We start from the raw sequence: 113,348 nt of genomic DNA, 5'->3' as shown, positions 1-113,348 counted from the left end.
CGGCAGCTGCCTTTGCCTGGCGGTCCTGTTGCGCAATCAGGCGACGCAGCGACGAGCGCGCGATCATGCCCACGATGATTCCTCCGACAACAATCGCGAGGAAGGGCACGAGAGCGCTCGTAATGAACGTCCACCCCTGATCGGAGTTGAACCAGTCGACGAGATCGTTCCACCACTCAAGAATCATGTTGGCACTGTAACCCCGCTAACGGCCGCTAACGCAGAGCGACAGGCGCGTCACATCAAAACCGGAAGATATCCAAAGCGTCGTCGATCGTCCAAAAATCTCCCAACGGTAAAAAGCGGCGCTGGCGTTGCAGCATTCGCTTCGCTTGGTAGCGTGCTCCGGCCGCTGACATCCAGCGGTGAACATAGCCCAGCACTTCGCCGTCGGGACGAGTGATGCGCCAGAGATCGTCGTTGAGTTGCACCGTTACGATGCCCGAGCGGATCGATTGCGCGGGGCCGGCGAAGTCGAGAGTGGTCATTGAAAGCTCCTTCAGCTGCTGGGCACGAGTATCGAGTAGTTCGAATATATGTTCGAACACTGACATTCGGCTGCGGCAGCGCGGAAACAGCTGACATGACAAAGGCCGGATTCCGCACGAGCGTGCGAAATCCGGCCCTTGTTGAGGTGCGGGAGTGGCTAGCGAAGAGCCGTACCGTCGACCGCAAGCGGCTCGATCGCGGCGAGCTCATCATCCGACAGCGGTGCTCCTTCAAGAGCCGCAAAGTTGTTCTCCAATTGGGCGACGCTGCTCGCGCCGACAAGAGCAGAAGTGACCTGCGGATGACGCAGCACCCAGGTGAGGGCGAGCTGCGCCAGACTCTGGCCGCGGTTCTGCGCAATCTCGTTGAGGGCGCGAACGCGCTGCAAATACGTGTCGCTGAGCGGACCGGGCTGAAGCCAGCGGCCCTCAGAAGCACGCGAACCCTCGGGGATCGTGCCGTCCATGTAACGATCAGTCAGCAGCCCCTGCGCCAGCGGCGAGAAGACGATGCTGCCAGCGCCGATCTGTTCGAGCACGGGGAAGAGCCCGTCTTCGATGTGGCGATCGAACATGTTGTAGCGGGGTTGATGAATCGTGAGCGGGATGCCGTATTCGGCAAGCGCCTCTTGGGCGGCGAGCGTTTGCTCGGGGTTGTAGTTGGAGACACCGACGTAGAGTGCCTTGCCTGAGTTCACCGCGGTCGCAAGCGCGCCCATGGTCTCCTCAATCGGAGTCTCAGGATCGGGGCGGTGGTGGTAGTAGATATCGACGTACTCGAGGCCCATCCGGTCGAGGCTCGCGTCGAGTGAGGAGATCAGGTACTTGCGCGAACCAAAGTCTTGGTAAGGGCCCTCACCCATCGTGTAGCCGGCCTTGGTCGAGACGATCATTTCGTCGCGGTACGGCACAAAATCGTCGGCGAAGATCTCACCGATGTTGCGTTCGGCGGCGCCGATTTCGGGGCCGTAGTTGTTGGCGAGGTCGAAGTGGGTGATTCCGAGATCGAAAGCGCGGCGCAGGATCGCGCGCTGGGTGGCGCGCGGGCGATCGTCGCCGAAGTTGTTCCACAATCCCAGTGAGATCGCGGGAAGTTTGAGGCCGCTGTGGCCTACGCGGTGGTACTCGGTGGAGTCATAACGGAGGGGAGAAGCGTCATAAGGCATTCGCTCAGCATATGCCCAGCGACTGAGGGAACACAGCGTGCGAGGTGTGCGTTGTATGAGACATCCAGCCCAAGAAAGTAGGCTCAACTTATGCACACATTTCATCTCGCAGGCGGCTGTTTCTGGTGCCTCGATGCGGTCTACCGCACCCTCAACGGCGTTACCGACGTAGTTTCCGGCTATACCGGCGGAACCGTGCCCAACCCCAGCTACGAACTGGTGTGCACGGAGACCACGGGTCACGCTGAAGCGGTTGCGGTGACGTTCGACCCCGAGGTCATCCCCGACGAGGTCATCCTCGACGTCTACTTCACGCTGCACGACCCGCGCCAGCTCAACCGACAGGGCAACGACATCGGTTCGTCGTACCGTTCGGCAATGTTCTATGTCGGGGACGAGCAGAAGGCGCTGTTCGAAGCAGCCCGCGATCGCGCATCCGAATATTGGGATGGTGGCATTGTGACCACGATCGAGCCACTCGACACCTACTACAACGCCGAGGAATACCACCAGGACTTCTTCGCGAAGAACCCCGGTCAGGGCTACTGCATGGCAGTGGCATTGCCGAAGGTCAACAAAATCCGTTCGTCGTTCTCGAGCTACATCAAGTAGCTCCCGCAGCGGCACTGTCTGTGCGCCGTCTGGCACGAAGGTCTTTATCTTCGTCGCGAGGCGGCGTACGGTCGTTAACGAGCGACACTGGCGTCGTTTCACTAATTCGAAGGAGGTTCGGAAATGACAAACCACACTCTGACCGGACAGACCTGGGTGGCGTTCACTCAGGCAGGAGCAGTTGGCTCGGTTCACCGGGTAACCGACGGGTTCACCTTCAAGTTATTGAAAGACGAAGACTATCGAGGGGTGTATCCCACACTGGATGCCGCGAAGTCTGCCCTGCACGCAAGCCTGTTGCCCGGCACGGCGTGGCCTGAGTTCCGCGAACACTAGGTCGCGCGCGGGCCTCGCCCGAGCTGACTACTCCTGCGCTGCTCAACGTGCGCTGGCGAACATGCGCTGACTACTCCTGCGCTGAGTGTTGAAAGCCGGTGCCGTCCACAGAAGGTGGCATCGGACGCTCTGGCCTGTGCGCCCAAAGAACACTGGTGTCAGACGGATGCCGGGTCGGCTTCCCGGCACGAGTGTCGACCCGCATCTGTCTCCCATTCGGTCGCACTATTCGTTGTGCGGCCCAGAACTAGGAGTAGCTATGTCAGACACCATTACCGTTTCCGGGCTCGTCGCTACCGCACCGCGTCACATCGTGACAGGGGAAGGCTTGCCCATCACGTCATTCCGGCTTGCGTCTACGCAGCGACGTTTCGATCGCAGCAACCAGCGCTGGATTGACGGCGAGACCAATTGGTACACGATCACTTCGTTCCGTCAGCTCGCGATCAACAGCGCGACATCGATCGGTAAAGGCGATCGAGTTGTGCTTACGGGCCGACTGAAGATCCGTGAATGGGAGAACGCCGATCGCAGCGGAATCAACATCGAGATTGAGGCTGACTCTCTTGGTCACGACCTTATGTGGGGAACGGCCCAGTTCTCGCGCACTATTTCGAGCGGGAACCAGTCGAACAGCCACAGCGACAACGATGACAAGTTCCCTGCTGCGGACGATGCGGATGACGCAGACGCCGAAGACAACGCAGAAGAAGGCGAACTCGTTGGCGTCGCAAGCGGAGAGGCTAAACCCTTCTGAGTAGATCGTGCGCGCAAGCAATCTAGACTTGACGCGGCCCGGAAGAATCGTGGCCGACGAAGGGAATGCAATGCGCGTACGACCTACCGGCCGACTCGGTGCTGCTCTCGCCCTCACCATCGCGGCAGTCATTGCCCTGAGCGGTTGTGTTGCGCAAGAGCCCGAACCGACCGCAACGCCGACCGCAGAAGCCAGCAACACACCCGAATCAGGTGCCACGCCCACAGGCCCGATTCTTCGCCCCGGAGAAGCTGCCGCGGGTAACCGCCAGTTCTTCGACATGCTCAACAACGAGTCTTTCGACGCGAATGGACGCGGAGACGGCCGCAGCATCGTCGACAAGCTCGTAGAAAACGGCTTTGAGAAACAAGACATGGAAGTCACGCCCGACGCGACCGCCATTGGCCTTGCAGCAGATTCGATCGTCGTTTCAGTGCGCATCAAGGGGGAGTGCCTTATTGGGCAGTTCACTGCCGACAACTACTCGTCATCCATCGAGCCCTTGCTCGGAACCGGAAGCTGTCTCGTCGGAAAGACCCGACCGATCGACTGGTAACTCCTCAACGGGTTCGACTGAGCCCGAACGCTCCGTAGAATGGTCACATGGCCGAATTCATTTATTCCATGGTGCGCGCGCGAAAAGCGGTCGGCGACAAGCTCATTCTTGACGACGTCACAATGTCGTTCTACCCCGGCGCGAAGATCGGTGTGGTTGGCCCCAACGGTGCCGGTAAGTCCACGATCCTCAAGATCATGGCCGGTCTCGACACCCCCAGCAACGGTGAAGCTCGACTGAGCCCCGGCTACAGCGTGGGCATCCTCATGCAGGAGCCCGAGCTCGATGAGACCAAGACCGTTCTCGAAAACGTGCAAGAAGGTGTTGGCGAGATCAAAGCCAAGGTTGACCGTCACGCTGCTATCGGCCTCGAAATGGCTGAGCCCGACGCTGACTTCGACGCCCTCATGGCCGAAATGGGCTCGCTGCAAGAAGACATCGACGCCGCCGACGCGTGGGACCTCGACTCCCAGCTCGAACAGGCAATGGATGCTCTGCGCACCCCTCCCGGAGACTGGCCCGTCAATAAGCTCTCCGGTGGAGAAAAGCGCCGCGTAGCGCTCACTAAACTGCTCCTTCAGAAGCCCGACCTGCTGCTTCTCGATGAGCCCACTAACCACCTCGACGCCGAGAGCGTTCTCTGGCTCGAGCAGCACCTCTCCAAGTACCCGGGCGCCGTACTGGCCGTCACTCACGATAGGTACTTCCTCGACCACGTCGCCGAATGGATTGCCGAAGTCGACCGCGGTCACCTTTACCCCTACGAGGGCAACTACTCGACCTACCTCGAGAAGAAGCAAGAGCGACTTCAGGTGCAGGGCAAGAAAGACGCCAAGCTCGCGAAGCGTCTCTCAAGCGAACTCGAATGGGTGCGCTCAAACTCCAAGGGCCGCCAGACCAAGTCGAAGGCTCGACTCGCACGCTACGAAGAAATGGCGAACGAGGCAGAGAAGACCAGAAAGTTGGACTTCGAAGAAATCGTCATCCCCATGGGCCCGCGCCTGGGATCACAGGTCATCGACGCCAAGAACCTGAAGAAGGGCTTCGACGAGCGCATTCTCATCGACGGCCTGAGCTTCACACTTCCCCGAAACGGAATCGTCGGCGTCATCGGCCCCAACGGTGTCGGAAAGACCACCCTCTTCAAGACCATCGTTGGTCTTGAGCCCCTCGACGAGGGAACGCTCAAGGTCGGCGAGACCGTAGACATCTCGTACGTTGACCAGAGCCGCGGTGGAATCGACCCCAACAAGACGCTGTGGGAAGTTGTCTCCGACGGCCAGGACTACATCCAGGTCGGCAAGACCGAGATCCCGTCGCGCGGTTACGTATCGCAGTTCGGCTTCAAGGGTCCCGACCAGCAGAAGAAGGCCGGCGTGCTTTCCGGTGGTGAGCGCAACCGTTTGAACCTCGCGCTCACGCTCAAGCAGGGTGGAAACCTCTTGCTGCTCGACGAACCGACTAACGACCTCGATGTTGAAACCCTCGGAAGCCTCGAGAATGCACTGCTCGAATTCCCCGGCTGTGCTGTGGTCATCACTCACGATAGGTGGTTCCTCGACCGCATCGCGACTCACATCCTTGCCTACGAAGGCAGCGAAGAGACGCCCGGCTACTGGCACTGGTTCGAGGGAAACTTCGAGGCTTACGAAGAGAACAAGATCGAGCGTCTCGGTCCTGACGCCGCTAAGCCGCACCGCAGCGCCTACCGCAAGTTGACCCGCGACTAACAATGAGGCTTCACGTACCTCTCCCGCTGCGTTGGTCAGACGTTGACGCGTACCAACACGTCAACAACGCCGAAGTGTTTCGCCTCCTCGAAGAGGCGCGCATTCACGCGTTCTGGCCAGCAGCGGGAGAGGATGCGCCCCTCACCGCCGTTCTCGACGGTCGCCCGGGCGGCCCGACGATGACGCTCATCGCGCGTCAAGAGATCGAGTACCTGCTGCCGATCCCGTACCTGCGCGAACCGGTCGACATCGAGATGTGGATCGGTCGAGTCGGGGGAGCGAGCCTCGAGGTCTGCTACGAGATCTATACCCCGGTGAACGTTGCACCGCGCGAGTTGTATGTGCGAGCATCCACGACTCTGGTGCTCGTCGACGCTGCCAACTCGCGGCCACTGCGGATCAGCGCTGAGCAACGCGAGGTCTTCGCGCAGTATGCCGAAGAGCCTCTGCAGTTCGGCAAACGGCGTTAGCGCCTAGTCGTCAAGAACTCCGAGGCCGTCGCCCTCATCGTCGCGAAACTCTTCGTCAAGATCGGTCGGCTCGAGCCACTCAGCAATCGCGTGCGCGCCGCGCGCTTCGAGTAGAGGAACCACGAACTCGAACAGTTCTTTGCGGTTCTCAACACCGGAGCCCAGCGGCAACGTCACATCAATTCCTGCGGCCGCTGACTGGTCAGGGGTGAGATCAATGCCCGCGGCTACGACGACGAAAAATGTCGTGGGCCCCTTGGCCCCGCGCAAGTAGTCGACGACCTTGCCATCGAGCGATTGAGCGTCGAGCCGGCCCTCGCCGCTGATGATCACGTCTGCGGTGCCAATTACTTCGCTCAGCCCGATTGTGTCGGCGACCAACTGGGCGCCACGCACAAGCTCGGCGCCAAACAGTGTCACGAGCGGGGCTGCCGTTCCACCGGCGGCTCCGATTCCGGGCAGGGCGGCGATTCCCGCGGCCGAGAACCCGCGTTGGGCGGCCAACGGCGTCTCTGCGAGCACTTCTGCCAAGCGGGCGAGCCCCGCATCCAACACAGCGATGTCGGATGCCGTTGCCCCTTTCTGAGGTCCAAAAACGTGGGCTGCGCCGTGGCTTCCTGTCAGCGGGTTGGTCACATCAACGGCGATACGCCACTTCGTCTCCAGTGCGCCAGGCACCAGCCCGCTGAGGTCAATCGTTTCGAGGGAGGCTAGCGCGCCACCTCCGGGTGCCAACTCGGTGCCGTTGGCGTCGAGCATTCGCGCACCGAGGGCGCGCAACAGGCCAGTGCCGCCGTCGGTGCTGGCGGAGCCTCCGAGAAAGAGGGTCACGTCGCGGGCGCCGCGTTCGATGACGCTCGCGGCGATGACCCCAACGCCATAGCTGTCGGCGCGCAGCGGCTCTGCGGTGACGTCGAGAACGTGGGGGAGTCCGTTGGCTTGAGCGGCTTCGATGGCAGCGCGGCGGCCATCAAGGTCGAGGCCGAAGCGCGCGTCGCGGTCGCGCCCGAGAGCGTCGACGGTCGACATCGTGAGCGCGGGCTGAAGCCAGGCGGCGAGAACGGCGTCGAGCGAGCCTTCTCCGCCGTCGGCCATGGGAAACGTGAGCACTGTTGCGGTGTCGGGAAGCATCTCGCGTGCACCGCGCTCAAGGGCTGCTGCGGCATCCGCAGCGCTCAGGCTGCCTTTGAACGAATCGGGGGCAATGATGACGACGGGATTCTCGATAGCTGACACCCTTCGACCCTAGCGCGCGCAAACCCGTGCGCGCGCAAAAAGGGGCCGCCCGAAGGCGACCCCTTTTCGTGAGTTACAGCACCGAGGTGCTGAAAGCTAAAACAGTATTAGCTGGTGAGGCCGTCTACGTAGTCCTGGTTCGCTGCGATCCAGTCAGCAACGATGGGCTCGAAGTCGGTTCCGTCGTACTCGTTGTACATGACGTTCTCGAGCGAGTAGAGCAGCTCGGAGTCCATCTTGAAGTTCGAGATCCACTCGGTGACCTCAGGCATGTCGTCGCTCAAGGTGTCGCGTGCGAAGGAGTGAATTTCTTCAACTTCTCCGAGCGTGCCCTCGGGGTCAGCAAGGTCCTTGATGTCGAATGCATCGTAGGCCCAGTGCGGACGCCAGAGCGTAACGGCAATGTTCTCGCCGTTGTCGAGTGCAGCCTGCAGTTCAGCAAGCATGGCGGGAGTCGACGAGGTCAACAGTTCCATGTCCTCGAGGCCGTAGGTCGGCATGGTGTTGTTCAGTACTGCCTCGGTGAGGCCTGCACCGGGCTCGATTCCAACGATGCGGTCGCCGAAAGCGTCAGCGTTTGCTGCGAGCTCTTCGAGCGAGTCGATCGGTGCGTCAGCGTTTACAGCAACGGTCAGTCCCGCTTCGCTGTTCCAAGCGCCGAGGTCCTCGATCGTGTCGCCGTATTCTTCCATCAGGCTTGCGTGAGTGATGGGGAGCCATCCGTCAAGCGCGACGTCGTAGTCTCCGGTGCTGAGACCCGAGAAGATCGGGGTTACGTCAGCGTATTCGAGCTCAACGTTGTAGCCCTTTTCTTCAAGGATTGCCTTCCAGAGGTACGAAACTGCTTCGCCCTCGGGCCATCCGTTGAATACGGCAATGCTGAGATCCTTGTTCTCAGCAGCGTCTCCGCTTGCCGTGTCGTCTCCGCCTGCAGCGCAAGCTGAGAGACCGAGGAGCGCAGCGGCTCCGATTGCAATTGCAGCGCGTGTCTGCTTCTTCATTGTGTCGTCCTTTTCTGTCAACGCTAAAGCGCGACGATGTTGACGTCGATGCACACAGGGTTCTCTGCATGCGGGGAAACGAGCGCGGGTGGGCGCCCGAAAATTAGCGAACGGGAGGAGTGAGTTCCGCAGGTTCGGTAGTTGCAGCGTCGCTGTTTGCGGCAGCATCCACTGCAGCAGATTCTGCGCGACGGCCGCGAACGTTGAATGATTCGATAATGAACCGGAAGTAACCCTTGCCCGAACCGAAGGATGCGGTGAGGCGGTCAAGGAAGATGGCCAAGATCACTACCGAAAGTCCAGCTTCGAAGCCGAGTGCGACATCCGCACGGCTCAGGCTCTGGATAACGGGCTGACCGAGGCCGCCAGCACCAACCATGGACGCGATAACGACCATGGAGAGCGACAGCATGATCACCTGGTTGATACCGGCCATGATGGACGGCAGCGCCAGAGGAAGCTGAATTTGACGCAGGATGCGGCCCGGCGATGAACCGAAGGCCTGGCCGGCTTCAACAACTTCGCTGTCCACACCGCGGATTCCGAGTTCGGTGAGGCGTACACCGGGAGCAAGCGCGAAGAGCACGGTTGCAACGATTCCGGGAACATCACCGATACGGAACAGGATGAGAGCAGGGATGAGGTAAACGAAGGCCGGCATTGTCTGCAGGAAGTCGAGAATCGGCTTCACGATGGTGGAAACCGTTCGATACTTCGCCGCAAGGATTCCCAGCGGAACGCTGATGAGCACGGCGATCGCCGCGGCCACGAGCACGAGCGAGAGGGTGTCCATGGCGTTTTCCCACTGATCCAGGCTGAGGATCAAAAGGAAGCCGAGGGTGGTTCCGAGCGAGAACAACCAACCGCGAGCCACGAAGGCAAGCACGGCGAAGATGATCAGCATGATCCAGAACGGCGGCGACGTGAACACGAAGTTCATTCCGTCGGCAACCGAGGAAATGATCAGCTTGATGAAGTCAAAAACAAAACCGAAGGTGTCGGTGATGAAATCGATGCCATTTTCGACCCACTGGCCGAGGGGAATTCTGAGGAAGTCGTTCATCGTGCGTCCTCCTTCGCGTCGGAGCTCGTATCGCTGGCATCGAGGGCATCAGTGATGACGTCCGTCGAGACGGTTAGTGGTGGTTCCATGACCTGCAGTTCACCGGTGTCGGTAGTGACGTTGCCGAGCGCAGCAAGCAGCGTGACTCGCGGAACAACGCCCTTGAGGCGACCACGCTCGTCGACAACAGCCAAGGGAAGAGGGCTTTCGACCGACGGAACAAAGAGTTCTGAGAGGTAGGTGTTCTCGTCGACAGCGTTGTACTCGTCGCTCAAGATCGTTGTCATGTCGGTCACGCCCTTGCGAACCAGCTTCATGACATCGGCGTCGCGAACGACACCCTGAAGGGTGCGGTCGCGGCTGATCACGAATGCGGTTGAGGTCTGAAGATCGCGCATGACCTTCAACGCTGCGCGCGGTCCGCCACTGGCGAATACCGTTGCGCGGACTGGCTCCATAACGCTGGCGGCCGTGAGAACACGCGAGCGGTCGACATCCTGAACGAACTGAGCAACGTAGTCGTTGGCCGGGTCGGTGAGGATGTCTTCTGGTGTACCGATCTGAACGATGCGGCCGTCGCGCATAACCGCAATGCGGTCACCCAGGAACATGGCCTCGTTGAGGTCGTGAGTAATGAAGATGATGGTCTTGCCGAGTTCGGTCTGAAGCTCGAGCAGCTGCTCTTGCATTTCGCGACGGATCAGCGGGTCGAGCGCACTGAAAGCTTCGTCCATAAGGAGAACGTCAGTGTCGGCGGTCAGGGCGCGGGCGAGGCCTACGCGCTGCTGCATTCCACCGGAAAGTTCGGAGGGCATCTTGTGGCCCCAGCCCTTGAGGCCAACGAGGTCAATCGTCTTCTGGGCGCGAGCGAGTCGCTCTTCGCGGGCGATGCCCTGAACTTCGAGCGCGTACGCGGCGTTTTCGAGAACGCTGCGGTGCGGGAAGAGGGCGAAGTGCTGGAACACCATCGAGATGCGGCGACGACGAACGTCGCGCAGCTTGGGAGCTGAGATTCCGGTGATGAGGTCGCCACCGACGGTGACGGTGCCGGATGTCGTGCCCCAGAGGCCGTTCAACATGCGAATGAGGGTGGATTTTCCGGAACCGGAAAGACCCATAACGACGAAGATCTCGCCGGGCAGAACATCGAAGCTCGCATCGATAACGGCTGCGGTGCCCAGTTCTGTGATCTCATCACGGGAGGCGCCGTGCTGGAGCCTCTCTACTGCTTCATTGGGACGACGCCCAAAAACCTTGTAGATGTTTTTGGCGCTGACAGCAAATTTCTCGGTCACGTTCTCCTGATTACTCGGCACCTTGAGGGCTTCGCTTCTCTCGATTACGGTCCGGGTTGAACGCAGGGCTCTGTCGAATCCTTGGGTGATTCTGGTGGGAAACGATAGGGGAGCGCTTTCGGAGCAACTCCACTGCGAAACAACCATACGAGCGACATCCCATTGCTGGGGTGGCGCGCGCGGCCTGATTCGTAGCACCTTGCCGACAGGACCCAAAAACGGGCACACCGGGGGCAAGGCCGATATCAACGGTAACGTTTTTTGATGGTTCTTGCAGGGTGGAGTCCACCAAATTGGGGACATCTCGCGCCAGGCGTAGTCGCCGATCCGCGGCACAGTAGGGATCGAGCGGGGTCGCCTTCGTTATTCTTTTGTTACCCAACGGTGTCGAATTAACCGCCCAATTTGACGAAACGGGCGTGCGCTAGCGCGGCGGTCGGACCATTCCCTCTTGCGCCACGCTGGCGATCAGGCGCCCCGCGCGGTCGTAGATGCGTCCCTGCGAGAGGCCGCGCCCGCCAATTGCGTTCGGCGACTCCTGCACATAGAGCAGCCACTCATCCACGCGGGCATCACGGTGCCACCACATGGCGTGGTCGAGGCTCGCGACCTTGATGCCGGGCGTGACCCAGGCCAAGCCGTGGCGGCGCATGATCGACTCCAAGATCGAGTAATCGCTTGCGTAGGCGAGCGCGGCGCGGTGCAAGTTCATGTCGTCGGGCATCGGACCTACCGATTTGAGCCAGACCGCCTGATGCGCAACCTTTCCGCCCTCGACGCCGAGGAAGATCGGCGACGTGACGTAACGCATGTCGAACGGGCGCTCGGTGGCCCAATAGCGAGCGACTGGATGATCGAAGGCCGCGAGAACCTCCGCCGTCGTCGGCAGCGATTCGGGGTCCGGCAAGTCAGTGGGCATATCGATCTGGTGGTCGAGCCCCTGATCGTCATCTTGAAACGACGCGATCGCCGAGAGAATCGGCACGCCATCCTGATACGCCTGCGTGCGGCGAGTAGAGAACGAACGGCCGTCGTGAATGCGATCAACTGAGAAGGTGATCGGAAGGTTCACGTCACCCGGGCGGAGGAAGTATCCGTGCATTGAGTGCACCGAGCGATCTTCGGCAATGGTGCGCTGCGCGGCAACGAGGGCCTGCGCTAGCACCTGCCCTCCGAACACCCGGCCTTGGGGCATCCACTGGCTGGGACCAGTGAAAATGTCTTCGCTTGTTCGTGCGCCGGTGTCGGTCAGATCGAGGGCAGTCAGAAGCCCAGACATAGGGTGGCTCATGCCTGTAGTTTAGAGGCCTATGACTGCAACGTTTACTTTGGTTGATTCCCTTGCGCTGGGCGACCTGCAGGTTTTCTTGGGCCGAGCTGCCCGAGTGGATGAGGGCTCCGTTCGTCTCATCGGTGGCGCCGGCGTTCTCGCCGTCTATGTCTCTGTGCTGCACCCCGCCGGACTGCTCGATCAGAGCCCCACGGTTCTGGGCCTACGCACCTTTGCTCTCGCCTCGAAAGACGAGTTCGATGCAGTGGTTCCCGTTCGTTCTCTGCTGGCGCGCATTGAGAGTGCTGCCGAGGAATCAGCGGATACCGTGGGCGAGCCAGTCGCGGTCCGTTTGCCGATGAGCGTCACCACCGTCACGTGGGCGGCCATCACACCGCCACGCGGGGGATGGGTTGCGATCGATTCTGTGCCGAGTGCCGTGCTCGAAGAAGCCGCCCGCGCCGGAATCGACGAAGTTGCCGAAGCGATTCCCACCGGCACCGGCGAAGCGCTCGTGCACAAGGTGCGCACGGAAGTTTGGGGGCGTCCGCTCGACGAACCCGACTACATTCCTGCGGGTGCAGGGTTCGCGGCGGTGAGCCTTGGTTTCTTGGGGGATGACGAAGCGGCATCCATCTACGAGTCAGGAGCGTGGACGCGGCTTACGACCAAGCGCGGTCACGTTCTCGTGAAGCGACGGGCCTGGTCGGTAGCGCGTTAGAACGACTCTGAGATTTGGGCGACGAGCGACACGAAGAAGATTATGTTTGCGATGAAGCCCAAGAGCACAACGCCAACTGAACCCCACAACGGAGCGAGTCCCTGACCGGTTCGGCGGCGCACCACCACTGAACGTCCGATGGCGTAGACGAACCAACCAATGAAAACGAACGCCCAGTGGAAGGGACGGTCGACGCCGCGGCGGTCAAGAGCGCGGCGGTCAAAGATCGCGAGCGGGATCGCAGCAAGGAAGACTAGCCAGCCGGAGAGCGACACCCACAGGTAGCCCGGGTCGAGCATGAGTCGAAGCTGCGCGTCTGCAGGGCCATCGGTTGGGCGGGGAATGAAGGCGCTGGCATCGATCGCCAAGAGTCCGGGAATCTGCAGCAGCGGCAACAGAACGATGAGCCAGATTTGCCACGTGTTGGTGCCAGCGTCGCTGACATTGCTCGGTGCTGCGTAGCTGTAGCTGGGGGCTGATCCCACGCCGGGAGTCGTCGCGGCGGGTGTTGGCGACATTGCCGGGGCAACGGGGGCAACGGGGGCGGCAGGTGCAACCGGGGCGACCGGGTTCGCGGATGCCGCGGGCGGCGTAACAGGCGCCGGAGCTGGGGTCGGCAACGGCGTGGCATCCGCGGGAACCGTGTTGGCGGCAGCCCACGCTGTTCCGTTCCACCAGCGAGGAGCAGCTCCTCCGGCGGGGTCGCGGTACCAGCCAGCAGCGGGGAGGGGGTTTGATGCGTCAGTCACTCTGCGATTCTAACCGTCTGGGCGGGCGAAGCTGACACTTGCTCGCGGGCGAGGCCCCGTGTTTTCAGGACTGAACGTGAGCTGGGCATCCTCTCAATCTGCGGCGACTTTCGTGCGGCATCTTGTGAACCGCCCAGTGTGTAGGTACCGTCAGATTAACTCCGAGCGACGAGGCTCGGGTCAACCTGCGATTTACCAATCGCGGTTGTGAGGATCGCTAGAGCGCGGCTTACCTGCAGGCGCAAAGGCGGATCGGAGAAACGATGAGTACCACCGTGCCCGTGAAAGCTCAGATGTCTGGGGCGAAGAAGCAAACTCCTGAGTTTGTACAACTTCTCGACCCTGATGGAAAACGGCTGAGCGACGAACTCTACGACCCCTGGGTTTCTGACGTCACCGGTGATCAGCTCGCGAGCCTCTACGAAGACCTCATCATCGTGCGCCGTATCGATACGGAAGCAACCGCCCTGCAACGTCAAGGCGAACTCGGCCTCTGGCCACCACTCTTTGGGCAAGAAGCTGCGCAGGTCGGCTCTGCCCGCACGCTGCGCCCCGACGACTTCGTCTTCTCCAGCTATCGCGAGAACGCTGTCGCTTACTGCCGCGGCGTCAAGCTGCCTGACCTTCTGCGCGTCTGGCGCGGCACGGCATCGTCGGGCTGGGATCCCTTCGAGGTCGGCATGGCAACGCCCGCCGTGATCATTGGCGCTCAGACGTTGCACGCCACCGGCTATGCAGTCGGGTGCACATTCGACGGCGTCGACAGCGTCTCGGTCGCCTACTTTGGCGACGGTGCTACGAGCGAGGGGGATGTCAACGAAGCGATGGTCTTTGCCGCCTCCTTCAACGCTCCCGTAATTTTCTTCTGCCAAAACAACCAGTGGGCGATTTCTGAGCCCGTGGGGCTTCAAGCTCAGCGGCCGATTGCCGATCGGGCTCCGGGGTTCGGGATTCCGAGCGTTCGAGTCGATGGCAACGACGTGTTGGCTGTCATGGCGGCGACCCGCAGTGCTCTCGATCGTGCCCGCACCGGTGGCGGCCCGACCTTCATCGAAGCGGTGACCTACCGCCGAGGACCGCACACTACCTCTGACGATCCGAGCCGCTATGTTGACCCGCTTGTCGCGAAAGAGTGGGAAGCCCGCGACCCGATCGCGCGCGTGGAAGCGTTTTTGCGCAGTGAAGGGGTGCTGACTGACGAACTGGCGGCATCCATTCAGGCTCGAGCAGACGAGGTAGCGGCAGAGTTCCGCGCCGGATGCTTGGCGCTCGAGAACCCCGAACCGCTCAGTGTGTTCGACAACGTCTATGCGACCGAGCACTCGGGGCTCGCGCGTCAAAAGAGCCAGTACAAGGCCTACCTCGAGGGATTCGACAAATGACAGAACTCACTCTCGCGAAAGCTCTCGGCTCTGGACTGCGTCGCGCTCTCAGCGACGACGACAAGGTTGTCTTGCTCGGTGAAGACATCGGAACTCTCGGTGGCGTTTTCCGCGTCACCGACGGGCTGCAGCGCGACTTCGGCAAAGACCGCGTGATCGACACGCCGCTCGCGGAAGCCGGCATCATCGGTATGGCCGTTGGCCTCGCGTTCCGGGGCTACCGCCCGGTCTGCGAGATCCAGTTCGATGGCTTTATCTACCCGGGTTTCGATCAGATCGTTGCCCAGGTCGCCAAGCTGCACTACCGCACTGCCGGAAAGGTGCGGATGCCGCTGACAATTCGTGTGCCCTATGGCGGAGGTATCGGCGCTGTCGAGCACCACTCCGAGTCGCCGGAGGCGTACTTCGCGCACACCGCGGGACTGCGCGTTGTCACGTGCTCGACGCCGCAGGATGCCCACAGCATGCTGCGCGAAGCGATTGCCAGCGACGACCCGGTGCTGTTCTTCGAGCCCAAGCGCCGCTACTGGACCAAGGGCGAGGTCGACGAAGATGCCACCGCTCTGCCCATGGGCAAAGCCCGCGTCGTCACCGAGGGAACCGACGTCACGCTCGTGACGTACGGCCCGCTCGTTGCCACCGCTCTGGATGCCGCAGTCGCCGCCGCCGATGATGGAATTTCTATCGAGGTGGTTGATCTTCGCTCGCTCTCCCCGGTCGACTTCGACACAGTTTCGGCGAGCGTGCGCAAGACAGGGCGGCTCGTGATCACCCACGAGGCTGCGGAATCGGGCGGCCTCGGCGCTGAAATCGCCGCGACGCTCACCGATCGTTGCTTCTACTACTTGGAGGCAGCGCCCGTGCGCATTACGGGCTTCGATGTGCCGTACCCGGCCGCGAAGTTGGAGGACCACTTCTTGCCTGACCTCGACCGCATCCTCGACGGTGTTGACCGTGCGCTGGGTCGCGTGAACTCTCTCACCGGTTGGAGCGCGTAATGGCCGTCAAAGAGTTTGCTCTGCCCGATTTAGGTGAGGGCTTGACCGAGTCTGAGATCGTCGAATGGCACGTTGCTGTCGGTGACCTCGTGACGCTCAACCAGCCCATTGCTGAGGTGGAGACCGCCAAGGCGATCGTCTCCCTGCCTTCGCCGGTCGCCGGCAAGATTTCGGCGCTGCACGCTGAGCCTGGCTCGACCGTGCAGGTCGGCACGCGCATCGTGACGTTCGAGCTTGAGGGTGGTGTGCCCGCGGGCGACAGCGGTTCGAGCAGTGCCACCGATTCAAGCGGCGCTGCGGATGATGCGACACAGGCGAACGGCGCAGACACCGCGGCTGCGGCAGAGGCCGCCCCCGAACGAAACTCGGTGCTCGTCGGCTACGGCCCCGCCGTGGAGAGCGGCAAGCGCCCCACGCGCAAGCCGCGCAAGGGCGGCGGCGCACCAGCGGTGGCGGATCCAGCGGCAGTGTCATCGCCAGCTGCGGATGCCGCATCCGGCCCCGTGGCAGAGCCTGCGACATCCACTTCCGACGCGTCTACAGCCGCAGCCTCAGAGCCCGCAGTCTCGCAGGCAGACGCTCGCACCAAGACAACGCCACCGGTGCGCAAGCTTGCCGCCGATCGTGCCGTCGACCTCACGCAGGTGACCGGCACGGGGCCCGAGGGCATCATCACTCGGGATGACGTGCTGAGCGCGGCGGAAACCTCCGCCACCGGAGCGCTGGCTGACGATGCCACGAGAGCGGGAGCATCCGCCCCGACCAGCAGGGGAGTGCTGGCGAGCTCGCGACCGCGCGAAACCCGCACGCCGATCAAGTCGGTGCGCAAGGCAACCGCGGCGGCGATGGTCGCGAGCGCGTTCACGGCACCGCACGTTACTGAGTTCTTGACGATCGATGTCACGCGCACGGTAGAACTGGTCGCCAAGCTCAAGGCCAAGGGCACCGCAGCGTCGGTGCTCGCTGTGGTGGCGAAGGCGCTGTGCATTGGGGTGGCTCGCAACCCTTCGCTCAATTCGCGATGGGATGCTGACGCCAACGAAATCGTGGAGTTCGGTTACATCAACCTCGGTATCGCCGTCGCGACGCCGCGAGGGCTCATGGTGCCGAACCTCAAGGATGCTGATGCCATGAATCTGGCCGAACTCACCGAGGCAATCGGTGACTTGGCTCGCAATGCGCGAGCGAGCAAGGCAACTCCGGCATCGCTCAATGGTGGAACCATTTCGATCACCAACGTGGGCGTCTTCGGCATCGACGCGGGCACTCCCATCCTGAATCCGGGGGAAGCCGCGATTCTGGCGATGGGTGCCGTACGCAGGATGCCGTGGGAACACCACGGAGAAGTCGCGCTGCGCGACGTGATGACCTTGAGTCTGTCGTTCGATCACCGACTCGTCGACGGCGAGCAGGGCGCCCGATTCTTGACCGATGTTGGCTCGATTCTGAACGACCCCGGCACCGTTCTGACAATGGTGTGACAGCGGTAGTGGCCGCAACAGGTAAGAATGGTCTTATGACCGAGAATCTCGACCCTGCTGCGGCCACCCCTGCTCCGGCTCCTACTGCCACGCGCGCACCCCGCCGTTTGCTCGTGGGCCTCTTTGCGCTCGCCGCATTCGTGATCGCTGCTGACCAGCTCAGCAAGTGGTGGGCTGAAGCTAACCTCAGCGGTGGCGAGAACATCCCGATCATCGGTGATCTGCTGTCGTTCCAACTCGTCTACAACCCCGGCGCTGCCTTCTCTCTCGCGGAGGAATTCACGTGGGTGCTCACGATCATCGCGGCGATCGCCGTCGTCGCCATCACTTGGTACGCGTGGACCGTTCAGTCGCGGGCGTGGGCCGTCGCCCTCGGCATGCTTCTCGGTGGAGCCATCACTCACCTTGGTGACCGCCTGTTCCGTGACCCCGGGTTTGCCCGCGGCCACGTTGTCGACTTCATCAACTACAACGGCTACTTCATTGGCAACATCGCCGACATTGCTCTCGTTGGCGGCGCGATCATGATCGTCATCATTTCCATCATGGGCATTTCCGCCAAGCCTGAACCTGCAACGACCAGTGACGCGGATGCCGCGGCCACTCCCACCACAACGGGATGACCGATCTCAGCCTCCGCATGCCCAATACGCGGCTGCGGGCAGTACTCAACTTGGGCACGCGGCGCACTCCGCCGATCGATTTGCCGCCGACGCTCGCGGCGCCGGAACTCTTTGCTGGCTGGGATGACGAAGCCCAGTTAAGTGATCTGCACGTTGAGTATCCGGATGGGCAACTGCACTGCGAAACCACCGCAGAGGGCGTCAGCCACCACTTTCATACTCCGCAGGGCGAACCTCGCGAGTCGAGCCCATGGTCGGCAAACGACACTCGTGTTCTTGTGCTGTGGGCAACGCGACTAGCCAGCGACTTTCATGCGCTGCTGCCGACTCTGCTCGACGACATCACGCAGGCTGCGGCCTGGCACGATGCCGGTTTCGATCTCTACATCTGTGAAGTAGCGGAACCGGTTCAGCTCGATCTGCTTGAGATCGAGGTAGAAGGCGAGCTGCTGACGCTGCCGTGGCTCGGTGCGGGCACCGTGAGCCATGACCACATCGAGGGCGAGAATCATCCAATCGCCCTGCTGTGGGGCGCGGGGGAGTCAGAGCCCGACCAGCCCATCGCTGAAGCCTGGACTGACCCGCGCACGGGAGAACCGCGCTCGAAAGCGGTACCCGGCGTCGACTGGAACACCATCGGTCTTGCGGCCGAAGAAGTGCTGCCGTGGCTCGAAGGAATTTACCTCAACCACCACGTGATTCCGGATGCCGAGGGCACCTTGCTCAACGCCGTGCTGCGTCGACTCGGCAGCCTCGACGGCGGCGCGTAGCCACGCACACGAAAGGGCCTGCGACCGATCAGTCGCAGGCCCTTCGTCCTGGGGGAGGTGTGCGGGGTGAGGCTTACTCCTCGGTGTCGCTTTCGGTGTCGGTGCTGTCGTCAGCGGAGCCGCTGCGGTCACCCATCTGGCCGCGATCTCCGCGCTCATCACGATCGGCGCGGTCTCCACGGTCTCCGCGCTCGCCGCTGCCGGCGTCGGGGTTGGCTTCGCGCTCGGCTTCATGCTCGGCGCGAAGTTCGGTAAGGGCAGCGGTGAGGGTGTCTTCGTCCACGTTGAGTTCGGCGGCGAGGGCGGTCACGAGGGCTGCTCGGCGCTCATCCTTCGCTGCCGTTCGTTCTTCTTCGGCGGCGTCGGTATCGAGCCGCTCGGGGCGCTCAGAGCTGTCGCGCAACGCTGCAAGAGCCTCCGATACTTCGGTCTCGGTGAGGTCGAGCTTGGTCGCGAGGCCGGCTGCGTCGAGGCCTCGAGCGTAACCGCGCCCGGCGTGCTCGCCGCTGGTCGTCTTGTCGGTGGTGGTGTCGGAGGCAACTGCCGTGCTGGCAGTCTCGATGGTGTCAGCCTGGGCGGGCAAAGCAATGCCCAGTCCGACACAGGAGGCCAAAACTACGCCGGCTGCTCCTGTGATCAGTTTCTTGTTCATGGTTGATCCTTTTCGTCCTATCCGGAATCTCCGGTGTACGTGATGAACAGTGCGCGCCAGTTCTATCAAAACCCTATGGGGACGCCGCGAGGGTGATGGGCAACTACTGCGGTGTAGCCATGAAGTGTGTGGCTATCAAGAGTTCGGCTATGACGCGTGCGGCTATCAAGCGTTCGGCTCTGAAGAGTGAACGGGCTTGTTTGTCGGCGCGAAGGCGAGAACGACCAGTGAGAGCCCGATAACGCTGAGGCCGATCCAGCCCAGGCTGCTCAAACGCTCACCAACGACTAGCACCGCGAGAATTGCGGCGACCGCCGGTTCGCTCAGGGTGATGGCGGTTGCGGTGCTGGCGGGCACGCGCGCAAGTCCGTACCCAAAGAGCAGGTAGCCGAGGAACATCGGAACGATGACCATGTAGGCGGCGACGCTGAAGTTCTGCGCATTCGCGAGGAGCGGGGCCCCGGTGACCGCGAGCACGGGCATCAGCAGGGCTCCACCCACGCCGAAGATTGCGCCCATGGATGCGGCACGGCTAACGCCGCGACTCATCAGTCGTTGTGCGGACCACGAGTAGGTGGCGTAGGTGCCGCCGGCGACGAGTCCCAACAGGATGCCCAGCACGGTCTGCACGGTTTCGCTGGGTTCGTTGCTCATTTTCGCGAGGCAGAGCACGACGCTGCCGGTGATTCCGAGACCTGCGGCGAATAGCCACCACTTGCTCAGCGGGGTGCGCTGAATGATGCGTTCGAGGAGCCCGGATGCGAGCGGTGCCGAAGCCAAGGAGACCACCGAGCCGAGCGCGACGCCGGCGAGGTGCATCGAGCTATAAAAAGCGAGGGGATAGATCGCGACGGCGATCGCTCCGACAATGAGCGAGGTGCGGTTGGCTTTCAGCTGGGGGAGCGCTCGGCGTAACGCGGGGATGGCGATCAGGGCTTGCAGGAGCCCGCCAAGTCCGAGCGCGGCGGCACCGATCGCGAGGGGGCCGACGTCGGCGGCAAAAGTTGCCACGGTGCCGGTGGTGCCCCAGAGGATCGAGGTTGTTGTGATTGCGGCAAAGGCCAGCGAACGCTGACGGTTCATGCGTTCTCAAGCAGAGACGCAGCAATCGCGCGGGCCCGCACCAAACGATGGTCGGAACCGTCGAGGCCGGCGCGGGCGACCGCACCTTCGAGTAGAAACGAAAGTTGTTCGGCGAGAACATCGGCGTCATCCGCATCCCGCTTGGCCAGCGCGGCGGCAAGCATCGCCTCGACTTCCTCTTTGTGGTCGCGCACGGCGGCTCTTCCTGGCGAGTCTGTCGGGAGTTCGGCGGCGGCATTGAGCAGTCCGCAGCCGCGGAAGCCGTGAACGTAGGCGGTGTTGGCATGGTCGATGTACGCATCGAACACAGCCAATACTTCATCTTTCGTGGTGTGGGCGTCGGCTGCCCGCACTCGATGCAGTTCTAGCCATTCGTCGTGACGTTGCTCGATGTAGGCGAGAACGAGCGCATCCTTCGAGGCGAAGTTGTTGTACAGACTCTTGCGAGCCACTCCAGCGCTCTGCGTGATGGTGTCGATGCCGGTGGCTGTGACTCCGTGCGCATAGAACAGCTCTGCTGCCGCGTCGAGCAGTCGTGTTCGTGCTGGGCGGTCCCGGACCGAATCCTCGCTCATGTGCCATCCCTTGAATAGGTAGGTCAGTCTACCTACTCAGAGCCAGCGAAGCGAAAGGGAGCGGGCGAGGCGTCGGGTGCGCGTGCACGGGCAGCGCGATGAAGCCGCGAACCAGCGGAATGGTTAGGCGTCGAGGGCGGCCAACGCCATCCGCTCGAGCACGGCACTGGTGGCGCCAGCGCGCCCGCTGTGGGGAGTGGAGTTGATGAGCCCGAAGGTGGCGTGGGCACGGGTGCGTAGCTCGGTGGTCGCGGCATCCGGATGCAACTGAGAGAGCACCCCGACCCACAGCTCAACGTAGCTGCGCTGCAGGGCACGCACCTCGTGTTGGTCGCTGGCAGTCAGGCTGTCGAGGTCGCGATCTTGAACCCGGATGACGTCGGCATTGCCGAGCGCGAACTCCACGTGAAACTGAACGAGTCTTTCGAGCGCGGCTCGCGGTGTGGCGGCGTGCTCGATCACGGTCTGCGCTCCGCGGCACAGGTTGGAGCTGGCGTCGACCAGTATCGCGGCGAGCACGTCTTGTTTGCCGTCGAAGTGGCGGTACACGGCGGGGCCGCTCACGCCGGCGGCGGAGCCGAGTTCTTCGAGCGAGACGCGTGTGAAGCCGCGCTCGGCGAAGAGACTGGCGGCCGCGTCGAGGAGGGCCTCGCGTCGGTCGGCCTTCGCTTGGCTGCGCGGAGTTGGGGTCTCGTTCATGTTCTGAGTCTAGACAGTTCGGTTAATGCTCGCTAACCTAAATTCAGTTAGTAATGACTAACCCAAGTGGCCACAAGCTACGCAGAACGAAGGTGTTCGATGGAGAAGATTTCCACGGCCGCTCAACCGTCCCACCCGACGTTTGCGGCTAACGAAGAGTCAATGCGCGGCCTTGTCGAGCAATTGCGCGAACGACTCGCGACGACGGCCCTCGGTGGTTCTGAGAAATCTCGTGAACGCCACGTCTCCCGCGGCAAGCTGCTGCCTCGCGATCGCGTCGATGAACTGCTCGATGAGGGCAGCCCCTTCATCGAGATCGCCCCGCTCGCTGCGAATGGAATCTACGACGACCAGGCTCCCGGCGCTGGCGTGATTGCCGGTATCGGCCTCATCCACTCTCGCCCCGTGCTCGTCATCTCGAACGACGCGACGGTCAAGGGCGGCACCTACTTTCCGCTCACGGTGAAGAAGCACTTGCGGGCGCAAGAGATTGCGCTCGAGAACAAGCTGCCGTGCGTGTACCTCGTTGACTCGGGTGGCGCTTTTCTCCCGATGCAAGACGAAGTCTTTCCCGACCGCGACCACTTTGGGCGCATCTTCTATAACCAAGCGCGGCTGTCGGCGGCCGGCATCCCGCAGATCGCCTCGGTCATGGGCTCGTGCACCGCGGGTGGCGCTTACGTGCCGGCGATGAGCGACGAGACGATCATCGTGCGCAATCAGGGCACGATCTTCTTGGGTGGCCCACCGCTCGTGAAGGCCGCTATTGGTGAGATTGTCACGGCCGAAGAACTCGGCGGGGGAGATGTGCACGCGCGCACCTCGGGCGTCACCGACCACCTTGCCGACGACGACCGCCACGCGCTCGAAATTGTGCGGGACATCATCAAGACCATCCCCAAGCCTGCTGCTCCCGCGTGGGATGTTGTTGCCTCGCGCCCGCCCGCCGTGAACCCTGACGAGCTCTACGGGGTTGTACCCACCGACGTGCAGAGCCCCTACGAAGTGCGCGAAGTGATCGCGCGGCTCGTTGACGGCAGCGAGTTCCACGAGTTCAAGAAGGAATACGGCACAACCCTTATCACCGGGTTCGCGACGCTGCACGGGCATCCGATCGGCATCGTCGCCAACGCGGGTGTGCTGTTCAGCGAATCGGCGCTCAAGGGCGCTCACTTCATCGAACTGTGCGACCAGCGCGGCATCCCGCTGCTGTTCCTGCAGAACATTTCTGGCTTCATGGTCGGCAAGGAATATGAGGCCGGCGGTATCGCCAAGAACGGCGCCAAGATGGTGACCGCTGTCGCTACGACGCGCGTTCCCAAGTTCACGGTCGTGATCGGCGGCTCGTTCGGTGCCGGTAACTACTCGATGTGCGGTCGCTCGTATTCACCGCGCTTCTTGTGGATGTGGCCCAACGCCCGCATCTCGGTCATGGGCGGCCCGCAGGCTGCTGCGGTGCTCTCCACGGTGCGCCGCGATCAGCTCGGTGAAGACGACTTCACTGACGACGACAAGGTCGCGTTCGAGAAGCCCATCCGCGAACAGTACGAACGCCAGGGCAGCCCCTACTATTCGACAGCTCGCCTGTGGGATGACGGAATCATTGACCCCAAAGACACCAGAGACGTGCTCGGCATGGCCCTCGATATCGCCGCGGCGACCCCGCTGCCTGAACCGGGCTTCGGCCTCTTCCGGATGTGATTGCCATGTTCTCTGCCGTTCTGGTCGCCAATCGTGGCGAAATTTCCTGTCGCATCACGCGCACCCTGCACTCGATGGGCATCCGTTCGATCGCGGTCTACACCGAGCACGATCGTGACGCGAAGCACGTTCAAGTGGCGGACGCCGCGGTGCTGATCGACAGCTACCTCTCGGTCGAATCGATCGCTGCTGCCGCCCATGCCGTAGACGGCATGCATGCTGACGCGGTTCACCCGGGCTATGGCTTCCTCTCCGAAAACGCGTCCTTGGCCGAGGCCTGCGCCGCTGCCGGAATCACCTTTATCGGCCCCGGCGTTGAAGCGCTCGAGATCATGGGCGACAAGATTGCGTCGAAAAAGCACGTGACCGAGCGCGGCGTCGCCGTGATCCCCGGAATGGCTGAGCCGGGCATGACAAACGACGATCTCGTGGCTGCTGCTGCCGAGGTCGGCTTCCCGCTGTTGATCAAGCCATCGGCCGGTGGCGGTGGCAAGGGCATGACGATCGTGCGCGAGCCCGAAGCCGTTGCCGGTGCGCTCGACTCTGCTCGTCGCGTGGCCAGTGCCGCGTTCGGCGACGACACCCTCTTTCTTGAGCGCCTCGTCGAGAAGCCGCGGCACATCGAGGTGCAGGTTCTGGCCGATAGCCACGGCACGATCATCCACTTGGGCGAACGCGAATGTTCGCTGCAGCGTCGCCACCAGAAGATCATCGAAGAAGCACCATCACCGCTGCTCGATGAGGCAACGCGGCAGCGCATCGGTGAAGCAGCGTGCGAGGTCGCGCGCAGCGTGAGCTACATCGGTGCGGGAACCGTCGAGTTCCTCGTCTCCGATAATGCGCCAGACGAATTCTTCTTCATGGAGATGAACACGCGACTGCAAGTGGAGCATCCGGTCACCGAAATGGTCACGGGCATCGACCTCGTGGAGTGGCAAGTGCGCATTGCTGCTGGCGAGAAGCTCACGGTGGAGACGCCAACGCTCACCGGGCACTCGGTCGAGGCGCGCATTTACTCCGAAGATCCCGCCAACGACTTCTTACCCTCCGCCGGTCAGATCGTGCACCTGCACGAAGCAGGCGACGGCAGTGCGGCCAGCGCTGGCACGATCAGTGCCAGCGCAACGAGCACAGCCACAACGAGCACAGCCACAACGAGCACAGCCACAACGAGCACAGCCACACCCAGCGTCCGCGTCGACAGCTCGCTCATCCAGGGCGGCACCGTCTCGGCCAACTACGACCCGATGCTCGCCAAGGTCATCGCCCACGGCGCCACCCGCGCCGACGCCCTCCACGCCCTCGACCGCGCCCTCGCCGACACCGTCATCCTGGGCGTCACCACCAACATCGAATTTCTCCGAGCCCTCCTCAACCGCGACGACGTCCGCGCCGGCGCACTAGACACCGGCCTCATCGAGCGGGCACTTGCCGAGATCGAGTTCGCCGCGCCAACCCCGGCGGTGCTCGCAGCGGCGGCCCTGAGCATCCATTCTGAACGCTGGATGCCGGGCTCACCCTGGCAGCAGCCCAGCGGTTGGCGTGTGGGCCAGCATCGCCCGGCCCGCTACCGTCTCACGAGTGCGGGGCAGGTGCACGAGGTTCTGGTTGCCGGCCCGCCCAGCGCAGCGGAGGTCACGATCGACGGCAGCACCACCCCGGCGCGCTTGACGAGCACCGGTGTCGAGTGGGGAACCCAGAGCATCCGTCTCGCTATCGAAACAGTCGACGCCACGGTGTGGATTGGGCAGGAGGGCACTTCCTGGGCTCTCACTGCGCAGTCTCGGGCCGAGTCACTCGCGGCCCACCGCGCGACGCTCGCGAGAGTCGCCGGTGTGGTCGATCCCGAGTTGCGTTCGCCCATGCCCGGCACGGTTGTCGCAGTCGCTGTGGCGAACGGAGATTCTGTGACTGCCGGTCAGACGGTGCTCACGATTGAAGCCATGAAGATGGAACACCCCGTTGTCGCAACCCTCGATGGGGTTGTCGACATCAGCTTGAAGCCTGGCGATCTGGTCACACGCGATCAGATCGTTGCCCGAATCGAATCGCCACAAGCGAGCACTGAAGGAGAAACCTCATGAGTCACGACGCTACCCGCGGCGAAATCACCCACCTCGGCCTCACCGATGAGCAGTTGAAGTTGAGCGCTGACGTGCGCGATTTCGCTGACAAGGTTGTTGCTCCGGCAGCGTATGAGTACGACACGAAGCGTGAACTGCCCTACGGCATCATCGCTCAAATGGGTGAAATGGGTCTCTTCGGTTTGCCGTTCCCCAAGGAGTACGGCGGGCAGGGCAAAGACTACGTGTCGCTGTGTCTCGCCATTGAGCAGCTTGCTCGCGTCGACCAGTCGATCGCGGTGACGCTCGAGGCCGGCATCGGTCTTGGCGCTATGCCGATTTTCAAGCACGGTAGTGAAGAGCAGAAGCAGCAGTGGGTTCCGATGCTCGCGCGCGGTGAAGCTCTCGCCGGTTTCGGGCTGACCGAAGCGGATGCCGGCTCCGATGCTGCGGGAACCAAGACCACTGCCGAGCTCGTCGATGGCGAATGGGTCATCAACGGCACGAAGCAGTTCATCACTAACTCGGGTAGCGAGATCACGAAGGTCGTGACGGTGACTGCCGTCACGGGTCGTCGGGAGAATGGCAAGCCTGAGCTGAGCGCCATCCTCGTTCCGAACGGTACGCAGGGCTTCACGGTGCACCCGCCCTACGACAAGGTCGGTTGGCACACCTCAGACACGCACCCGCTGTCGTTCGACAACGTGCGGGTTCCCGAGGAGAACCTGATGGGGGAGCGCGGCCGTGGCTTCGCAAACTTCATCGAGGCGCTGGATGAGGGTCGCGTTGCGTTCTCGGCACTCTGCACCGGTGCGGCTCAGGGCTGCCTGGAGGAGTCGATCCGGTACGCCAACGAGCGCCATGTGTTCGGTCGTTCGATCGGTTCGAACCAGCACATTGCGTTCAAGATTGCGCGGATGCAGGCCCGAGTTCATTCGGCACGCTTGGCAACCTACGACGCAGCCCGCAAACTGGTTGCCGGAGTTCCTTTCAAGATGGAGGCGAGCTTGGCGAAAATGATCAGCAGCGAGGCGGCCATGGATAACGCTCGGGATGCCACCCAAATCTTTGGTGGCTATGGCTTCATGAACGAGAACCCTGTCGCCCGCCACTACCGTGACTCGAAGGTGCTGGAGCTTGGTGAGGGCACCACTGAGGTGCAGATGATGGTCATTGCTCGTGAGCTGGGGTTCGCGACCCTATGACCGGCAAACGTATTCAGCAGCGCGGTCTCTGGTTCGATGAGTTCGAGGAGGGCGCGGTCTATCTGCACGCGCCCGGCCGCACCGTCACCGAGGCCGACAATGTTCTCTTCACGACGATGACGATGAACACGCAGTCGCTGCATTTGGATGCTGCGTGGTCTGAGCAGCAGCCGTTTGGTCAGCGCTTGGTGAACTCGATGTTCACGCTCTCGACGATGGTGGGAGCATCCGTGGCTCAGCTGACGCAGGGCACGATTGTGGCGAACTTGGGCTTCACGGAAGTCAACTTTCCGCATCCGCTTTATCACGGCGACACGATGTATTCCGAGAGTGAAGTGCTGGAAAAGCGGCTCTCGAAGTCGCGCCCCGGCCAGGGAATCATTTCGTTGCGTCACACGGCCAAGAACCAGGACGGCGTTGTGGTGGCTGTGGCGACCCGTTCGGTGATGGTCTGGACCGAGGAGGGCGCACCGTGATTTTCACTTTAGGGCCGTCGATTCTGTTTGTTCCGGGCGATCGCCCCGACCGCTATGCGAAGGCGCTTGAACGCGCGGATGCCATCATCATTGACCTTGAGGATGCCGTCGCCAGTGTCGATAAGGCTGCGGCCCGCGCTGCTCTCATCGCGAACCCGATGGATCCGGCCCGCACGATTGTGCGACTGAATCCGGCGGGCACCGAGGATCACGACAGTGACCTCGAGGCGTTGGAGCAGACGGAGTACCGCACGGTGATGCTCTCGAAGTCGGAGTCGGTTGCTGACTTCGATGCGCTCACCGAGCTCGACGTGATTGCCCTGTGCGAGACGGCGCGGGGTGTGCTGGCGGCCACAAGTTTGGCGGCGCTGGATTGCGTGGTTGCTCTCATGTGGGGTGCCGAAGATTTGGTGGCATCGCTCGGCGGTTCGTCGTCGCGCGAAGATTCCGGCCCGTACCGCGGTGTCGCGCTGCATGCGCGGTCGTCGGTGTTGTTGGCTGCGGGAGCCTATTCGAAGGCTGTGATTGATGCGGTGCATCTCGACATCGCAGACCTGGAGGGTCTCGGTGCTGAGGCTCGGGATGCCGCGGCTCTCGGGTTCACGGCAACGGCCTGCATTCATCCCTCTCAGGTCGCTATCGTGCGCGAAAGTTATGCGCCCACGGTCGAGCAAATCGCGTCAGCACGGGCACTTCTCGCCGCCGCGGAATCGCAGCCCGGAGTCTTCAGCTTCGAGGGTCGCATGGTCGACGGGCCCATCCTGCGGCACGCGGAGTGCGTGGTCGCGCGGGCGGGGTTGCGCGAAGGTTAAGAAATCTCGCAGAGAAGGACGTGCGAGAGGTCGAACGAAGGCATTGAGATGGTTAGAGCTATAAAGCTTGCATTTCAGTTCGTGTGAATAAGATCTCGCGTTCATCATCGAAGGCTGGGGTTGAAAATCGAGCTGGATTGACCTCCCTGTGTTTCACAAGTATTGAACTTAGCAAGCGGGCCCTCCTTCCGCGCAGCCGATACAGTTCCGCTACGGCGACTGCGTCAGGAATCGGGAAGTAAAGAGTTGTGAGGCGTCTACAGGGTCGTTGGTGGGAACCTCGAATTTCCCATGAACAACTGAGTCGCTGCCGTCTTCGGTGAGGGTCCACGTTGCAGTCACGGTCTGTGCTTTTGGGTCACGTGAAAGGATCACATAGTCGTCGCAGTCGCTCACCCAAGGCAGATTCGGGCGAAATGATTCGGGCGTAAGTTGGATCTCGACGTTGTCGTCGAGGTTGCTCCAATCGACGGGGTAATCTCTGTCTGCGATGCGGAAATCCTTGGGAAAGATTTGGCTTCCGAAAGGCAGTCGCGGTCGAAAAACGGGCTCCACCACGCTGTTGTAGTCAGCAGAGTCGACGTCCCGATACCCGAATGCTTCGCAGCGATGAAAGGTCACAATTAGATGTGGTTTCGCAATAAAACGATTCAGGCTAACGACTTGTATACCTGCGCCAGGAAGACTGACGCCAAGAAAATGGTCGCGACCTCTCGCGATATAAGTGTCCTTCTCCCGATGCCATGTCTTTAGTTGTGTTGCTGGGGGCGCGGGTGACGAGAAGTTCAATCCGTCGACTACGGTCGGTGGCACTATCGTTGAGATAGACCCGACTCCATCAGATTTCCACTTTTCAACGAACGAGTTCTCTTCTAACTCATACAGAGTTTCCAGAACTTCGCTGATTCCGATGACACGACCAACGGATCCGATGAGATTGATTTCCAGGGTTATTGGCGACTTATTATTACTGCGAGCTCGCTCGACAAGGCCTAAGAGTTCGCCCGCTCGGGCCGGGCGCGTATTGCTGGCCCCGCGCACGTAGACCGCTCCATCATCTAGGTTGTCACGACGGTCAGTTCCTTGAAAGCTCTTGTGGCAGGGGAATATGTTCTGCCCGCCCATCGGCGGTTGCGCGATGATGAAAAGCACTTCCCGGTCGTCGGAGATGCTGATCCTTCCAAACTCAAACGAAGGAAATATCGGCCCGAGGTAGGGCCGAAGTCTGTCTTCGAGCTCGTGAGCCTCAGCGCCGCGAGGGACACCCTGTGCTTCGCGCTTTTGTGCCCCAATTACTAACACCGCATAGCCCCGAAAGTAACGAGCGGCGCTCTCGGGGCTCCGGTTGGCTGCGCCCAACAGGAATTTTGCAATCTTAGCCACGCTGACTGGTTTGGTGAGATCCAGACTGCTCTTGATTTCCAGATAGGTCGTCTCCGCCTCATCTCCAACCGCGACGACATGCTCGAGGATGCTCCGCAATGCGCGCTCTCCGAGCGGGACGATATCAGTTTCCATGCTGGGGACTAACGTCCGAGATTTTTCGGGGCATTACTTCGGCAGAGCGGAACCGTGGTGCGGAATTCTTGAGCGCACCTCGAGCATCGGCGGGGGTCAGCAGCCCGTTCACGACGAGTTGTCTCAATGTAAAAAGCTCGCGCGTGTCAAGCAGCAACCCGGAATGAGAGGCTGCGAAAACTGCCAGATCATCGTCTCGCCCGGGCAGGGCGATCTCTCGTTGAGCCGGATCAATAGAGCGATATACGTTTACGACGTACCACAGGGCATCGGGAGTCGTTTGCTCAGTCGCGGCGAACGCTGACGACGCGGAGGTTAGCTGTAAAAGGTCGTTCGATTTTGCGGAACCTGCGTACCCCTTGACTTCGACGAGGGCAGTCCAGCCTTCGTGAGTCACGCGGAGATCTTCGCGCTTTCGTCCTTTGTGCTCGGGGAGCTTATCGGAGTTGATCACTTCAAACCCAAACGACTCTAATGACTGTTGCACTGCGCGAACCAGCTCATCTCCGGAAGCGGACACGAGTTCACGCCACGCTTCGCCTTCCGCTTCGCTGGCCTTGATTGCGCTGGTTAGCTCGCGTCGAGCGGCATCTGCCACAGATTTGCGCTCAGCTTCAGCCGATTCGAATTCCGCAAGACTCCGTCGTGCGGCGTGCTCAGCGGGTGCCGACCATTCGTCCGCTTGGTGCCATTCCGCCGTTTGTGGAAACACCTCAGGTGAGGCAAGTCTCCAGCGGCTGAAAGCGGTGCGTACCCAATCTTCGAGTGCTGTTCGTGCGATGTCTGGCAACCAGAATGCCGAGTCTTGGACGTTACCTTCATCGTCGTCGATTTTTTCCAGGATTGCGGCAATCACGTAGGGGTTTTTCAATCGTTCATGAATAAGCGTGTGCTCAACCCGTTCCGGGTAAACGGGCGTCTTGAAACCGGTGTAGGGCTGTCCTTCGACCGGCCAGCAGCTCCGTCGCACTAAAGATTCGAGAGCATTTTCTCTTGCGAACGGGGTGATCTCGAAGGAGTGGGCTGGGTAGCGCTGGGTTTCTGAACTCGTTGACGAACGTGTAAAAATATTGCCTTCGCCGTGGGCAAAAACTGTCGAGTACGCTTCCAGCTCGACCGCACGCGCGAATGCAATTCGCCGTGCGAATAAGCCGGAGCCAGTGGAGAAATCTGCGCCTGCGTGGATGAGAACATCGTGCTCCTCTGTGTGAACTGACTGCATTGACTCAGTTACAACCAGACTTCCGGCTAAGGGGCGAAGCAACTCAACTTCAGAGTCAGTCAAGCCGATCGTGAGTACCCGTGGGCGAGGGGCGCCAATGTATTCGTTCACAAGACTGATTCTGTCATTGAGTCTGCGGGCTACGGTGTTCTGCGGCTCAAAATATGCACGGCGGTGTCCTGGCTCCATTGCAGGCAATTTTGTTGTTCTTGCACAAAATTACGCATGGGGCGTCGTAAACCAAGCTAACGCTACAAATATTCGTGGCTTCCGCCGTTGTCGGGCAGGTGGGCTTCGCGTCATCTTTTCGCATTTTGTTTGGGCTGCACGCGATGAAAATCCGGTTCATAGCAAGTTCGTTGGATCGCACGCCATCAGGTAGGGCACGAACAAATGTGCCCCGGCAACGTCGGAGTGATCACGTTCCTCGCGTTTGGAGCGAGGCAGCATGTCGCGAGCTTATTGCGGTCCATCCGCCGGTGGCTCATCGGCACTCACAAAACTAAGTCGTGCAGCAATACTGTGGAAAGTGTTGCCTCACTTCCGCCGCCGATGCTCGGGTCACCAACTACGCAACTTCTCTCTTAGCTGGTCAACGGTGGGTGCGCCGGCAAAGCCAGCCGGGGTGATGTAGCGGCGGCAGGCACGCCCGACCGGGGCATCCGGCTGGGCAAAGGGATCCACACCATCGAAGAGGATGCTCGGAGACCCGCGGAACCCCACGCGCTCAGCTTCCTCGACCGTGTCGACCAGGTGTCGCGACACCGTGATCTGCGGGAACTCTTGGACGAGTTCGGTGATGTGCTGATCGGCAACCTTCCAGTTGGGGCAGCCGTCGAAGTATTGCAGCGTGATTTCCATACCTTCACCGTAAACCTTGAAGTGCACTTGAAGGTCAAGCGTTAGTCTTGCCCCATGCTTATTGGAGAAGTCGCCGATCGCCTGGATGTTCCGCGCCACACGATCCGTTATTACGAAAAGCAGGGGCTTTTGCCCGAGCCTCAGCGGCAAGGCAACGGGTATCGCGACTACGATCCCGCCGTTGTCGACCGAGTCACGTTCATCCGCAACAGCCAAGCCGCGGGGCTCACGCTGTCGGAAATCATGAGCATCCTCTCGCTGCGGGATGCCGGCGAAGCACCCTGCACCCACGTCTCAAGCTTGCTCGAACACAAACTAGAAGGCGTGCAGGAGCGGCTGAAAGACCTGGCGGCGCTCGAAGCGGAGCTGAAGCAACTCATCCACGAGGCGCAAGCTCTCGACCCGGCAAATTGCACCGAGGCTGAGATCTGCACGATCATCCCGCGCACCTAGAGAGCGGCGATGGCCTGAGCGACTACAAGAGGTTTAGCTCATGCGGGGTCTGAACGTTACTTAGCGTTGTGTAGCGATGTTTTCTGGCGGCGGTGACCTAAGTCTTTGCGAGTTTTATAAACGACGAATGCGAATATGGGGATGTTCGAGACTATTCCCTGCCATTCGCTCATCGCATAGCCGTTGAAGTGCAGCACGACGAAGAACATGAACCACATGACAGCGAGTGCAAACCATAAGACGAGCGCCCACTGCGGCAAAGAGTCACGTCTGGACTTACTTTTGCTTTCCATGGACTTCCCTCTCTTGGGGATCAGCACCTGCAAGTTTCGCTTAGGTTCATTATGCGGTCATCAACGCTTTTTGCGCGAGTGACCAACGCTCCTTCGGGTCTCATTTCACGACTACGAGTGTTGGCGCGCTGACGGCTGAAGCCGCTCAGAACTCGTAAATCTCAGTGAGCTCACCCGACAGCAGCACCGTGTGCGGAAGATCGCGCAGATCGTCGGCGTCTACCGAGATGCCTCTCAGCTGTGCGGCCTCGGCATACGTTTCCCATGGGAAAGAGTCGGGATTCTCGTAGTCATCATTTCGCACGAAAACGAGAACGTCCGAGATCACGTCGGCGGCGGATTGTTTCCACGAAGGAACTTCACCACCCCCACGTCTGGAAATGGTCACCCCACGATCCATATCGAGGCGGATCATCGAATCGTCGGAGAGACGTAAATACTGGGTCATCTTCATGCTCATGTGTGGCCCGGTGTTCTCTGGAACAGGCTCATCGAGTTCGCACATGATGACGAGACCGGTCACCGACAGTGCTGAGAGGTCGAAGGGGAGGCGCTGCGGGCCGGGGCTGTTCGCTCTCGCGACTCCCGCTAATCCCCAAATGTGTTGACCAAGGCCGCCCGAAATTAGTGGAGTTTCGCTTACTTTTTTCGTAGGGTTGGGCACATGATGAGTTCAATCGGCGCGTTCGCAATGCTTCTCAATCTGCTCTTTGCCGCCGCGGTGATTGTCCTCTTTGTCTTGGTTGTTTGGGCTCTGTTCCTGTCGATCAAAGCGCTGCGGAAGTACCTTGCGCAACCGGGGCCTTCCAGCACAAATCTGCACGGAAGCGAGTGAGCGCTATAGGTTCGCGCGGATACTCGGCGACTCGATGAGCACATGAGTTCTCCCGCTAAGAACACCGCTGGGGCCGGCATTGCCAAACCCAGCGTGCTCGCACCCAGCGGTGGCTGGCGCTCAGGCGCCGGGCAACTGGCGTTCTGGCTTATCGCCGCTATCGGAACGATCGTGCTCTGTGTCGCGTGGTTCTGGTACGGGTTGTCGTTCTCTGAAGAGATGACCGAGCAGTGCAAGTCGGTGGCTGCGAACTCATCCATGGCCGGGTTCGGACTAGCCTTCGGCGGAATCCCGCTCGTCATCATCCATGTTCTGATGCTGGTGCCGATGCTGGTGATCGGCGCGATGTACTACTCGAAACGAACTAGCGGTGTCGTGCTCGCCGTCGTGGTCGTTGTGGCCGCGAGTGGGTTCGGGATCATCGTGAACGAACTGCTGTGGGAAGGGCAACTCTTCACGATGTCTGCGGCGAGTTCCGGATGCTTGTAAGAGGGAGTGAACGTGGAGTTTAGTGATTTGAGTGCCGCCGATGCGGAGCTGTATCGGGCGGTCATCGAAGAGGATGGCCCGATTCGGCTGGCCGAACTTGCGCAGTTGCTCCAGAGGGATGGCCAGGACCTCGTTCAGTTCGATGGGTCAGTCGACAGTCTTGTGCCGCTGTGGACGTGGTTCATTTCATTCGCGCGCGCTGACTTTCCCGGAGTGCCACCGGATGCACGGTCACGGCGTGAGGCTGTTGAAGAGATCATCCCTGGATCATCGAGGCAAGATTATGCCTCTGAATTTCTCGTGCACTATCTATTCGAGGTCGCTAAGCGCGAACTGCGTGATGTCATTTGGGCCTTGGATACTTGGAAGCCGGGCGTGAGCTTTCAACGAACTGTGATGCAAAGTGTTAACGATCGTGGAACTCAGATCCCCTATTCGCTGGACTCGTTCTGCTGGGGGCTCGTGCATCTCTTGATGTCCGCTAAGGGAGGAGCAGAGGCGCCTGACAACTTGTTTCATCGCACCCTGCAGTCGATGCTCAACTTGCCACAAACCGCAGTCGCGGATGCTCTCACAATGCCACGCTCTGGCGTCTCGATCCTGGAAGGTCTGGGCGAGCCGGGGCCGCGTCGACCACCGCTGACGTTCGTGCCCGCTGCCGAACCCTCGGCACGGGACACTGCTGAACTCGAGGACAACGAGCCGGTCGGTGATGAGCTCATCCTGGCGGCGCCGGATACTGATGTAGAGAACTTGGAAAACGCTCGTCCGCTTGATGCAGAAGCAGTCGCGCAGACGCTAACCGGTTTGGGATTCGTCACCAGTGAGGGGGAGCAGATTACCGCGGCGGTCATCCTCGCTGAAGAAATGGCTGAGTTCATGCGCTCGGATCATGAGATTGCCGTGTTCGCTACCGCTGCGTACGGCGGCCAACTGCGGGCTCTTCACGTCGACTCGATTAACCCCACAAAAGCTCAGTGGCAAGAAGTCATAACCGCGCTGCAAAAACTCGCATCATCGCTCGACGCAAAGCTTGCGCGCGAGGACGAATTTGAAGTTGGCGAGTAATATCTGACTGAAACTCTATTTATGGTTTGTTGTGGGTATTTGGGGAGTGAACGTGAAGTTCAGTGATTTGAGTGCCGCCGATGCGGAGCTGTATCGGGCGGTAATTGAAGAGGACGGCCCGATTCGGCTGGCCGAACTCGCGCAGTTGCTCTGCGCAGATGGTCACGACCTCGGCCAGTTCGATGGCTCAATCGAAAGCCTTGTGCCGCTGTGGACTTGGTTTATTGACTTCGCGGCAGCAGATTTCCCGGGCATCCCCGACGACGCTCGGTCGCGGTTGCAAGCGATCGAGGAGAAGGCTCCCAGCACCTCAAGGGCGCGGTACGCCTCGGAGCTTCTCATGCACTATCTGTTGGAGGTGGCTCGGGCCCACCTCGTCCATGCACGTTGGGCGGTAGAGACGCGGAAAAACTTGATGAGCACCCACGAGACGCGCGCGCAATTCGTAATCGGCAAAGGCAGCCAAGTCATGCCGAAGCTCGATAAGTGGTGCGAAGCGGTAGCTCTCGCACTCGTCGGCGGCAACCCGGCAGTCGCAGTCCCAGACTTCCTCATGACTGAGGCCCTTTCATCGGTATTGAACTTCGGTTGGATTACGAATGAGCGCATCCGTAATGCTCCGCGCTCAGGAGTCTCGATTCTCGAAGGTTTGGGCGAGCCCGGGCCGCGTCGACCACCGCTGACGTTCGTGCCCGCTGCCGCACACTCGGCGTCGGACACTGCTGAACCCGAGGACGACGAGCTAGTCGGTGATGAGCTTATTCTGGCGGCGCCAGATGCCGATGTAGAGAACTTGGAGAACGCTCGTGCGCTGGATGCTGAGCCAGTCGCCGAGACGTTGGCGCGTTTGGGATTCGTCACTAGCGAAGGAGAACCGATCACGGCGGCGGTCATCCTCGCTGAGGAGATGGCTGAGTTCATGCGCTCGGATCATGACGTTGCCGTGTTCGCTACCGCTGCGTACGGCGGCAAACTGCGGGCCGTTCACGTCGACTCGATCAACCCGACAAAGGCTCAGTGGCAAGAGGTCATGGCCGCGCTGCAAACGCTCGCATCATCGCTCGACGCGAAGCTCGCGCGCGAAGACGAATTCGATTTCTTCGAAGACGAGTAAACCGGGCGGGTAGCCGCGCGCTTACTCTTCAAACGTGTTGACCATAGCGTGCGCGGCACGGTCGAGGTACGCCCAGATTTCGGCATCGTAGAGCGGCGGCAGTTCGAGAGTGTCGAGGGCGTTGCGCATGTGATGTAACCAGCGGTCGCGAGCATCCGGGTTCACTTTGAAGGGCATGTGACGCATGCGTAGGCGGGGGTGTCCGCGTTCCTGGCTGTACGTGTTTGGGCCGCCCCAATACTGTTCCAAGAAGCCCGTCAGGCGCTGGATCGCACCCTCGAGGTCGGGCTGCTCCGGGTACATCGGCAGCAGCACCTCATCGGTGGCTACGCCCACATAGAACTCGCGCACGAGCTTCTCGAAGGTGTCGCGACCGCCGATGAGTTCCCACATCGAATCGGCCGGAGCATCCGGAGTCACCGCCGGTTTCGCAATGATGCGAATCTTCGGGCGCTTCACGGGGTCAGCCGCATTGCGAGGCGCAGCCGCAGCCGCAGTCTCGGCCACGTTCTCGGGCTCAGTCACGCCCGCAGTGTCAGCCACGTTCTCAGGGTCGGTCATTTCTTGGGCTTCTCCTCGCCAAAGTTCACGGGCACCGGGCGCGTGCGGGGCGGTCGTGCACCGCGCACACTCGCAGCACCCTCAAAGCCACTCAACACGATCGAGTTCAATGCGGGAAGTTTGACACCCGCCTCATCCAAATCCTTCTTCAAACGTGCCCGCAGCTCGCGAGCAACATCATCCTTTGTGGCGGATGCCGTCTTCACTACGAGACGAACGACCACGGCCTCATCCGAAATAGATTCAATGCCCCAAATCTCGGGAATCTCCAAGATGCGAGTCGTCCACTTGGGCGTCTTGTAGAGATCAACGGCGGTCTTCAGGATGCGCTCCTGCACGGCATCCACATCGGAGTAGTACGGCACAGCAAGATCAATGATCACGCGCGCCCAACCCTGCGACATATTGCCCACCCGGGTGATCTCACCGTTGCGCACAAACCACAGGGTTCCGTTCACATCGCGAACCTGTGTGGTGCGAATATCGACAGACTCGACCACACCAACAGCGGGCCCGAGGTCAACAATGTCGCCAACGCCCAACTGATCCTCGGCCACCATAAAGAGACCGTTCAGCACGTCTTTGACCACGTTTTGGGCGCCGAAACCGAGACCAGCACCGGTGGCAGCAGTGATGAGGGCAAAGGCGCCGGTGGCGTTCGGCGCGAAGAGATCGAAGAGCAGCAGCAGCACGACGATCACGATCGCAACGGTGACGAGGCTGGAGAGAACGCCGCCGAGAGTGCGAGTGCGTTGAACAACGCGCACCGCGGCAAGAGGGGAAGTCAGCAGAACTTGAGTGTCGTGAATGTTCTCTTTGTGTTTAACGCCGTTCACCACGCGGTCGACGACGCGCTTGATGACGAACAGCAGAATGAAGCGAAGAACCCAAGCGCCGGCAATGATCACTGCACCTTGAAGAAGCGTCGAGCTCTCATAAAACGCTCGCACCGCGGCCCACAGGCCACCTATCGTGAAATCTTCCATGCTTGGGAGCCTAGCGAGCGACTGCTGAATAGTCGCCGCTAGGCTCCCGCACGACCGCCGAGAGGCGGCTGAAAGGGGTTAGGAGTTGTCGCGAGCTTGAACTACCAGCGCGCGCTCAACCCCTGCAAGGTTCTCCACGATGATGCGGCGCAGGGCCGGCACATCGGGGTTCGCCTCAAGCCAGGCGTTCGTGGCATCCACGAGTCCCTGGTTTGCCAGCGGTGCCGGGTAGAGGCCACGAAGAACCGTCTCGGCAATCGCATAGCTGCGGTTGTTCCACACATCGTTGATCGCCTCAAAGTACGGAGCCACGAAAGCTTCCAGCACAGCGGGGTCGTTCACGTGGGTGTAGCCCATGGTCACGTTGCGCACGATCGCGTTCGGCGCCTTGTCACTCTTTACGAGCGAGTTGAATGCGGCCTGCTTGCCCGCCTGAGTGGTGATCGTGGCGCGGGCGCGGGCCGCAGCCTGCTGGCCGTTCGCTGTCTTGTCCTTGGCGAGAGCCTCATCCACTTCAGCATCACCGGCAGCACCGTTGAGCACGAGGCCCTCCAGAAGCTCCCAGCTCAGGTCAGTGTCAATCTCGAGACCCTCCAGCGTGGTCGAACCGCTGAGCAGAGCGCGAAGCACGGTGACGTGCTGTTCAGTGGATGCCACATTCGCGAAGTACTTCACGAACTGGAACTGAGCATCCGATCCAGCTTCAGCACTCTGAGCGAGGCCCCAGAGGGTGTCGCCGATCTTCTCGATCGTGGCCGCACGACGCTCAGGAGCAACGTACTGCTTAGCAACCAGAACCAGCTGCGCGAGCGTGGTGCGGATGGTGGTCGACTCGGTCTCCGACGCAATGTTGCCGAGAACCAGGGCAACATAATCGCTGGCCGGAGTTTCAGCATCGCGAGCAGCATCCCACGCGGCACCCCACACGATGGCGCGAGCCAGCGGGTCAGTGATGTCCGAGAGGTGCTTCATCGCCACAGCAAGCGAGGAGTCGTCAAGACGAATCTTCGCGTACGCGAGGTCGTCATCGTTGATCAGGATGAGGTCGGGGCGCTTCGTGCCCACGAGCTCAGGAACCTCGGTGCGCTCGCCTTCAACATCGATCTCGATGCGGTGGTGACGAACAAGCTTGCCGTCCTGCAGCGAGTAGTAACCGATAGCCAGACGGTGCGGGCGAATCGTGGGGTAGTCCTCGGCGGCGGTCTGAACGATCGCGAAGCTTTCGACGGTTCCGTCTTCAGCGGTCACAACATCCGGACGCAGCGTGTTCACACCAGCGGTCTCAAGCCACAGTTTGCTCCACTCCATGAGCTCGCGGCCACTGGTCTTCTCCAGCTCAACCAGCAGGTCCTTGAGCTCAGTGTTGCCGAAGGCATGCTTCTTGAAGTACGCGGCAACGCCGGCCATGAACGCTTCGAGACCAACCCAGGCCACGAGCTGCTTGAGAATCGAGCCACCCTTGGCGTAGGTGATGCCGTCGAAGTTGACGAGAACGTCATCGAGGTCATTGATCGAGGCGTAGACGGGGTGAGTCGAAGGAAGCTGGTCCTGCTTGTAAGCCCAGCTCTTCTCCATGGCCTGGAACGTGGTCCATGCTTCGGTCCACTCGGTGGCTTCAGCGGTCGCGATGGTCGATGCCCACTCAGCGAACGACTCGTTCAGCCAGAGGTCATTCCACCACTTCATGGTGACGAGGTCGCCGAACCACATGTGAGCCAGCTCGTGCAAGATCGTGACGACGCGACGTTCCTTGATGGCGTCGGTCACCTTCGAACGGAACACGTAGGTCTCGGTGAACGTGACAGCGCCAGCGTTCTCCATGGCACCCGCGTTGAACTCGGGCACGAACATCTGGTCGTACTTCTCGAAGGGGTACGGGTACTGGAAGTGCTTCTCGAAGAACTCGAAACCCTGCTTGGTCTTCTCGAAAATGTAGTCAGCATCAAGGTGCTCGCTCAGCGACGCACGCGTGAAGATACCGAGGGGGATGACGCGGCCATCGCTTGAGGTGAGCTCGTCGCGAACCTCGGCATAGGGGCCAGCCACGATCGCGGTGATGTAGCTGGACATGATCTGAGTGGGTGGGAATTCCCACGTGGCGTTCTCGCCATCCACCACAGGCTCAGGCGTGGGGGAGTTGCTGATGACAGCCCAGCGTGCCGGTGCGGTCACGGTGAACTGGAACGTCGCCTTGAGATCAGGCTGCTCGAACACAGCGAACACGCGACGCGAGTCGGGCACCTCGAACTGCGAGTAGAGATACACCTCGTCATCGACAGGATCAACGAAGCGGTGCAAGCCCTCACCGGTGTTGGTGTATTCCGCATCCGCTACAACCTCAAGAACGTTGTTCTCAGCAAGGTTGTCGAGCTGGATGCGTACACCATCGTTTACGGCAGCAACATCAAGAGCGGTGCCATTGAGCGTGACCGAGTGCACCGTGCGGGTGATCGAATCAATGAAAGTGGATGCGCCAGCAGTGGCAGTAAAGCGAACAGTCGTGCTGCTCTTAAACGTCTCAGGCCCCGTAGTGAGGTCAAGCGCAATCTCATAGCTGTCAACGTTGACAATCGCTTTGCGTTCTTGCGCTTCAACTCGGGTGAGGTTCTCTCCGGGCACGTACAACTCCTTCGTGTTGGGGCGGTTTGTGGCCGCACCTATCTACCTTATGCCGCACCTCCTCAATGTCAGCACTACCGCTCGGATGCGACCGTAGACTGGACGAATGCGCATCCATATCGCCACCGATCACGCCGGCCTCGAGTTCAGTGCCACGCTGCAGGAACACCTCACCGCGGCGGGCCACGAAGTGATCGATCACGGACCTGTTCAGTACGACGCTCTCGACGATTACCCCGGGTTCTGCATCGCCGCAGCCCGTGGTGTTGCCGCCGACCAGGCTGCCGGTGTCGACGCCCTCGGTGTCGTCTTCGGTGGTTCGGGTAACGGCGAGCAGATCGCCGCTAACAAGGTCGTGGGCATCCGCGCCGCCCTCGTGTGGAACGACTCGACCGCAGCCCTGGCACGCCAGCACAACGACGCCAACGTCATCTCTATTGGCGCCCGTCAGCACACCGTCGACGAAGCCACCCGCTTCATCGACCTCTTCATCGCCGAGCCCTTCTCGGGCGACGAGCGTCACGCCCGCCGCATCGCTCAGCTTGCCGAGTACGAAACGACTGGCGCCATCGCCGCGCACCCCTTCGACAACTAATGCCTGAGGGGCATTCCGTACATCGCATTGCGCGCCAGTTCGCGCTGCACTTCGTCGGCAAAACCGTCGCAGTGTCGTCTCCGCAAGGCCGCTTTGCTGCGGGAGCCGAACGCATCGATGGACTTCGGATGCTCAGCGCCAAAGCTGTGGGCAAGCAGATGTTTCTCGAGTTCGAGCACGACCGTTGGCTGCGCGTGCACCTCGGGCTCTACGGAGCGTGGGATTTCGCCGGCAACTTCACCGCCGACGCGACCACGGCATCCGCCGCCGGTCGTATGGGGCAGACCAACCAGCACGGCACGGTCGTGGGGGAGCACGAAGACTCGCTTGCGAGCATCGGCGCCCCACGACGCACCCGTCTGCGGATGTCGGAGCAGGAGAAAGCCAGCGATGCGCCGTCTGAGTTCCCGCCGGAGCCCATCGGCGCCGTGCGGGTTCGTCTCCTTACCGACACGACGTGTGCCGACCTGCGCGGGCCCACCGCGTGCGAAGTGCTCACTCCCGATGAGGTGCAGGTCGCGCTCAACAAGCTCGGGCCCGACCCGCTCGTCGACGACAACGGCGAGGCCGAAGAGCGCTTCGTTGCTACCGTTCGCAAGAAGCAGACGGCTATCGGAATCCTGCTCATGGATCAGTCGGTCGTCAGCGGCATCGGCAACGTGTACCGCGCCGAGATTTTGTTCCGCGCTCGCCTCGACCCGCACACTCCGGGCAAGCTCATCCCCGAAGAGTTGCTGCGCGAACTCTGGCGCGATTGGGCTCACCTGCTCGAAATTGGTGTGCGTACCGGCCAGATGATGACTATGGATGGGCTCACCGGCGACGACTACACGGCCGCGCTCGCGAGCAGGGATGACCGTCACTGGGTCTATCACCGCGAAGGACTGCCGTGCCGCGTCTGTGGCACGAACATCGCGATGGAACTCGCCTCGGCCCGCAAGTTGTACTGGTGCCCGAGCTGCCAAGCACCACTAGGAGCCTGACATGAGGCACACCCCGACCTTCGTCATCACGGACCCGTCAGAAGTGCGCCGCCTGATTCAGGAACATCCGTGGGCCACCATCGTGTCGCCAACCTCGAACGGCATGGTCGCATCGCACTACCCGGTGATGCTCGAAAACCGGGACGACCAGCTCAGCCTCGTCACCCACTTTGGGCGCCCAGATGACGAACTGCACGAACTGAGCCAGCACGAAGTTCTCGTGATCATTCAGGGACCGCACGGTTACATCTCGTCGAGTTGGTATCCCGAAGGGGAGAACATCCCCACGTGGAATCACGCCACCGCCCACCTCTACGGCACCCCCGAGATTCTGAGCGACGACGAGAACTTTCGCGTGCTGAGTGAACTCGTTGATCACTTCGAACACCACGTCGAGCATCCGGTCAGCCTGAGCGAAGACGAAGCGGGCGCTCGCCGTGCTGCCAAGGGCACCGTCGGACTGCGAATCGTGATCGATCGTTTCGACGCCCGAATGAAAATGAGTCAGAACAAGAAACCTGCCGTGCAGCAGCGAATTGTGAATGAACTCAGTGCGAACGGCGCGTACAGTAGCCCAGAACTGGCCGCAGAAATGACAAGGGCTCTACCGAGTGAAACTGACTAACGCGCGCATCGTCGGCGACGATGCCTCCGCCCTGGTCGATGTCACCCTCACCGAGGGCCGCATCTCCGCTATCGAGCCCCACCGGCATGCTGCGGATGCCGCGGGCGACACCGCTGCTGAGCGCGACTTTGCCGACCACGCCTCTGCCAACGGCGAGACTGTCGATCTCGACGGCCGCTGGATCATGCCCGGCCTCTGGGATCAGCACGTGCACTCGAGCATGTGGGCGCAGCAATCGCAGCGCATCGACCTCAGTCACACGACCTCGGCCACCGAAGTCGCCGTCACTCTCGCTACTTCGGTATTGCCGCAGTCCGAGGGCATCATTGTCGGCCAGGGTTTCCGCGATGCCCTGTGGCCCGACCAGCCCACCCGCGCCCTGCTCGACTCGGCCGTCTCTGACATTGCCGTCGTTCTTGTCAGCGGCGACCTGCACTCCTGCTGGCTCAATAGCCTCGCCCTCGAACGCTTCGGGTTCTACGATCACCCCACCGGCTTCCTGCGCGAAGAGGAAGCCTTCGCGGTCGGCAGTGCGCTCAGCCGGGTGGAACCCGAGGTTCTCGACGAGTGGATCCACAACGGCGCCCGCGAAGCGGCATCCCGCGGTGTGGTCGGCATCGTCGACCTCGAGATGACGTGGGAGTTTGAGAACTGGCAGCGCCGCATGCTGCACGGCTTCGACCTGTTCCGCGTGCGCGTTGGCGTGTACCCGCGCTTCTTGGAGCGCGCCATTTCCGAAGGTCTCGCGACCGGGCAACGCCTCGCGCCGCTGCTCGAAGTCGGTCCGTTCAAGATCATCACCGACGGTTCGCTCAACACCCGCACGGCGTACTGCGTCGAGTCGTACCCGGGCGAAGCCGAGAACAGGGGAGTGCTCAACATCCCCACCGATGAACTCGTCGAATGGATTCGCACCGCCAGCGACGCCGGCCTCTCACCCGCCGTTCACGCCATCGGTGACGACGCCAACACTCTCGCCCTCGACGCTTTCGAAGCTGTCGGATGCCGTGGCCGCATCGAGCACGCCCAGTTGCTTTCCGCAACGGACCTCCCTCGCTTCGCGGCTCTCGGTATCGGTGCGAGCGTGCAGCCCGAACACGCCATGGATGACCGAGACGTAGCGGACGCACTGTGGCCCGGGCGAAACGACCGCACCATCGCCCTGCGGGCTCTGCTCGATGCGGGTGCTGAGCTGCTGATGGGCTCGGATGCTCCGGTGGCACCGCTCGACCCGTGGGCAGCGATCGCGTCGGCCGTGAGTCGTAGCCGCGACGGGCGCGAGCCGTGGCATCCAGAACAGTGCATCACGGTTGCCGAAGCGCTGCAGGCCTCAGTGCAATCGAGCATCGCGGTCGGCGAAGTTGCTGACATTGTCGTGACACGCAAAAACCCGCTCGACTGCAGCGGTGATGAGCTGCGATCGATGCGGGTTGACGCGACGATTCTGGATGGCCGCTTCACTCACAACGAGCTGTAGCTGCGACAAGTCGCAGACACAGCCAGTCGCCAGCGAAGCGACCGCCCGAAAAGTTACTTCGTGGCGAGGTGAGCGAAGAGGAACCAGCGGTCCTTCTCCAGCCCACGGGCGATCTCAATCGCAACGTCTTCGCTGACCTTGTCGAGCTCCCCGAGCTCGTCAACGGCGGTGCGAACGGTCACGAGCGTGGCGTCGATCGCGGCGATAACCTGCGCGATGACCTCGTCGGACTGCTGGAAGCCAGCGGTCATGCTCGGAGTCGTTGCCTTAGCGCCAACCGTCTGCGTGCGAGCGTCGATCGGGAGTCCGAGAGCAACAACGCGCTCTGCGGCCGTGTCAGCCCATTCGCGGGCGTGGTCGACGATGACGTCGAGAAGTTCGTGTACTGCCTGAAAGTTGACACCGCGAACATGCCAGTGAGCCTGCTTGCCGTCGATCGACAGGGCCGTGAGGTCGGTGACGACCGGGCCGAGGAACTGGGCAACACCCGAGGTGACATCAGGGTCTGCTGAGGTCTGCGGAACTGCTTGAATTTCGGTCATTGTGTGCTCCTTCATTGTTCTTCAGATACAACGCTACGCAGCCACAAAAATTTCACAAGCAAGCTGAGGCAACGCTAACCCGCCCGTACGCGCTCCGAGCAGTGCTCCGGAGATGTGCCCCCTTGTCGTCCGGACCACGAGCACGGGGGATATCCCCACTGACAGTTGGTGTGCATCCACGCTGGGGCGCGGTCGCCGTTTTCGAGAATCTGTATTCAACGAACATCCGGCCCGCTAATGCGCGAGACTGAAGCGAGAGAACAATGACTACAGACACTGTGACGAAACCCCGAAACCCGTATTGGCAGCTCTGGCGAACCACGCCAAAAGAGGTGCTCTATCTGATGCTGAGCTTCCCGCTCGCGATGACCGGATTTGGCGTGGCCATCTCCCTCGTCGCCAGCGGTGTCGGCACGCTCGCCGTATTTTTGATCGGGTTCTTCGTCATGATCTTGGCTTTGTACGTTGGCCGTGGTTTCGGGCTTGCGGAGATCAATCTCTTGGAGTGGGCCGGTCGCGAAAAGATTGCGCGCCCGGATTGGCAAGACGATCGAGCCGCTACCGGATTCGGCGGTTGGCTAGCAGCAACTCTGGGAAACGCCCATTACTGGCTGTACCTCCTCCACACGGTCATCTTGAACTTCGTTCTCACCCTCGTGACCTGGATAATCTCGGTGGTCTGGCTCAGCGTCGGTCTCACCGGAATCTTCGCGTGGTTGCTCGATGGCGAAGTGCAGACGGGCGACCCCGACTGGTCTCTCGGTGAGTGGTTCTTCGGCCTGTTTGGGGTCAACACCGCAAGTTGGAATCTCGAAGTTGCCGACAACATCGTTGTCTTCGTCGTGGGCCTCATCTTCATCGCAACACTTCCCTTCGTCACTCGCGGTCTCGTTCTGACCCATTGGTGGCTGGCCCGCGCTCTGCTCTCCGCGTTCAAGTCGGATGGGCTGCGTCGCGAGGTGCAGTCCCTTGAGGAGTCACGCGGTGCCGCTCTCTCGGCAGAAGGCCACTCGCTTCGTCGCCTTGAGCGCGACATCCATGATGGACCGCAGCAGCGTCTCGTTCGCCTGCAGATGGATCTCGCGGCAGCGGAACGTCAGCTCGACGCCAACCCCGAGCAGGCGCGCCAGTTGCTCTCCGAAGCGCGAGCACAATCAGCCGAGGCCTTAGAAGAATTGCGTGCGCTCTCTCGTGGCTTCGCGCCGCCGCTCTTGCTCGATCGCGGCCTTGTCGCAGCCCTCGAGTCCGTAGTGACGCGTGCTGCTGTGCCGACCACCCTCACCGCTGAGCTGCCCACGCCGTTGGTGCTGCCCGGTGAAGTTGAACGGGCGTCGTACTTCGTCGTTGCCGAACTGCTCACGAATGTTGCGAAGCATTCGAAGGCCAGTCACGCCGGAGTGCACCTCGGCACGGAACTCAGCGACGATCGCCCGTGGCTGCTTGTACAGGTGACGGATGACGGCCAGGGTGGTGCTGCAGTGCTTGCCGACCACGGTCTTGCCGGCATCGAAGAGCGTGTGCGCGGTGTGGGCGGACGTCTTGAGATCACGAGTCCTGCGGGCGGGCCGACTGCGGTCACGGCGCGACTGCCGCTGCCCAAGTCGAGTGCAGATCGGGCGCCCGTTGACCTCTAGTCTTAAGCGCATGAGCCCTTTGCGAGTTGCTGTTGCTGATGATTCGGTACTGCTGCGCGAAGGGCTCGTGCGTGTTCTCATCGAAGCGGGTTTCGACGTCGTCGGCTCGTTCGGCGACGCGGATGAACTGCTCGCGAACCTCGATGACTGCGCCCCCGAGCTCGTCGTGCTCGATGTGCGCATGCCGCCGACGTTTCGGGATGAGGGAGTGCGAGCCGCGATTCGCTTGCGTGAACTCCGCCCGCAGATCGGCATCCTCTTGCTCTCGCAGTATGTCGAGGTTGTCTACGCGCAAGAGCTCTTGTCGTCGGGCCGTGGTGGCGTCGGTTATTTGCTGAAGGATCGCGTGGCATCGCTTTCTGAACTGCAGGATGCCGTGGAGCGAATCTCGGCGGGCAGCACGGTGCTTGACCCCGAGGTCGTCGCGCAGCTTGTCGGGCGTCGTCAAGATCCGCTCATGTCGCTCACGCCGCGCGAGCACGAGGTCATGACGCTCGTCGTCGAGGGCCGCACCAATGCCGCTATCGCTAAGCAACTCGTGATCGGAATCGGCGCGGTCGAAAAGAACGTGACCTCAATCTTTCAGAAGCTCAACCTTGAAGACTCGGGCAGCGACCACCGTCGAGTACTTGCCGTGCTGACCTGGTTGCAGCGCTAGCGCGGCCGGCCTCGCGTGGCCGGCCTAACGCAACGAGCTGAACCGCGCGTTCAATACTGTGAAGTCCCGGATGCGCCGCTCGAGCGTGATGCCAAGGAACAACACAATGGCGCCGCCGATGACGGCCCAAATCCACCAGTCGGTGAGTTGGTAGAGCGTCACGATTGCCGGAGCGAAAGTGTGCGCCGCGTGGAGGAGAGCGACCACAGAACCGATGACGAGAGGCGCCTGCAGCTTTAGCCACGATCCCGCGACAATTGCTGCGACCGCAGCAACACCGAGGGCCAAGATCCGCCAGACGGTATTGAGGCTGTCAGTTGCGACGAAGGTCGCGATCAAACTGGGCAACAGAATGACGAGTAGTCCCGCGGAGAGTGCTCGAAAGCTGCGGAGTTCAGGGCTGCGCGCCATGCGGATCGCGCCGTGAATGAGCAGTGCAGCACCGAGGGGCCCCGTGACCCACTCCACCGGAGTAATGAGCCCACCGAAGGTCGCGATGATGCCCACGAGGCTTGCCAGTGCGACAGCCAGATAACCAATGCGACGGGTGAGGGGGCGTGCGGATCGCCATGAGCTCACGAGGAAGAGTGCGCTGCCAATCACAACAAGGGCGACAATCCGGATGCCGTCGAGAGCGCGATCCGCGCTGCCCGAATTCAGCAGAACCAGCGTTTCTACCGCGAAGAGCAGTACCAGCGCGGTGCCAAGCAGAATCTCACTTGTGGGCATCCAGCGGGAGTTGTGTGGCTCTGTGCTCAGGCGCGTGGCTGCAACCCCGAAGCTACCGAGCGCCAGAATGGCGACTGCGCCGAGAAGCCACGAATCGAGTTCGGGCAGGGCGCTGGTGTTCTGGTTCGCGAGCACGAGCGCCCGACTGCCGGTGGTGGCCACAAGCCCTACTCCAGCGGCGACAATCGCTACGCCCCAGAAATCGTCAAGGCGGTCGTGCGGTTCAACAAAGCACGCGATGAGAAGCAGCGCTCCACTCAGCCCTGCCACGACGAGAGTGCGAAGTCCATCGCCTGACGCAGCATTGAGTCCGAGCGGTAGCACCGCAATGAGGAGCGCCGCGAGCGTCATCGCGGGGGCAGAGATCAAGCGAGAATGACGCAACTCTGCACGTGCAGTGAAGGCTCCAACGAGCAGCACTACTGCAGCGAGGGGGAGCACGTAGGCTTCTAGCGCTTCAACGCGTGCTTGGTCGAGCCGAAGCCAGAGCGACCAGGTTGCGAAAGCAATGGATGCCCACACCAGGTGTCGACGAGGAGAAGCAGAACCGAAGATGCCGTCTCGGCCGATGGATGCCAGCAGCAGCGTGATTGATACCAGCAACACGATGAGCCAGTGGCTCGCCCGCGGCTCTAGAACGGCGTTGGTGGCGGTGATGCCGGCGACTGCGAGCGCGCTGATCTCGCTGACGCGACGCATCCGTGGCTGAATACCGCGAACGCGTAATGCCATGCTGGCCGCCCCGACCATGACGGATGCTGTGGCAGGGGCCAGTTGGATCGCGATGTCTGATAGTCCGAGCGTACGGCTCGCGCTATCGAGCGCCCATACGGTTGCCGGTGCGAGCAGCGCGGCAGCAACATAACGTGCTTCGATGCGGTTGATCTCGGCGCGGCCGCTCATGGTGAGAGCGAGCAGTGCGACCGCGGCAACCGCAATGACGAGGCTAATGAGCGGAAGGTCGAGCACGAGCGGGGCAGAGTCGCGGGGCGCACCATTGATCGATGCGATCCAGAGCACTGCTGCGGAAATGGTGGCGGCAACGAGCCCGATCCACCACAGGGTCTGACGGTCGGCGTGCTGAAGCGTAGGTGCCTTTTTCCAGAAGGAAAGGGCGATTACGAGTACCGCCGCGGCCCCGACCAGAAGCCAGGACTCGAGTTGGTTGGGCTCGCCAGCGGTGAGAACAAATTGCAAGTGCTCACCGGCCCCAGCCGCCGCCAAGAGCAGCACGATGCTCGCGCTGCCAATGAGGGCGGCGCGGTCGCTTACGCCCGTGAGCAGTTGGCGCGCTGCGACAAGGAGTGCCGCGGTGCCCACACTTGCGAGCACCCACGTGTGGTGGCTGGACCATCCGGAACTATAGGCAAGCACCAACGGAAGAAGCCCGCCAGCGGCGACCGTGAAATGGATGCGGCGTGCTCCGTGTCGCCGTTTGTCTACCGCAATCGCTACGAGTGCTGCAGTCGCGAGCAGGAGCCATGCGACTACTGCCGTAAGCAGGGTGCCGGTGAGGGGCGCGGCGAGGGCGAGGGCGAGGCCTGCGCTGCCGAGGGCGACGTGCAGGCGAGTGCGGAGCTGGCGGGTGAGTCCCCACACGATCAACATGGCCGCGGGAACGATCAATAACGCGAGTTGTGGCCAACTGTTCTGCCACACATCGAAGGGTGCGGTGGCGGGGGTGACACGTCGCAGATCTTGCTGCATGGTGAAGGACGTGGCGACGAAGAGGGATTGAAAGAAAGGGATGATCGTGGCAACGCCAGCGACAGCCCAGACGCCGACCGATGCCCAGTAACTCGCCAGTCGACCGGCGCTCGGGAAGCGGAGCCCCACTGTCTCGCTGGCCAGCGCGGCTGCGGTCAGCGCCGCTACCACAAACAGCAAATTCGGCGGTTCAGAATCGTCAGCCTCGAGGGCTCCTGCTCGCGGAGTGATGCTGATCCAGAGGGCCGTCCCCACGAGCACGCCGGTCGCGGTAGCGAAAACATTCTGTAAGCCAGGAATCAGCGCGTTCCCTCGTCCCCACGCGGCGATACCGTGCAGGGCAGCGAGAGCGGCGAGTGCGAAGAGCCAGACCACCGTTTCGTCGTTTGTGTCCGCCGTGTGGGTGAAGGCGGCAAAGATCACTGCGCCGATGAACGCGAAAAGCGCGTAGACAACGCACACGATGCGCTCGGCGTACCCCGTGTAGGAGCCATGAGGCGCAACCACATAGATGAGCGATGCTGCGGCAAGCGCGACCAGTGCTGCGAGCGCTGCGATATCGAATTCGGCGTCGTAGGTGATGCCCGCAGCGATGAGCGCAGCCGCCGGTGGGAATAGCACGAATCCGACCACATTGGGGAGGATCAGACCGCTTGTGCGGTGCCACAGCATGAAACCCAGCGCTGCGAGGAGCAGTGCGCTGCCCCAATAGAGGCGGCCGGCTTCGTCGCCAATCACGAGCAGATCATTGGCTCTGATCGCATAAATATCGAGCACGACGAGCACGACGGCAAGAGCGGAGAGGGCTTCTCCTGTTGCCGCTAGTCGGCGCCGACGCATAGCGGATGCTGCCACGATGCTCGCGATCGTGATGCTCGCGATGATCGCTGACCGCCAAATCAGCCCGAATGTCAGGAAGGCGTAGACGAGGAAGAAGATCGCGCCGATGGAGAGCAGCGAAACGCCGACCACGAGCAACAGAACCTGAATTCCCGAGTGGGATCGAGTGGGCGTGTCGCTGGCAGGTGCGGCAGGTGCCGCAGGTGCGGCAGGTCTGGCCGGGGATGCGGGTTGCGGCGCTGAAGCGGCTGAGCTCAATCTAATTGGCTCGGGCATGAGTGACTGGGTCGTGAGCGGCTCAGAGATGGGCGGTTGAGGAATATGAGCCTCTGAACGTGCAGGAGTCGAAGTGTGAGCTGCAGCGGCAGCGGTCCCGTTCGCGAGAGCCTGTTGCCGTTCCCGTTCGGCAGCGGTTTCGAAGCGGATCTTACCGATGAGCTCTAGCCGTGATTCGAGCAGGCTGGCTACATCGAGAGATTCCTCACGCAATAGCCCAGCGTCTGGGTGGTTGAGGTCTAAATTGCAATTGCTGCACACGCCCGAAGGAGCCAGGGCCACGAAGCACGCGGGACAGCGCGAAACATCCGTAAGATCTAGCGGTCCACGGGGGAAGAGAACATGGCCTACATGCTCAATGAAGATACGCGCTGAACCGACCATCTACTCTGACTTCCTTTCGGGACGAAGTCTCAGAGTAGCGGTGCAGAAAGCCTAAGAGGCGATGAGGCGCGAAAGTGTGGACTGCTGCTGGGCGTAGCCCTTTGCCGCCTGAAGTTCGGGGCGCGGCTTTTCGAGACGGTTCGTCCAGACCTTGCCATCCCACCAGCGAAGCAGGTGGCTACCAGCAGGGTCCGGGTACCAGCCGAAGGGAGGGAGTTGGGTTGCAGTGTTAGACATCGGGGGCGTCCAAGGTGCCCTGCCACGGGGGGCGATACGGGTGTGGCGAGTGATCCAGCCGCCGAGGATCAGTTCGGGGGAACGGCTAGCCCCAGTATAGGGGGCACATTTCCGGCCCCACAAGGGGGGACGTCCCTCGGCGAGGGTGACTTCGATGTGAGAGCTCTCGTGGGTAAGATGGAGGAGTGAACATTCTTGGTTTTGTAATTTCCTTCGTGCTCTTCGTAGGCGGCATTTACATGATGGGCGAAGCCTTCTACGTTGAGGGTCTTGAGTCCGTCGTGTTCATCGGTGGTCTTCTCGTTACGACTGCGGGAGTCTTTATCCCGATCCACGTCATGAAGCGCGTAGATAGCTAGCACGATATGGCGAGCCTTCTGAGTCGGCTCGCGCCCCTTGCGTTGACCCTGCGTGGGTCTAAACGCATGTTCAGCGATCCCCAGCGAACTCTCGCGCGGATCGCTGAGCTTCATAAGAAACCTGTTTCATTCGAGCCACCGGCGTCGATTTCTCGTCACGTTGCGGTGTCGTCAGAGGATGTCTCAGGCTGGCCAGTGTTCACCATCGCGCCGAAGACTCCATCTGATTCCGGCCACGTGGTCTATTTACACGGCGGAAGTTATGTCTTTCAGATCAATCCTCTGCACTGGAAATTGATGGCGCGCCTCGTCCGTGCCACCGGAGTGACGTTCACCGTTCCGATCATGCCTCTTGCTCCCGATGGCCGAGCATCCGTGGTTGTCGACCGTGCGGCGACAATCGTTCAATCAGTCGTCGCTAAAATCGGTCCTGACTGCGTGAGCGTCATGGGGGATTCCTCGGGCGGGGGGATGGCGCTGGCTGTGTCTATGGAACTGCGTGATCGCAAGCTTCCGCCGTTGCGCTCGATAGTGCTGATCGCGCCCTGGCTTGATATCAGCGGCACGGATCCGATGCTTGCTGTCATTGCGCCTCGGGATCCGTGGCTCGCTGTGCCTGGCACTCATGCGGCCGGCGCCCTCTACCGGGCGGAACTCGAAGAAAATGACTGGCGTGTGAGCCCCATCCATGGCGACCTCACCGGACTCGCGCCCATCACGGTCTTTACGGGAACCCGAGACCTCGTGCATGCGGACGCATTGCGCCTTCGTGACCGTGCACAGAAAGAGGGCATCGCCCTCGACTTTCGCGTAGGGGAGGGCATGATTCATGACTACCCGCTCCTGCCTATCCCTGAAGCCGCCGAAGCGCGGTCTGTAATCGTGGCGGCTATTTCTGGCGCGGCCGGAGGCACCAGTCTCCCTTCGCGATCTGCTCAAAAATAGCGATCCACTTGCTCGATTGATCTTTCGTGGCTAGTCTTCTGTAAACGTTCTTGTAAACGTTTACGAAACTTCAACGAAGAGGTCACCATGGCTGAAGGCAGAAAGTCCACGCTCGTGCTCGTCGCCGAACATGCGGGCGTGTCGATCGCGACGGTGTCCCGCGTTCTCAACGGCCTGCCGGCGTCTCAAAAGACTGCGGATGCGGTTCGTGCCGCGGCGAGCGAGCTCGGTTATGTTCCCGATGCCACGGCGCGTTCGTTGAAGGCAGGCAAGACTGAACAGATTGCCCTTGCCGTCGCCGATGTGGGAAACCCTGTCTACGTAGCGATGATGAACCAAATCTCGCGGGCAGTGACTGACGCGGGCTACCGGCTCGTCACGAGTTCAACAGGAAATGATCCTGATGACCAGATCGCGCTGCTCGATAGCTTGAACCGGGGCTACGCCGACGGCGTCATCCTGAGCCCACTGCGTGTCACGGAATCGCTCATTAACGCTCTGCAGGCCAGCAGACTGCCCATCGTTGTCATCGGTTCGCTGCCCGACAACGTACAGATTGACAGTGTGCGGGCCGATTCTGTTGCGGGCATGGCACTGGCGGTTCAACACCTCGCTGATCAGGGGGCTAAGCGGGTTGCCTTCGTCAACGGCCCTATTGACACGGTTCCCGGTGCGGCGCGGCTCCGAGGCTACCTAGCCGCACTCGAAGAACAAGGTATGTCGATCAATGCAGACGTTCAGGTCAACGCTGACGACTTCACCTTCGAAGCGGGGCTCGTCGCGGCACAAGCGTTGCTCGATCAGTCGACGCCAGACGCGATCGTCTGCGCCAACGACCTTCTCGCCATCGCGACGATGAAGACCCTCGCCAAAAGAGGCATCCGTGTTCCCCAGGATGTGCTGCTTATCGGCATGGACGATACCGAACTCGCTGAGCTGTCAACGCCCTCCATTACGAGCGTGAATCTTGGGTCAGTGCGACGCGCGAAAGAAGCGGCATCTCTGCTCATCGGGCGCCTGAAAGACCCGGATGCTCCGGTCGCCCGAGTGACGATCGACCCTACTTTGACCATTCGCGAATCGTCGGTCGCCCCGGCCTAGCGTTCTTTTTTCTGCCCATCACCATCAGAGACGATGCTAAATGACTGTAATTGAGACCCCCACGAAGGGGTCGCCTCCACAAGAATCCCGAAAGCGGCCGATAGTTCGGGCGCGACGTTCTCGCGGCAACCGCGACGCGTGGCTGCTTGTGCTTCCTGCTTTTCTGCCGATCGTGCTGTTCAGTGTGTATCCGCTGGCGCAAGGAGTTCTCTTAGGCTTCACCGATGCCAAAGCTGGACTGGATGTCGCTACAAACTTCAACGGAGTAGACAACTACACCAAGCTCCTGACTAACGAGCTGTTCTGGAACTCTTTCCGCATCGGACTGATCTGGGCGTTCGGCGTCACGATCCTTCAATTCCTTGCATCGCTCGGTCTCGCGCTGCTGCTCAATCTCGACCTTCGATTCCGATGGATTGCGCGCACGCTTGCCCTCGTGCCGTGGGCGATGCCGCCGGTCGTCATCGCGATCATGTGGCGCCTCATGCTGAATCCGACCTATGGGCCAATCAACGGTGGAATGCGGGCCGTCGGGTTACCTGGCGATATCAACTGGCTTGGCGATTTTTCGACAGCACTCCCCGCGATTATCGTGGTCGGCGTTTGGGCCGGAATGCCGCAGACAACAATCACGCTGTTGGCGGGATTGCAGAATGTTCCGAACGATCTGCACGAAGCTGCCGCCCTTGACGGCGCGGGCGTATGGCAACGCTTCTGGCACGTCACATTGCCAGCCCTACGTCCCATCATCGTCGCCATCACGACGCTCGACCTCATCTGGAACTTCAACTCGTTTGCGCTTATTTACGTGCTCACTGCGGGTGGACCAGGTGGCCAGACAATGCTCCCCATGCTCTTTGCCTACAACGAAGCATTCCGCTATGGAAACTTCGGCTACGCGGCTGCCATGGGCAACGTCATGGTCGTGGTTATCGCCGTTTTCCTTTTCGTCTACCTTCGCGGTCAAGCAAGGAGCCGTCTCTCATGACGCTAGCTACAACGCTCAATTCTCGAACGCAACGCATCACGCGTCCGCTTCAATACCTCGCACTCCTGGGGTACGTGATTTTTCTCGGCTTCCCGCTGCTGTTTCTGATTCTCACTGCCTTCAAGACGCCTCAAGAGCTCATCTCGCCGAATCCCTCGTTCTGGCCAGCAGAGCTGAACTTCGACAATTTCGCTCAGGCGATTGAAAAAGCGAACCTCATCCCAGCGGCAGGAAATAGCTTGATCGTCGCGGTGTCCACCACCGTCATAGTCACACTGATCTCACTTCCGGCTGCTTACGCGCTCGCTCGATTCAAAACCAAACTCCGTGGGCTCGCCACCGGCTGGATTCTGCTCAGTCAAGTGTTCCCGTTCATTCTGATCATCATCCCGCTGTTTCTGGTGCTCAAGCAGATCGGTCTGATAGACAACCTGCTCGGCCTCGTGCTCGTCTACACGGTATGGTCACTGCCGTTCGCGCTCTGGATGCTCCAGGGATACATCGCCGGTATCCCGGTTGAGCTTGAAGAAGCTGGAGCCATGGATGGAGCGTCGCGCATCCGAATTCTCCGCGTGATTATTCTCCCGCTGCTCGCCCCTGGACTCGTCGCCACAAGCCTCTTCACTTTCATTTCCGGCTGGAACGAGTTCTTCTTTGCGCTCGTCATCATCCAAGACCCCGCTCTGCAAACCCTGCCGCTGACGTTGGCGCGGTTTGTCGGGGCTGAAGGTCAAGTACAGCTCGGTCAGCTAGCAGCGGCCTCGCTGCTAGCGACCATCCCCAGTCTTGTCTTCTTCGCGGTTATTCAGCGCCGACTCACCTCGGGGCTGCTCAGCGGAGCGGTCAAGGGCTAATGCACCACAGCAGCTCAATCCCTACATCTCACAAAGGAGTGCAGAACATGAAAAAATCGAATCTAGCCACAGCCGGCGTATTCGCCGTTGCGGCAAGTGTCATGCTGAGCGGTTGCGCCTTTGGCGGTGGCTCTAGTAATGATGGTCAGTCGGATGGCCCGGTAGAGATCACTTTCCAGAGCCTCGCCTACCAAGATTCGACCATCGCGGCGACGGAAGAGATCGTCGCGCAATGGAACGACGAAAACCCCGACATCACTGTCAAGCTCACACAGGGCAGCTGGGACAACGTTCACGACCAGCTCGTGACACAGTTCCAGGGCGGCACCGCTCCCGATGTCATCCACGATGAATCAAGCGACATTCTGGGCTTTGCAGCACAGGGTTACCTCGCTGACCTTTCTGAGTATTTGAGCGATGACGTCAAAGACGCAGTATCCGATGATGTGTGGGAGACGGTGACGACCGACGGCAAGATCGTTGCGGCGCCAACACTTCTACAGACCTACGTCGTTTACGCCAACCGCGACGCCTTCGAAGCAGCCGGGGTCGACCTGCCCACCGGCGACGAACTCACCTGGGATGACCTCGCTGAGATTTCCAAGTCGCTCACTCGCGACGGTAGCTACGGGGTTGGCTGGGGTCTGAAGCAGCCCACGGCAGCCATCATGAACACGGCGCTCGGGTTCGACGGAACCTTTTTCGAAGGTGAAGGCGCAGACGTCTCTATTTCTGTGGGTGACGCAGAACTTTCCGTCGCTGAACAAGTTCACTCCATGGCTTACACCGATGGTTCATTGGACCCTGTATCGCTGACCCAGAGCGGATCAGACGTGCTGCCCGGATTCCTCGGTGGCAAGTATGCGATGTACATCGGCGGAAACTTCCTTGCACAGCAGATCACGGAAGCCGCGCCGGATGACTTCATCTGGACAGTGCTGCCTCCGCTCGCAGGATCCGCGGGACCCGCGCAGGCGGCTAATCCTCAAACGATGTCCGTTGCTGCAGAGAGCCAGCACATTGAGCAGTCGGCGATGTTCATCGACTTCTTCATGGGGGCCGAGAACCAGGCAAAGCTCGCTCAGGGCGACTGGCTGATCCCCGCTTCGAGCGAGGCTCGTCAGGTGGTTGCAGACCAGACCGCCGACATCAATGGATGGGCTGAGCTGCTCAAGACTGGCGAAAACCTCAGCGGCGCACCGTTCCAGAAAGCTGCGAACTACCCCCAGTGGAAAGACCAGTACGCAACACCGAGCCTTCAGCAGTACTTCGGCAACTCGATTTCGATTGACGAGTTGAAGAAGCAACTGACTGACGGCTGGACGTCAATCGGCTAGTTGCCGGCTGTCATTTTTCACCACAAGCAAGGAGAAACACGGATGGACCTGTTACAAGATAAGGCGACTGCAGCGCTCGCGGGCGCGGCTGTCGGTGACGCGCTAGGCGGCGCGGCCGAGGGCAACACCCCAGAAGCGATCCAGGAGCGTTATAACGGGTTCATCACCGGGATCGTTCCGCCATTCCTCTCGGACTGGCGGAACGCCCGGCCCATTGCCCCGTACCACAAGGGCGACGGGCACATCACAGATGACACCCTGATGACTAATGCGCTTGTCGAGGTGTACGACGAGGTTCGTAGTCATCTAGATGCGTATTCGGTTGCGAACTATCTCGTTCCGATCATGATCGGTGACCGACGCTGGATCCCAGAACTCGAAGGTGAAGCCCTCCTGCTGCACCGGGTGTTCCTCGCCGAAAAATGGCTCGTCACCCGGCTGCACTACGGTCACATCGATCCGCGTGAAGCGGGCGTCGGGAACGTCGTGAACTGTGGGGCAACCATGTACGTGGCTCCCATTGGAATTGCGAATGCTGGTTCCCCGGATACGGCCTATGCCGAAGCAATCGATGTGGCAGGCGCACACCAATCTAGCTACGGCCGCGAAGCCGCCGGCGTGTATGCCGCCGCAATTGCGCGCGCGATGGCACCAGGGTCAACGGTCGACGATGTCATCGAGACAACGCTGCGTCTGGCAAAAGACGGTACTCGCGACGCGATCGAGGCTGTCGTCTCGGCAGCGTCGTCGGTGACCGATTGGCGAAGCGGACTGGCGACACTGCGTTCCGCGGTGGAACCGTTCGACACGGTCGGCCCGAACTACCGCCAACCGGCGCGGGATGCCCGCATCCCCAGTCGCACCAAGGCCATCGAGGAACTTCCGATCGCGCTCGGCATGCTCGTTGCCGCCCGCGGCGCCTACTCCGAGGCTGTTCTTGGCTCCATCAACTATGGACGCGACTCCGATTCCATCGCCGTCATGGCCGGCTCCATCGCCGGGGCGATCGCCGGCCGGTCCGCCATCCCTGAAGAGTGGATCAGCGCTGTCTCCGAAGGCAGCCGGATGGACATCACCTCGACCGGGCCCGTCATGGCTTCGGTTGCGCGCGATATTTGGGCAGCCGATCAGGCCAGCATGGCGAGCCGCGGCTCCGTCATGGACGCACTGAACGCTTCGGTGGCATCCGAATAATGTTGCGACTGAGTTGGACCCAACCCGAAGACCTCGTGCCGCATGCGTTGGTCGCCGCAGAACTCGACGGGCACGACGTTTCCGCTCTTCGAGAGCGCTGGGTCGAGGCGGGTGGGTCGCCGAAAGCCGCGGTGAGCGGCGCGACGCCCGACCGCGCCAGCGCGGCGCTGCGTCAACTCGCCCGCGAACTGATTGCCGCTGTCGACGCAGCGCCGGTGTCTGCTGAACTCGCCACGAACGAGCCCAGCGACGTGGACGCAATGCTGGCGGCAGCTCCTGGCGGATGGCAGGGGAGCGAGAACACCACCGATGACCGGGTTCTTGGAGCATGGTTGGGTCGCGCCGCTGGCTGCCTTCTCGGAAAGCCGGTGGAAAAGATCGCACGCGAAGGAATCCGGGCGATCTCCGAGTCGACGGGCAACTGGCCCATCAGCGGATATTTCACCGAAATTGGTCTCGAGCCTGCCGTCGCTGAACAGTATCCGTGGAATCGTCGCAGCCGCCCCACCAGCCTCGTCGAGAACATCGACGGGATGCCCGAAGACGACGACCTCAACTTTCCGCTCATTGCTCTGGATCTCCTGGAACGAGTGGGAACCAGTTTCACCACGGACGACGTTGCTCAGTCCTGGTTAGCGAACCTTCCCGGCGGTCGAGTGTTCACCGCCGAGCGCATCGCCTACCGCAATCTGCTCGACGGGTATGAACCCGAGGAAGCAGCAACGGTCGGAAACCCATTCCAAGACTGGATTGGCGCGCAGATTCGCACCGACGTCTACGGCTGGGTTTCCCCGGGTCGCCCGGAGACCGCCGCTCGACTTGCGCACACCGACGCGCGACTCAGTCACTCACGCAACGGCATCTACGGAGCCTGTTTCGCTGCCGCAGCCTCGGCGGCGGCAATTACCGCCGACTCTGTCGATGACGTGCTGAGGGCAGGACTATCCGTAGTGCCCGCCAACAGCCGCTACGCAGCGGCGATCACGCGGGGAATGGAACTCGGCGCAAGTGACCTCGACGACGAAGCGGCGATCGACGCCATCTACGCCGACTACGGTCACCTGCACTGGGTGCACGTGCTCAACAATGCGACGCTGCTAGCGTTCGCCGTCACGCGCAGTCGGGGCGACTTCACCCGAGCCATCACGCTCGCAGTATCCGGAGGATGGGACACCGACTCGACCGGAGCCACCGCGGGAGCCCTCTGTGGAGCGCTGAGCGGCGCATCCGCTCTACCGCCTGCTTTCATCGCACCGCTGCACAACCGGCTCGCATCAAGCGTTCCCGGTTTCGATGGCATCGGATTCGATGAACTTGCCCGCCGAACCCGGGAGGTCGCCGCGTGATTGACATTGATGAGGCCGCAACAAACACCCTGAACCCGCTCGTACCCCGAGCCATTGACTTGCCAACCGAGATGCCCATCGACGGTGCTCTCGACCTGGAGGTCGGGGACATCGCGAAAATTTTCGCGGCACCTTCCGACCCAGCCGACTGGCCGGTCTGGCGTCAGGCGCTCACCGCCTGGCGTGACGAGGCGCGGGCGCGGTTGAACTACGACGGATCAGCCTACGATCGCTCACCCTGGACGCGCTCGGCCTACTCGGTCGCCCAAATTTGGTTGTGGGATGAACGGCTCTTCGACCACGAACAGCAGCAGTTCACCATCGACCGCTTCCTCGAGGAAACCGCCCACCTGGGCGGATTCGACGGAATTGTGCTTTGGCACGCCTACCCGATAATTGGCATCGACGACCGCAACCAGTTCGACTTCTACCGGGACGTGCCGGGGCTGCAGAATTTGATCGCCGACTTCCACAGCCGCGGCATCCGCATCTTCGTCGATTACAACCCGTGGGACACCGGCACGCGTCCCGTGGACCACAGCACAGAACTTACCGCTCTTGTGCGCGAGCTAGGCGCTGATGGCGTCTTTCTCGACACCATGAAGGAAGCGAACCCCGAACTCACGTCAGCATTGCCCGTGCTCGAAGGTGAATCACGAGTGCCCAACCAACGCATCGAAGACCACCTGCTCAGTTGGGCGCAATGGTTCGCGGACAGTGAGGCGCCAGGAATCATGCGCGCCCACTGGTACGAGCGCCGGCACATGATGCACTCCACCCGGCGGTGGAACCGCGACCACAGCAGTGAGCTGCAGTCTGCGTTCATGAACGGCACCGGCATCCTCGTCTGGGATGACGTTTTTGGCGTCTGGGTAGGCTGGAACAAGCGAGACGCTTCGACACTGCGAACCATGCTGCGAATTCAGCGCGCGCTCAATGACATTTTTGTCGACGGCGAGTGGACGCCCCTGACGTCTGCTCCCGCACCCGACGTGTACGTCTCTACTTGGCAGCACGACGGCCTCACGCTGTTCACTGCTGTCAATCGAGGTGCGACTGACGCGACGTGGGAGGTCGACGGCTTCGATCTCGCAGCTGGTCACCCGGATGTTTCAAGCGTGACCATCCCGGCGCGAGGGATCGGGGCGGTACTTCGACTCAATGGTGAGGAGCCTGCATGGTTGCGTGAGCTAGCGGCTGAAGCAGCGGCAGACCCTCACGAGTCAGATTCGGAGTTCCCCGCACGAGCCAATCAGCGTGTCTCAGTAGCGCCCTCCGAGAGCTCCGACCCCGCGACCGAGCACGTGATCGTTCCCGCAGGCGAGCACACCCTGCCGGTGACCTTCCGCCGCCGCGAAACTGGCAGCTACCATGGCGCGCCCTACGTCGAAGAGTGGAAGCCGCTTCCGCCGCGCCTGCACGATGACCGGGCCGAGTTCGTGGATGTCGTGATCGGCAACGTTGCCGTGGCAATTCTTGAAGTGACGGCCAGCGAATATGCAGAATTCGCCGGTGCTCCGAGCGATCACGATGGCCCGGCGATCGGACTGACCCTGGCCGAGGCACGCGCCTATGCGCAGTCCGTCGGAGCGCGCCTGCCCACAGAATTTGAATGGCAATTGGCCGCAGCATCCGATCGCTTTGAACGCAGCACCCCCGCGGTATGGAACTGGACGGAGAGCGAGCACAGCGACGGAATCACCCGGTTCGTAATGCTCAAAGGCGGCAGCGACCATGAGTCAATTGGCTCCGACTGGTACACCGATGGCGGTGTTCGTCCGCCCGAGTTCAGCCTGAAGTACCTGCTAGCGGGTCTCGGCCTCGAGGCGTCGCCCTCTATCGGATTCCGACTAGCTTGGGACCTGTCATGAGCGCCGCACCGCTCAGTGGGGTTCGCGTTCTCGATGTGTCCACCCTGTTCGCGGGACCTCTTGCGGCGACCTTCCTTGGTGACTTTGGTGCGGATGTGGTCAAGGTCGAGCACCCGACTAAGCCGGATGCTGCCCGAGGGCACGGGCCAGCGAAAGCGGGGGTTAACCTGTGGTGGAAAACGCTCGGCCGCAACAAGCGAACCGTGACGATCAACCTCGGATCGCCCGACGGCGCAGCTCTGTTGTTGCGTTTGGTGGCCGATGCCGACGTTCTGATCGAGAACTTTCGCCCCGGCACCCTTGAGCGTTGGGGGCTGGGGCCCGAGCAGCTTCACGAAGCGAACCCGAAACTTGTGATTGCGCGCGTGACCGCATTCGGCCAAACGGGTCCATACTCGTCGCGACCTGGTTTCGGATCACTCGCCGAGGCCATGAGCGGTTTCGCCGCGCTCACCGGGGAGCCCGATGGCCCGCCGACTCTGCCACCTTTTGGCCTCGCCGATGGGGTTGCGGCTCTCGCCACGAGCTATGCCGTGATGGTGGCGCTCAGGTCAGCTGAAAGCTCAGGCACTGGTCAGGTGATCGACATGGCCATCATCGAACCCATTCTGATGCTGCTCGGAGGCCAAATCACCGCCTACGACCAGCTCGGCACAGTGCAAGCGCGCAGCGGCAATCGCTCGGTCAATAATGCTCCACGCAATGTGTACCGCACCGGTGATGGCGATTGGGTCGCCGTGTCAACGAGCTCGCAATCAATCGCTGAACGTGTACTGCGCCTAGTTGGTCGCCCCGAACTGGTGGATGAAGCGTGGTTCGCGTCTGGCCACAGCCGAGCTCAGCACGCCGACGAACTCGACGACGCCGTTGGTAGCTGGATTGCTGACCGCACGACGTCCGAAGTGCTGTCGTCGTTTGAAACCGCGCAGGCAGCGGTGGCGAAGGTCAACGATGTGCGTGGCGTCTTTGCTGATCCTCAATACGAGGCAATCGGCACGATCGCCACAGTCGACGACGAGGAACTGGGGCTGATGAAAATGCAGAACGTACTCTTTCGGCTATCGGAGACACCAGGCTCGATCCGGTGGAGCGGTCGCCCCCATGGGCATGACACCAGCGAGGTGCTCGACGAGATCGGTGTCACGCCCGAGCAGTTGGCTCAATTGCGAGAAAGCGGGATCGTGTGATCACGGCACTGTACGTTCCCGGTAATCGCCCCGACCGGTTTGGTAAAGCCGTCGATTCCGGCGCCGACATGGTCATCGTGGACTGGGAGGATGCCGTTCCGCCGGCCGAGAAAGCGCACGCCCGCGAGGTCGTCGTTGACTGGCTCATGGCACCGCGCTCGGCCGTGCCGGTCGTCCAGATTCGTATCAACCACGACGAACCCCTAGATCTTTCCGCACTAGCGAAGGTCACGACATCGTTCGAGGTTCGAGTGCCCAAAGTGGAGTCGCTTGATGACCTCGATCGGGTCGCTGAGGTTCTACCGGGTCGCAGCCTCACAGCCCTGCTCGAGACAGCACGTGGAGTCGAGAATGCTCTCACCCTCGCGGCACACCCTGCCGTGACGCGCCTCGCGCTGGGCGAAGCAGACCTCGCAAGCGACCTCGGCACAAACGAGCCGGTAGCAATGGACTACGCCAGAGTGCGCGTGCTGTACGCGGCGCGGGCTGCAGGGTTAGAAGCTCCCATGCTGTCGGCTTTTGCGGGCATCCGCGATCTCGACGGATTGCGCCGCGACACTGAGCGCGGTCGCGACCTCGGCTGGGTGGGGCGTACTGCGATCCACCCGACACAGCTCGCCGTTATCGCCGATGTCTTTCGCCCCGCCGCAGAATCGATCGCGTGGGCGAACGAGGTGCTCGCCGCGACGTCTAGCGGGGGAGTCTCCACGCTCGCGAACGGCGACATGGTCGACCAGGCGATGATCGGCCGCGCGCGCAGCATTCTTCACAGATCTATGCAATAAACCACTCACACGAGAAAGACGAGAACCACAATGAAGTGGAAACACCTGCTCGGATTTACCCTCACGGCCGGCCTCGCCGCGGCATCGATCCCCGGAGCGATGGCTCCCGCGTTTGCGGCGCCAACGAGTCAATTGATAGCCGGATCCGTTGCGAGCGCAGCCGTCGACGGCGCGATCGATTACACGGTGTATCTGCCGGCGGGATACGACGAGAGCGCGGCTACGCGCTATCCGACGCTCTATCTTTTGCACGGTCGAGGTGACACTCAGGCCGCGTGGCAGCATCAGTCGAGCGTTCTTGACGAACTTATCGAGGCGGGAAGCATCCCCGCTATGGTCGTGATCATGCCGGACGCTCCGTGGAGTTCGCGCGGCAACTATTACGTTGATTCGTTCTACACCGGCGGTAGTGCCTCGCCCGGCATGGCCGTAGAGACGGCGTTCACGACTGACCTCATCGCTCATATTGATGAGAATTACGCGACCATCGACGATCGTGAGTCGCGGGCCATCGGCGGCTACTCAATGGGCGGGGCGGGAGCGCTGCGATACGTCACCGCGCATCAGGACCTGTTCGGCTCCGCGATCGTGTTGAGCCCGGCAGTGTATGTGCCATCGCCGCCAGTGGATTCATCGACTCGTGAGTTTGGCGCTTACGGCAGCGGCTCAGCTCTGTATGACGACACGAGATATCAAGAACTCAATTATCCTTCCACCTTCGCGTCGTTTGACCCGCAACTACCCGTTCACCTCTTCATCGCAGTCGGAGATGACGAGTGGGCGAATCCTCTGCCTGAGGACGCGATACACGACCTCGATTACGAAGCCGCGACGCTTTACAACCACGCCAAACGAGTTCCCGGGATGACGTCGGAACTGCGCGTCTACGACGGTGGTCACGACTGGGATGTCTGGGACACCGGGTTTCGTGAGGGCATTCTCAACATCAGCAGCTACCTGCGCACTGCGCCCGCTCAACCGTTTGAAGGGCGCCAGTTTGGTTCTGTCGGCGATGACCGGTCGGGTGGCGTGCTGGGGCGCACCGACGGTTCTCTGGTGCAGGCACTGAATGCCGACGGCGACATGCTCGGCCATACTTCACAGGGCGGTTATGACATCCTGCTTCAAAAGCTGGCCTCAGATGGCACTCAAGAGTGGCTGACACCGATTGCGACTGAACTCAATGACCGCGCCTACGGCGTCGTCGACGGTGGGGACGGTGCGGTAATTACAGCGGGCTTCCAACGCCGTGATCATGCCGGTGCATCGAACGACGACGTGCTCGCCGTCAAGGTGGATGTGGACGGCACAGAGCTGTGGAGAACGACGTTCGGCTCAGAAGCGGCCGCCGATCGCGCCTATGGTGTGGCCTCTGATGGTGAGGGCGGAGCATTTGTCACCGGGTACACCTCGGGGGCTCTTCCCGGAGGCAGCTCCGCCGGCGATAAAGACGCCTTCATCGCCAAAATCGATGCCGATGGATCCGTCGCGTGGACCCAACAGTTCGGGAGCAGCGGGGAAGACAAGGGGCTCGCCGTAGCGCGAAGTGCCGACGGTGGGGTGTACGTGGGCGGTCTTGCTGGTGGCTCGATGCCTGGGAGTTCGTCCGCGGGCGGCTATGACGGCTGGGTGGCGAAGTTCACCGCAGACGGAACCCGCGAATGGCTCAGTCAACTCGGGAGCTCATCCACTGATCAGGTTTCTGCGCTCATCGCGACCGCCACCGGCGTTGCTGCGAGCGGGTTCACCGGCGGCGATCTTGGAGGCGAGTCACTCGGTGACAACGATGTGTTCATCGCGGCGCTCGATGCGGCGGGAACAGTGCAGTGGCTGACGCACGACGGGTCGAGTGGTGATGATCGCGGCGCAGCGATAACTCTCGACGCGTCAGGAAACCTGCTCGTGGTCGGACACACCTCAGGCGCTATCGGGACGCCCAGCGGTGGAGTTGATGTGTTCTCGATGGAGGTGTCGCCGACGGGCACTGTTGGAGAACGAGCGCAGTTCGGTTCCGTGGCGAGGGACGGCGCTGATGAATGGGATGAAGCGAATCTCTACATCGCCGGGGGCGGATCGACCTGGGTCCAGGCCCTGACCTACGGTTCCGTCGACGGAGCCGCCAGTAATGGATCGGGAGATATCGCGCTCACACGATTGTCGTTTGATGCCGTGGTCGACGGGGCCTCCGCCCCTGGCATCGTGCCCGGTGCAACGGCGCCTGCTGGAGGACCATCCTTTGGCCCATTAGCGTTCACTGGCTCGGATCTGGTGCCGCTGGCGTTGTTGTCGATGATTCTTATCAGTGCGGGTTTCATCCTGCGAAAGCGCCAGCGATGGGTGAATACGCCGGGGTAGCGCGGGTGGATGATGGCTCTGCGGGTCGCCGGGGATTGTCGCCGCGGCCCGCAAGGCTTTAACGAACGAAGGCCGCCTCAGCGAGGCGGCCTTCGTTTATTAGCGGAGGGGATACGGAGAATCGAACTCCGGTCATCAGTTTGGAAGACTGAGGCTTTACCATTAAGCTACATCCCCATTTGGTACCCGTTCGTGCTGTGTACCGAGGAATACTGTACCTGAAACCTCGCAAAGTGCGAAGTCGAGATCGCTCAAGGCGAAACTTCCCAGCGAATTGCTGGACGAGAGCCCGATAAACACGGTGAAGGGGATGCAAAAGAGATCGATCTTTGGATCTCGTCAACATTCTCTGCGCGCTCAGGCTAGACTTGCCGAGGCCAATTTTGTATCGGCATTGCACTGTGATGCCGCGGCCATGAAACAGCACGGCGCCCCGGGGCGTAGCTCAGCTTGGTAGAGCGCTCGGTTTGGGACCGAGAGGTCGCAGGTTCGAATCCTGTCGCCCCGACGAAATACACCATCGAATTACAGGAGATCCACGACGTGAAGACAACCGTTGAGAAGCTGAGCCCGACCCGCGTCAAGCTCAACATCTCGGTCACCCCCGAAGAACTCAAGCCGAGCATCGATCACGCGTATGGCCACATCGCCTCGCAGATCAACATCCCCGGCTTCCGCAAGGGAAAGGTGCCGCCGCAGCTGGTTGACCAGCGCGTTGGCCGCGAAGAGATCTTGAACCACGCTGTGAGCGATGGACTCGATGGCTTCTACCGCCAGGCTGTTACCGAAGAAGAGATTCGCGTTCTCGGTCGTCCCGAGGCTGACATCGTCACCTGGCCCGAGGTCAAGGACTTCAGCGGAGACCTCGTTCTCGCTATCGAGGTTGACGTTCGCCCCGAGTTCGACATGCCTGCCTACGACAAGCTCACCCTCACGGTTGACGCTGTTGAAGCATCCGCCGACGACGTCAAGACTGAACTCGACACCCTGCGTGCTCGTTTCGGCACGCTCGTCACCGTTGACCGTCCGGCCAAGACCGGCGACTTCGCTCAGCTCGACCTCGTCGCCAAGATCGGTGACACCGAGGTTGACTCCGCAACGAGCATTTCCTACGAGCTCGGCTCGGGTGAACTGATCGAGGGCATCGACGAAGCCCTTGACTCGCTCAGCGCCGGCGAATCCACCACCTTCGAGTCAGTACTGCTCGGCGGAGACCACGAGGGCGAAACCGCCGTCATCAGCGTTTCGCTGCTCACCGTCAAGGAGCGCGAGCTTCCTGAGGCTGACGACGACTTCGCTCAGATGGCGAGCGAGTTCGACACCATCAAGGAGCTCAAGGCCGACCTCAAGGAGCAGGTAAAGCGCTCCAAGTCGTTCGGTCAGGCTTCTGAAGCTCGCGACCAGATCGTTGACGAACTGCTCAAGAGCGTTGAGATCCCCGTTCCCGAGAAGCTCGTTGAAGACGAAGTTCACCGCCACCTCGAGAACGAGAACCGCCTCGAAGACGACGAGCACCGCGCAGAGGTAGTCGTCGCCAGCGAGAAGACCTTCCGCTCGCAGATCCTCCTCGACTCGATCGTTGAGAAGGAAGAGATCAAGGTCAGCCAGGAAGAGCTCACCTCGTACCTCGTGCAGGGCGCTCAGCAGTACGGCATGGAGCCCGGCGAGTTCATCCAGATCCTGGACAAGAACGGCCAGATCCCCGCCATGGTGGCTGAGGTTGCTCGCAGCAAGGCTCTCGCAGTCGTGCTCAGCAAGGCCAAGGTTGTTGACACTAAGGGCAAGGCCGTCGACGTCTCGGCTTTCACCGCTCTCGCCAACTCAGACTCTGCTGAAGAAGTTGTTGCAGCAGACGACGCAAGCGACGAGTCCTAAGCAAGACAGTTTTACCCCCTCACGGCCGACTAGTTATCTAGTCGGCCGTGAGGTCGTTAAGGGCGAAAACGTCAGCGTGTGATTGTCTCGACAAAGAGGCGCGCATAGCGAGCGCCGTCGACGCCGAGCGCGACATCGATGCGGCGAGAGCTGTTGTCAGCAGCGCCGTCTTGTTCGTGTCCTGCGGTGCGGTGGTCGACCACGGTTTGTCCGCGAGTGAGCGGATCGGCCAGACTGACGCGCACCGGCACATGCACCGTGGTGAGCCCGTCCGGATCGATGGCAGCGCAGACCGCACCAGCATCCCCAATATCGCCGTGTCCATCACCGGCAACGCGAACCTCGCCACCCTTCACCGTGACAAGATGCTGGAGCAAGCGGCCAGTGAGTTGAGCTCCGGCCTCTGCCGACGCAGCGAGAGTGGCAATCTCGGCGGGCGCAATGGTGACGGCATAGAAAACATCCAAGCCATACATCGTGATCGGAACACCCGCGGTGAGCACGATCTCCGCAGCCTCGGGATCGTGCCACGTGTTGAACTCTGCGACGGCCGTCGCGTTGCCGACAGAGGCCGAGCCGCCCATGAACACGATGCGTTCAACGTTGGCGAGCACCTCGGGGTAGGTGCGCACCAAGAGGGCAATATTCGTCATCGGGGCGAGCGGAACGAGCGTAACCGGAGTGGGGCTCGCGAGAATCTCGCGACGCAACAGCTCAACCGCATGAACCGGAACGACCTGACGAGTGGATGCGGGCAGGTCGAGATCGGCGAGTCCATCCACGCCATGAACGTGAGCAGCCGGATGCGCGTCGGCGAGTAACGGGCGGTTGGCACCCGCGGCTACCGGAACATCGCCGGCTCCCGCAGCATCCAGAACGGTCAAAGTATTACGCACGACCTGCTCAAGGCTTGCGTTGCCCGCCACGCACGTAACCGCTCGCAGATTGACACCGGGGTGTCGCACCGCCAGCATCAGCGCGAGCGCATCGTCAATTCCAGTGTCAACGTCGAGAATCATTTGCTGCATGCGGCAATGCTATTGCCGCCGCAGCACTCACCGTGACGGATGCCGTCACCCACGGTGCGAACTATTCAGCGAGCAACTCGGCAGCGTACCCCCGCACCGAGCGTTGATAGATAGGGAGATAGCTCGCCAGGGCCATCAGGGCAACGGCGGCACCCTGCGTCGGATCGCCGCGACTCGTGAGGGCAAGAGCGAGAAATGCTGCGGTAGGCCCCGTCCACTCATCGTCTGTATGCTCGTGGAGCTGCTGCTCGAGTAAAGCAATTGACTCCTCGATGCGATCGAGGTTGCGTAGCGTGCTGGCCAACTGGATGGTCGCACGCGGCATCAGGGCCGCATCCAAGCCATTCTCGATAGCTCGGCGGTAGAGCGGTTCAGCCTCGGTCTCTAACCCGGCATAGTCCCGCGCCCCCGCTGCCTCGAAGAGCGCTTCGGCATCGTCAGGGTCGCGTTCGGCGACAAGCTCATCGATCGCCGAGACAACATCGTGCTCCGCCATGGTGGCTGCGTGGGCCCAAATATCTGCGATTCGATCGCGCCAGTTCTGCTGCATTCGGTGAGCCTACAAGCAGCCTCTGGCGACGCGGTACTTTGCCTAGGGCGAACACGCCAGAATCGCGGGCCGTACTCGGATAGATTCTTACTACGCGATAACTGAAATGGAGCGCAACAATGGCCCAACCGGCATTGGTCTCGAGCATCTTCGACCAACTCCTCAAGGACCGCATCATCTGGCTCGGCTCAGAGGTGCGCGACGCAAACGCGAACGAGATCTGCGCAAAGATCTTGCTGCTCGCAGCAGAGGATCCCAAGCGCGACATCTACCTTTACATCAACTCGCCCGGTGGCTCGATCACCGCCGGCATGGCGATCTACGACACGATGAAGTTCGTGCCGAACGACATCGTGACCGTCGGTATTGGCCTTGCCGCCTCGATGGGGCAATTCTTGCTCTCCTCGGGTACCAAGGGCAAGCGCTACATCACCCCCAACGCACGCGTGCTCCTGCACCAGCCGTCGGGTGGATTCGGTGGAACCGCCGCAGACATTCAGACTCAGGCTGGCGTCATCCTCGACATGAAGAAGCGCATGGCAGAGCTCACCGCTGAGCAGACTGGCAAGAGCGTCGAACAGGTTCTCATCGACAACGACCGCGACAACTGGTTCACGGCTAAAGAAGCACTCGAATACGGCTTCGTTGATCACCTCCGCGAATTCGCATCCGACGTTGTGGGCGGTGGCGGAACCGAAGACAACGCGTCCGACGACAACGCAACCGGCAAGAAGGACTAATCATGGAGAACTTTAACCTCGGTGCTCAGGCACCCGCAGGCATTGGCCGTCCGGATGCTGACGCTCGCTACATCTTGCCGACGTTCGAAGAGCGCACGGCATATGGCTACAAGCGCCAAGACCCGTACGCCAAGCTGTTCGAAGACCGCATCATCTTCCTGGGTGTGCAGATCGACGACGCATCCGCTGACGACGTGATGGCTCAGCTTCTCGTTCTCGAGAGCCAAGACCCTGACCGCGACATCGTGATGTACATCAACTCACCCGGTGGCTCGTTCACCGCGATGACGGCAATCTACGACACGATGCAGTACATTCGTCCGCAGATTCAGACCGTCGTTCTCGGCCAGGCTGCTTCGGCTGCCGCCGTGATCACCGCCGGTGGAACCAAGGGAAAGCGTCTGGCTCTGCCCAACGCCCGCATCCTCATCCACCAGCCCAGTGGTGGCTCGGAAGGTTCGAGCCAGGCGTCGGACATCGAGATTCAGGCACGCGAAATTCTTCGTATGCGTGGATGGCTCGAAGAGACCCTGTCGTTCCACTCGAACCGCACTCCTGAGCAGATCAACAAGGACATCGAGCGCGACAAGATCCTGAGCGCGGCTGAGGCAATGGAGTACGGTCTCATCGACCAAGTGCTCACGAGCCGCAAGACGCTGCCGGCGATCACGAGCTAACACTCGCTTGTACGCAATTGAGGCGGTCACCCGGATGGGGTGACCGCCTCAATTCGTTAATACGTGTGGTGAGAGAGGGTGAGCCAGCTGACGCGCTGGCTCACCTTCCTTACGGGGACTCGTCTTTCTTGCGTTTGACGGAGATCAAGAAGATCGCCACGCCAGCAATCAGCACGAGCGCGATTGCGGCGCCGATCAACACGATCGTTTCAGCATCGACGCTCGTGCCCGCAGTGGAGCCGTCACTATCGCTGCTGCCGTCGGAGTCTTCGGATGCCGCCGGGGGAGTGCTCTCCTCGAGCGAACCACCGCCGCAGGCTGGCGGGGCATCCAAGGCTTCGGAGAGCACCTGATCGGCATCCGGTTGCCACGTGAAGTTGATCTCGTCAGAGATGGTGTGGCCGTCGGCTGACACCAGCTGCCAGAGCATCCGGTACTCACCAGGCTCACCGAGAGCAGCCACAGTGGAGAGCGACTCGTCGCGGATGCTGACGCAACCGTCGCCATAGTAGCCGCCGTCGGCATCCAGAATCTGAATCGCGAAACCTCCGCCGTCGCCGGCAAGGTCGAGCAGAACGTCGTTCGTGCTGACGGAGAACTCGTCGGGCAGCACGGTGAGGGTTTCGCCCTCGAGCGGAGTGCTGTCGACGAGATAGTTATGGGCAGACGCGGGCGCGGCCACGAGCAGCAGAAACGCTGCAAGCGTGGCCGCGCTGAACGCGGCGCCGACGCGAAGAACTCGACGCATGACTCGAACTACTTCGTGGCGGGGCGTCGGAAAGCGAACGCTGCTACGAGCGCGCCGAGACCGGCAACGAGACCGGCGATTCCCAGTCCGCGGGCTACCGGGTCGCCGCTCGATGCTGCAGCGTCGTCACTGTGCTCGTCTTCACTGGCGTGGTCGTCGCTGTCGCCGTGAGCATCGTCGTCGGTGGCGGTGTCACCGTGGTGATCCACCGGAGCATCGTTCACGTAGAGGATAGGAGCAGGCTTCTCTGCTCCCTCTTCCGTGCCATTCCAACTCACAACGGAACCATCGGTGTACGTCTGGTCGGCGGTCAGTACAACGCTTCCGACATCCGGAACCGGTCCGAGTGAGATCGGGAGCAAGAGCAGTGCACCGTCGCCGATTTCGGAACCCGCTTGAGCGGTCCACACAATCGACGTCACAGCTTCGGTGATTTCGCTTTCGCCGATCATGACGGGCTCGGGCAGCTCGCTACGCACCAACTCAGCGTCCCAGCCGGGAACCGGCACGAAGCGCACGCTCGTGAACGGGGTGTCGGTGGGCAAGTTCAGTTGCACGCGGTTGGTCTTCTCGGTGTCTGATTCGTTGGGAACCTTGACCGTGATGAGGGCGTAGCTTCCGGCGTCTGACTGGCCCGGGTCAATAGTGACGTGAGCCATCGCTGCGAGCGGAGCCGCTACTGCGAGTGCAGCACCAGCGGAAAGGGCGAGAGCAGCTTTAGTGAAATTCTTCATTGTGTTCTTTCTCAAAAAGGGTCGCAAATGAGCGACAAATATCGGGGATGCTGTGCGGCGTCGTTAGGCCGCGGCGAGAGTGGCCGGTGGGCCCCGATAGCGCGTGCTGGAGAGAAAGCGAGGAACAAGGTCAACGGCGGGCGCGCTGCGCGGCACTACGCGGAACTCGAGAACCGGAGTTGAGCCGAGAGTGAGCGTGGCGAAGAGGCGCGAGACGAACATCCGCGCTGTATCGAAGAGCCCCCAGAACGCGACTTCGGCGTAGCGGAAAGCCACGATGGTCACTACGGCAGCGACGACGTGGGAGAGGGACATCGCCGAATCGGCGGACTGCGCTACCGAGCTGAAGTCAAACGTCATCGCGGCCATGTTGTGCTCAGCGATGCCTGTAGGGGCCAGCATTGAGCTGAAAAGTGCGTGATACATCGCTTGGCTCGCCACAATCGCAATACTCAAACGGGCGAGTGAGATCGTGCGCCCGGCAAGGAGGGTGCAGATCGCGATCGAAATCACGAGGGAGACGCCCATGCCGAAAAGCGATGGCGAAATGCCGCCAGCGAATTGATGGGAGAACGCCGCCGTGAAAGTGGCGAAGAAAGCGGCGATGCTGCCTCGAAGCACACGCATGGCACGGGTATGCATAGGGCTCCTTCGAGGTCGGCGCTAACCCTCCAAGCCTAGTTCGTGTTCGAGGTCTCGTAATCCGCCACGAAGCGGGGATGCTGCAGTGCGACCGACTCGCCGAAACGCCGCCGGTGATGGTGACGAGACTGAACGAATATCGGGTTAGGCTCGTTGTCAAGGTATTTACTCAAGGAGAGGAACCGGCATGGCCCGAATTGGGGAAAGCGCGGACCTGCTCAAGTGTTCCTTCTGCGGCAAAAGCCAAAAGCAGGTACAGCAATTGATTGCCGGTCCGGGTGTCTATATCTGCGACGAGTGCGTAGATCTGTGCAACGAGATCATCGAAGAGCGTCTTGCTGAAGCGGGCGAAGAGCCCTCGAGTGAATTCGACCTGCCTAAGCCACGCGAAATCTACGACTTCCTTGAGGAATACGTCATCGGCCAAGAGGCAGCCAAGCGCTCGCTCTCCGTTGCCGTCTACAACCACTACAAGCGGGTTCGTGCTCGCAGCACCATCACCTCCGCCGATGCGGTCATTGACGATGTTGAGATTGCTAAGTCGAACATTCTGCTCATCGGTCCCACCGGTTGCGGTAAGACCTACCTCGCTCAGACGCTGGCCAAGCGCCTCAACGTTCCCTTTGCTGTTGCGGATGCCACAGCACTGACCGAAGCCGGCTACGTGGGTGAGGATGTCGAGAACATCCTCCTCAAGCTCTTGCAGGCTGCCGACTACGACGTCAAGCGTGCCGAGACCGGCATCATCTACATCGACGAGATCGACAAGATCGCTCGCAAGGCTGAGAACCCGTCCATCACGCGCGACGTGTCTGGTGAGGGCGTTCAGCAGGCGCTGCTCAAGATTCTTGAGGGCACCGTCGCTTCCGTTCCGCCGCAGGGTGGGCGCAAGCATCCGCATCAAGAGTTCATTCAGGTGGACACCACCAACGTGCTCTTCATCGTTGCGGGAGCTTTCTCGGGTCTCGAAGAAATCATCTCTAACCGCGCTGGCAAGAAGGGCATCGGTTTCGGTGCTCCGCTGCACAGCAAGGGTGACGATGTGAACCTCTTCGGTGAGGTTCTGCCCGAAGACCTCCACAAGTTTGGCCTCATTCCTGAGTTCATCGGTCGCCTTCCTGTCGTGACCACGGTCACCCAGCTCGACCAGGTTGCTCTCATGGATATTCTCACCACGCCTAAGAACGCTCTCGTGCGCCAGTACCAGCGCATGTTCGAGATCGACGGTGTCGAGCTGGAGTTCGAGCGCGATGCACTCGAAGCGATTGCCGACCTTGCCGTGCTTCGCCAGACGGGTGCTCGCGGACTGCGCGCCATCCTCGAAGAAGTTCTCGGGCCGATCATGTTCGACGTTCCCTCCGACGAGACCGTCGGTCGCGTCATCGTGACTAAGGCTGCCGTTCTGGAGAACGCGGCCCCCACAATCGTTCCTCGTAAGCCGGTGCGTGCGGAGAAGTCCGCCTAACGGCACCTTTCTTCTCGCCCACGCTTCTAGAAAGCGCAGATGCCTCCGGGCGTCTGCGCTTTTTTAGCGCCCGAGAGCGCTCGGCACGCGATGTAGGCGCTCGATGGCGGGCAGATACGGGCGCAAGAAGAGTCGTCGGGTGGCGGGGTGGCAGGGTGGCCGAGAAGTGATGTTCCTGAGGGCGATCGCGCCGGGCAAACACAGTGCAGCCAAATTCGGGTGAGGCTGAGATGGGATCGCCCTCAGGACATCGTGCTAGGTGACGTCTAAGTGTGAAGGGGCGCGACAAACGCGACCGGCACTATTGTGCCCGACCGGAGGGCATTAACGAAAGGTTTTCACCAATTTTTGTGGGTCGAGCACAACAATCCACCAACTGCTGTGCTTTTCCTAGGAGCTTCAGGCAATGCGTTCACTTCTCGCGTGGCTTTAACTACAGTGCGGGCATCGATTTCGGTGAAATCGATGCCCGCACTCGTGTGTTGGTTGTTAGCTGAGCCCGCGACGCGTCAGTAGCGGCTGTAGCTCGGCGTCACGTCCACGGAAGTCGCGGAAGGCTTCGAGCGGGTTTTTTGACCCGCCGACGCCGAGCAGCCGCGAACGGAAGCGGTCGCCGTTTTCGCGGGTGAGTCCGCCGTTTTCGGTGAACCACTCGACAGTGTCGGCATCCAACACTTCACTCCAAATGTAGGAGTAGTAGCCAGCGTCATAGGCAGAGTTCGCAAAGATGTGCTGAAAGTAAGTGCTGGAGTAGCGGGGAGGCACGGCGGGGTTGTCGAGGCCTACCTCGGCCAGAGCCTGCGCTTCGAAAGCGGCGACATCTGTGACATCGTCGGCAACACCGATGCGGTGCCACGCCTGGTCGATCAGGGCGGCAGCCAAGTACTCGCTCGTGAGGAAGCCTTCGTTGAAGGCGGCGCTGGCCTGAATGCGCTCCACGATCTCGCGGGGCATGGGCTCGCCGGTCTCGTAGTGCTTGGCGTAGTTGTCGAGAACCTTGGGCCAGAGCATCCACATTTCGTTTACTTGGCTGGGGAACTCGACGAAGTCGCGGTAGGTGTTGGTGCCCGCGAACTTGGGGTACGTGACGCGAGCAAAGAGCCCGTGCAGCGCATGCCCGAACTCGTGGAACAGCGTGTTGACCTCGTCGTAGGTCAGCAACGTTCTCTCGCCGGCGGCCGGCTTCGGCACGTTGAGGTTGTTGGTGACAATCACCGGATGCCCGAGTAGGTCTGACTGCGAGATGAGCGAGTTCATCCAAGCTCCGCCGCGCTTGGAATCCCGGGTGTAGAGGTCGAGGGTGTAAAGCCCGACTTCAGTGCCGTCTTCGTTGGTCACCTCGAAGACCCGCACATCAGGGTGGTAGGCGGGCAGATCGCGGCGCTCGCTGAAAGTGACGCCGTAGAGCTTGGTGGCGGCGAAGAACACTCCGTCGCGCAGCACGCGCTCCGCCTCGAAGTACGGACGCATCTGGGTGGTGTCGACGTTGTACTGCTCGGCGCGCACCTTTTCGGCGTAGTACGCCCAATCGGCGCCGGTCACCTCGGTGCCCGCGAGCTCCTCTAGTGCCGCGTGCTCGTCGCGAGCGTTGCGCGCTGCGGCAGGAGCAAGCTTGCCAAGCATGTCAGCGACCCGCTGCGGGTTCTGCGCCGTCTCATCGGCCGTGACCCAGGCGGCGTGGCTCTCGAAGCCTAGGAGAGCCGCACGCTGCGAACGAACCTTTGCGATCTCAAGCACAAGTTCACGGTTGTCGAACTTTCCGCCGCGGATGCCACGGGTGCGCGACGCTGCCATGACCCGGCCGCGAACATCCGCATTCTTCAGCACCGAGAGGTGCGGCTGGTTCGTGGGCAGAATGAGCGTGATGAGGTACTTGCCGGTGAGCCCGCGATCATGCGCGGCGCTGGCAGCCGCCGAGATCTCGGACGCGTCAAGGCCGTCGAGCTCGTCGATGCTATCCACCACGACGGCGAGGTCGTTGGTGTCGGCGAGCAGGTTCTTCTCGAACTTGGTCGTGAGGGTCGAGAGGCGCGAGTTGTAGTCGCGAAGGGTTGCTTTGGCTTCGTCGGAGAGGCCAGCGCCGGCAAGCGTGAATTCGGTGAAGTAGCGCTCGACGAGGTAGCTGGCTTCGGCATCCAGGTCGGTGGAGTCGAGACCATCACGAATGCTGCGAATGCGTTCGTAGAGGGCACTGTTGAGGCTGATGGCGTCGTTGTGCGCGGCAAGCTGGGGAGCGATGACCTCTTCGAGAGCATCCGAGGCTGCATCGCCATCGGCGGAAGTCTTGTTGAAGAAGACGATCGCGACCCGGCTCAGCAACTGGCCGCTCTTTTCGAGCGGGATCATGGTGTTCTCAAAGCTGGGGGCTTCAGCCTGCGCTGTGATCGCGTCGATCTCGGCGAGTTGCTCAGCCATACCCTTCTCGAACGCGGGAGCGTAGTGCTCGTCTTCGATGTCGGCAAAGGGTGGCATGCCGAAGGGCAGCGTGCTGGGCTCAAAGAAAGGATTGGTCATTCATCTACCCTATTCTCGGAAGATGACGAGCGAGCGATATACCCACGGCCATCATGAAAGTGTGTTGAAGTCACACACGTGGCGCACGATCACCAATTCGGCGGCGTACTTCGAGCCGGACCTGGAGCCGGGGCTTTCGTTGCTCGATATCGGCTGCGGGCCGGGCACGATTACGGCGGAGTTTGCCGACCGACTGGCCCCCGGCCGCGTTGTCGGGCTGGATGCCGCTCCCGCAGCGATAGAAAAAGCCTCGGCGTTCACCGCCGCCAACCTGAGTTTCATCGTGGGTGATGCCTATGCGCTGCCGTTCGATGACAACAGTTTCGATCTCGTGCATTCGCACCAGACCCTGCAGCATTTGGGCGATCCGGTCGCGGCTCTCGCGGAAATGAAGCGCGTGGCCAAGCCGGGTGGTCTGATCGCCGTGCGCGATGTTGATTATGCGGGCACCATTTGCTTCCCGGAGCTGCCGGGGTTGAAGGTCTGGGCTGATGTGTACGACGCGGTGCATCGCAGTAATGGGGGAGAGCCCAATGCGGGCCGTCGTCTGAAGGCGTGGGCGATGCAGGCGGGCTTGAGCGACGTCGCCACGTCAGCATCGATCTGGAACTTCTCTGACGACACTGACCGCGAGTGGTGGGGCAGCATGTGGGAGGCGCGCGTGCTGGAATCGGCCTTCGCCGCGGACGCCCTGAGCAAGTCGCTGGCCACGCAAGAGGTACTGCAGCAGATCAGCAGCGCGTGGCGTGAGTGGGCGGATTCGCCCGAGGGGTGGATGGCGATGCCGCACGGTGAGATTCTGGCGCGCGTTTAGCAGCCGATGCCGGTGGGGTTGGCGATGCAGTCTTGGTCGACGAGGACCGTGGTGGCGTGCCCGGCGGTCGCGGTGAGGGGTGGCGCGACGATGGTGAGGGTTCCGACGACGTTTTGCCAACCGCTGCCGGCGATACGGTATTCGGCGGCATAGGTGACGGCGAGGGTGATGGTGTAGTCGCCGGGTTCTTGGAACACGTGGCTAGTGGGTGTCGGATCGAATTCGGCGATCTTGTTTTTGGCCCAGGTTGTGCCTGCGGTGCCAAGGTTGGCGGTGGAGCCGTCGCCGTAGTCCCAGCTGTACCCGATGGGCGTAAAGCGCACTTGCGCTGTGCCGCCAAAGAGGGTGCCGTCAACCGTGTGGGCGGCTGCGTTGGCGTAGAAGTTGGTGTCGAGGCCAACGATCATCCACTGGTTGGGTTGCATGCCAGCGGTAGGGGGTTGTGGGCGAAAGCTGGCGATGTCAGAGATAGTTATGGGGCCGGTCTCGCCGTCGGTGTCCTCGGCGGGTGGCGTCCACGGCACACACTCGATGCGTTGGATGTCGCACCACGCTTCCTCGACGCTGTCGAGAGCGTCGTCAACGGGAACGTAGGCGACGCCGTCGGTCTCGTAGCCAGAGTCGTAGTTTCCGCCGCCTGAGCCTGGCAGAACAGCGGAGCCTTCAATCTCTACAGCGCCCGTGTCGGACTCCGCCGTCGCACATTGACCGGCGACATTCGCCTCGAAACTGCAAGCCATAGCGGGCACGGGACTCGCTGCGTCGCCGATTAGAAAGCAACTGCCGAGCAAGGCGCCGCCAATTACTAGCAATAGCGCCCTGCGAGGGTTCAACATGCGTCGGTGCTCCATACGTCGCGAGCAGAGACAAGTAGCGTATTCGAGTCAGGGCTGAGGTCGAAGACGACTTGCATTGTCATCGCCGACACCGGGGCTTCCGGCCCAATTTTTTCGCCGTCACGGTAAATTGACAACTTTGATAAGTCGTCGCAGAGGTACACCGCGATCACCTCATTTGGAGAAGAATCGCGCGAATAGCGCTGGAGAACGACTTGATCGAAGGATTCGTCGCCCACTAGGTAGCGACCATCGGCTACCCGCTCCTCAAACTCCTCAAACAGCTCAACCAAGTGCTCTCCGCTAGCAACGCTGGACAAAGCAGCGGGGTCAGTCACGCCTTCTCGATAGGTCTCGAGTGACACCCGCGTGTATTCGGCGTAAGCCTCTTCAGCCGCGGCCAGCGCTTCTTCGTCGGTTGCGTAGGGCGCGACGAAGGTCGAAGCCGGCTTGGGCAGTGCCGGATCGGACGACACGCATCCGCTGAGTGACGCAACGAGGAGCGCACCGATCGAGAGGATGACGAGGTTCGGTAGCCGCATATATCGACGCTAAGCGTCACCCGGATACGAGGCGCTTAACTATCCACAGTGAGAAGCGGGTAGTGGCGCTGGGAGGTGTGGTTGCCCGCTCCGCGCTGGAAAGTGCGAGCGCACTAACGCGGAGCGTGCAACGGTGGGTGCTGACTAGGAAGCAGCTTCTTCGACGGTGACGGTGCCATCGGCGGCTTGGCGCACGATGGTGCCGTCGTCGAGTTCGGCGACAGGACGCGATTCAAGCCACGTGAGCGTCCAACGCCACGCGCTTGTATCGAGGTGGGCGACATCCGCTTCAACACCAGCGATCGCCTCGCGCATTGCTGCGCCGAGGCGTTCGGGTACGTCACCGCCGACCGACCAGCGAGTGCCGAGCTGCATTAAACGTTCTTTTCGTAAAGGATCCACGACGTGCGGTCTGCGACCTTGTCGTAGAGGCGCTTGGCGCTGTCGTTTTCTTTGTTGGTGATCCAGCGGAGCTTTCCGCCGCCATCTTCTGCCGCACGGGCGGCGATGTCGTCGATGATCGTTCCGGCAACTCCAGCACCGCGGTGATCGGGGTCAACGTAAAGGTCATCCATGAACCAGCCCCACGAGGCGGTAAAGGTGTCGGGCAGGCGGCGGTACAGGCCAAAGGCGGCTACTGCGCCAGGAGTGGGGCGGCCTTCGGGGGCCACGGCAACAACAGCGTTGAGCTGTGCCGAGTCATCCATGAGCCATTCCCAAACGCCCTGAACGATTTCATCGGTGAACTCAGTGTCGTAGAACACTCCGTACTTTACGAAGTGTGCTTTCCACTGGTCAAAATCGTCCTGCTGAATGTCGCGAACTGTGTACGAAGGCTTCTCTGAATTCGTCATTTATTCAACAATACGCGGTTTTGGGGTTCGACGCCGCGCCGGCGCCGAACCCTCAGCAGACCTTTAGGCAGAAGCCTCAGGTGCACCTTCAACCAGAACGATGTCGCGAACCTCGATGTCATCGGCTTCCACAATCCTCAGATCGTGGATGCGGCCAACAGCCTTCAGGTCGTCAATAGCGGCAGCAATCAGGGCTGGCCCTGCGAGGGTGGCCGAGGTTACTTCCGTCTTTTGCGATGCCTTCGCGTCGGTCTTGGCGCGACGGATCGTGATGAGTGCCTGGCTGACCGCGTGGAACAGACCGCTCGGCTCAGCGGTGACGCCGAGTTCGTCGGCGGTGGGCCACGATGCCGAGTGAACCGAGGTGTCGTGCGTCCAACGCCAGACCTCTTCGGTAGCGAACGGCAGGTACGGTGCGAAGAGGCGCAGGAACACGTCAATCGCAGTGTGCAGGGCACGGTTCGCGCTCGCTTGGGCTCCGGGGGTTCCGGCGCCGTAGGCGCGCTCCTTGACGAGTTCGAGGTAGTCGTCGCAGAAGGTCCAGAAGAACTTCTCGGTGACTTCGAGCGCCTTGGCGTGATCGAAGTTCTCCAGCGCCGTGGTGGCCTGGTCGACAACCGACGCGAGCTCAGCCAACATCTCCAAGTCGAGAGCCTCGGTAACGACTGCACCGGAATCCGTTGCCGCCGCAGCGGGAGCCGGGAACGAGTAAACGAACTTCGACGCGTTCAAAACCTTGATCGCGAGTCGGCGACCGATCTTGATCTGCTTCGGGTTCTGCGGGTCAAAGGCCGCGTCAGTTCCGAGGCGGCTGGATGCTGCCCAGTAGCGAACGGCATCCGAACCGTGGTCATCGAGCATGCCCTTGGGGGTTACGACGTTGCCCTTGGACTTCGACATCTTCTTACGGTCGGGGTCGACGATGAAGCCGGAGATGCCGGCGTTCTTCCACGGCACCGTTCCGTGCTCGAGTTCCGAACGCAGAGCGGTTGAGAACAGCCACGTGCGAATGATGTCTTGGCCCTGGCTGCGCAGCGAGTAGGGGAAGACCACATTGAACAGCTCGGGGTCGGTCTCCCAACCACCGGCAATCTGCGGGGTCAACGACGAGGTTGCCCACGTGTCCATGATGTCGAGTTCGCCCTCGAAGCCACCGGGAACACCACGCTGGTCTTCCGTATAGCCGGGAGCGGTATCCGATGAAGGATCGATCGGCAACGAGTCTTCACTCGGAACGATTGGCGAACCCTTTTCGCCATCGGCGTCGAGCTCGTACCAGACGGGAATCGGAACGCCGAAGAAGCGCTGGCGCGAAATGAGCCAGTCGCCCGTGAGGCCACCAACCCAGTTGTCGTAGCGAACGCGCATGTGGTCGGGGGTGAAGTTGATCTGCTGGCCAGCGTCAAGAAGGCGGCTGCGGAGCTTCTCGTCGCGCGCACCATTGCTGATGTACCACTGGCGCGTGGAAATGATCTCGAGGGGCTTGTCGCCCTTTTCAAAGAACTTGACCTGGTGCTGGATCGGCTTAGCGTCACCGATCATCTCACCGGAGGCCTTCAAGAGCTCGACCATGGCGGCCTTCGCGCTGAAGACCGTCTTGCCCGCGAGCTCCGCGTAGGCAGCCTGAGCGGCGTCGCCCACGATGACATCGGGGGCGTCAGCGATGATGCGGCCGTCGGCACCGATGATGGTGCGGTTCGGCAGGTCAAGCTCGCGCCACCAGACAACGTCAGTAACGTCGCCGAACGTACAAATCATCGCGATTCCGGAACCCTTGTCTTGCTGAGCAAGGTGGTGGGCCAGGATCGGAACCTCAACACCGAAGATCGGCGTCGTGACCATCGTGCCGAAGAGGTGCTTGTAACGCTCATCGTCGGGGTGAGCCACGAGCGCAACACAGGCCGGCAGAAGCTCGGGGCGCGTCGTTTCAATGTGGATGTCCTCGCCATCCGCCTTATGGAAAGCCAAGCGGTGGTACGCGGCAGGCTGCTCTTTGTCTTCGAGCTCGGCCTGCGCAACGGCAGTGCGGAACGTGATGTCCCACAGGGTGGGAGCATCCGCCTGGTAAGCCTCGCCGCGCTCAAGGTTGCGCAGGAACGCACGCTGGGCGGCACGCTGAGCGTCGTCGCCAATGGTGCGATAGGTGAGGTTCCAGTCAACGCTCAATCCGAGTTGACGCCAGAGGTCTTCGAACTGCTTTTCGTCTTCGGCCGTCAACGTCTCGCACAGCTCAACGAAGTTGCGACGCGAGATCGGTAGCTGGGCTGCAGCCTTCGTCGACTTGCCTTCGCCACCCTGCTGCGGAGGCTCAAAACCCTCGTCGTAGGGGAGCGTGGGGTCGCAGCGTACGCCGTAATAGTTCTGAACCCGACGTTCGGTGGGCAGACCATTGTCATCCCACCCCATCGGGTAGAAGATCTCCTTGCCACGCATGCGCTGGAAGCGAGTGACCAGGTCCATGTGGGTGTAGCTGAAGACGTGGCCAATGTGCAGGCTTCCGGATGCCGTTGGCGGGGGAGTGTCGACCGAGAATACGCAGTCAGAACCATCGGTGAGCGCCTTCTGGCGATCGAACCGGTACGTACCTTCGTTCTCCCAGACGGGAGCCCATTTGCCTTCGAGGCCTTCTAGGGCGGGCTTTTCGGGAACGCTCGACGACATTATTTCTCCGGTTCGATATGTGCGGCACCGAGTCAAAGAAGAGGTGCCTGAGTGTGAGTGGTGCTCCCCATCGTAACTGAAGAGGACAGGCCGAACGAGAACGCTGCGGCGAGCTGGAACGGAGACTGCCGCGGGAACTAATTCTTGGTGACCGTCACCGACTTATGGGTGAGTGTGCCCGCAGAATCCTCGAGGGTGACGGTGTACACCTCGGAGTCATTGCTGCACTGATAATCGATCGTGTAGGTCGCCGTCGTGGGCACCTCTTCGAAGGGCTCAGCCTTCGCATTCGTGGTTCGTACACCGATCCACGCGCGTACGGCATCCGCGCTGCTCCAGGAGAAGGTGAGCTGGCTCGTGGGGTTTGCCGACGTACACATCGCGCTTTCCGGGGCACTGAACGTGGCGAATGACGGGCTCGCGGCTGAGGGCGGCGGAGCAGTGGTCGGCTCGGCCTCCGGGGCTGGCTCTTCAGTCTCGCTCTCACTCGGCTCGGGAGAAGGGCTCTCACTTTCGCTGACCGTCGGAGTCGGCGACGTCGCCACCGGTACGGAGTCGCCTGAGCCTCGTGTCGCCATCAGCGTCAAGGCAATGACGAGAGCAATGAGAAGCAACCCGCCCACAATCGTCAGAATAATCAGCAGGGTGCGTGACTTACCCTCCGGCTCCGAAAAGGGCGTGGGAGACTCACCTGACCCGGGCGGCGTTGTTCCGCCGGCAGCACCGCCGCCGGCAGCGCCGCCGCCGGCAGTACCGCCTCCAGCAGGCTCGAAGCGCTCCGTGGGAGTGTCACCGCTCTGCGCCTCGAAGCGTTTGGTGGGAGCATCGCCGCTCTGAGCATCGAAACGTTCGGTCGGTTGGTCGTTACTCATGGCATCGCTCCAAGATGGGGGGATCATGCAAGCAGTCCAGCGTGGCAGAAGCCTAAACCCGTAGCCTGCCCATGTCGAGAGCTACTCAACAAGCGCGGGGGTGGGGGAGCGCCGAGGTGCCTTCCGCGAAGACCGCGCTAGCGGGCGGTGAGTGCTGAGGCGAAGGCGCGTTCGACGAACGGCTCGAGGCGACCCCGTTGTGGTCCCGCCTGCGCCCATTCTTGCGCGGCCGCGACAACACACGCGATCAAGGCATAGGCCTGCGCGCGAGCCGTGGCCGGCTCAGCACCGTGACGCTGAGCGAACCCCGTCAATAGTCGGGCCTGCGTCGCGAAACGGCTCATGGCCGACGCCTGCAATTCCGCCGCACTACCGATCAAGTCGTACTGCGTGAGGATGAACGGAACATGCTGCGACTCCAACGGTGCGACAGCGGCAAGCATGGCTGCACGGATGGCGTGGCTCGCGTCGGCAGGCGGCGCCGGCTGCTCAGCCAACGCTGCCTTCAGTCGCTCGGTAGCGGCATCCAGCGCGACCCAGAAGACTTCGCCCTTAGCGTCGAAATAGTTGAAGAACGTGTTGCGGCTGACTCCCGCACGGGTGGCGATCTGGTCGACCGTGGTGCCGGTGTAACCGTTCTCGATAAACAGCTCGAAGGCAGACTCTTGGAGCAGTTCGCGAGAGGCAGCGGGCGGGCGACCACGGGTGGCAGAGCGGGAAGGTGTCACGCGATCATCCTCTCACTCGCGGCAGGGCAGACAGAAGAGACTGCGTGTAGGGATGCCGAGGGTTGGTGAAGATTTCATCTGTCTCGCCGGTCTCCACAATGCGGCCCTCGGTGATCACGGCTACGCGATCGCTCATGTGGCGAATCACTCCGAGGTCGTGCGAGATGAAGAGATAGCTGAGGTGAAGGTGGCGCTGCAGTTCGTCGAGCAGATTCAGCACGCGGGCCTGAGTCGAAACATCCAGAGACGACACCGGCTCGTCGCACAGAATCGTCTGCGGGCCCGGGGCGAGGGCACGCGCAATGGCTACCCGCTGGCGTTGGCCGCCCGACAAATGCAGCGGACGACGGTTCTTGAGCGCCTGCGGCAAGCCCACCGCGTCGAGAAGTTCGGCCGTTGTCGTCAATGAACGGCGAGTGTCGGATGCTCGCGCGCTGAGAGCATCGTTCAGGATGCGCTCGACGCTCAGCCGTGGATCGAACGAGCTCAAGGCATCCTGGTAAATCGCGCCCAGGGCGGGACGAAGCGGGCGGCGCTCGCGAGCACTCAGCGAACCCCACTCGTGGCCGGCCAGCAGCACTTCGCCGCTGTCTGCGGTCTCGAGCCCCAGCGCGATGCGCGCGATCGTGGTCTTGCCCGAGCCGGACTGGCCGACCAAGCCGAGCGTCGTTCCGGCAGCGAGGGAGAGGGAGGCCGCGTCGAGAGCCTGAATGGGGTCGCCGTGGGGTGATGGGTAGCGGCGAGAGACGGACCGGAGTTCGAGGGCGGGAGGTGCTGTGGAATCGGCGCTCGCCGTGGTCGTGGCGTGATTTGACGTGGCCACGGCGGAAACTGTGCCGGCGACCGGGGCTGCGACCGCGACAGGTTCTGGGGAAGCCTCAACGACAGTTCTGAGATCGGGCTTGGTGTCCTCCGGCAATGTCAGCGGAACGCCGCGCGGAACATCCACGGGGATCGCGGCGAGCAACTGTTGTGTCGGCAGTGCTGTCGGCGCTCGCAGCAGGGCGTTTGTCTCACCCGTCTCCACGATGCGGCCTTCGCTCATGACGGCAACGCGATCAGCAACGCGTGACACCACTGCCAGATCGTGGGTGATGAGGATCATGGCGGTGCCGTTGTTGCGCAACGACGACAGCAGCTCGAGCACGCGCGCTTGCACCGTGACATCGAGAGCGGTCGTGGGCTCGTCGGCGATGATGAGGGCAGGGCCTGCCGCGATTCCGGCAGCGATAAGGGCGCGTTGGCGCAGTCCGCCCGAGAGCTCGCCCGAACGTTGGCGTGCTCGCAGTGCCGGATCGGGAATGCCCACGGCATCCAGCAGTTCCAGCACACGGGCCTGCCGCTCGCGTTGGCTGAGCGTGGTGTGTAGCCGCAGCACATCATCGATCTCACGCCCGACGGGTCGCAATGGGTCGAGCGACACGAGCGCATCCTGCAACACCAGCCCAATGGATGCTCCGCGGATCGTTCGCCACCGTCGAGCACCGGGTGCCGGAAGGCTTTCTCCCGCCAGACTCAACTCGCTGAAGCTCACGTGGGCTCCGGCGGGTGCAAGCCCGAGCAGGGAACGGGCCGTGACGCTCTTGCCCGAACCCGACTCTCCGACGATGGCGAGGCATTCGCCAGCGGCGACCTCGAAGCTGACCTCGTCAACGGCCGGGCGGGTGGCACGGTCGAAGTGCACGCTGAGGTTGCTCACGCGCAGGAGTGGGTTGGCGGTCATCCGCGGGCCTCCTGGCGGGTGCGGGCGTTGAGGGCGCGCCCGAGCACGGTGAACGATGCGGCGGTGGCGACGATAGCCAGACCCGGGAAGACGGTGAGCCACCAGGCGACGTCGATGTAGGTGCGGCCGCTGGAGAGCATCGCGCCCCATTCGGCGGCGGGCGGGGCGACGCCGAGGCCGAGGAAGCCGAGCGACGACGCCCAGACAATGGCTTGACCAACACCGAGAGTGCCGAGCACAAAGATCGGCGAGAGTGCGCCGGGCAGAATGTGTTGCCACACGATTCGCGCCCGCGAATGGCCGAGCACTGTTGCAGCCTCGACATAACTGGCGCTACGAACGCTGCGCAATTGGCTGCGGATGATGCGGGCGTAGCCGGGCGCGGTCGAGAGACCCACCGCCACAGTCGAGGTGACCACTCCGGGCCCGGCGATCGCGATGAAGACGAGTGCGAGCAGCAGGCCGGGAAGCGCAAACATGACCTCAACGATGCGGGTGCTCACAAAGTCGCCGAGTTTGCTGCCGAGACCGCCGAGCAGGCCGAGAATGAGCGCGAGCCCTAGCCCGACCGCGGTAGCGGCGATTCCGATGAGCAGGGAGTTTCCGGCTCCGAAAACGACGCGGGTGTACACGTCGCGACCGGACTCGTCGGTGCCGAAGAAGTGGGCAGCTGATGGTGACTGAAACGCTTCGGCGGGGGCAACGGCGTCCGGGTCAGCGGTCGTGATGATCTGCGGCGCGAGAGCAGCAATGAGAATCAGCGCAAGCACGGCCAGCGCGATGATGACGCCCGTGTTGCGAAGCCATCCACCGCGGCCCGGGATGCCGAGAGCGCGTCCCGAGGGCTGCGAGAGACGGCCAGCCAAGATTTCGGTCATCGTGCTGCCACCTCCGTAACGCGCGGGTCCACGATGCGGTCGACGACATCCGTTGCGATCGTGACGATGATGAAGGTCAACGCAGAGAGTAGGGCGACGGCGGTGACGACGGGAATGTCGCGGATGGTCACGGCGCTCAGGAGGGTTCTGCCGAGGCCCGGCCGCGCAAAGATCGTCTCGACCACTACAGCACCGCTCAGGAGCGAGCCGAAGGCCCAACCGGAGAGGGAGATACCGGGAAGAGCCGCGTGGCGCAGCACATGACGCAGGCGCACACCCCATTCGCTTTCGCCGCGAGCCCGCGCGGAAAGCACGAAGGGCTGCTCGTAGGCGTTGGTCAACGACTCGCGCATCACTTGGCCGAGGAAGCCGGTGAGGGGCAGAGCAAGGGTGAGCACGGGCAGAACAAGACCGAGGGGGCCGGGGACGCTTATCGGGGGAAGCCAGTGCAACGTATTGCTCAGCAGAATGATGAGCAGCGACGCCAACCAGAAGTGGGGAACGGCGGCCGCCAAGAGTTCGAGCCCGGACCCCAACGCGCGCGCAACTCGACCGCGACCGCTCGTCGCCAGCGTGAGGACAAGAGCGCCGAGCCAGGCCACTACAAGCGACGCAATCGTGAGCACGAGTGTCGACCAGAGTTGTGTCAGTACATAAGGAGCCACCGCTACCTTGAGCGCATACGACGTGCCGAAGTCGGCGACCGCGAGCTTGCCCATGGCCAGAAAATACTGAATGATCAGCGGCTGGTCGAGCCCATAATCGGCGCGAATCTGGGCCACGGCTTCGGCGGACGCTTGAGAACCGGGGCCGCCCAGAATTGCATCCACCGGATCGCCGGGAATCAATCGCAGCGCAAAGAAAATGACGGTTGCGACAGCCCACAAAACAAACACACCGCCGCCCACCCGGCGCGCGATCCACCCCAGCGACCGCAATCGCGTCGCTGGGGTGGAGACACTCGCTACTGCAGGAGCGTCAGTCGAAACCGTCACAGAGGGCGTTCCTTGATGGTGGGCTGAGGGAGTTTGTCGACGACCGGATACTTCGTTGTGTTAGTTACTCAACCACGCATCGTAGAACGTTGGTGCTGCCACGGGAGGCAACGCCCGGAATCCCTCAACGCTTGTGCTGTAGAGGTAGTGGTTCTGCTGGTCGTACAGGGGCAGAACGTAGAAACCGTCAACAATGATCGACTGAGCCTCGGCGTAGAGCTCTTGGCGCTCGGCGGCATCCGAAGTCTCGCTCGCTGTCGTCAAAATCTCATCAAGGGCAGGGTCGCTCAGCTGGGCCAGGTTCGCGTAGTAGCCGCTCGGAGCCGGGATGATCGAGTCCGAGTGGTACAGGATGCGCAGCACGTCAGCGCCGACCTTCGTGTACGGAGCGCTCACGAGGTTGTACTCGTTCGTGAACAGAGCGCCGTACCAGGACGACAAATCGGTCGGCTGCAAGATGACCTCGAAGCCGACGTCCTTTGCGGAAGCCTGAATCTGCTCAAACAGTGACTGCTCAGCGGGGATCGACTGGTTCGTGCTGATCGGGAACGTGAGGCTCAAGCGCTCGCCGTCTTTCGTGCGGTAGCCGTCGGTGTCAATCGTGTCCCAGCCGGCTTCGTCGAGCAGGGTCTTCGCTGCCTCCGGGTCGGTGGTGAACACTTCAGGGGTCGAGATGCCAGCCGCTTCGACGCTCGAGAGCACCGAGTAGGAACGCTCGGCCGTGCCAAAGAACAGGCTGTCGATTCCGGGGTTGACATCAACCGATCGGATGAAGGCTTCGCGCACCTTGATGTCGTCAAACGGTGCCTTGCCCGAGTTCAGTTCGACACGGTTGGCGGCGCCAGGGCGCGGCGCATCGAGCTCCTCGATGGTGGCCACGTCGGCGGCGGACGAGATGTTATTGGGCTGCGCGTTATCGATCATGTCAACGTCGCCCGACTGCAGGGCGGCGTAGCGGGTGGCGGCATCCGGAATGAAGCGCCACTCAATAGCGTCGAGGCGAGCCGCACCGGTGTGCTCAGCATCAGCGGGAGCTGAGTTGTAGTCCTCATTGCGTTCGAGCGTGACTGATTGCTGCTTGACCCAGTCGGTGACGATGAAGGGGCCGGTGCCCACGGGGCTCTCGCAGTTGGTGGCTTGGTCGCGCTCGAGTGCGGTGGGGGACTGGATGCTCACCCACGGCTGCGAAAATGACTCGAGCAGTGCGCTGTCGGGCGCCGACAGGGTGAAACGTACCTGGTCGGCGGCGACGGCTTCGATGCCCTCGATCTTGCCGACGGCGAGGTAGCCGGTGGAGGAGGCGGTTTCGGGGTCTTTCAGGTGCTCGATGTTCGCCTTGACGGACTCAGCATCAAAGGGGGTGCCGTCGGTGAAGTTCACGCCGTCACGCAACGTGAAGTCCCACGTGAGTCCGTCTTCGCTCTCGGTCCAGTCTGTAGCCAGCCACGGGATGATCTCGCCGTCGCTGTTCTTTGAGACGAGCGATTCGAGGTACTGGGTGCTGATGAGTCCCTGCGGGTAATTGCCGCCGACGTGCGGGTCGAGGCAGCCGGGCTCAGCGTCACCCGTTGCGTAGACGAGCGTGCCGCCGTCTACGGGCTCAGCAGCAGGTTCGGTTGTTGCCGTGCAGCCGGCAAGCAGCGCGGCGCTGGCCGCAATCGAAAGGGGGAGTAACAGGATGCGGGGCGCGTTCACGGGGATCCTTTTGTGGGGGAGGAATGCTGCTCGGGTGCGAGACACTCAATTATTGTTGAACTGAGTACATTAAGTCCAACTGAGCAAAAAACCGGGCCGGTTTGCCTGAGCAAAACCGACCCGGTTGGTGAAGCTAAAAGCGCGAGCGTTAGTCCTGCTTGCGCGAGTACTTGTTGGCGATCTTCCACGTGGTGGGGATCACGGCGGCGGCGATACCGGCCTTGATGAGGCCACCGATGATGAAGGGGTAGAGGCCCCACGCCAGAACCTGCTCGAGCGTTCCGCCGGTCACAATGGCGAGCCACGTGAGACCGAAGGCGAAGGTGACGACGGTGCCGCCGAGGAACGACAGCGCAGCACCGAGGAACTTCTTGTCCCAATCGCGCTGGGCGAGCCATCCGGTAAAGGCAGCAGCGACGATGAAGCCGATGATGTAGCCGCCGGTGGTGCCAGCAAGAACGCTGATGCCAGAAGAAGCTTCGCTGAAGACGGGGAGCCCAACCACACCGAGCAGCGCGTACAGCGCCATCGAGATCGCTCCACGAGTTGCGCCAAGCGAGGCACCTACGAGCAGTACAGCGAGCGTCTGGCCGGTGATCGGCACGGGGTACAGCGGCACAACAACTTGGGCCATCACAGCAGTCAGGGCGGCGCCGGCGGCAACGAGCGTGATGTCAGTGGCGAGGCTACGAGAAAAGACGGTGTCGGCGAGCGTGGGCCGGCCGAGGGTCAAAGTGAGAGTCGACACGCGACGCTCCTTTCCTTTGTCTGCGAACTGTGAAGAGCCCTGCCTGAATAGGCGGGTGCCTGAATAACCCTAGTCATAGTTCGAGGACATGGGTGTGCGCCTCGTGCTAACAAACCTGCTCAGATTTGTGGGATGCGTAACAATTGCGATTCTCACGCTGCCGGCGCGACGGGTTCGGCCCACCGGTGCAACCGCAGGTATTGGTGCCGCATTCCCGTAACCTTGAGCCCCCCGGTGCTGCGCGGCAGTTGTGTGCGACTACGGGGTGTGCCGCGCCTCGTCGTGTAGTGGAGGATTCATGACCGAACTCGTGATCGTTGCCCTCGTGGTGTTCGCCTTCGCGATGGTGTCGCGCAAGCTTGCGCTGTCTTCCGTGACCGCGCCGATGGTGTTCACCGCGGCGGGCATCCTGTTGGGCATTGTGGGCGCGCAGTGGTTTCAGCTTGATCTCAAGAGCGAGGTCGTTTCGATCCTTGTTGAGGCCACTCTCGTCTTAGTTCTCTTTACGGATGCCGTACGCATCGATTTGCGGGCGTTGCGCACGCAGGTCTTTCTTCCGTTGCGCACGCAGGTCTTTCTTCCGCTGCGCTTGTTGGGTATCGGCCTGCCGCTGACGATCGTGCTCGGAGCGGTTGCCGCGTGGGCTCTCTTTGGTGAGCTCACCTTCATGGAGGCTGCCCTCATTGCCGCGATCTTGGCGCCGACGGATGCCGCGCTCGGCCAAGCGGTTGTCAGTGATAAGCGGTTGCCGGTTCGCATTCGACAGGCCCTCAACGTGGAGAGTGGCCTTAACGACGGGATCATGGTTCCGGTTGTGACGGTCTTTCTGGCTATTGCCGCCACGGAAACCGGAGCCGCTGCGGGCGAAAGCTGGGGCCTCTTCGCGGCGCAGCAGATTGGCTTCGGAATTCTGTTCGGCGGGCTCGTTGGTGTTGTCGGCGGGTGGTTGCTGACCCGCGCTGCACGGGCAGGCTGGGTCGATGGCATTTACCGCCAGTTGGCTACCATCGCGATCGCGGTCACGGCGTATGCGAGTGCCGGAGCAGTAGGGGGCAACGGCTTCATCGCTGCGTTCGTCGCCGGTCTTGCCTTTAGCGCGGTGGCCCGCGACCACTGTGAGGATGTTCAAGACTTCACGGAAGATGAGGGAGAGCTGCTCAGCTCAATCACCTTCTTGGTGTTCGGTGCGGTACTTGTAGCACCGATCCTGACCTCGCTCACGTGGCAGATCGCGCTCTACGTGGTGCTGTCGCTGACGGTGGTGCGCATGGTGCCTGTTCTCTTGGCGCTGGCCTGGTCCGGAACCCGCTTTGAGACACGGCTCTTCATCGGTTGGTTTGGGCCGCGAGGGCTCGCCTCGATTTTGTTCGCGCTGCTCGTGTTCGATGAGCTGAGTGGATCCGTGGCCGACACCGTCTTCTCCGTGGCGGTGTGGACGATCCTCGTCAGCGTCTTTGCGCACGGCGCGACGGCCAGCCCGTGGACTGCCCGCTTGGCACGCCGACTGAGCTCGGCGCCGGCATCCGCTGCTGAGTTGAAGCATGTGCAGGAGATGCCCGCACGTCGTCGGTTCCGATGATTTTCGACGGAAAAGCAAAGTGCACTTGTGCTAGTCTAACTAGAACAACTAAAGTGGAGCCATGCTAGTTCGAGTCGATCCCGCGTCAGAGACGCCACTGTTCGAGCAACTCGCGGCGAGCATCCGCCAATCAGTCATCGACAAGTCGGTCACGGCAGGGGAGAGGCTCCCTAGTGCACGTGAGCTGGCCAGCTCGCTCGGCGTCAACATGCACACCGTGTTGCGCGCCTATCAAGAGCTGCGTGACGAAGGCTTCATCGAACTTCGCCGGGGTAGGGGAGCGATCGTCGCGGCCACCGCCCACAGTTACGACACCCTGGCCGACGGCATCACCGCGATCGTGGCCGAAGCCCGCACCCAGAACGTTTCCCTAGCTGCACTGACCGCCCTCATCCGAGAGGAATACAAATGACCCTTCCTGCCGAGAACGTTGCGCCCCAACTCACGCGCAACCGTCGCCTCATCATCGTGATCGGCGTGGTGATCCCACTGCTCATCACTATGGCCGCGGCCTTCGTCATGGCGCTGTGGGTCCCCGAGCTTCCGAACCCCGTCGCATCGCACTGGGGAACCTCCGGGCCCGATGGCTACTCCACAGTGGGAAGCGTCATCGCGCTCCCGCTCTTGCTGACTCTCGTCTTCGCCGCGCTCGCCGCGTTCGGGAGTTGGAAGGGCGGCCCCAACGGCGGCATGCTCTGGGCGCACAAAATCATGGTGGCGGCATCCGTGTTCCTTTCCATCTCTCTGAGCGTGACCGCGGCCGGCTCACTCGCCGTTCAGCGTGGGCTCGACAATGCCGAGAACGCTCCGGCAATCGGCGGAATCGCGCTCGCCGCGTTCCCCATCGCATTTGTAGTGGCGGTGTTCGCCTGGCTCATGCTGCCAGCGTCCGAACGCATCCAGTCGACATCTGTCGCGGCGAAGCCGATCGCGGGCACCACAACGCAGCGCGTTCACTTCTCCAGCACTACTCGCGTGGGGGCCGGTGTGCTTGTTGTCGTCGCTGTTACGCTCCTAGCGCTCGGAATTGCCTTGGGCGTGCAGGCGGTGAGCAACCCCGCCGAGCTCTTGCTCCCCGCAGTCATCGGACTCGTCGTGATGGCGCTCGCCGTGAGCACACTGTCGTGGCGCGTGACCATCGATCAGCGTGGGCTGAAGGTTCGCTCCGCCTTCGGCTTTCCCCGCGCCACGATCGCTCCAGACCAGATCACCTCGGTCGCGACCGTCGAGGTGAACCCGATCGGCGAATTCGGCGGCTACGGCTGGCGTTGGGCCCCCGATGGCCGCAGCGGCATCGTGCTTTCCCAAGGCGAAGCCCTCGAGGTAACGCGCACCAACGGCAAGCGGTTCATCGTCACGATGCACGATGCTCAACTCGCCGCCGAAGCGCTCGCCACGGTCGCCAAGAAATAGCGCTCCACGGTCAGCTAACTCGCGTATCATTGACGCACACGCTATGAACCGGCTATCACCGGGGAGCGTTCGGAAGAAATCGTCTCAACTTCAGCTTCGGCGGGGGAGCGGGCGGCGGTAGAACCGAACGGGTAAGCCCGTTACAGCGATACGAGTGGTGTGCCTCCGGGTGCACAAGCGGGGTGGTACCGCGGCCGTGAGGTCGTCCTCGTGCAGATTATTCGCACCCACGTACCACTGGAGCCCCATGTCGTATCCCCGCCACAGCTCAGACGATTCCGTCGCGCCGTCACCGAAGTTTCCGGCGATCGAAGAGCAGGTGCTCTCATACTGGAAATCCGACGACACTTTTCAGGCATCCATTGACCAGCGTGAAGGCGCCGATGAGTGGGTCTTCTACGACGGCCCTCCTTTCGCCAACGGCCTCCCGCACTACGGTCACCTGCTGACCGGCTACGCCAAAGACCTCTTTCCGCGCTTCCAAACCATGCGAGGCAAGCAAGTGCACCGCCGCTTCGGCTGGGACACTCACGGATTGCCCGCTGAGCTCGAGGCAATGCGCCAGCTCGGCATCACCGAGAAGAGCCAGATCGAAGAGATGGGCATCGACACGTTCAATGCCGCTGCTCGCGAATCGGTGCTCAAGTACACCGGTGAATGGCAAGAGTATGTGACGCGCATGGCACGTTGGGTCGACTTCGAGAACGACTACAAGACGCTTGACGTGGGCTTCATGGAGAGCGTCATCTGGGCGTTCAAGCAACTGCACCAGAAGAACCTCGCGTACGAAGGCTTCAGGGTGCTGCCGTACTGCTGGAACGACGAGACTCCGCTCTCCAACCACGAACTGCGCATGGATGACGACGTCTACAAGATGCGTCAAGACCAGACCGTCACGGTCACCTTCCCGCTCGACGGCGTGAAGGCCGAAAGCATCGGCCTTACCGGCGTGAAGGCTCTCGCCTGGACGACCACTCCGTGGACTCTGCCCACCAACCTTGCGCTCGCTGTCGGCCCCGACATCGATTACGCAGTGCTGCCGTCTGGCCCCCTCGGTGCTGGCGACGGATCCGAAGAAGGAGCGGCGCAATTTTTGCTCGCCGCCGACACCATCGCGGCCTACGCAAAAGAACTCGGCTACGAGACAGCGGAAGAAGCCGTTGCCGCCATCTCGCGCACGCTCAAGGGTGCCGAACTCGAGGGCGTTCGCTACGACCGTCTCTGGGACTTCTACGCGGATGCCGAAACGTACGGCACCGAAAATGCGTGGCAGTTCCTGGTCGCCGACTATGTCGCCACGGGTGAAGGTACCGGCATCGTGCATCAGGCGCCCGCCTACGGTGAAGATGACCAAAATGTCTGTGCCGCAGCGGGTATCCCCGTTGTCATCTCGGTCGACGACGGCGGCAAGTTCTTGTCGTCGGTCGCACCGGTCGCCGGTATGCAGGTCTTCGACGCCAACAAGCCGCTGACGAAGCTGCTGCGCGAAGAGGGCCGCCTGCTCAAGGCCGCCAGCTACGAGCACTCGTACCCGCACTGCTGGCGTTGCCGCAACCCCCTGATCTACAAGGCTGTTTCGAGCTGGTTCGTGAAGGTTCCCGAGTTCCGCGACCGCATGAGCGAGCTCAACCAGGAGATCAACTGGGTTCCCGAGAACGTCAAGGAGGGCCAGTTTGGCAAGTGGGTGGGCAACGCCCGCGACTGGTCGATCAGCCGCAACCGTTACTGGGGTTCGCCGATCCCGATCTGGAAGAGCGACAACCCCGACTTCCCCCGCGTGGATGTTTACGGCTCGCTTGCCGAGATCGAAGCAGACTTCGGTCGCTTGCCTCTCAATCACGATGGCGAGCCCGACCTGCACCGCCCGTTTATCGATGAGCTGACACGCCCCAACCCCGACGACCCGAGCGGTCAGTCGACGATGCGCCGCATCGAAGACGTGCTCGACGTCTGGTTCGATTCGGGCTCGATGCCCTTCGCTCAGGTCCACTACCCCTTCGAGAACCAGGAGTGGTTCGACAGCCACAGCCCGGCCGACTTCATCGTGGAGTACATCGGTCAGACCCGTGGCTGGTTCTACACCTTGCACACGCTCTCTACGGCGCTGTTCGATCGCCCGGCATTCTCGAACGTCATCAGCCACGGCATCGTGCTCGGCAACGACGGCCAGAAGATGTCGAAGAGCCTGCGTAACTACCCGGACGTCTCTGAAGTGTTCGAGCGAGACGGCGCTGACGCGATGCGCTGGTTCCTGATGTCGAGCTCGGTAATCCGTGGCGGAAATCTCATGGTTACCGAAGAGGGCATCCGCGATGGTGTTCGCCAGGTTCTTCTTCCGCTGTGGAGCACGTACTACTTCTTCACCCTGTATGCCAACGCGGCAGACAACTACGAGGCTCAGTGGCGCACAGATTCCGACAACGTTCTTGACCGCTACTTGCTGGCTAAGACGCGTGAACTGATCGAGGATGTCACCGCTGAACTTGATGCGCTCGACAGCCCGATGGCCGCGGCCAAGCTCCGCGACTTCGCCGACGTTCTGACCAACTGGTACGTGCGTCGCAGCCGCGACCGCTTCTGGAGCGGCGACGACACGGATGCCTTCGACACCCTCTTCACGGTGCTCGAGACGGTGGCGCGCGTTGCTGCCCCGCTGCTCCCGCTCGTCTCGGAAGAGATGTGGCGCGGCCTTACGGGTGAGCGCAGCGTTCACCTCACCGACTGGCCCGATGCTTCGGCGTTCCCCGCCGATCACGACCTCGTAGCTTCCATGGACCGCGTTCGCGAAATTGCCTCCAGTGGGCTCGCTCTGCGCAAGGCCCGCAGCCTGCGCGTGCGTCTGCCGCTGGCATCGCTCACCGTCGTCAGTGCCGTGCCGTCGGCTCTCGCGCCCTTCAGCGACATCCTGCGTGACGAACTCAACGTCAAGGCGGTCAAGTTCGAACTTCTCGAAGAGGGATCGCTTGACAGCTTCGGCATCACCAAGAAGCTCACGGTCAACGCTCGTGCTCTCGGCCCGCGCGTAGGCAAGCAAGTGCAGCAGGTTATCAAGGAGGCCAAGGCCGGCAACTGGGAAACCACCGCCGAGGGCGTCTCTGTTGACGGCATGCCGCTTGAAGCTGGGGAGTACGAACTCCAGATGGAAGCCGCCGATGAGGCAAGCGCGATCGCGTTCCTCTCTGATGGTGGTTTCGTGATCATCGACACCCAGCTCACGCCGGAACTGTCGGCTGAAGGGCTCGCTCGCGACGTCATCCGTGCCATTCAGGATGCTCGCAAGGCTGCCGGCTTCGACGTCAGCGACCGTATCGCGCTCACCATCGGTGCGCTCGATGCCGCCGATCACGAAGCAATCGCGTTCCACAGCGCGATGATTGCGTCAGAAACGCTTGCAGCGGAATCCGTCGTTCAGGCCTTCGCGAACGAACTCGAAGAGGGCACACTAGAAGTGCACCGCACGCAACTGGCGGCAGGAAAGTACGCCAATACTGGCGCGCTGGTGATCGATATCACCAAGATGGGAACGACCAATGTCTGACCGCGATGATGAACTCGGCAACGACGGCCAATTCGACGAAAACGGCGACCCCATTGAGGTGGAGTTGACGGACGAAGAACGCGCCGAGCTCGGCCCGGATCACCCTCTCGCCGATCTGAGCCCTTTCGCCGACGGCTTCGAGGGCACCAACATCGACGACGACTCGGACTTCGAACTCGAAGACTCCGAGTATCAGTCGGATGCAGAGAACGTCTTCGAAGAACTTCTCGCGCGAGTGGGGGAGCAGGCGCCTCAGCCGCGGCTCGAAGCCACTCGTCGTGCCGTGGAACTCATCGGCGACCCGCAGCGCACCTATCCGGTGATTCACATCACCGGTACGAACGGCAAGACGAGCACAAGCCGCATCACCGAGAGCATCTTGCGCGCCTACGGGCTGCGCACGGGCCTCATGACGAGTCCGCACCTTGTGCGCGTCAACGAGCGCATCGTGATTGATGGCCGCCCCATTTCTAACCGGGCTTTGGCCGAGAACTGGGCTGACATCCGCCCGTTCCTGCTGATGGTCGATGCCGAGTTGCTCGCTAAGGGCGAAGAGGCTTTGACGTACTTCGAGGCGCTCACGGTGCTCGCGTTTGCGAGCTTCGCCGAGGCGCCCGTCGACGTCGCCATTCTTGAGGTCGGTATGGGCGGCGAGTGGGATTCCACGAACGTCGCCGATGGCCAGGTCGCGGTGTTCAGCCCGATTGCCCTCGACCACACGCACCGCTTGGGTTTGACGATCTCCGAGATCGCTCGCACGAAGGCGGGCATTATCAAGCCAGCTGCGGCGATCGTGTCTGCGCTGCAGACCGCGGATGCTCAGATCGAACTTGAGCGGGCTGCTGACCTCACTGAATCCACGATGGGTGTGGAAGGCGATGCCTTCGAGCTCGTCAGTAGCGATGTTGCCGTCGGCGGCCAGCTCATCACCGTTCGCGGAATCGCTGGTACCTACTCCGATCTCTTCATGCCGCTGTTTGGTGAGTTCCAAGGCCACAACGCCGCCCTCGCCATCGCCGCCGTCGAGTCGTTCCTGGGCGCGGGCACGCAGGCTCTCGTTCACGATGTTCTTGCCGAAGGGCTGGCGACCGTCACGTCGCCCGGTCGCCTCCAGGTGATCGGTGCTGAGCCGACGGTCATCGTGGATGCCGCTCACAACCCTCACGGTGCTGCTGCTCTCGCCGCCGCGCTCAAGGAATACTTCACCTTCGAAGACATCGCCTTCGTGATCGCGGTACTCGACGACAAAGATGCTGCCGGAATAGTCGGCGCCCTTGCCCCGATCGCCAACCGCTTCTACGTCACTACTTCGGAGTCGGAGCGAGCAATTGCTCCCGAAGAACTCGTCGAGACCGTACGCACCTTTACCGATGAGACCACGGACTTCGACACCTTCGCGGAGGCTATCGAGCTTGCTCGCAGTTGGGCAGGAGAGAACGAACGCCGCGCGGTTGTCGTGACCGGCTCAATCACGCTCGTCGGCGAGGCTCTCGCCTTGGCGAAGGCGGAAGGCTGGAAGCCATGACCGCGGAGCCCAAGGTTCGCCGCAAGCGGTCAGTAACCGAGCTGCTGCTGAGCATTGTGTTGGTGCTCGACGCCACGTTGATTTTCTTCGTCGCGCTCACCGCTTTCGGGCTCAAAGCATTGCAGCCCGCTCCCGCCTTTATCGGGGGAGCACTTCTCATCCTTGTGTTCGTAGCCTTGGCTCGCATGCTGCACCGTCCCGGAGCGATGGCTGTCGGTTGGGCGCTGCAGGTTGGGCTCATTGCGCTCGGCTTCATCCTCACCCCCATGTTCGTGGTGGGTGCCGGTTTCGCCGCCATTTGGGTGTTCTGCTTCATCAAGGGGCAGCAAATCGACCGTGCGAAAGCCGAAATTCTTAGTACCCAGTCCATGACCACCCCTTCTGAGGAGAGACAATGAACATCGAAGAGACCCTTGTACTGATCAAGCCTGACGGCGTTGCTCGCAACCTGACCGGTGAAATCCTTCGCCGCATCGAAGCAAAGGGCTACCAGCTCGTTGACGTTCGACTCGTGCAGGCGGATGTCGACCTCCTGTCGCAGCACTACGCCGAGCACGAAGGCAAGCCCTTCTACGAGCCGCTGCTCGACTTCATGCAGTCGGGCCCGACGGTCGCGCTGCGCATCGCTGGCAACCGTGCCATCGAGGGATTCCGCTCGCTCGCCGGCACCACCGACCCCACCACGGCAGCTCCGGGAACCATCCGTGGCGACCTTGGCCGCGACTGGGGCCTCGCTGTTCAGCAAAACCTCGTTCACGGCAGCGACTCGCCCGAGTCGGCCGCTCGTGAACTCGCGCTCTGGTTCGCCTAAAACCATTCCGTGAGTGAGCGACTCAACCGCTCCCCGCAGAACAACGGCGAGAGCCTGACTTCGGTCAGACTCTCGCCGTTGGCGCGTTAAAGCGGTTTGTTTCCGGCTCGGCGCCAGTAGTCGCGTTGACCGTGGCGTTCTATTCGAACGCTGCGTTCCCGCCAGGGAATACGTTCTAGAGGTAGGCCAGCACGTCGAGTCGCACTTGGGCGACAACAGCGATGATGATGTAGCCGACGATCGCGATGACGGGAACCCAGCTGTACGCTGCACCCGCGGCCTTTCGAATGCGCTTCGGCGCCGGGATCGCACCGACCTTGAGGTTACGCAGGGTCACTGCCCAGAACAGCGGAATGGTCACCGACCACACGGTCATACACCAGACGCACAGCGTGCCGAGGTTGAAAATGCTCTGATATGCCAGCCAGAGAATAAAGGCGAAAGCTCCTGCAATCCCGAGGTTGAAGACCACCCAGAACCAGCTATTGAAGCGGGCACCGGCAAGAATCGCTGCGCCGACGACGACGGGGGCCATGAAAGCGATGAGCCCGATGATGGGGTTGGGAAAGCCGAGAACGGCGCCTTGCTGAGATCCCAGGTTCGCGGCGCACTGCACTACGAGGCTGAAGTCGCAACTGAGATCGACGCCGGGATTTTCGAGCGTATGAATCTTCTCGATCATTAGTTCGAAAGACGCCCAGAGACCAATCAGCCCGGCAAAAATCATGAAAATGGCGAGGGCGATGGGCCTGTTGCGAACCCCGGAAGCAGTCATGGAGGGATTATCGCACGCGCGCCCAGCTCACTTTCTGAGAATGCGTGCGATAATGAACCGTAGTTATTCCGAGCCGCGCTCGGAACGACACCAAGAAGTCTTCCCGGGCATAGCGACCGGACCAGTTGCGCAACGCTAGTTGCGTGAGTCGAATAGCCAGTTTCGAAGTGCTGTGAGAGAGCACAACTGCAACGCGAGCCACGGGCCCGTTGCAGGACCTGAAGAATTAGTAGCGGTTCCTGAACCATAGGTTTGGTGGGGGAATAGCGCACGAGAGAGTACCCGGTAGGTGGCGCGGTCGCCTACGAGGGCTAGGAGTACACCAGCAATGGTGAATGAAAGCGATAAGTCGAAAGAAGTTCCGAAGAAGAAGGGCCTGTTTGGCCGTATTCTTCCCTCATCCAAGGCAGCGGTAGAGAAGCCTGTGGCGCAGACGCCTCAGGTTGAGACTCCCGCGGTTGTGGAGGCTCCGGCCGCCACGCCAGCAGCTGCAGAGGCTCCCGCTGCGGCGCGCGAACCTCGCGCAGCCAAGTCGACGCAGCGTCCCGCCGCGAAGACTGCGAGCCAGCACCTCGGTCTTGAAGTTCCGGATGCCGTTACGGGCATGAAGGCGGATGCTGCGGTATCCGACTCTTCCGCTGCTTCCGCAGCGAAGGCCGACAAGAAGCCTGATTCTGAAGCACCTGCTCGCTCGCGTTCGCGTAAGAGCACCGCGCCCAAGAAGTCGGCGGATGACGCTAAGGCTGCCAAGGCCACGAAGGCCCCGGCCGCTGCCTTGACTCCGACGTCGACCACGTCGCTGCTCTTCCAGGCCCCTGACCTTCCCGATCTTCCGGAGCGCGCACCTCGTTCGCGCAACGACAACGGTTCCAACGGCGATAACCGCAATAGCGACAGCCGCGACAACCGTGACAACGACAACGGCAACAACGATGAGGCCGGCAACGTGCGTCGTCGTTCGCGTCGTCGTTCCGGCGAAGATGCTCGTCCCGGCGACGAGTCGCCCAACACAGTGGTTCGGGTGCGCCAGCCGCGCAAGCAGGCTGAGCCCAGCAACGAGCCCACTCGAGTCAAGGGGTCAACGCGCCTCGAGGCTAAGAAGCAGCGCCGCCGTGATGGTCGCGATGCTGGTCGTCGTCGTCCCGTTGTCACCGAGAGCGAGTTCCTCGCGCGCCGTGAAAGCGTTGACCGTGTCATGGTGGTCCGCTCGAAGTTTGACCGCATCCAGATTGCCGTTCTTGAAGACGGCGTTCTCGTGGAGCACTACGTCGCTAAGGCGCAGGATGCCAGCCTCATCGGCAACGTGTACCTCGGTCGTGTTCAGAACGTTCTGCCCAGCATGGAAGCAGCGTTCGTTGACATCGGGCGCGGCCGCAACGCTGTGCTCTACTCCGGTGAAGTTGACTGGGATGCCGCGGCGGAGAACTCCGCTGATGGCAAGCCGCAGGCTCGTCGCATTGAGCTCGCGCTCAAGCCCGGCGACCGCGTGCTTGTTCAGGTCACTAAAGACCCCGTAGGTCACAAGGGTGCTCGACTCACGAGCCAGGTTTCCTTGCCCGGCCGCTACCTCGTCTACGTGCCGAATGGTTCGATGAGTGGCATTAGCCGCAAGCTGCCCGACACCGAGCGTTCGCGTCTCAAGAAGATCCTGAAGGGTGTTCTGCCCGAAAACGTCGGCGTCATTGTGCGTACGGCAGCTGAGGGCGCGACTGAGGAGCAGCTCACGCTCGATGTCAGCCGCCTCACCGAGCAGTGGTCCGACATCAGCACTCAGGTCGAGAAGGCACAGGCTCCGGCGCTGCTGCACTCCGAGCCCGATCTGCTCATCAAGATCATCCGCGATGTCTTCAACGAAGATTTCCACAAGCTCGTCATCGAAGGTGCCGACGCTCGTAAGACGATCGAAAGCTACGTTCGTTCCGTTGCGCCCGACCTCGTTGACCGCCTTCAGGCGCACGAGAGCTCGGTCGACTCCTTCGAGGAGTACCGCGTCTCGGAGCAGATCGAGAAGGCGCTTGACCGCAAGGTTTGGCTGCCCTCGGGTGGTTCGCTCGTGATCGACCGCACCGAAGCGATGACGGTCGTTGACGTCAACACGGGCAAGTTCGTCGGCTCCGGCGGAAACCTCGAAGAGACTGTCACGAAGAACAACGTGGAGGCCGCGGAAGAGATCGTTCGCCAGCTGCGTCTGCGCGACATCGGTGGAATCATCGTTGTCGACTTCATCGACATGGTTTTGGAATCTAACCGTGACCTCGTGTTGCGTCGCCTCGTTGAGTGCTTGAGCCGTGACCGTACGAAGCACCAGGTTGCCGAAGTTACGTCGCTCGGTCTGGTTCAGATGACGCGTAAGAAGCTCGGCCTCGGCCTGCTCGAAACGTTCAGCGAGAACTGTGAAGTGTGCGCTGGCCGTGGTGTCATCGTTCACCACGACCCCGTGTCGAAGCACCGTTCGCAGCCGACCCAAAACGAACAGTCCGGCAGCGGTCGCCGTGGTCGCAACCGTGGTGGTAACAATAACTCCGGTGGCTCGAACAACAACGGTTCCGGCAACTCTGGCAACTCCGGCTCCAACGGTGGCGGCAACGGCAACGGCAACGGCGGTTCGAACGCTCAGCAGTCGACCGGCTCCGCGAAGGCGGCTGCGGCTCCGACAACGGGTGCCAGCAACGGTACCCACGCCATCACCGAAGACGTTCGTAACGCCCTCGCGCGGGTTGCTGCCAGCACGGTCGTTCCCGTAGTGGAGAACGGCACGGATGCTCCGGCCGCCGATTCCGCCGCGAAGAGCGCCGCACCGGCAGCAGAAGCCGCGACCACCTCGGCTCCTGAGCCGAAGAAGTCGCGCCGCAGCAAGAGCGGCAAGCAGACGAGCACGTCGGCATCGTCATCGCAGGATGCAGCGGAGCCAGCAGCTGCTGCGGCTCCCGTTGACGAGCCTGCAGTCGCGATTCTCGACATCCCGATCACGAAGACTGAGAAGGCTGCTCCCACAATCAGCACGCAAGACGCGGAGCAGATTCTGGGATCGGTTCTTGAGGCTCTCCCCGAGCCCAAGCAGCCCGGCCACGGCCGAGCTCGCGGGTCACGTCGTGCCAGCAGCCAGGGCAAGATCGTCAACGCAACTCCCAGCGACGACAACTAGCTCGTCGCTTCTCGGCTCCGTGACAGTTTCGAGTTTGTAAGGTTATTCCGTGACCACCACTGTGCCTGCGAGCGTCGATGATCATCATCAGCATGATCATCGACCTCGCCGCTCTCGCAATCGCTGGTTGTGGTTGGCGATCGGCACGCTGGGGGTCGCGGGTATCCTCGGCCTTCGCGCGTTCACCGGCGTTCAAGAGTCGTTCGGCGTTCCGGGGCTCACTGCAGACCTACTGACGCTCGCGACGAGCGTCATTATCGAGTCGTTGCCCTTTGTGGTGCTCGGTATTGCGCTGTCGATCGTCGTTCAGGCGTGGCTTCCGGATGATCTACTCATGCGATATTTGCCGAACAGCCCCGTGCTTCGTCGCGCCGCGATCTCGATGTTCGGAATTGCCTTGCCCGTGTGCGAGTGCGGAAACGTTCCTCTCGCCCGCGGGCTCGTGATGAAGGGCTTCACTGTTCCCGAGTCAATGACATTCTTGCTCGCGGCACCCATCATCAACCCAATAACCATCGTCACCACTCATCAGGCGTTCGGTTTTGACGACGGCATTCTGGTCGGCCGTATTCTCGGCGGGCTCGCTATCGCCAACATCGTCGGTTGGCTCTTCAGTCTTCACCCGCAGCCCAATTCGTTGCTCACGGACAGGTTCGCCGCTCAGTGCGCAGCGGGCTCGCATGAACACCGCCAGTCGCGCTCAGAGAAGAGTCTCGATATCTTCATGCGGGAGTCGAGTGTGCTGATGCCCGCCGTCTTCATTGGCTCGCTCATCGCCGGCGCCATTCAAGTGGCTGTTCCCCGAGACGTTCTTGTCTCACTCGGTAGCAACCCGCTGTGGTCGATTCTGGCGATGATGCTTCTCGCCTTTGTCATTTCGGTGTGTTCGAGCGTTGACGCCTTCTTTATTCTTCCGTTTGCGAGCACCTTCATGCCCGGTTCAATCGTGACGTTCCTCGTATTCGGCCCGATCATCGACATCAAGATGCTCGCGATCATGCGCACGACGTTCCCGGGCAAGGTCCTTCTGCAGCTGTCTCTCGTCGTCGCGCTCATGAGCGCCCTGATCGGGTTGGTGATCAACTATGTGGCCTAGTCTTCAACGCTGGTGGGGCGTCATCCTGATCCTGGTGTCAGTGTGCGCCACTGTCTGGCTTGGCGTGACCCAGCAGCTCGTTCTCTATATTCACCCCCGCTACGTGGTCTTTACCGTCGTGATGGCGGGCATCGCGCTGGTTCTTGGCGTTCTCAGCATCGCAGTGCGCCCTGCGGACACCGAAGGCTCCGCACCACGACGCGGATGGTCGCGTGTCGTGGGGGGATTAGCACTGCTGCTCTCTGGTGCCGTCGCCCTCACGCTCGTTCTCATTCCGCCGACAACGCTCTCGAGCGCAACCGCGAGTCAGCGTGACATCGTGGGCTCCACGGTGGGCAGCGACAGCCAAAATGTGGATGAGGTAGAGAACGCCGACGACGAACTGCTCGCGAGTTTTACCGTCGTGGACTGGGCCTCGCTGCTTCGTCAGACGAGTGACCCGAGCTTCTACGCGAACAAGACAGCGGATCTCGTCGGGTTCATCACAGCGAGCGAGGACGACCCGAGCAACATCTTCTACCTGTCGCGGTTCACCGTGACCTGCTGTGCCGTTGACGCCCAGCCCACCGGAGTTGCGGTGTACGCACCAGAGTGGCAGAACGAGTTCGAGGTCGATGGGTGGATTGAGGTTACGGGTTCGTTCGAGACCAATCCCAGTTCCCGCAGTGATCTGCCCCTCGTGCTGGTTCCGGAGACAATGACTGCAGTGGAGCGGCCCAGTGAGCCATATCTCTATTAGCGCACCGCCTCCCGAAGCGGCCAACAGCATGCAATCGTTCCGCCGCACTTTTGTGTTGACCTCGGTCATTCTTGTAGTGCTGTGTGGCATCTTCCTGGCTTTGGGCTACCTTCAGGGCCCCAAACTCTCTAGTGCCCAGGTCGACGCGGATGCCGTAGTCACGTCGTCCGATCAAACCTTGCGTTTGTTTGCCAATCAGGCCATCGCTGCCGTCGATCCGGCTGCGGTCACGGTCGAGCCGGCGATCGACGCCACCGCATCGAGCGAGGGAGACCTCATTTCGGTGCAGTTCGGTCAAGCGCTCGACTACAACACGGAGTACACCGTGAGCGTGGAGGGCGTCACGACTCTGTCGGGAGGCCCCGAGTCGACGCTGACGTACTCGTTCACGACGGGGGAGCCGGAGCTCTACTACCTCGACCGTGGCGAGCCCAACGACGAGATCATTCGCACGGGGCTCACGTCTCAAGACCGCACGGTGGTGTTCGCTGGCGTGGGCATCCAAGAATTTGTGCCGGTGGGCGATGTCGTAGCGTTCACGACCGCCGCGGCAGATCGCACAGGCACCCTGACGCTGGCGAACCCCGATACCGGGGTGACGGAGCAAGTGCTGTTGCCCGAGGCCGGTGAAGTTGCCGATTTGGATGCCACACGTTCGGGCTCGCTGTTGGGCTTCACTATTTCGAGTGAAGATCCTGGCCCTATCCCCACGATCTCGCACACGCTGTATACGGTTGACCTCGATCGAGGCCGCGATGTGGTTGCCGTCAACGACTTAGACGGTGAGCCGATGCGTGTCACGGGGTGGCAGTTTGTGCCTGGCACGGCAGAAATCGTGGCGGTGACCACCGAGAGCACGTTGGTGCGCGTCGACACCACGACGGGTCTCATCATTCCGCTCGGCGGCTACTTCGACTTCGATCGCGTCTCAGCAGACGGTTCTACGGCGATCGTGAACGACACGACAGGCAGCGCGGCCGTAACGCTCGCTGACGGTACCGAGGTGAGGCTGCATCCTTCACGTATCGACGGCGAACAACCCTTTATCGGTCAAACTGATGCCGATGCAGACGGCAATCTTGTCGCCAAGATGGTGTTGGTGGGGGAGACCGGGGCGACGTTCAGCAGCGTTCTCGCGTTTGACAACGGCGAGGAGTCGCGCATCCTCTACCAAACAGTTGGAGACAAGGGCGCCATTCTCGATTTTGAGGTTTCGCCTAACAACCAGTTCGTTGCTGTCGAAGTTCAGCCCAACGTGGCGACTCTCGATTCAGACCAATACGTGATGAATCCGCGACCGCAAAGCACCACAACCTATCTCGTGGAGATTGCCACGGGAGCCGTAACGCGCAGTGTTGAGGGCTTTGGTACCGTCTGGCGCTAGATTCGCTGTATGACCGCTGTTTCTGATCTCAACGAATTGCTCTCGACCATGGAGCCTCACCTCAACGAGGGCGTTTACGTCTTCGCCACGGTGAAGTCTCTCGCCGACGTCGAGGCGGAGTCGATCGTGGCGGTCATGCGCGAGACAGAGGGCATGTCAGTCGTAATGTCCGAGGCGGATGCCGTGCGCCAGGGTATCCCGCACGAGTTCCGTTCATCGTGGATCACTCTCACGGTCACCTCGGCGTTAGAGGCAGTGGGGCTTACGGCAGCGTTCGCGCAGGCTCTCGGTGACGTGCAGATCAGCTGCAACGTGATTGCCGGGCGTCATCACGATCACTTGTTTGTGCCTGTGGAGTCAACGGATGCCGCCCTCACGGCCCTGCGGTCGCTGCAGTCGACCGCGAACTAACTTTCGCTCGCGCCGGCCGTTAGTGCGCCGGGCGATCCTTTTGCGCTACCCGCAGGCCGCTGGCTTGGAGGCGATGCACGAACTCTCGCACGCCTACGGGCTCGGCGCCGAGTGCCACGAGATCGCTCCACATGCGGGCGGGAACGTCGTAGTGATCGAGGTCGAAGCCACGGCGGGGGATACCGGCGCGTTCGGCAAACTCGTGCAGTTCTTCGAGCGAGGTGTCGCTCACAATGTGCGCCCAGACCGTATCGTGGGCTGGCCAAATGGGCTGGTCAATCAACACGGTCATAGGTTGAGCCTAATTGACGGCCAACCTGCAGGCGGAGGTTTTGACCCAGTGCCCGTTAGCGGCGTACTATTGAACCCGCTGCACCCGAGTTGTGGTTTCGATCTCCGAGATCGTGACCAATGTTGGTATACACGTTCTCGTTTTCGCCGAGTCAAGTTTTGATTGATTCAGTCGAAAGCTACCGCAGCGTGTCGTTTGACCGGGAGTGCCCACGTCGAGTATCGTTGATCCTTGGCGTGTGCTGGGCAAAGCCCGCAGAGATCGCCACAAGCTTCAGTAGTTCTAGCTATTCAATCGTTAAGTAAGGGTCAAAAGTGGTTTACGCAGTTGTGCGCGCCGGTGGGCGGCAGGAGAAGGTAGAGGTCGGCACGATTGTCGTTCTCGACCGCATCGCAGCCGACAAGAACGGCAATGTTGAGCTCGCTCCAGTTCTGTTCGTTGACGGCGACAAGATCACTCACGACGCTAAGGCGCTTGAGAAGATCAAGGTCGTTGCCGAGGTATTGAACGACGAGCGCGGTCCCAAGATCGTTATCCAGAAGTTCAAGAACAAGACCGGCTACAAGGTTCGCCAGGGTCACCGTCAAGAACTGACCCGCATCAAGATCACCAGCATCAAGTAACTGCTGACGGACGTAAAGGACTTCTAGACAGATGGCACATAAAAAGGGCGCAAGCTCCACCCGTAACGGTCGTGACTCCAACGCGCAGCGCCTCGGCGTAAAGCGCTTCGGCGGCCAAGAGGTTCTCGCCGGCGAGATCATCGTTCGCCAGCGTGGCACCCACTTCCACCCCGGCGTTAACGTCGGTCGTGGCGGCGACGACACCCTGTTCGCTCTCGCAGCGGGCGCGGTTCAGTTCGGTGCAAAGGGCGGCCGCAAGGTCGTCAACATCGTTTCCGCGTAACTTTCCGCGGCATAAACTCCGCGTCACCTGCGTGCAGGGGGCGTAAAAGCGAAGAGCGAGCTTCGGCTCGCTCTCGCCATTTAAGATGGCAGGCGTCTGCTGTCTAAAATGACAGCAGAATATTTTCAGTAGCTCACGAGAACAGGAGGAACCATCGTGGCATCGTTCGTCGATCAGGTAACTCTTCACCTCGTGGCAGGCCACGGTGGTAGCGGTTGTGTGTCCGTTAAGCGCGAGAAGTTCAAGCCTCTCGCCGGCCCTGACGGTGGCAAGGGCGGTGACGGTGGAGACATCGTTCTCGTCAGTGACCCGCAGGTAACGACCCTTCTCAACTACCACCGCTCACCGCACCGCAAGTCTCAGCACGGTCAGCCCGGTCAGGGCGACCTCAAGGCGGGTACCGCCGGTGCAGAGATGGTTCTTCCCGTTCCTGTGGGCACTGTGGTGCGCGATGGCGACGGCGAAGTGCTCCTCGATATGGATGCTCCGGGAATGCGACTTGTCGTAGCTCCTGGTGGCCAGGGTGGGCTCGGTAACGCTGCACTGTCATCCACGAAGCGCAAGGCTCCCGGCTTCGCGCTGCTCGGTACTCCCGGCTTTGAGGGTGATATTCACCTCGAGCTCAAGACTGTGGCCGATGTCGCTCTGGTGGGTTACCCCTCAGCGGGTAAGTCCAGCCTCATCGCTGCGATGAGCGCGGCAAAGCCGAAGATCGCGGACTACCCGTTCACGACCCTTCACCCGAACTTGGGTGTTGTTGAGTCGGGCGAGATCCGTTATACGATCGCCGACGTTCCCGGCCTCATCGAGGGTGCGAGCGAGGGTAAGGGACTCGGGCTAGAGTTCCTGCGTCACGTTGAGCGTTGTACCGCTCTGCTTCACGTTCTCGACTGTGCAACCCTCGAGCCTGGTCGCGACCCGATCAGCGACCTTGACATCATTCTCGGTGAACTCGCTGCGTACCCTGTGCCTGAGGGCCAGAAGCCGCTTCTCGAGCGTGAGCAAATCATTGCTCTCAACAAGGTCGATGTTCCTGACGGAAACGACCTCGCCAACCTCGTCAAGGCTGAGCTCGAAGAGCGCGGTTACCGCGTGTTCGAAGTTTCCGCTGTGTCGCGTCACGGTCTTCGCGAACTTTCGTTCGCCCTCGCAGCCCTCGTGGTCGCTGAGCGTGAAGCCCAGATCGCTGAGCCGGTCAAGGAACGCATCGTTCTTCGTCCGCGCGCCGTCAACGCCAAGGACTTTGTTGTCAAGGTCGAGGGTGGCACGTACGGCAACGTGTATCGCGTTGTGGGAGAGAAGCCCGAGCGTTGGGTCGCTCAAACAGACTTCGTGAACGAAGAAGCCGTTGGTTACCTGGCTGATCGTCTCGCGCGCCTCGGTGTTGAAGACCAGCTCTTCAAGTCCGGTGCTGTTCCTGGCTCCACCGTCATCATCGGCGCTGGCGGAGGTGTTGTCTTCGACTGGGAGCCCACACTGTCATCCGCTGCCGAATTGATCGTTGCGCCGCGTGGTACCGACCCACGCCTCGACGATAACCCTCGTGAAACGAACCGCAGCCGTCGTCGCAACTACCTTGAGCGTATGGATGCCAAGGCTGCAGCGCGTGCAGAGCTCGATTCTGAGCGCGAGGCAGGCGTCTGGCGTGACGATGAGGGCTTCGCTATTCAGCGCGACGATGAGACAGAGGATCGTGACTAACAAGCCCACCGTGCGTGCCGAGATTCCTCGTGCGCGCCGCATCGTTGTCAAAGTCGGCTCGTCGTCGGTGAGCGGTGCCAACGTGGGTCAGATCGGCGCTCTGGTTGACGCTCTTGTGTCAGCACATGCAGCGGGATCTGAAGTCATTCTTGTTTCGTCCGGTGCTATCGCCACTGGTATTCCGTTCCTCAAGCTCGATAGTCGCCCGACTGACCTCGCGACTCAGCAGGCTGCCGCGGCAGTTGGCCAGAACGTGCTGATCTACCGTTACCAGGAGAGCTTCGACCGCTACGGCGTTGTCGCCGCGCAAATCTTGCTCACGGCCGGGGACATGGAAAACCCCACCCACCACAGCAACGCTCAGCGTGCGCTCGAACGACTTCTCGGGCTCAAGATCTTGCCCATTGTGAACGAGAACGACACGGTTGCGACCCACGAGATCCGTTTCGGCGACAACGACCGCCTCGCGGCGTTGGTTTCCGTTCTGGTGCGGGCGGATGTGCTTGTGTTGCTCTCGGACATTGATGCGCTGTACACGAAACCTCCGTCTGATCCGGGTGCCGAGCGCATCAGTTTCGTCCCGTTCAGCAACGACCTCAGCGACGTTACTTTTGGTGACATCGGGGCGGCTGGCGTCGGTACCGGGGGAGCAGGCACGAAAGTTGCCGCCGCTAAGCACGCAGCTGCGGCTGGAATTCCCGTGCTCCTTGCCGAAACGGGCAGTGTCGCAGCGGCTCTCGCCGGGGAAGAAATTGGCACCTGGTTCGAGGCAGACACCCTCTCGTTGTAACGTTCTTCGGCCTCGGGTTCGCGCCGCTACACTCTGACTATGGTTGATTCGGCAGTTACCGCTCTCTCTATTGACGACAAGCTTCGTGCAGCGCGCGCAGCTTCGCGCACGCTGGCAACGGCCACAACGGTGCAGAAGAATGCGGCGCTGGAAGCTATCGCCGCTGGAGTCGTTGCTAATGCCGACCGCATCGTTGAAGCTAACGCGCTTGACCTCAAGCGGGGGCAAGAAAACGGTATGACGGTCGGACTTCAAGATCGGTTGCGCCTCACTGCGGAACGAATCGACCAGTTGTCAGCTGCAGTGCTCGAAATCGTGGAGCTCGCTGACCCTGTGGGCACTGTCGTGCGGGGTTCGGTGCTGCCCAATGGGTTGTCGGTAGCGCAGATCCGTGTTCCCTTCGGCGTGATCGGCGCTATCTATGAAGCACGCCCCAACGTCACGATCGATATTGCTGCGCTTGCCCTCAAGAGCGGCAACGCGGTGATGCTGCGCGGAGGCTCTGCGGCCGAAGACTCCAACCGCGTGCTCGTTGACGTTATTCAGTCGGCGCTATCCAGCGTGAGCATCGACCCGGCATCTGTGCAGACGGTTGATGAGTTTGGCCGCGATGGGGCGAAAGCGCTCATGCAAGCCCGTGGTTTTGTTGACGTGCTCATTCCCCGAGGCAGCGCTCAGCTCATCCAGACCGTCGTGAACGAGTCGACAGTTCCCGTGATCGAGACCGGCGCCGGTATCGTGCACATCTTCTTGGATGAGTCCGCCGACGAAACCACCGCAGTGGAGATTGTGCACAATGCCAAGGTGCAGCGCCCCAGCGTCTGCAACGCCCTTGAAACTCTGCTGGTGCACGAAAGCGCTGCCGAGCGGTTGATTCCGGCCGTGCTTGCTCGCCTTGCTGACTCGGGCGTGACTATCCACACCGACGCGCGTACTCGCGAACTTTTCCCCTCTGCTGAGGCGGCCACCGATGAGTCTTGGTCTACTGAAAACTTGAGTCTGGATGTCGCGGTGCGGGTCGTAGCTGACCTCGACGCCGCCATCCAGCACATCGACACCTACTCGACCAAGCACACCGAGTCGATCATCACTAACGATCTGGCGAATGCTGATCGCTTCCTCGCTGAGGTGGATTCTGCGGTAGTCATGGTGAACGCCTCCACTCGGTTCACCGACGGGGCAGAGTTCGGTTTTGGTGCCGAAGTGGGCATTTCCACCCAGAAGTTGCACGCTCGCGGCCCCATGGGCCTACCAGAACTTACGAGCACCAAGTGGGTTGTGCGCGGCAGTGGCCAAGTGCGCGGGTAGACTGTTAACGGTTTTGTGAATGGAGATCTGATGCCGATTTTTCTGAACGTTCTTGCGTCGAGCGAAGAGCTTGCACCTCTCGTGCTGCCTGCGCTCGCTTTCCCGCTCATTGCGGCTGTCGTCTTCACGACTCTGGGCTTCGTCACGTGGAGCTTCCGCGACGTCGCTAACCGTCAAGACCGTAAGGCCGCGAAGGCTGGCGACGCCCACGGCGCAGGCCACTAAGGCTTTTCATGACCGCCGAAACGGCGCCGCGGCGCGCACGCATCGGCATTATGGGTGGCACGTTCGATCCCATTCACAACGGTCACCTTGTAGCGGCGAGCGAAGCGCAGATTCAATTCAACCTCGATGAGGTTGTCTTCGTGCCCACCGGTAAACCGTGGATGAAAGACACCGTCACGCCGGGGGAGCATCGCTACCTCATGACCGTGATCGCGACCGCCGCCAACCCCGGCTTCAACGTGAGCCGCGTCGACCTCGAGCGCGAGGGCGCGACGTACACGATCGACACTCTTCGTGACATGCGCAAGGCCTATCCGGATGCTGACCTGTTCTTCATTACTGGTGCGGATGCGGTCGCGCAAATCATGGAATGGAAGGACGTCGCAGAGGTCTGGACTCTCGCCCATTTCATAGCAGTTTCACGGCCAGGACACGCCTTAACCATTAGCGGATTGCCTGAGCAAGGCGTAAGCTCGCTTGAAGTGCCGGCGCTTGCGATCTCATCCACCGATTGCCGAAACAGGGTCAGTCGGGGTTATCCCGTCTGGTATCTGGTTCCGGATGGTGTCGTGCAGTACATCGCCAAGCACCATTTATATCGGAGTACTTAATGACCACTTTTCACGATCCGCCGCCGCAGTCGCGCCGTGCGGCGCGTCAGAGTGAGCGCGAGCACACGTCAGACGGGCAGCCCACGGTCGAAGGATTCACCACCTTCCCGGCGCAAGCACAGAACGAGCAGCCTTCGGCTGCCGAAAACCACGACTCTTCCTCTTTCGAGGTCACCTCGACAGACGCCGCCTCGGCCCAGCCAGCGACCACTAATGCGGCAGCAGCGCACAACCCTGCTCCTGCAGAAGCCGCACCAGCCGCAAACACACCGGCAACCGCATCCAGCGCCAGCGGCGATGCAGAACCTACTCGCGAACGTACGCTGACTCGTCGAGAGCTTCGCGAGATGCGAGCGCGCGAAGAAGCTGCGAACGCTGCGAATCAGAACTCCGCTGAGGCAGCCCCAGAGCCCCGCAGCGTAGCGTCAACTCCGGCAGCTCCTGCTGCTCCGGCTGAAGTAGCCGCTGCTGCATCTGCTCCTACCGCTTCCACGGCTGCTCCTACGGCTCCCACGGCTAGTCCGGCGGCCCCCGTGGCTCCGACACAGTCCGCGCCCACCGAAAGTGCGGCGACTCCTGCAGCTCCCGTTCAGGCTCCGCCTGTCGTTCCGGTTGCACGCCCCACGGCGGCAGCGGCGCCTGCAGCTGCGCCCTCTTCCTCAACTTCCACCGCAGCTACGCCAGCGGCATCCGCCCCTGAGGTTCCTGCACGCTCGTCAGCGCCGGCACGTCCAAGCCTGGCTGACTTGGCTGCCGCAGCCTCAGCAGCGGCGGCAGCACCGTCTAAGCCTGCCAAGTCGGTCGACGAGCTTTCGTTTGCACCCGATGCTCAGTTCTATGTTGAGCCGCCGGCTCTCGTCGATCCGCTCGCTGTTGTGCCCGAAGCCGCGTCTGACTCTGCTTCGGTCGACGCTTTGAGCGCGTTTGAATCATTGCTCGGCAACTCCAACGGCTCTGCGGCAGCGGCGCCTGAAGCGGCCGCACCGCGCTCACCCCTCGCTGACTTGCCTGCACCGAGTTCATCGGCCCCGTCGTACGCGGCAAACCTGCCTGCTCCGACCTCGACTCCGGCATCCGCCAAGCCCGAGCGTCCCACGATCGAGGGTCTCCTCGGCCTCGAGCCTCCTGTTGAATCCACGAAGGCTGAGACTGCCGCGCCCAGCCAAACCACGTTGAGCAACGCTCGTGCGGAATTCGACGAACTTGCTCGTAAGCGTCTCGACGGCGACGTTTTTGCTCCGGCGAAAGCTGAACCGAACGCCGCGGCGCCAGCATCCTCCGGCACCTCGACATCCACTCTGTCGGCGGGACACTGGTCCAAGCAGGCCAACGTTGTCGACGATTCGAACGACGCTGTTGTTGCGCGCACGATTGGTAGCGGAAGCACAGCGACCAACGCGTTAGTGCTGCCGGCGATCCCGTTCGCGACTGACATTCGCGGGCCGCTGAACTCCAGCGGCGAAACTATGCTCACCGGATCGATCGACCTGCCGAGCACACTTTCGGCAAGCGGGGTTTCTGACCGCTTCGATAAGGGCGACATTGACTCGCTCCTGGATCTCAACGACAGCGACATGGTGTCAACAGATTCAGCACCTGTGCGTGCGGTTAAAGCCGTCAGCACGTTCTCTAACCAATCAGTTACGCAGACGCAGAAACCGAAGGGCACCCGTGCGCTCACGGTTCTGCTGATCTCGGCAGCGTCGATGGCGGTTGTAGTTGCTGGTCTTCTCGTGGCAGCCTTTGCCTTCAACATGTTGTAGCTTTAACTCTTTGCCATCA

The 113,348-nt window shown here is 61.5% G+C and carries 108 protein-coding genes and 2 tRNA genes (1 of these 110 only partly in view); 66 read left to right on the top strand and 44 right to left on the bottom strand.

The genetic code is table 11. The features are described from left to right. From ACWTV1_RS03045 to ACWTV1_RS03035, 3 genes are all read right to left on the bottom strand, one after another. Positions 1–187, bottom strand: partial view of a hypothetical protein gene (locus ACWTV1_RS03045; protein WP_100388660.1) — the 5' end (the start) only. It extends 479 nt beyond the left edge of the window; 187 of the gene's 666 nt are visible here — the first part of the coding sequence; it begins with the start codon at positions 185–187; its stop codon lies beyond the left edge, outside the window. A gap of 55 nt (positions 188–242) precedes the next feature. Next, complete coding sequence (locus ACWTV1_RS03040; RefSeq protein WP_100388661.1) at positions 243–488, bottom strand: hypothetical protein; 246 nt, start codon at positions 486–488, stop codon at positions 243–245. Positions 489–646: 158 nt separating this feature from the next. Continuing rightward, complete coding sequence (locus ACWTV1_RS03035; RefSeq protein ID WP_498504069.1) at positions 647–1,654, bottom strand: aldo/keto reductase; 1,008 nt, start codon at positions 1,652–1,654, stop codon at positions 647–649. Between the two features lie 90 nt (positions 1,655–1,744). Between ACWTV1_RS03035 and msrA the strand changes: the two genes are divergently transcribed. The 6 genes from msrA (at position 1,745) to ACWTV1_RS03005 (ending at position 6,115) form a co-directional block, all read left to right on the top strand. Continuing rightward, positions 1,745–2,266 (top strand): peptide-methionine (S)-S-oxide reductase MsrA, encoded by a 522-nt coding sequence (gene msrA, locus ACWTV1_RS03030; protein WP_100388663.1) that lies wholly within the window; start codon positions 1,745–1,747, stop codon positions 2,264–2,266. A 123-nt stretch (positions 2,267–2,389) separates the two neighbouring features. Next, the gene (locus tag ACWTV1_RS03025; protein WP_341619629.1) at positions 2,390–2,602 is read left to right on the top strand and encodes a methyltransferase; all 213 of its coding nucleotides are present in this window, start codon (positions 2,390–2,392) and stop codon (positions 2,600–2,602) included. A 259-nt stretch (positions 2,603–2,861) separates the two neighbouring features. Further along, complete coding sequence (locus ACWTV1_RS03020; RefSeq protein ID WP_498504068.1) at positions 2,862–3,359, top strand: single-stranded DNA-binding protein; 498 nt, start codon at positions 2,862–2,864, stop codon at positions 3,357–3,359. A 70-nt stretch (positions 3,360–3,429) separates the two neighbouring features. Beyond that, positions 3,430–3,915: a DUF6993 domain-containing protein gene (locus ACWTV1_RS03015; RefSeq protein ID WP_498504067.1), complete on the top strand. Its 486-nt coding sequence runs from the start codon at positions 3,430–3,432 to the stop codon at positions 3,913–3,915. Positions 3,916–3,962: 47 nt separating this feature from the next. Then, the gene (gene ettA, locus ACWTV1_RS03010; protein WP_341619633.1) at positions 3,963–5,645 is read left to right on the top strand and encodes an energy-dependent translational throttle protein EttA; all 1,683 of its coding nucleotides are present in this window, start codon (positions 3,963–3,965) and stop codon (positions 5,643–5,645) included. Positions 5,646–5,647: 2 nt separating this feature from the next. Continuing rightward, complete coding sequence (locus ACWTV1_RS03005; protein ID WP_100388668.1) at positions 5,648–6,115, top strand: acyl-CoA thioesterase; 468 nt, start codon at positions 5,648–5,650, stop codon at positions 6,113–6,115. 3 nt (positions 6,116–6,118) lie between these two features. Here ACWTV1_RS03005 and ACWTV1_RS03000 read toward each other — a convergent pair whose 3' ends face one another. From ACWTV1_RS03000 to ACWTV1_RS02980, 5 genes are all read right to left on the bottom strand, one after another. Beyond that, complete coding sequence (locus ACWTV1_RS03000) at positions 6,119–7,351, bottom strand: glycerate kinase (RefSeq protein ID WP_498504066.1); 1,233 nt, start codon at positions 7,349–7,351, stop codon at positions 6,119–6,121. 107 nt (positions 7,352–7,458) lie between these two features. Then, entirely contained in the window at positions 7,459–8,352 is an 894-nt protein-coding gene (locus ACWTV1_RS02995) for a glycine betaine ABC transporter substrate-binding protein (protein ID WP_498504065.1), read from the bottom strand. 103 nt (positions 8,353–8,455) lie between these two features. Then, a complete protein-coding gene (locus ACWTV1_RS02990) occupies positions 8,456–9,415 on the bottom strand; it encodes an ABC transporter permease (protein ID WP_498504064.1) in 960 nt (319 codons plus the stop codon). Beyond that, positions 9,412–10,710 carry a quaternary amine ABC transporter ATP-binding protein gene (locus tag ACWTV1_RS02985; protein ID WP_498504063.1) on the bottom strand — a complete coding sequence of 433 codons (1,299 nt, stop codon included), beginning with the start codon at positions 10,708–10,710 and terminating at the stop codon, positions 9,412–9,414. Before ACWTV1_RS02985 ends, ACWTV1_RS02990 begins: the two co-directional genes overlap by 4 nt. A 424-nt stretch (positions 10,711–11,134) precedes the next feature. After that, positions 11,135–11,989, bottom strand: coding sequence for an acyl-CoA thioesterase (locus tag ACWTV1_RS02980; protein ID WP_498505020.1), 855 nt, complete (start codon positions 11,987–11,989; stop codon positions 11,135–11,137). Positions 11,990–12,020: 31 nt separating this feature from the next. Here ACWTV1_RS02980 and ACWTV1_RS02975 point away from each other — a divergent pair, with 31 nt between their 5' ends. Then, positions 12,021–12,701, top strand: a complete 681-nt coding sequence (locus ACWTV1_RS02975) for a DUF8185 domain-containing protein (RefSeq protein WP_100388674.1) — start codon at positions 12,021–12,023, stop codon at positions 12,699–12,701. On the opposite strand, the gene ACWTV1_RS02970 is transcribed toward ACWTV1_RS02975, so the two are convergent. Then, positions 12,698–13,450, bottom strand: a complete 753-nt coding sequence (locus ACWTV1_RS02970) for a DUF2510 domain-containing protein (protein WP_100388675.1) — start codon at positions 13,448–13,450, stop codon at positions 12,698–12,700. The two genes, ACWTV1_RS02975 and ACWTV1_RS02970, sit on opposite strands and share 4 nt — an antisense overlap. A gap of 263 nt (positions 13,451–13,713) precedes the next feature. Here ACWTV1_RS02970 and pdhA point away from each other — a divergent pair, with 263 nt between their 5' ends. Genes pdhA through ACWTV1_RS02945 form a run of 5 tightly spaced genes read left to right on the top strand, consistent with a single transcriptional unit; the run spans position 13,714 to position 18,704 of the window. Next, the gene (gene pdhA, locus ACWTV1_RS02965; RefSeq protein ID WP_498504062.1) at positions 13,714–14,832 is read left to right on the top strand and encodes a pyruvate dehydrogenase (acetyl-transferring) E1 component subunit alpha; all 1,119 of its coding nucleotides are present in this window, start codon (positions 13,714–13,716) and stop codon (positions 14,830–14,832) included. Continuing rightward, positions 14,829–15,830 (top strand): alpha-ketoacid dehydrogenase subunit beta, encoded by a 1,002-nt coding sequence (locus tag ACWTV1_RS02960; protein WP_498504061.1) that lies wholly within the window; start codon positions 14,829–14,831, stop codon positions 15,828–15,830. The genes pdhA and ACWTV1_RS02960 overlap by 4 nt, the downstream gene beginning before the upstream one ends. Beyond that, positions 15,830–17,311, top strand: a complete 1,482-nt coding sequence (locus ACWTV1_RS02955) for a dihydrolipoamide acetyltransferase family protein (RefSeq protein ID WP_498504060.1) — start codon at positions 15,830–15,832, stop codon at positions 17,309–17,311. The genes ACWTV1_RS02960 and ACWTV1_RS02955 overlap by 1 nt, the downstream gene beginning before the upstream one ends. Before the next feature lie 35 nt (positions 17,312–17,346). Then, entirely contained in the window at positions 17,347–17,934 is a 588-nt protein-coding gene (locus ACWTV1_RS02950; protein WP_498504059.1) for a signal peptidase II, read from the top strand. Continuing rightward, positions 17,931–18,704, top strand: a complete 774-nt coding sequence (locus tag ACWTV1_RS02945) for a hypothetical protein (RefSeq protein WP_498504058.1) — start codon at positions 17,931–17,933, stop codon at positions 18,702–18,704. Before ACWTV1_RS02950 ends, ACWTV1_RS02945 begins: the two co-directional genes overlap by 4 nt. 73 nt (positions 18,705–18,777) lie before the next feature. On the opposite strand, the gene ACWTV1_RS02940 is transcribed toward ACWTV1_RS02945, so the two are convergent. From ACWTV1_RS02940 to ACWTV1_RS02925, 4 genes are all read right to left on the bottom strand, one after another. After that, a complete protein-coding gene (locus ACWTV1_RS02940) occupies positions 18,778–19,356 on the bottom strand; it encodes a hypothetical protein (protein ID WP_498504057.1) in 579 nt (192 codons plus the stop codon). A 165-nt stretch (positions 19,357–19,521) separates the two neighbouring features. Next, positions 19,522–20,439 carry a DMT family transporter gene (locus tag ACWTV1_RS02935; RefSeq protein ID WP_498504056.1) on the bottom strand — a complete coding sequence of 306 codons (918 nt, stop codon included), beginning with the start codon at positions 20,437–20,439 and terminating at the stop codon, positions 19,522–19,524. Further along, positions 20,436–21,014 (bottom strand): TetR/AcrR family transcriptional regulator, encoded by a 579-nt coding sequence (locus ACWTV1_RS02930; RefSeq protein WP_498504055.1) that lies wholly within the window; start codon positions 21,012–21,014, stop codon positions 20,436–20,438. Before ACWTV1_RS02930 ends, ACWTV1_RS02935 begins: the two co-directional genes overlap by 4 nt. A gap of 123 nt (positions 21,015–21,137) precedes the next feature. Next, positions 21,138–21,713: a TetR/AcrR family transcriptional regulator gene (locus ACWTV1_RS02925; protein ID WP_498504054.1), complete on the bottom strand. Its 576-nt coding sequence runs from the start codon at positions 21,711–21,713 to the stop codon at positions 21,138–21,140. Positions 21,714–21,812: 99 nt separating this feature from the next. Here ACWTV1_RS02925 and ACWTV1_RS02920 point away from each other — a divergent pair, with 99 nt between their 5' ends. Genes ACWTV1_RS02920 through ACWTV1_RS02900 form a run of 5 tightly spaced genes read left to right on the top strand, consistent with a single transcriptional unit; the run spans position 21,813 to position 27,970 of the window. Next, positions 21,813–23,414, top strand: a complete 1,602-nt coding sequence (locus ACWTV1_RS02920; RefSeq protein ID WP_498504053.1) for a carboxyl transferase domain-containing protein — start codon at positions 21,813–21,815, stop codon at positions 23,412–23,414. A 5-nt stretch (positions 23,415–23,419) separates the two neighbouring features. Next, positions 23,420–25,498: an acetyl/propionyl/methylcrotonyl-CoA carboxylase subunit alpha gene (locus ACWTV1_RS02915; RefSeq protein ID WP_498504052.1), complete on the top strand. Its 2,079-nt coding sequence runs from the start codon at positions 23,420–23,422 to the stop codon at positions 25,496–25,498. Further along, a complete protein-coding gene (locus ACWTV1_RS02910) occupies positions 25,495–26,682 on the top strand; it encodes an acyl-CoA dehydrogenase family protein (protein ID WP_498504051.1) in 1,188 nt (395 codons plus the stop codon). Before ACWTV1_RS02915 ends, ACWTV1_RS02910 begins: the two co-directional genes overlap by 4 nt. Further along, positions 26,679–27,158 carry a MaoC family dehydratase gene (locus ACWTV1_RS02905; protein ID WP_100388689.1) on the top strand — a complete coding sequence of 160 codons (480 nt, stop codon included), beginning with the start codon at positions 26,679–26,681 and terminating at the stop codon, positions 27,156–27,158. Before ACWTV1_RS02910 ends, ACWTV1_RS02905 begins: the two co-directional genes overlap by 4 nt. Then, positions 27,155–27,970, top strand: a complete 816-nt coding sequence (locus ACWTV1_RS02900; RefSeq protein WP_197109751.1) for an HpcH/HpaI aldolase/citrate lyase family protein — start codon at positions 27,155–27,157, stop codon at positions 27,968–27,970. Before ACWTV1_RS02905 ends, ACWTV1_RS02900 begins: the two co-directional genes overlap by 4 nt. A gap of 210 nt (positions 27,971–28,180) precedes the next feature. Here the strand turns inward: ACWTV1_RS02900 and ACWTV1_RS02895 are convergent, their stop codons facing one another. The 3 genes from ACWTV1_RS02895 to ACWTV1_RS02885 all read right to left on the bottom strand — a co-directional run bounded on the left by ACWTV1_RS02895 (position 28,181) and on the right by ACWTV1_RS02885 (position 31,571). Continuing rightward, entirely contained in the window at positions 28,181–29,488 is a 1,308-nt protein-coding gene (locus tag ACWTV1_RS02895) for a hypothetical protein (protein WP_498504050.1), read from the bottom strand. Beyond that, complete coding sequence (locus tag ACWTV1_RS02890; RefSeq protein WP_498504049.1) at positions 29,478–30,821, bottom strand: hypothetical protein; 1,344 nt, start codon at positions 30,819–30,821, stop codon at positions 29,478–29,480. Before ACWTV1_RS02890 ends, ACWTV1_RS02895 begins: the two co-directional genes overlap by 11 nt. A gap of 450 nt (positions 30,822–31,271) precedes the next feature. Next, positions 31,272–31,571: a thioredoxin family protein gene (locus tag ACWTV1_RS02885; protein ID WP_498504048.1), complete on the bottom strand. Its 300-nt coding sequence runs from the start codon at positions 31,569–31,571 to the stop codon at positions 31,272–31,274. 54 nt (positions 31,572–31,625) lie between these two features. Between ACWTV1_RS02885 and ACWTV1_RS02880 the strand changes: the two genes are divergently transcribed. Continuing rightward, positions 31,626–32,024 carry a heavy metal-responsive transcriptional regulator gene (locus ACWTV1_RS02880; RefSeq protein WP_498504047.1) on the top strand — a complete coding sequence of 133 codons (399 nt, stop codon included), beginning with the start codon at positions 31,626–31,628 and terminating at the stop codon, positions 32,022–32,024. A 438-nt stretch (positions 32,025–32,462) separates the two neighbouring features. Here the strand turns inward: ACWTV1_RS02880 and ACWTV1_RS02875 are convergent, their stop codons facing one another. Beyond that, complete coding sequence (locus ACWTV1_RS02875) at positions 32,463–32,840, bottom strand: hypothetical protein (RefSeq protein WP_498504046.1); 378 nt, start codon at positions 32,838–32,840, stop codon at positions 32,463–32,465. Positions 32,841–32,981: 141 nt separating this feature from the next. Here ACWTV1_RS02875 and ACWTV1_RS02870 point away from each other — a divergent pair, with 141 nt between their 5' ends. From ACWTV1_RS02870 to ACWTV1_RS02855, 4 genes are read left to right on the top strand one after another with little or no spacing between them, the layout of a single operon-like run. Next, entirely contained in the window at positions 32,982–33,152 is a 171-nt protein-coding gene (locus ACWTV1_RS02870; RefSeq protein ID WP_498504045.1) for a hypothetical protein, read from the top strand. A gap of 42 nt (positions 33,153–33,194) precedes the next feature. Next, entirely contained in the window at positions 33,195–33,641 is a 447-nt protein-coding gene (locus ACWTV1_RS02865) for a hypothetical protein (protein WP_498504044.1), read from the top strand. 12 nt (positions 33,642–33,653) lie between these two features. Continuing rightward, positions 33,654–34,709, top strand: coding sequence for a hypothetical protein (locus ACWTV1_RS02860; RefSeq protein ID WP_498504043.1), 1,056 nt, complete (start codon positions 33,654–33,656; stop codon positions 34,707–34,709). Positions 34,710–34,761: 52 nt separating this feature from the next. Further along, positions 34,762–35,823, top strand: coding sequence for a hypothetical protein (locus ACWTV1_RS02855; RefSeq protein WP_498504042.1), 1,062 nt, complete (start codon positions 34,762–34,764; stop codon positions 35,821–35,823). Between the two features lie 21 nt (positions 35,824–35,844). Here the strand turns inward: ACWTV1_RS02855 and ACWTV1_RS02850 are convergent, their stop codons facing one another. The 3 genes from ACWTV1_RS02850 to pepN form a co-directional block, all read right to left on the bottom strand. Then, the gene (locus ACWTV1_RS02850; RefSeq protein WP_040800259.1) at positions 35,845–36,216 is read right to left on the bottom strand and encodes a globin; all 372 of its coding nucleotides are present in this window, start codon (positions 36,214–36,216) and stop codon (positions 35,845–35,847) included. Positions 36,217–36,380: 164 nt separating this feature from the next. After that, entirely contained in the window at positions 36,381–37,370 is a 990-nt protein-coding gene (locus ACWTV1_RS02845) for a mechanosensitive ion channel family protein (protein WP_498504041.1), read from the bottom strand. Positions 37,371–37,448: 78 nt separating this feature from the next. Next, positions 37,449–39,989, bottom strand: coding sequence for an aminopeptidase N (gene pepN / locus ACWTV1_RS02840; RefSeq protein ID WP_498504040.1), 2,541 nt, complete (start codon positions 39,987–39,989; stop codon positions 37,449–37,451). Between the two features lie 106 nt (positions 39,990–40,095). On the opposite strand from pepN, the gene ACWTV1_RS02835 reads away from it, so the two are divergent. The 4 genes from ACWTV1_RS02835 to ACWTV1_RS02820 are packed head-to-tail and all read left to right on the top strand — an operon-like array spanning position 40,096 to position 43,669. After that, entirely contained in the window at positions 40,096–40,584 is a 489-nt protein-coding gene (locus ACWTV1_RS02835) for a ribose-5-phosphate isomerase (protein WP_498504039.1), read from the top strand. Beyond that, positions 40,584–41,567, top strand: a complete 984-nt coding sequence (locus ACWTV1_RS02830) for an Fpg/Nei family DNA glycosylase (RefSeq protein WP_498504038.1) — start codon at positions 40,584–40,586, stop codon at positions 41,565–41,567. Before ACWTV1_RS02835 ends, ACWTV1_RS02830 begins: the two co-directional genes overlap by 1 nt. Before the next feature lies 1 nt (position 41,568). Further along, a complete protein-coding gene (locus ACWTV1_RS02825) occupies positions 41,569–42,192 on the top strand; it encodes an FMN-binding negative transcriptional regulator (RefSeq protein ID WP_498504037.1) in 624 nt (207 codons plus the stop codon). Next, positions 42,179–43,669, top strand: a complete 1,491-nt coding sequence (locus ACWTV1_RS02820; RefSeq protein WP_498504036.1) for an amidohydrolase — start codon at positions 42,179–42,181, stop codon at positions 43,667–43,669. Before ACWTV1_RS02825 ends, ACWTV1_RS02820 begins: the two co-directional genes overlap by 14 nt. A 53-nt stretch (positions 43,670–43,722) precedes the next feature. Here ACWTV1_RS02820 and ACWTV1_RS02815 read toward each other — a convergent pair whose 3' ends face one another. After that, on the bottom strand, positions 43,723–44,211 hold the full coding sequence (locus ACWTV1_RS02815) for a Dps family protein (protein ID WP_100388705.1): 489 nt from the start codon (positions 44,209–44,211) through the stop codon (positions 43,723–43,725). A gap of 263 nt (positions 44,212–44,474) precedes the next feature. Between ACWTV1_RS02815 and ACWTV1_RS02810 the strand changes: the two genes are divergently transcribed. Then, entirely contained in the window at positions 44,475–45,845 is a 1,371-nt protein-coding gene (locus ACWTV1_RS02810) for a sensor histidine kinase (protein WP_498504035.1), read from the top strand. Between the two features lie 10 nt (positions 45,846–45,855). Continuing rightward, on the top strand, positions 45,856–46,503 hold the full coding sequence (locus ACWTV1_RS02805; RefSeq protein ID WP_498504034.1) for a response regulator transcription factor: 648 nt from the start codon (positions 45,856–45,858) through the stop codon (positions 46,501–46,503). A 24-nt stretch (positions 46,504–46,527) separates the two neighbouring features. Here the strand turns inward: ACWTV1_RS02805 and ACWTV1_RS02800 are convergent, their stop codons facing one another. Together ACWTV1_RS02800 and ACWTV1_RS02795 are read right to left on the bottom strand one after the other, a co-directional pair. Further along, complete coding sequence (locus ACWTV1_RS02800; RefSeq protein WP_498504033.1) at positions 46,528–49,911, bottom strand: SCO7613 C-terminal domain-containing membrane protein; 3,384 nt, start codon at positions 49,909–49,911, stop codon at positions 46,528–46,530. A 579-nt stretch (positions 49,912–50,490) separates the two neighbouring features. Continuing rightward, on the bottom strand, positions 50,491–50,676 hold the full coding sequence (locus ACWTV1_RS02795; protein ID WP_100388709.1) for a DUF2510 domain-containing protein: 186 nt from the start codon (positions 50,674–50,676) through the stop codon (positions 50,491–50,493). Between the two features lie 185 nt (positions 50,677–50,861). On the opposite strand from ACWTV1_RS02795, the gene ACWTV1_RS02790 reads away from it, so the two are divergent. The 12 genes from ACWTV1_RS02790 to ACWTV1_RS02735 all read left to right on the top strand — a co-directional run bounded on the left by ACWTV1_RS02790 (position 50,862) and on the right by ACWTV1_RS02735 (position 64,998). Continuing rightward, complete coding sequence (locus ACWTV1_RS02790) at positions 50,862–51,035, top strand: hypothetical protein (protein ID WP_168187183.1); 174 nt, start codon at positions 50,862–50,864, stop codon at positions 51,033–51,035. A gap of 6 nt (positions 51,036–51,041) precedes the next feature. Then, positions 51,042–51,980 carry an alpha/beta hydrolase fold domain-containing protein gene (locus ACWTV1_RS02785; RefSeq protein ID WP_498504032.1) on the top strand — a complete coding sequence of 313 codons (939 nt, stop codon included), beginning with the start codon at positions 51,042–51,044 and terminating at the stop codon, positions 51,978–51,980. An 87-nt stretch (positions 51,981–52,067) separates the two neighbouring features. Further along, complete coding sequence (locus ACWTV1_RS02780; RefSeq protein WP_498504031.1) at positions 52,068–53,081, top strand: LacI family DNA-binding transcriptional regulator; 1,014 nt, start codon at positions 52,068–52,070, stop codon at positions 53,079–53,081. Between the two features lie 40 nt (positions 53,082–53,121). Beyond that, positions 53,122–54,069 (top strand): carbohydrate ABC transporter permease, encoded by a 948-nt coding sequence (locus ACWTV1_RS02775; protein WP_498504030.1) that lies wholly within the window; start codon positions 53,122–53,124, stop codon positions 54,067–54,069. Next, on the top strand, positions 54,066–54,923 hold the full coding sequence (locus ACWTV1_RS02770; RefSeq protein ID WP_498504029.1) for a carbohydrate ABC transporter permease: 858 nt from the start codon (positions 54,066–54,068) through the stop codon (positions 54,921–54,923). The genes ACWTV1_RS02775 and ACWTV1_RS02770 overlap by 4 nt, the downstream gene beginning before the upstream one ends. Before the next feature lie 47 nt (positions 54,924–54,970). After that, positions 54,971–56,260 (top strand): ABC transporter substrate-binding protein, encoded by a 1,290-nt coding sequence (locus ACWTV1_RS02765; protein ID WP_498504028.1) that lies wholly within the window; start codon positions 54,971–54,973, stop codon positions 56,258–56,260. 42 nt (positions 56,261–56,302) lie between these two features. Continuing rightward, a complete protein-coding gene (locus tag ACWTV1_RS02760; protein WP_498504027.1) occupies positions 56,303–57,454 on the top strand; it encodes an ADP-ribosylglycohydrolase family protein in 1,152 nt (383 codons plus the stop codon). After that, the gene (locus ACWTV1_RS02755; RefSeq protein ID WP_498504026.1) at positions 57,454–58,800 is read left to right on the top strand and encodes an ADP-ribosylglycohydrolase family protein; all 1,347 of its coding nucleotides are present in this window, start codon (positions 57,454–57,456) and stop codon (positions 58,798–58,800) included. The genes ACWTV1_RS02760 and ACWTV1_RS02755 overlap by 1 nt, the downstream gene beginning before the upstream one ends. Next, a complete protein-coding gene (locus ACWTV1_RS02750; protein WP_498504025.1) occupies positions 58,797–60,671 on the top strand; it encodes an SUMF1/EgtB/PvdO family nonheme iron enzyme in 1,875 nt (624 codons plus the stop codon). The genes ACWTV1_RS02755 and ACWTV1_RS02750 overlap by 4 nt, the downstream gene beginning before the upstream one ends. Beyond that, positions 60,668–61,858, top strand: coding sequence for a CaiB/BaiF CoA transferase family protein (locus ACWTV1_RS02745; protein ID WP_498504024.1), 1,191 nt, complete (start codon positions 60,668–60,670; stop codon positions 61,856–61,858). The genes ACWTV1_RS02750 and ACWTV1_RS02745 overlap by 4 nt, the downstream gene beginning before the upstream one ends. Next, positions 61,855–62,643, top strand: coding sequence for an HpcH/HpaI aldolase/citrate lyase family protein (locus ACWTV1_RS02740; RefSeq protein WP_498504023.1), 789 nt, complete (start codon positions 61,855–61,857; stop codon positions 62,641–62,643). The genes ACWTV1_RS02745 and ACWTV1_RS02740 overlap by 4 nt, the downstream gene beginning before the upstream one ends. 30 nt (positions 62,644–62,673) lie before the next feature. After that, on the top strand, positions 62,674–64,998 hold the full coding sequence (locus tag ACWTV1_RS02735) for an alpha/beta hydrolase-fold protein (RefSeq protein WP_498504022.1): 2,325 nt from the start codon (positions 62,674–62,676) through the stop codon (positions 64,996–64,998). Positions 64,999–65,104: 106 nt separating this feature from the next. On the opposite strand, the gene ACWTV1_RS02730 is transcribed toward ACWTV1_RS02735, so the two are convergent. Further along, positions 65,105–65,175, bottom strand: a tRNA-Gly gene (locus ACWTV1_RS02730). Between the two features lie 257 nt (positions 65,176–65,432). Here ACWTV1_RS02730 and ACWTV1_RS02725 point away from each other — a divergent pair. Then, positions 65,433–65,506: transfer RNA gene (locus tag ACWTV1_RS02725), tRNA-Pro, on the top strand. 35 nt (positions 65,507–65,541) lie between these two features. Then, positions 65,542–66,873 carry a trigger factor gene (tig, locus tag ACWTV1_RS02720; protein ID WP_498504021.1) on the top strand — a complete coding sequence of 444 codons (1,332 nt, stop codon included), beginning with the start codon at positions 65,542–65,544 and terminating at the stop codon, positions 66,871–66,873. Positions 66,874–66,944: 71 nt separating this feature from the next. Here the strand turns inward: tig and ACWTV1_RS02715 are convergent, their stop codons facing one another. Together ACWTV1_RS02715 and ACWTV1_RS02710 are read right to left on the bottom strand one after the other, a co-directional pair. After that, positions 66,945–67,901 carry a nucleoside hydrolase gene (locus ACWTV1_RS02715; RefSeq protein ID WP_498504020.1) on the bottom strand — a complete coding sequence of 319 codons (957 nt, stop codon included), beginning with the start codon at positions 67,899–67,901 and terminating at the stop codon, positions 66,945–66,947. Between the two features lie 61 nt (positions 67,902–67,962). Then, positions 67,963–68,451, bottom strand: a complete 489-nt coding sequence (locus ACWTV1_RS02710; protein ID WP_498504019.1) for a tetratricopeptide repeat protein — start codon at positions 68,449–68,451, stop codon at positions 67,963–67,965. 119 nt (positions 68,452–68,570) lie between these two features. Here ACWTV1_RS02710 and ACWTV1_RS02705 point away from each other — a divergent pair, with 119 nt between their 5' ends. Both ACWTV1_RS02705 and ACWTV1_RS02700 read left to right on the top strand, forming a co-directional pair. Further along, positions 68,571–69,191 carry an ATP-dependent Clp protease proteolytic subunit gene (locus ACWTV1_RS02705; RefSeq protein WP_100388714.1) on the top strand — a complete coding sequence of 207 codons (621 nt, stop codon included), beginning with the start codon at positions 68,571–68,573 and terminating at the stop codon, positions 69,189–69,191. A gap of 2 nt (positions 69,192–69,193) precedes the next feature. Next, positions 69,194–69,868 (top strand): ATP-dependent Clp protease proteolytic subunit, encoded by a 675-nt coding sequence (locus tag ACWTV1_RS02700; protein ID WP_100388715.1) that lies wholly within the window; start codon positions 69,194–69,196, stop codon positions 69,866–69,868. Between the two features lie 109 nt (positions 69,869–69,977). Here ACWTV1_RS02700 and ACWTV1_RS02695 read toward each other — a convergent pair whose 3' ends face one another. The 3 genes from ACWTV1_RS02695 to ACWTV1_RS02685 form a co-directional block, all read right to left on the bottom strand. Continuing rightward, a complete protein-coding gene (locus ACWTV1_RS02695; protein ID WP_498504018.1) occupies positions 69,978–70,616 on the bottom strand; it encodes a copper resistance CopC family protein in 639 nt (212 codons plus the stop codon). A gap of 8 nt (positions 70,617–70,624) precedes the next feature. After that, complete coding sequence (locus ACWTV1_RS02690) at positions 70,625–71,350, bottom strand: YcnI family copper-binding membrane protein (protein WP_498504017.1); 726 nt, start codon at positions 71,348–71,350, stop codon at positions 70,625–70,627. A gap of 63 nt (positions 71,351–71,413) precedes the next feature. Next, a complete protein-coding gene (locus ACWTV1_RS02685) occupies positions 71,414–71,992 on the bottom strand; it encodes a hypothetical protein (protein WP_498504016.1) in 579 nt (192 codons plus the stop codon). 187 nt (positions 71,993–72,179) lie between these two features. Here ACWTV1_RS02685 and clpX point away from each other — a divergent pair, with 187 nt between their 5' ends. Next, a complete protein-coding gene (gene clpX, locus ACWTV1_RS02680) occupies positions 72,180–73,457 on the top strand; it encodes an ATP-dependent Clp protease ATP-binding subunit ClpX (protein WP_100388719.1) in 1,278 nt (425 codons plus the stop codon). Between the two features lie 489 nt (positions 73,458–73,946). On the opposite strand, the gene ACWTV1_RS02675 is transcribed toward clpX, so the two are convergent. Next, a complete protein-coding gene (locus ACWTV1_RS02675; protein ID WP_498504015.1) occupies positions 73,947–75,971 on the bottom strand; it encodes a M3 family metallopeptidase in 2,025 nt (674 codons plus the stop codon). A 22-nt stretch (positions 75,972–75,993) separates the two neighbouring features. Here ACWTV1_RS02675 and ACWTV1_RS02670 point away from each other — a divergent pair, with 22 nt between their 5' ends. After that, positions 75,994–76,785 (top strand): class I SAM-dependent methyltransferase, encoded by a 792-nt coding sequence (locus ACWTV1_RS02670; RefSeq protein WP_498504014.1) that lies wholly within the window; start codon positions 75,994–75,996, stop codon positions 76,783–76,785. Here ACWTV1_RS02670 and ACWTV1_RS02665 read toward each other — a convergent pair. The 12 genes from ACWTV1_RS02665 to ACWTV1_RS02610 all read right to left on the bottom strand — a co-directional run bounded on the left by ACWTV1_RS02665 (position 76,782) and on the right by ACWTV1_RS02610 (position 89,317). Further along, positions 76,782–77,525, bottom strand: a complete 744-nt coding sequence (locus tag ACWTV1_RS02665) for a PKD domain-containing protein (protein ID WP_498504013.1) — start codon at positions 77,523–77,525, stop codon at positions 76,782–76,784. The two genes, ACWTV1_RS02670 and ACWTV1_RS02665, sit on opposite strands and share 4 nt — an antisense overlap. 89 nt (positions 77,526–77,614) lie before the next feature. Then, positions 77,615–78,163 carry a hypothetical protein gene (locus tag ACWTV1_RS02660; protein WP_498504012.1) on the bottom strand — a complete coding sequence of 183 codons (549 nt, stop codon included), beginning with the start codon at positions 78,161–78,163 and terminating at the stop codon, positions 77,615–77,617. A gap of 144 nt (positions 78,164–78,307) precedes the next feature. Next, entirely contained in the window at positions 78,308–78,538 is a 231-nt protein-coding gene (locus ACWTV1_RS02655; protein ID WP_498504011.1) for a hypothetical protein, read from the bottom strand. Then, positions 78,538–79,017, bottom strand: a complete 480-nt coding sequence (locus ACWTV1_RS02650) for a GNAT family N-acetyltransferase (protein WP_498504010.1) — start codon at positions 79,015–79,017, stop codon at positions 78,538–78,540. The genes ACWTV1_RS02655 and ACWTV1_RS02650 overlap by 1 nt, the downstream gene beginning before the upstream one ends. A gap of 63 nt (positions 79,018–79,080) precedes the next feature. Further along, positions 79,081–81,678 carry a valine--tRNA ligase gene (gene valS, locus ACWTV1_RS02645; RefSeq protein ID WP_498504009.1) on the bottom strand — a complete coding sequence of 866 codons (2,598 nt, stop codon included), beginning with the start codon at positions 81,676–81,678 and terminating at the stop codon, positions 79,081–79,083. 137 nt (positions 81,679–81,815) lie between these two features. Then, positions 81,816–82,550: a hypothetical protein gene (locus ACWTV1_RS02640; RefSeq protein WP_498504008.1), complete on the bottom strand. Its 735-nt coding sequence runs from the start codon at positions 82,548–82,550 to the stop codon at positions 81,816–81,818. Positions 82,551–82,687: 137 nt separating this feature from the next. Then, the gene (locus ACWTV1_RS02635; RefSeq protein WP_498504007.1) at positions 82,688–83,278 is read right to left on the bottom strand and encodes a TetR/AcrR family transcriptional regulator; all 591 of its coding nucleotides are present in this window, start codon (positions 83,276–83,278) and stop codon (positions 82,688–82,690) included. A 4-nt stretch (positions 83,279–83,282) separates the two neighbouring features. Next, positions 83,283–85,001 carry an ATP-binding cassette domain-containing protein gene (locus ACWTV1_RS02630; protein ID WP_498504006.1) on the bottom strand — a complete coding sequence of 573 codons (1,719 nt, stop codon included), beginning with the start codon at positions 84,999–85,001 and terminating at the stop codon, positions 83,283–83,285. Continuing rightward, positions 84,998–85,879: an ABC transporter permease gene (locus ACWTV1_RS02625; RefSeq protein WP_498504005.1), complete on the bottom strand. Its 882-nt coding sequence runs from the start codon at positions 85,877–85,879 to the stop codon at positions 84,998–85,000. The genes ACWTV1_RS02630 and ACWTV1_RS02625 overlap by 4 nt, the downstream gene beginning before the upstream one ends. Next, positions 85,876–86,874: an ABC transporter permease gene (locus ACWTV1_RS02620; RefSeq protein ID WP_498504004.1), complete on the bottom strand. Its 999-nt coding sequence runs from the start codon at positions 86,872–86,874 to the stop codon at positions 85,876–85,878. Before ACWTV1_RS02620 ends, ACWTV1_RS02625 begins: the two co-directional genes overlap by 4 nt. Positions 86,875–86,934: 60 nt before the next feature. Next, positions 86,935–88,569, bottom strand: a complete 1,635-nt coding sequence (locus ACWTV1_RS02615) for an ABC transporter substrate-binding protein (RefSeq protein ID WP_498504003.1) — start codon at positions 88,567–88,569, stop codon at positions 86,935–86,937. Between the two features lie 148 nt (positions 88,570–88,717). After that, positions 88,718–89,317 (bottom strand): biotin transporter BioY, encoded by a 600-nt coding sequence (locus tag ACWTV1_RS02610; protein ID WP_498504002.1) that lies wholly within the window; start codon positions 89,315–89,317, stop codon positions 88,718–88,720. Between the two features lie 298 nt (positions 89,318–89,615). Between ACWTV1_RS02610 and ACWTV1_RS02605 the strand changes: the two genes are divergently transcribed. The 7 genes from ACWTV1_RS02605 (at position 89,616) to ndk (ending at position 98,183) form a co-directional block, all read left to right on the top strand. Then, positions 89,616–90,896, top strand: coding sequence for a cation:proton antiporter (locus ACWTV1_RS02605; protein ID WP_498504001.1), 1,281 nt, complete (start codon positions 89,616–89,618; stop codon positions 90,894–90,896). Positions 90,897–90,957: 61 nt separating this feature from the next. Beyond that, positions 90,958–91,308 (top strand): GntR family transcriptional regulator, encoded by a 351-nt coding sequence (locus ACWTV1_RS02600; protein ID WP_486174811.1) that lies wholly within the window; start codon positions 90,958–90,960, stop codon positions 91,306–91,308. Then, the gene (locus ACWTV1_RS02595; RefSeq protein WP_498504000.1) at positions 91,305–92,309 is read left to right on the top strand and encodes a DUF1648 domain-containing protein; all 1,005 of its coding nucleotides are present in this window, start codon (positions 91,305–91,307) and stop codon (positions 92,307–92,309) included. The genes ACWTV1_RS02600 and ACWTV1_RS02595 overlap by 4 nt, the downstream gene beginning before the upstream one ends. Before the next feature lie 247 nt (positions 92,310–92,556). Next, positions 92,557–95,847 carry an isoleucine--tRNA ligase gene (gene ileS / locus ACWTV1_RS02590; RefSeq protein ID WP_498503999.1) on the top strand — a complete coding sequence of 1,097 codons (3,291 nt, stop codon included), beginning with the start codon at positions 92,557–92,559 and terminating at the stop codon, positions 95,845–95,847. Continuing rightward, positions 95,840–97,372, top strand: coding sequence for a bifunctional folylpolyglutamate synthase/dihydrofolate synthase (locus ACWTV1_RS02585; protein WP_498503998.1), 1,533 nt, complete (start codon positions 95,840–95,842; stop codon positions 97,370–97,372). Before ileS ends, ACWTV1_RS02585 begins: the two co-directional genes overlap by 8 nt. Next, positions 97,369–97,770: a DUF4233 domain-containing protein gene (locus ACWTV1_RS02580; protein WP_498503997.1), complete on the top strand. Its 402-nt coding sequence runs from the start codon at positions 97,369–97,371 to the stop codon at positions 97,768–97,770. The genes ACWTV1_RS02585 and ACWTV1_RS02580 overlap by 4 nt, the downstream gene beginning before the upstream one ends. Further along, positions 97,767–98,183, top strand: a complete 417-nt coding sequence (gene ndk / locus ACWTV1_RS02575) for a nucleoside-diphosphate kinase (RefSeq protein ID WP_009772535.1) — start codon at positions 97,767–97,769, stop codon at positions 98,181–98,183. Before ACWTV1_RS02580 ends, ndk begins: the two co-directional genes overlap by 4 nt. 175 nt (positions 98,184–98,358) lie before the next feature. Here ndk and ACWTV1_RS02570 read toward each other — a convergent pair whose 3' ends face one another. Beyond that, positions 98,359–98,958: a vitamin K epoxide reductase family protein gene (locus tag ACWTV1_RS02570; RefSeq protein ID WP_498503996.1), complete on the bottom strand. Its 600-nt coding sequence runs from the start codon at positions 98,956–98,958 to the stop codon at positions 98,359–98,361. A 328-nt stretch (positions 98,959–99,286) separates the two neighbouring features. On the opposite strand from ACWTV1_RS02570, the gene ACWTV1_RS02565 reads away from it, so the two are divergent. From ACWTV1_RS02565 to ACWTV1_RS02545, 5 genes are all read left to right on the top strand, one after another. Continuing rightward, positions 99,287–102,103, top strand: a complete 2,817-nt coding sequence (locus tag ACWTV1_RS02565; RefSeq protein WP_498503995.1) for an Rne/Rng family ribonuclease — start codon at positions 99,287–99,289, stop codon at positions 102,101–102,103. A 133-nt stretch (positions 102,104–102,236) separates the two neighbouring features. Then, the gene (locus tag ACWTV1_RS02560) at positions 102,237–103,199 is read left to right on the top strand and encodes a permease (protein WP_498505019.1); all 963 of its coding nucleotides are present in this window, start codon (positions 102,237–102,239) and stop codon (positions 103,197–103,199) included. Further along, positions 103,189–103,938, top strand: a complete 750-nt coding sequence (locus ACWTV1_RS02555) for a TIGR03943 family putative permease subunit (protein WP_498503994.1) — start codon at positions 103,189–103,191, stop codon at positions 103,936–103,938. The genes ACWTV1_RS02560 and ACWTV1_RS02555 overlap by 11 nt, the downstream gene beginning before the upstream one ends. After that, entirely contained in the window at positions 103,919–105,322 is a 1,404-nt protein-coding gene (locus tag ACWTV1_RS02550; RefSeq protein ID WP_498503993.1) for an Ig-like domain-containing domain, read from the top strand. Before ACWTV1_RS02555 ends, ACWTV1_RS02550 begins: the two co-directional genes overlap by 20 nt. Positions 105,323–105,331: 9 nt before the next feature. Then, positions 105,332–105,733 carry an ACT domain-containing protein gene (locus ACWTV1_RS02545; RefSeq protein ID WP_498503992.1) on the top strand — a complete coding sequence of 134 codons (402 nt, stop codon included), beginning with the start codon at positions 105,332–105,334 and terminating at the stop codon, positions 105,731–105,733. A 19-nt stretch (positions 105,734–105,752) separates the two neighbouring features. On the opposite strand, the gene ACWTV1_RS02540 is transcribed toward ACWTV1_RS02545, so the two are convergent. Further along, positions 105,753–106,025, bottom strand: a complete 273-nt coding sequence (locus tag ACWTV1_RS02540) for a DUF4031 domain-containing protein (protein ID WP_100388744.1) — start codon at positions 106,023–106,025, stop codon at positions 105,753–105,755. Between the two features lie 314 nt (positions 106,026–106,339). Here ACWTV1_RS02540 and rplU point away from each other — a divergent pair, with 314 nt between their 5' ends. From rplU to ACWTV1_RS02500, 8 genes are all read left to right on the top strand, one after another. Next, positions 106,340–106,648: a 50S ribosomal protein L21 gene (rplU, locus tag ACWTV1_RS02535; RefSeq protein WP_009772527.1), complete on the top strand. Its 309-nt coding sequence runs from the start codon at positions 106,340–106,342 to the stop codon at positions 106,646–106,648. 31 nt (positions 106,649–106,679) lie between these two features. Then, complete coding sequence (rpmA, locus tag ACWTV1_RS02530) at positions 106,680–106,931, top strand: 50S ribosomal protein L27 (RefSeq protein WP_100388745.1); 252 nt, start codon at positions 106,680–106,682, stop codon at positions 106,929–106,931. Between the two features lie 156 nt (positions 106,932–107,087). Then, the gene (obgE, locus tag ACWTV1_RS02525; protein WP_498503991.1) at positions 107,088–108,632 is read left to right on the top strand and encodes a GTPase ObgE; all 1,545 of its coding nucleotides are present in this window, start codon (positions 107,088–107,090) and stop codon (positions 108,630–108,632) included. Then, positions 108,625–109,422 (top strand): glutamate 5-kinase, encoded by a 798-nt coding sequence (proB, locus tag ACWTV1_RS02520; protein WP_498503990.1) that lies wholly within the window; start codon positions 108,625–108,627, stop codon positions 109,420–109,422. The genes obgE and proB overlap by 8 nt, the downstream gene beginning before the upstream one ends. Before the next feature lie 39 nt (positions 109,423–109,461). Continuing rightward, positions 109,462–110,730, top strand: coding sequence for a glutamate-5-semialdehyde dehydrogenase (locus tag ACWTV1_RS02515; RefSeq protein WP_498503989.1), 1,269 nt, complete (start codon positions 109,462–109,464; stop codon positions 110,728–110,730). A gap of 30 nt (positions 110,731–110,760) precedes the next feature. Beyond that, positions 110,761–110,955, top strand: a complete 195-nt coding sequence (locus tag ACWTV1_RS02510; protein ID WP_498503988.1) for a hypothetical protein — start codon at positions 110,761–110,763, stop codon at positions 110,953–110,955. Positions 110,956–110,963: 8 nt separating this feature from the next. Further along, complete coding sequence (nadD, locus tag ACWTV1_RS02505; RefSeq protein ID WP_341619729.1) at positions 110,964–111,566, top strand: nicotinate-nucleotide adenylyltransferase; 603 nt, start codon at positions 110,964–110,966, stop codon at positions 111,564–111,566. After that, the gene (locus ACWTV1_RS02500) at positions 111,566–113,329 is read left to right on the top strand and encodes a hypothetical protein (RefSeq protein ID WP_498503987.1); all 1,764 of its coding nucleotides are present in this window, start codon (positions 111,566–111,568) and stop codon (positions 113,327–113,329) included. The genes nadD and ACWTV1_RS02500 overlap by 1 nt, the downstream gene beginning before the upstream one ends. Positions 113,330–113,348: the final 19 nt, after the last annotated feature.

The sequence above is a fragment of the Salinibacterium sp. VpJ6 genome, from assembly GCF_059767345.1.
The sequence above is the reverse complement of the archived record's forward strand: the minus strand, read 5'-3'. Positions and strand labels throughout refer to the sequence as shown.

Coding starts and splice junctions, on each gene's coding strand:
- ACWTV1_RS03040 (WP_100388661.1), bottom strand. CDS start 488: ATGACCACTCTCGACTTCGCCGGCCCCGCGCAATCGATCCGCTCGGGC.
- ACWTV1_RS03035 (WP_498504069.1), bottom strand. CDS start 1,654: ATGCCTTATGACGCTTCTCCCCTCCGTTATGACTCCACCGAGTACCAC.
- msrA (WP_100388663.1), top strand. CDS start 1,745: ATGCACACATTTCATCTCGCAGGCGGCTGTTTCTGGTGCCTCGATGCG.
- ACWTV1_RS03025 (WP_341619629.1), top strand. CDS start 2,390: ATGACAAACCACACTCTGACCGGACAGACCTGGGTGGCGTTCACTCAG.
- ACWTV1_RS03020 (WP_498504068.1), top strand. CDS start 2,862: ATGTCAGACACCATTACCGTTTCCGGGCTCGTCGCTACCGCACCGCGT.
- ACWTV1_RS03015 (WP_498504067.1), top strand. CDS start 3,430: ATGCGCGTACGACCTACCGGCCGACTCGGTGCTGCTCTCGCCCTCACC.
- ettA (WP_341619633.1), top strand. CDS start 3,963: ATGGCCGAATTCATTTATTCCATGGTGCGCGCGCGAAAAGCGGTCGGC.
- ACWTV1_RS03005 (WP_100388668.1), top strand. CDS start 5,648: ATGAGGCTTCACGTACCTCTCCCGCTGCGTTGGTCAGACGTTGACGCG.
- ACWTV1_RS02995 (WP_498504065.1), bottom strand. CDS start 8,352: ATGAAGAAGCAGACACGCGCTGCAATTGCAATCGGAGCCGCTGCGCTC.
- ACWTV1_RS02990 (WP_498504064.1), bottom strand. CDS start 9,415: ATGAACGACTTCCTCAGAATTCCCCTCGGCCAGTGGGTCGAAAATGGC.
- ACWTV1_RS02980 (WP_498505020.1), bottom strand. CDS start 11,989: ATGTCTGGGCTTCTGACTGCCCTCGATCTGACCGACACCGGCGCACGA.
- ACWTV1_RS02975 (WP_100388674.1), top strand. CDS start 12,021: ATGACTGCAACGTTTACTTTGGTTGATTCCCTTGCGCTGGGCGACCTG.
- pdhA (WP_498504062.1), top strand. CDS start 13,714: ATGAGTACCACCGTGCCCGTGAAAGCTCAGATGTCTGGGGCGAAGAAG.
- ACWTV1_RS02960 (WP_498504061.1), top strand. CDS start 14,829: ATGACAGAACTCACTCTCGCGAAAGCTCTCGGCTCTGGACTGCGTCGC.
- ACWTV1_RS02955 (WP_498504060.1), top strand. CDS start 15,830: ATGGCCGTCAAAGAGTTTGCTCTGCCCGATTTAGGTGAGGGCTTGACC.
- ACWTV1_RS02950 (WP_498504059.1), top strand. CDS start 17,347: ATGACCGAGAATCTCGACCCTGCTGCGGCCACCCCTGCTCCGGCTCCT.
- ACWTV1_RS02945 (WP_498504058.1), top strand. CDS start 17,931: ATGACCGATCTCAGCCTCCGCATGCCCAATACGCGGCTGCGGGCAGTA.
- ACWTV1_RS02940 (WP_498504057.1), bottom strand. CDS start 19,356: ATGAACAAGAAACTGATCACAGGAGCAGCCGGCGTAGTTTTGGCCTCC.
- ACWTV1_RS02935 (WP_498504056.1), bottom strand. CDS start 20,439: ATGAACCGTCAGCGTTCGCTGGCCTTTGCCGCAATCACAACAACCTCG.
- ACWTV1_RS02930 (WP_498504055.1), bottom strand. CDS start 21,014: ATGAGCGAGGATTCGGTCCGGGACCGCCCAGCACGAACACGACTGCTC.
- ACWTV1_RS02925 (WP_498504054.1), bottom strand. CDS start 21,713: ATGAACGAGACCCCAACTCCGCGCAGCCAAGCGAAGGCCGACCGACGC.
- ACWTV1_RS02920 (WP_498504053.1), top strand. CDS start 21,813: ATGGAGAAGATTTCCACGGCCGCTCAACCGTCCCACCCGACGTTTGCG.
- ACWTV1_RS02915 (WP_498504052.1), top strand. CDS start 23,420: ATGTTCTCTGCCGTTCTGGTCGCCAATCGTGGCGAAATTTCCTGTCGC.
- ACWTV1_RS02910 (WP_498504051.1), top strand. CDS start 25,495: ATGAGTCACGACGCTACCCGCGGCGAAATCACCCACCTCGGCCTCACC.
- ACWTV1_RS02905 (WP_100388689.1), top strand. CDS start 26,679: ATGACCGGCAAACGTATTCAGCAGCGCGGTCTCTGGTTCGATGAGTTC.
- ACWTV1_RS02895 (WP_498504050.1), bottom strand. CDS start 29,488: ATGGAAACTGATATCGTCCCGCTCGGAGAGCGCGCATTGCGGAGCATC.
- ACWTV1_RS02885 (WP_498504048.1), bottom strand. CDS start 31,571: ATGGAAATCACGCTGCAATACTTCGACGGCTGCCCCAACTGGAAGGTT.
- ACWTV1_RS02880 (WP_498504047.1), top strand. CDS start 31,626: ATGCTTATTGGAGAAGTCGCCGATCGCCTGGATGTTCCGCGCCACACG.
- ACWTV1_RS02870 (WP_498504045.1), top strand. CDS start 32,982: ATGATGAGTTCAATCGGCGCGTTCGCAATGCTTCTCAATCTGCTCTTT.
- ACWTV1_RS02865 (WP_498504044.1), top strand. CDS start 33,195: ATGAGTTCTCCCGCTAAGAACACCGCTGGGGCCGGCATTGCCAAACCC.
- ACWTV1_RS02850 (WP_040800259.1), bottom strand. CDS start 36,216: ATGTGGGAACTCATCGGCGGTCGCGACACCTTCGAGAAGCTCGTGCGC.
- ACWTV1_RS02845 (WP_498504041.1), bottom strand. CDS start 37,370: ATGGAAGATTTCACGATAGGTGGCCTGTGGGCCGCGGTGCGAGCGTTT.
- ACWTV1_RS02835 (WP_498504039.1), top strand. CDS start 40,096: ATGCGCATCCATATCGCCACCGATCACGCCGGCCTCGAGTTCAGTGCC.
- ACWTV1_RS02830 (WP_498504038.1), top strand. CDS start 40,584: ATGCCTGAGGGGCATTCCGTACATCGCATTGCGCGCCAGTTCGCGCTG.
- ACWTV1_RS02825 (WP_498504037.1), top strand. CDS start 41,569: ATGAGGCACACCCCGACCTTCGTCATCACGGACCCGTCAGAAGTGCGC.
- ACWTV1_RS02815 (WP_100388705.1), bottom strand. CDS start 44,211: ATGACCGAAATTCAAGCAGTTCCGCAGACCTCAGCAGACCCTGATGTC.
- ACWTV1_RS02810 (WP_498504035.1), top strand. CDS start 44,475: ATGACTACAGACACTGTGACGAAACCCCGAAACCCGTATTGGCAGCTC.
- ACWTV1_RS02805 (WP_498504034.1), top strand. CDS start 45,856: ATGAGCCCTTTGCGAGTTGCTGTTGCTGATGATTCGGTACTGCTGCGC.
- ACWTV1_RS02795 (WP_100388709.1), bottom strand. CDS start 50,676: ATGTCTAACACTGCAACCCAACTCCCTCCCTTCGGCTGGTACCCGGAC.
- ACWTV1_RS02785 (WP_498504032.1), top strand. CDS start 51,042: ATGGCGAGCCTTCTGAGTCGGCTCGCGCCCCTTGCGTTGACCCTGCGT.
- ACWTV1_RS02780 (WP_498504031.1), top strand. CDS start 52,068: ATGGCTGAAGGCAGAAAGTCCACGCTCGTGCTCGTCGCCGAACATGCG.
- ACWTV1_RS02775 (WP_498504030.1), top strand. CDS start 53,122: ATGACTGTAATTGAGACCCCCACGAAGGGGTCGCCTCCACAAGAATCC.
- ACWTV1_RS02770 (WP_498504029.1), top strand. CDS start 54,066: ATGACGCTAGCTACAACGCTCAATTCTCGAACGCAACGCATCACGCGT.
- ACWTV1_RS02765 (WP_498504028.1), top strand. CDS start 54,971: ATGAAAAAATCGAATCTAGCCACAGCCGGCGTATTCGCCGTTGCGGCA.
- ACWTV1_RS02760 (WP_498504027.1), top strand. CDS start 56,303: ATGGACCTGTTACAAGATAAGGCGACTGCAGCGCTCGCGGGCGCGGCT.
- ACWTV1_RS02755 (WP_498504026.1), top strand. CDS start 57,454: ATGTTGCGACTGAGTTGGACCCAACCCGAAGACCTCGTGCCGCATGCG.
- ACWTV1_RS02745 (WP_498504024.1), top strand. CDS start 60,668: ATGAGCGCCGCACCGCTCAGTGGGGTTCGCGTTCTCGATGTGTCCACC.
- ACWTV1_RS02735 (WP_498504022.1), top strand. CDS start 62,674: ATGAAGTGGAAACACCTGCTCGGATTTACCCTCACGGCCGGCCTCGCC.
- ACWTV1_RS02715 (WP_498504020.1), bottom strand. CDS start 67,901: ATGCAGCAAATGATTCTCGACGTTGACACTGGAATTGACGATGCGCTC.
- ACWTV1_RS02710 (WP_498504019.1), bottom strand. CDS start 68,451: ATGCAGCAGAACTGGCGCGATCGAATCGCAGATATTTGGGCCCACGCA.
- ACWTV1_RS02705 (WP_100388714.1), top strand. CDS start 68,571: ATGGCCCAACCGGCATTGGTCTCGAGCATCTTCGACCAACTCCTCAAG.
- ACWTV1_RS02700 (WP_100388715.1), top strand. CDS start 69,194: ATGGAGAACTTTAACCTCGGTGCTCAGGCACCCGCAGGCATTGGCCGT.
- ACWTV1_RS02695 (WP_498504018.1), bottom strand. CDS start 70,616: ATGCGTCGAGTTCTTCGCGTCGGCGCCGCGTTCAGCGCGGCCACGCTT.
- ACWTV1_RS02690 (WP_498504017.1), bottom strand. CDS start 71,350: ATGAAGAATTTCACTAAAGCTGCTCTCGCCCTTTCCGCTGGTGCTGCA.
- ACWTV1_RS02685 (WP_498504016.1), bottom strand. CDS start 71,992: ATGCATACCCGTGCCATGCGTGTGCTTCGAGGCAGCATCGCCGCTTTC.
- clpX (WP_100388719.1), top strand. CDS start 72,180: ATGGCCCGAATTGGGGAAAGCGCGGACCTGCTCAAGTGTTCCTTCTGC.
- ACWTV1_RS02675 (WP_498504015.1), bottom strand. CDS start 75,971: ATGACCAATCCTTTCTTTGAGCCCAGCACGCTGCCCTTCGGCATGCCA.
- ACWTV1_RS02670 (WP_498504014.1), top strand. CDS start 75,994: ATGACGAGCGAGCGATATACCCACGGCCATCATGAAAGTGTGTTGAAG.
- ACWTV1_RS02665 (WP_498504013.1), bottom strand. CDS start 77,525: ATGGCTTGCAGTTTCGAGGCGAATGTCGCCGGTCAATGTGCGACGGCG.
- ACWTV1_RS02660 (WP_498504012.1), bottom strand. CDS start 78,163: ATGCGGCTACCGAACCTCGTCATCCTCTCGATCGGTGCGCTCCTCGTT.
- ACWTV1_RS02655 (WP_498504011.1), bottom strand. CDS start 78,538: ATGCAGCTCGGCACTCGCTGGTCGGTCGGCGGTGACGTACCCGAACGC.
- ACWTV1_RS02650 (WP_498504010.1), bottom strand. CDS start 79,017: ATGACGAATTCAGAGAAGCCTTCGTACACAGTTCGCGACATTCAGCAG.
- valS (WP_498504009.1), bottom strand. CDS start 81,678: ATGTCGTCGAGCGTTCCCGAAAAGCCCGCCCTAGAAGGCCTCGAAGGC.
- ACWTV1_RS02640 (WP_498504008.1), bottom strand. CDS start 82,550: ATGAGTAACGACCAACCGACCGAACGTTTCGATGCTCAGAGCGGCGAT.
- ACWTV1_RS02630 (WP_498504006.1), bottom strand. CDS start 85,001: ATGACCGCCAACCCACTCCTGCGCGTGAGCAACCTCAGCGTGCACTTC.
- ACWTV1_RS02625 (WP_498504005.1), bottom strand. CDS start 85,879: ATGACCGAAATCTTGGCTGGCCGTCTCTCGCAGCCCTCGGGACGCGCT.
- ACWTV1_RS02605 (WP_498504001.1), top strand. CDS start 89,616: ATGACCGAACTCGTGATCGTTGCCCTCGTGGTGTTCGCCTTCGCGATG.
- ACWTV1_RS02600 (WP_486174811.1), top strand. CDS start 90,958: ATGCTAGTTCGAGTCGATCCCGCGTCAGAGACGCCACTGTTCGAGCAA.
- ACWTV1_RS02595 (WP_498504000.1), top strand. CDS start 91,305: ATGACCCTTCCTGCCGAGAACGTTGCGCCCCAACTCACGCGCAACCGT.
- ileS (WP_498503999.1), top strand. CDS start 92,557: ATGTCGTATCCCCGCCACAGCTCAGACGATTCCGTCGCGCCGTCACCG.
- ACWTV1_RS02585 (WP_498503998.1), top strand. CDS start 95,840: ATGTCTGACCGCGATGATGAACTCGGCAACGACGGCCAATTCGACGAA.
- ACWTV1_RS02580 (WP_498503997.1), top strand. CDS start 97,369: ATGACCGCGGAGCCCAAGGTTCGCCGCAAGCGGTCAGTAACCGAGCTG.
- ndk (WP_009772535.1), top strand. CDS start 97,767: ATGAACATCGAAGAGACCCTTGTACTGATCAAGCCTGACGGCGTTGCT.
- ACWTV1_RS02570 (WP_498503996.1), bottom strand. CDS start 98,958: ATGACTGCTTCCGGGGTTCGCAACAGGCCCATCGCCCTCGCCATTTTC.
- ACWTV1_RS02565 (WP_498503995.1), top strand. CDS start 99,287: ATGGTGAATGAAAGCGATAAGTCGAAAGAAGTTCCGAAGAAGAAGGGC.
- ACWTV1_RS02555 (WP_498503994.1), top strand. CDS start 103,189: ATGTGGCCTAGTCTTCAACGCTGGTGGGGCGTCATCCTGATCCTGGTG.
- ACWTV1_RS02545 (WP_498503992.1), top strand. CDS start 105,332: ATGACCGCTGTTTCTGATCTCAACGAATTGCTCTCGACCATGGAGCCT.
- ACWTV1_RS02540 (WP_100388744.1), bottom strand. CDS start 106,025: ATGACCGTGTTGATTGACCAGCCCATTTGGCCAGCCCACGATACGGTC.
- rpmA (WP_100388745.1), top strand. CDS start 106,680: ATGGCACATAAAAAGGGCGCAAGCTCCACCCGTAACGGTCGTGACTCC.
- ACWTV1_RS02515 (WP_498503989.1), top strand. CDS start 109,462: ATGGTTGATTCGGCAGTTACCGCTCTCTCTATTGACGACAAGCTTCGT.
- ACWTV1_RS02510 (WP_498503988.1), top strand. CDS start 110,761: ATGCCGATTTTTCTGAACGTTCTTGCGTCGAGCGAAGAGCTTGCACCT.
- nadD (WP_341619729.1), top strand. CDS start 110,964: ATGACCGCCGAAACGGCGCCGCGGCGCGCACGCATCGGCATTATGGGT.
- ACWTV1_RS02500 (WP_498503987.1), top strand. CDS start 111,566: ATGACCACTTTTCACGATCCGCCGCCGCAGTCGCGCCGTGCGGCGCGT.